Annotated in this window: 102 protein-coding genes and 1 riboswitch; of the genes, 50 read left to right on the top strand and 52 right to left on the bottom strand. The window is 67.8% G+C overall.

Features of this window, described 5'->3' with window-relative positions:
• Positions 1–10: 10 nt before the first annotated feature.
• From lptE to ABE472_RS08690, 3 genes are all read right to left on the bottom strand, one after another.
• Positions 11–646: an LPS assembly lipoprotein LptE gene (gene lptE, locus ABE472_RS08700; RefSeq protein ID WP_346463012.1), complete on the bottom strand. Its 636-nt coding sequence runs from the start codon at positions 644–646 to the stop codon at positions 11–13.
• Positions 647–809: 163 nt separating this feature from the next.
• Entirely contained in the window at positions 810–3458 is a 2649-nt protein-coding gene (gene leuS, locus ABE472_RS08695; protein ID WP_346466027.1) for a leucine--tRNA ligase, read from the bottom strand.
• 186 nt (positions 3459–3644) lie between these two features.
• A complete protein-coding gene (locus ABE472_RS08690; RefSeq protein ID WP_313212539.1) occupies positions 3645–4256 on the bottom strand; it encodes a DUF998 domain-containing protein in 612 nt (203 codons plus the stop codon).
• Between the two features lie 128 nt (positions 4257–4384).
• Here ABE472_RS08690 and trxA point away from each other — a divergent pair, with 128 nt between their 5' ends.
• From trxA to ABE472_RS08665, 5 genes are all read left to right on the top strand, one after another.
• The gene (gene trxA / locus ABE472_RS08685; protein WP_313219037.1) at positions 4385–5248 is read left to right on the top strand and encodes a thioredoxin; all 864 of its coding nucleotides are present in this window, start codon (positions 4385–4387) and stop codon (positions 5246–5248) included.
• 250 nt (positions 5249–5498) lie between these two features.
• Positions 5499–7121 (top strand): FecR domain-containing protein, encoded by a 1623-nt coding sequence (locus ABE472_RS08680; protein ID WP_313219230.1) that lies wholly within the window; start codon positions 5499–5501, stop codon positions 7119–7121.
• Positions 7118–8749: a CHASE2 domain-containing protein gene (locus ABE472_RS08675; RefSeq protein ID WP_346466026.1), complete on the top strand. Its 1632-nt coding sequence runs from the start codon at positions 7118–7120 to the stop codon at positions 8747–8749. The genes ABE472_RS08680 and ABE472_RS08675 overlap by 4 nt, the downstream gene beginning before the upstream one ends.
• Before the next feature lie 70 nt (positions 8750–8819).
• Entirely contained in the window at positions 8820–9284 is a 465-nt protein-coding gene (locus tag ABE472_RS08670; protein ID WP_313212536.1) for a DUF4442 domain-containing protein, read from the top strand.
• Positions 9285–9334: 50 nt separating this feature from the next.
• Positions 9335–10066, top strand: coding sequence for a hypothetical protein (locus ABE472_RS08665; RefSeq protein WP_313212535.1), 732 nt, complete (start codon positions 9335–9337; stop codon positions 10064–10066).
• A 22-nt stretch (positions 10067–10088) separates the two neighbouring features.
• Here the strand turns inward: ABE472_RS08665 and ABE472_RS08660 are convergent, their stop codons facing one another.
• On the bottom strand, positions 10089–11381 hold the full coding sequence (locus tag ABE472_RS08660; protein WP_346466025.1) for a hypothetical protein: 1293 nt from the start codon (positions 11379–11381) through the stop codon (positions 10089–10091).
• A gap of 78 nt (positions 11382–11459) precedes the next feature.
• Here ABE472_RS08660 and ABE472_RS08655 point away from each other — a divergent pair, with 78 nt between their 5' ends.
• The 8 genes from ABE472_RS08655 (at position 11460) to rnfB (ending at position 19578) form a co-directional block, all read left to right on the top strand.
• Positions 11460–12137 (top strand): DUF502 domain-containing protein, encoded by a 678-nt coding sequence (locus ABE472_RS08655; protein ID WP_070425632.1) that lies wholly within the window; start codon positions 11460–11462, stop codon positions 12135–12137.
• 131 nt (positions 12138–12268) lie between these two features.
• Positions 12269–14185: a DUF885 family protein gene (locus ABE472_RS08650; RefSeq protein WP_346466024.1), complete on the top strand. Its 1917-nt coding sequence runs from the start codon at positions 12269–12271 to the stop codon at positions 14183–14185.
• Positions 14186–14243: 58 nt separating this feature from the next.
• Positions 14244–15290, top strand: coding sequence for a serine hydrolase domain-containing protein (locus ABE472_RS08645; protein WP_346466035.1), 1047 nt, complete (start codon positions 14244–14246; stop codon positions 15288–15290).
• On the top strand, positions 15287–15706 hold the full coding sequence (locus ABE472_RS08640; protein ID WP_313212532.1) for a VOC family protein: 420 nt from the start codon (positions 15287–15289) through the stop codon (positions 15704–15706). Before ABE472_RS08645 ends, ABE472_RS08640 begins: the two co-directional genes overlap by 4 nt.
• 101 nt (positions 15707–15807) lie before the next feature.
• Positions 15808–16251, top strand: coding sequence for a DUF2147 domain-containing protein (locus ABE472_RS08635; protein WP_121038630.1), 444 nt, complete (start codon positions 15808–15810; stop codon positions 16249–16251).
• Between the two features lie 98 nt (positions 16252–16349).
• On the top strand, positions 16350–18428 hold the full coding sequence (metG, locus tag ABE472_RS08630) for a methionine--tRNA ligase (RefSeq protein ID WP_346466023.1): 2079 nt from the start codon (positions 16350–16352) through the stop codon (positions 18426–18428).
• Between the two features lie 60 nt (positions 18429–18488).
• On the top strand, positions 18489–19130 hold the full coding sequence (locus ABE472_RS08625) for an HAD family hydrolase (protein WP_346466022.1): 642 nt from the start codon (positions 18489–18491) through the stop codon (positions 19128–19130).
• A gap of 28 nt (positions 19131–19158) precedes the next feature.
• Positions 19159–19578: an Rnf electron transport complex subunit RnfB gene (gene rnfB, locus ABE472_RS08620; RefSeq protein WP_313219047.1), complete on the top strand. Its 420-nt coding sequence runs from the start codon at positions 19159–19161 to the stop codon at positions 19576–19578.
• Between the two features lie 97 nt (positions 19579–19675).
• Here rnfB and ABE472_RS08615 read toward each other — a convergent pair whose 3' ends face one another.
• Complete coding sequence (locus tag ABE472_RS08615; RefSeq protein WP_121038644.1) at positions 19676–20023, bottom strand: RidA family protein; 348 nt, start codon at positions 20021–20023, stop codon at positions 19676–19678.
• A gap of 193 nt (positions 20024–20216) precedes the next feature.
• Here ABE472_RS08615 and mprF point away from each other — a divergent pair, with 193 nt between their 5' ends.
• Positions 20217–22781, top strand: coding sequence for a bifunctional lysylphosphatidylglycerol flippase/synthetase MprF (gene mprF, locus ABE472_RS08610; protein WP_346466021.1), 2565 nt, complete (start codon positions 20217–20219; stop codon positions 22779–22781).
• 27 nt (positions 22782–22808) lie between these two features.
• Here mprF and ABE472_RS08605 read toward each other — a convergent pair whose 3' ends face one another.
• The 4 genes from ABE472_RS08605 to ABE472_RS08590 all read right to left on the bottom strand — a co-directional run bounded on the left by ABE472_RS08605 (position 22809) and on the right by ABE472_RS08590 (position 25728).
• Entirely contained in the window at positions 22809–24155 is a 1347-nt protein-coding gene (locus tag ABE472_RS08605; protein ID WP_346466020.1) for an AcvB/VirJ family lysyl-phosphatidylglycerol hydrolase, read from the bottom strand.
• A gap of 78 nt (positions 24156–24233) precedes the next feature.
• Positions 24234–24881, bottom strand: coding sequence for a DUF998 domain-containing protein (locus tag ABE472_RS08600; RefSeq protein WP_346466019.1), 648 nt, complete (start codon positions 24879–24881; stop codon positions 24234–24236).
• 14 nt (positions 24882–24895) lie between these two features.
• Positions 24896–25075 carry an oxidoreductase-like domain-containing protein gene (locus ABE472_RS08595; protein WP_313219053.1) on the bottom strand — a complete coding sequence of 60 codons (180 nt, stop codon included), beginning with the start codon at positions 25073–25075 and terminating at the stop codon, positions 24896–24898.
• Between the two features lie 47 nt (positions 25076–25122).
• Complete coding sequence (locus ABE472_RS08590) at positions 25123–25728, bottom strand: hypothetical protein (protein WP_313219055.1); 606 nt, start codon at positions 25726–25728, stop codon at positions 25123–25125.
• 230 nt (positions 25729–25958) lie between these two features.
• On the opposite strand from ABE472_RS08590, the gene ABE472_RS08585 reads away from it, so the two are divergent.
• On the top strand, positions 25959–27095 hold the full coding sequence (locus tag ABE472_RS08585; protein WP_313211383.1) for a tetratricopeptide repeat protein: 1137 nt from the start codon (positions 25959–25961) through the stop codon (positions 27093–27095).
• A 6-nt stretch (positions 27096–27101) separates the two neighbouring features.
• On the opposite strand, the gene ABE472_RS08580 is transcribed toward ABE472_RS08585, so the two are convergent.
• Positions 27102–27437, bottom strand: a complete 336-nt coding sequence (locus ABE472_RS08580) for a zinc ribbon domain-containing protein YjdM (RefSeq protein ID WP_019183411.1) — start codon at positions 27435–27437, stop codon at positions 27102–27104.
• Positions 27438–27556: 119 nt separating this feature from the next.
• Here ABE472_RS08580 and ABE472_RS08575 point away from each other — a divergent pair, with 119 nt between their 5' ends.
• The 3 genes from ABE472_RS08575 to ABE472_RS08565 all read left to right on the top strand — a co-directional run bounded on the left by ABE472_RS08575 (position 27557) and on the right by ABE472_RS08565 (position 29720).
• On the top strand, positions 27557–28912 hold the full coding sequence (locus tag ABE472_RS08575) for an Hsp70 family protein (protein WP_121038664.1): 1356 nt from the start codon (positions 27557–27559) through the stop codon (positions 28910–28912).
• A 317-nt stretch (positions 28913–29229) separates the two neighbouring features.
• Positions 29230–29529, top strand: a complete 300-nt coding sequence (locus tag ABE472_RS08570) for a YkgJ family cysteine cluster protein (RefSeq protein ID WP_080114834.1) — start codon at positions 29230–29232, stop codon at positions 29527–29529.
• Between the two features lie 11 nt (positions 29530–29540).
• Positions 29541–29720 carry a hypothetical protein gene (locus tag ABE472_RS08565; RefSeq protein ID WP_019183415.1) on the top strand — a complete coding sequence of 60 codons (180 nt, stop codon included), beginning with the start codon at positions 29541–29543 and terminating at the stop codon, positions 29718–29720.
• A gap of 45 nt (positions 29721–29765) precedes the next feature.
• Here ABE472_RS08565 and ABE472_RS08560 read toward each other — a convergent pair whose 3' ends face one another.
• Genes ABE472_RS08560 through ABE472_RS08550 form a run of 3 tightly spaced genes read right to left on the bottom strand, consistent with a single transcriptional unit; the run spans position 29766 to position 31752 of the window.
• The gene (locus tag ABE472_RS08560) at positions 29766–30647 is read right to left on the bottom strand and encodes a DUF4097 family beta strand repeat-containing protein (protein ID WP_313211380.1); all 882 of its coding nucleotides are present in this window, start codon (positions 30645–30647) and stop codon (positions 29766–29768) included.
• Positions 30648–30658: 11 nt separating this feature from the next.
• Complete coding sequence (locus tag ABE472_RS08555; protein ID WP_346463023.1) at positions 30659–31171, bottom strand: hypothetical protein; 513 nt, start codon at positions 31169–31171, stop codon at positions 30659–30661.
• On the bottom strand, positions 31168–31752 hold the full coding sequence (locus tag ABE472_RS08550) for a sigma-70 family RNA polymerase sigma factor (protein WP_313211378.1): 585 nt from the start codon (positions 31750–31752) through the stop codon (positions 31168–31170). Before ABE472_RS08550 ends, ABE472_RS08555 begins: the two co-directional genes overlap by 4 nt.
• A 310-nt stretch (positions 31753–32062) precedes the next feature.
• Here ABE472_RS08550 and ABE472_RS08545 point away from each other — a divergent pair, with 310 nt between their 5' ends.
• Positions 32063–32254 (top strand): hypothetical protein, encoded by a 192-nt coding sequence (locus ABE472_RS08545; RefSeq protein ID WP_313211377.1) that lies wholly within the window; start codon positions 32063–32065, stop codon positions 32252–32254.
• A gap of 80 nt (positions 32255–32334) precedes the next feature.
• Entirely contained in the window at positions 32335–32916 is a 582-nt protein-coding gene (locus ABE472_RS08540) for a mechanosensitive ion channel family protein (RefSeq protein WP_313211376.1), read from the top strand.
• Positions 32917–32961: 45 nt separating this feature from the next.
• On the opposite strand, the gene ABE472_RS08535 is transcribed toward ABE472_RS08540, so the two are convergent.
• Entirely contained in the window at positions 32962–33228 is a 267-nt protein-coding gene (locus tag ABE472_RS08535; RefSeq protein ID WP_121038682.1) for a DksA/TraR family C4-type zinc finger protein, read from the bottom strand.
• 109 nt (positions 33229–33337) lie between these two features.
• The gene (locus ABE472_RS08530) at positions 33338–33889 is read right to left on the bottom strand and encodes a DUF2058 domain-containing protein (RefSeq protein WP_313211375.1); all 552 of its coding nucleotides are present in this window, start codon (positions 33887–33889) and stop codon (positions 33338–33340) included.
• 72 nt (positions 33890–33961) lie between these two features.
• On the opposite strand from ABE472_RS08530, the gene ABE472_RS08525 reads away from it, so the two are divergent.
• The 3 genes from ABE472_RS08525 to ABE472_RS08515 all read left to right on the top strand — a co-directional run bounded on the left by ABE472_RS08525 (position 33962) and on the right by ABE472_RS08515 (position 36877).
• A complete protein-coding gene (locus ABE472_RS08525; protein ID WP_313211374.1) occupies positions 33962–34459 on the top strand; it encodes a M48 family metallopeptidase in 498 nt (165 codons plus the stop codon).
• An 81-nt stretch (positions 34460–34540) separates the two neighbouring features.
• Complete coding sequence (locus tag ABE472_RS08520) at positions 34541–35251, top strand: rRNA pseudouridine synthase (protein ID WP_121038691.1); 711 nt, start codon at positions 34541–34543, stop codon at positions 35249–35251.
• A gap of 48 nt (positions 35252–35299) precedes the next feature.
• Positions 35300–36877, top strand: a complete 1578-nt coding sequence (locus ABE472_RS08515; RefSeq protein ID WP_346463024.1) for a phospholipase D family protein — start codon at positions 35300–35302, stop codon at positions 36875–36877.
• Position 36878: 1 nt separating this feature from the next.
• Here ABE472_RS08515 and ABE472_RS08510 read toward each other — a convergent pair whose 3' ends face one another.
• Positions 36879–37994 carry an HDOD domain-containing protein gene (locus ABE472_RS08510; protein ID WP_346466018.1) on the bottom strand — a complete coding sequence of 372 codons (1116 nt, stop codon included), beginning with the start codon at positions 37992–37994 and terminating at the stop codon, positions 36879–36881.
• A gap of 287 nt (positions 37995–38281) precedes the next feature.
• Between ABE472_RS08510 and ABE472_RS08505 the strand changes: the two genes are divergently transcribed.
• Entirely contained in the window at positions 38282–39379 is a 1098-nt protein-coding gene (locus ABE472_RS08505; protein WP_346466017.1) for a Glu/Leu/Phe/Val dehydrogenase dimerization domain-containing protein, read from the top strand.
• Between the two features lie 78 nt (positions 39380–39457).
• Here ABE472_RS08505 and ABE472_RS08500 read toward each other — a convergent pair whose 3' ends face one another.
• The gene (locus ABE472_RS08500) at positions 39458–42325 is read right to left on the bottom strand and encodes a S8 family serine peptidase (protein ID WP_346466016.1); all 2868 of its coding nucleotides are present in this window, start codon (positions 42323–42325) and stop codon (positions 39458–39460) included.
• A 175-nt stretch (positions 42326–42500) separates the two neighbouring features.
• On the opposite strand from ABE472_RS08500, the gene ABE472_RS08495 reads away from it, so the two are divergent.
• From ABE472_RS08495 to ABE472_RS08485, 3 genes are all read left to right on the top strand, one after another.
• Positions 42501–43676 carry a thiolase family protein gene (locus ABE472_RS08495; RefSeq protein ID WP_121038700.1) on the top strand — a complete coding sequence of 392 codons (1176 nt, stop codon included), beginning with the start codon at positions 42501–42503 and terminating at the stop codon, positions 43674–43676.
• Between the two features lie 124 nt (positions 43677–43800).
• Positions 43801–44142: a hypothetical protein gene (locus ABE472_RS08490; RefSeq protein WP_088434503.1), complete on the top strand. Its 342-nt coding sequence runs from the start codon at positions 43801–43803 to the stop codon at positions 44140–44142.
• 151 nt (positions 44143–44293) lie between these two features.
• A complete protein-coding gene (locus tag ABE472_RS08485; protein ID WP_152154110.1) occupies positions 44294–44698 on the top strand; it encodes a hypothetical protein in 405 nt (134 codons plus the stop codon).
• A gap of 76 nt (positions 44699–44774) precedes the next feature.
• On the opposite strand, the gene ABE472_RS08480 is transcribed toward ABE472_RS08485, so the two are convergent.
• Positions 44775–46406: an isovaleryl-CoA dehydrogenase gene (locus ABE472_RS08480; protein WP_346466015.1), complete on the bottom strand. Its 1632-nt coding sequence runs from the start codon at positions 46404–46406 to the stop codon at positions 44775–44777.
• A 109-nt stretch (positions 46407–46515) separates the two neighbouring features.
• Here ABE472_RS08480 and ABE472_RS08475 point away from each other — a divergent pair, with 109 nt between their 5' ends.
• The 4 genes from ABE472_RS08475 to pdeM are packed head-to-tail and all read left to right on the top strand — an operon-like array spanning position 46516 to position 52220.
• Complete coding sequence (locus tag ABE472_RS08475) at positions 46516–47523, top strand: ligase-associated DNA damage response exonuclease (protein ID WP_313211369.1); 1008 nt, start codon at positions 46516–46518, stop codon at positions 47521–47523.
• Positions 47520–49124 (top strand): ATP-dependent DNA ligase, encoded by a 1605-nt coding sequence (locus ABE472_RS08470; protein ID WP_313211368.1) that lies wholly within the window; start codon positions 47520–47522, stop codon positions 49122–49124. The genes ABE472_RS08475 and ABE472_RS08470 overlap by 4 nt, the downstream gene beginning before the upstream one ends.
• 14 nt (positions 49125–49138) lie before the next feature.
• The gene (locus ABE472_RS08465) at positions 49139–51586 is read left to right on the top strand and encodes a ligase-associated DNA damage response DEXH box helicase (protein ID WP_346466014.1); all 2448 of its coding nucleotides are present in this window, start codon (positions 49139–49141) and stop codon (positions 51584–51586) included.
• On the top strand, positions 51576–52220 hold the full coding sequence (pdeM, locus tag ABE472_RS08460; protein WP_313211367.1) for a ligase-associated DNA damage response endonuclease PdeM: 645 nt from the start codon (positions 51576–51578) through the stop codon (positions 52218–52220). The genes ABE472_RS08465 and pdeM overlap by 11 nt, the downstream gene beginning before the upstream one ends.
• 45 nt (positions 52221–52265) lie before the next feature.
• Here pdeM and ABE472_RS08455 read toward each other — a convergent pair whose 3' ends face one another.
• The 8 genes from ABE472_RS08455 to ABE472_RS08420 all read right to left on the bottom strand — a co-directional run bounded on the left by ABE472_RS08455 (position 52266) and on the right by ABE472_RS08420 (position 58011).
• Positions 52266–52535 (bottom strand): hypothetical protein, encoded by a 270-nt coding sequence (locus ABE472_RS08455; protein ID WP_121038721.1) that lies wholly within the window; start codon positions 52533–52535, stop codon positions 52266–52268.
• A 252-nt stretch (positions 52536–52787) separates the two neighbouring features.
• Positions 52788–54035 (bottom strand): NAD(P)/FAD-dependent oxidoreductase, encoded by a 1248-nt coding sequence (locus ABE472_RS08450; RefSeq protein ID WP_346466013.1) that lies wholly within the window; start codon positions 54033–54035, stop codon positions 52788–52790.
• A gap of 64 nt (positions 54036–54099) precedes the next feature.
• Positions 54100–54306: a cold-shock protein gene (locus ABE472_RS08445; RefSeq protein WP_019183439.1), complete on the bottom strand. Its 207-nt coding sequence runs from the start codon at positions 54304–54306 to the stop codon at positions 54100–54102.
• 88 nt (positions 54307–54394) lie between these two features.
• Complete coding sequence (locus tag ABE472_RS08440) at positions 54395–55141, bottom strand: S-methyl-5'-thioinosine phosphorylase (protein WP_313211365.1); 747 nt, start codon at positions 55139–55141, stop codon at positions 54395–54397.
• Entirely contained in the window at positions 55141–55695 is a 555-nt protein-coding gene (locus ABE472_RS08435; RefSeq protein ID WP_019183441.1) for a hypoxanthine-guanine phosphoribosyltransferase, read from the bottom strand. Before ABE472_RS08435 ends, ABE472_RS08440 begins: the two co-directional genes overlap by 1 nt.
• Positions 55695–56702: a beta-N-acetylhexosaminidase gene (gene nagZ / locus ABE472_RS08430; protein WP_265309282.1), complete on the bottom strand. Its 1008-nt coding sequence runs from the start codon at positions 56700–56702 to the stop codon at positions 55695–55697. The genes ABE472_RS08435 and nagZ overlap by 1 nt, the downstream gene beginning before the upstream one ends.
• A gap of 67 nt (positions 56703–56769) precedes the next feature.
• On the bottom strand, positions 56770–57462 hold the full coding sequence (locus ABE472_RS08425; protein WP_346463030.1) for a DsbA family oxidoreductase: 693 nt from the start codon (positions 57460–57462) through the stop codon (positions 56770–56772).
• Positions 57463–57507: 45 nt separating this feature from the next.
• Positions 57508–58011 carry a CYTH domain-containing protein gene (locus ABE472_RS08420; RefSeq protein WP_313211362.1) on the bottom strand — a complete coding sequence of 168 codons (504 nt, stop codon included), beginning with the start codon at positions 58009–58011 and terminating at the stop codon, positions 57508–57510.
• Between the two features lie 78 nt (positions 58012–58089).
• On the opposite strand from ABE472_RS08420, the gene ABE472_RS08415 reads away from it, so the two are divergent.
• Positions 58090–58701, top strand: coding sequence for a hypothetical protein (locus ABE472_RS08415; protein WP_346463031.1), 612 nt, complete (start codon positions 58090–58092; stop codon positions 58699–58701).
• Between the two features lie 12 nt (positions 58702–58713).
• Here the strand turns inward: ABE472_RS08415 and rlmD are convergent, their stop codons facing one another.
• On the bottom strand, positions 58714–60048 hold the full coding sequence (gene rlmD, locus ABE472_RS08410) for a 23S rRNA (uracil(1939)-C(5))-methyltransferase RlmD (protein ID WP_346466012.1): 1335 nt from the start codon (positions 60046–60048) through the stop codon (positions 58714–58716).
• Between the two features lie 137 nt (positions 60049–60185).
• On the opposite strand from rlmD, the gene ABE472_RS08405 reads away from it, so the two are divergent.
• On the top strand, positions 60186–60920 hold the full coding sequence (locus ABE472_RS08405) for a response regulator (protein WP_313219076.1): 735 nt from the start codon (positions 60186–60188) through the stop codon (positions 60918–60920).
• 70 nt (positions 60921–60990) lie between these two features.
• Here ABE472_RS08405 and recO read toward each other — a convergent pair whose 3' ends face one another.
• The 9 genes from recO to rpoE form a co-directional block, all read right to left on the bottom strand.
• Positions 60991–61716, bottom strand: a complete 726-nt coding sequence (recO, locus tag ABE472_RS08400) for a DNA repair protein RecO (RefSeq protein ID WP_346463033.1) — start codon at positions 61714–61716, stop codon at positions 60991–60993.
• 31 nt (positions 61717–61747) lie between these two features.
• Positions 61748–62644: a GTPase Era gene (gene era, locus ABE472_RS08395; protein ID WP_121038751.1), complete on the bottom strand. Its 897-nt coding sequence runs from the start codon at positions 62642–62644 to the stop codon at positions 61748–61750.
• Positions 62641–63321: a ribonuclease III gene (rnc, locus tag ABE472_RS08390; RefSeq protein ID WP_313211357.1), complete on the bottom strand. Its 681-nt coding sequence runs from the start codon at positions 63319–63321 to the stop codon at positions 62641–62643. Before rnc ends, era begins: the two co-directional genes overlap by 4 nt.
• Positions 63311–63694: a DUF4845 domain-containing protein gene (locus ABE472_RS08385; RefSeq protein ID WP_088434521.1), complete on the bottom strand. Its 384-nt coding sequence runs from the start codon at positions 63692–63694 to the stop codon at positions 63311–63313. The genes rnc and ABE472_RS08385 overlap by 11 nt, the downstream gene beginning before the upstream one ends.
• A 32-nt stretch (positions 63695–63726) precedes the next feature.
• Positions 63727–64521, bottom strand: a complete 795-nt coding sequence (lepB, locus tag ABE472_RS08380; RefSeq protein ID WP_313211356.1) for a signal peptidase I — start codon at positions 64519–64521, stop codon at positions 63727–63729.
• Between the two features lie 100 nt (positions 64522–64621).
• Positions 64622–66412, bottom strand: coding sequence for a translation elongation factor 4 (gene lepA, locus ABE472_RS08375; RefSeq protein ID WP_313211392.1), 1791 nt, complete (start codon positions 66410–66412; stop codon positions 64622–64624).
• A 168-nt stretch (positions 66413–66580) separates the two neighbouring features.
• Positions 66581–68107 carry a DegQ family serine endoprotease gene (locus ABE472_RS08370; protein ID WP_346463034.1) on the bottom strand — a complete coding sequence of 509 codons (1527 nt, stop codon included), beginning with the start codon at positions 68105–68107 and terminating at the stop codon, positions 66581–66583.
• An 83-nt stretch (positions 68108–68190) separates the two neighbouring features.
• Positions 68191–69090: a sigma-E factor negative regulatory protein gene (locus tag ABE472_RS08365; protein ID WP_346463035.1), complete on the bottom strand. Its 900-nt coding sequence runs from the start codon at positions 69088–69090 to the stop codon at positions 68191–68193.
• Positions 69087–69707 carry an RNA polymerase sigma factor RpoE gene (gene rpoE, locus ABE472_RS08360; protein ID WP_313219082.1) on the bottom strand — a complete coding sequence of 207 codons (621 nt, stop codon included), beginning with the start codon at positions 69705–69707 and terminating at the stop codon, positions 69087–69089. Before rpoE ends, ABE472_RS08365 begins: the two co-directional genes overlap by 4 nt.
• A 238-nt stretch (positions 69708–69945) precedes the next feature.
• Here rpoE and ABE472_RS08355 point away from each other — a divergent pair, with 238 nt between their 5' ends.
• The 4 genes from ABE472_RS08355 to ABE472_RS08340 all read left to right on the top strand — a co-directional run bounded on the left by ABE472_RS08355 (position 69946) and on the right by ABE472_RS08340 (position 74548).
• On the top strand, positions 69946–72009 hold the full coding sequence (locus ABE472_RS08355) for a 3-hydroxyacyl-CoA dehydrogenase NAD-binding domain-containing protein (protein ID WP_346463036.1): 2064 nt from the start codon (positions 69946–69948) through the stop codon (positions 72007–72009).
• 144 nt (positions 72010–72153) lie between these two features.
• On the top strand, positions 72154–73017 hold the full coding sequence (locus ABE472_RS08350; protein ID WP_313211351.1) for a pirin family protein: 864 nt from the start codon (positions 72154–72156) through the stop codon (positions 73015–73017).
• 115 nt (positions 73018–73132) lie between these two features.
• Positions 73133–73855 carry an aquaporin Z gene (gene aqpZ, locus ABE472_RS08345; RefSeq protein WP_346463038.1) on the top strand — a complete coding sequence of 241 codons (723 nt, stop codon included), beginning with the start codon at positions 73133–73135 and terminating at the stop codon, positions 73853–73855.
• A 231-nt stretch (positions 73856–74086) separates the two neighbouring features.
• On the top strand, positions 74087–74548 hold the full coding sequence (locus ABE472_RS08340; RefSeq protein ID WP_313211349.1) for a hypothetical protein: 462 nt from the start codon (positions 74087–74089) through the stop codon (positions 74546–74548).
• A gap of 124 nt (positions 74549–74672) precedes the next feature.
• Here ABE472_RS08340 and ABE472_RS08335 read toward each other — a convergent pair whose 3' ends face one another.
• Positions 74673–75524, bottom strand: a complete 852-nt coding sequence (locus tag ABE472_RS08335; protein WP_313219085.1) for a pirin family protein — start codon at positions 75522–75524, stop codon at positions 74673–74675.
• Between the two features lie 227 nt (positions 75525–75751).
• Here ABE472_RS08335 and ABE472_RS08330 point away from each other — a divergent pair, with 227 nt between their 5' ends.
• Entirely contained in the window at positions 75752–77833 is a 2082-nt protein-coding gene (locus tag ABE472_RS08330) for a carbon starvation CstA family protein (protein WP_121038787.1), read from the top strand.
• Entirely contained in the window at positions 77833–78057 is a 225-nt protein-coding gene (locus ABE472_RS08325) for a CstA-like transporter-associated (seleno)protein (RefSeq protein WP_019183464.1), read from the top strand. The genes ABE472_RS08330 and ABE472_RS08325 overlap by 1 nt, the downstream gene beginning before the upstream one ends.
• 117 nt (positions 78058–78174) lie before the next feature.
• On the opposite strand, the gene ABE472_RS08320 is transcribed toward ABE472_RS08325, so the two are convergent.
• From ABE472_RS08320 to ABE472_RS08305, 4 genes are all read right to left on the bottom strand, one after another.
• On the bottom strand, positions 78175–79311 hold the full coding sequence (locus ABE472_RS08320; protein WP_346463039.1) for a DUF3103 family protein: 1137 nt from the start codon (positions 79309–79311) through the stop codon (positions 78175–78177).
• A gap of 264 nt (positions 79312–79575) precedes the next feature.
• Positions 79576–80826, bottom strand: coding sequence for a DUF819 family protein (locus ABE472_RS08315; protein ID WP_346463040.1), 1251 nt, complete (start codon positions 80824–80826; stop codon positions 79576–79578).
• A gap of 114 nt (positions 80827–80940) precedes the next feature.
• Complete coding sequence (locus ABE472_RS08310) at positions 80941–82272, bottom strand: HAMP domain-containing sensor histidine kinase (RefSeq protein WP_346463041.1); 1332 nt, start codon at positions 82270–82272, stop codon at positions 80941–80943.
• On the bottom strand, positions 82259–82960 hold the full coding sequence (locus ABE472_RS08305) for a response regulator transcription factor (protein WP_346463042.1): 702 nt from the start codon (positions 82958–82960) through the stop codon (positions 82259–82261). The genes ABE472_RS08310 and ABE472_RS08305 overlap by 14 nt, the downstream gene beginning before the upstream one ends.
• 130 nt (positions 82961–83090) lie before the next feature.
• Between ABE472_RS08305 and ABE472_RS08300 the strand changes: the two genes are divergently transcribed.
• The 4 genes from ABE472_RS08300 to ABE472_RS08285 all read left to right on the top strand — a co-directional run bounded on the left by ABE472_RS08300 (position 83091) and on the right by ABE472_RS08285 (position 89717).
• On the top strand, positions 83091–84800 hold the full coding sequence (locus ABE472_RS08300; protein ID WP_346466011.1) for a glycosyltransferase family 39 protein: 1710 nt from the start codon (positions 83091–83093) through the stop codon (positions 84798–84800).
• Between the two features lie 101 nt (positions 84801–84901).
• Entirely contained in the window at positions 84902–85672 is a 771-nt protein-coding gene (locus ABE472_RS08295; protein ID WP_346466010.1) for a phosphatase PAP2 family protein, read from the top strand.
• A complete protein-coding gene (locus tag ABE472_RS08290) occupies positions 85669–87321 on the top strand; it encodes a phosphoethanolamine--lipid A transferase (protein ID WP_346466009.1) in 1653 nt (550 codons plus the stop codon). Before ABE472_RS08295 ends, ABE472_RS08290 begins: the two co-directional genes overlap by 4 nt.
• A gap of 401 nt (positions 87322–87722) precedes the next feature.
• Positions 87723–89717 carry a M2 family metallopeptidase gene (locus ABE472_RS08285; protein WP_346466008.1) on the top strand — a complete coding sequence of 665 codons (1995 nt, stop codon included), beginning with the start codon at positions 87723–87725 and terminating at the stop codon, positions 89715–89717.
• A gap of 141 nt (positions 89718–89858) precedes the next feature.
• Here ABE472_RS08285 and ABE472_RS08280 read toward each other — a convergent pair whose 3' ends face one another.
• Positions 89859–90245, bottom strand: a complete 387-nt coding sequence (locus tag ABE472_RS08280) for a hypothetical protein (protein ID WP_346463047.1) — start codon at positions 90243–90245, stop codon at positions 89859–89861.
• Positions 90246–90317: 72 nt separating this feature from the next.
• Complete coding sequence (locus tag ABE472_RS08275; protein ID WP_346466007.1) at positions 90318–91541, bottom strand: multidrug effflux MFS transporter; 1224 nt, start codon at positions 91539–91541, stop codon at positions 90318–90320.
• Between the two features lie 280 nt (positions 91542–91821).
• A riboswitch (glycine riboswitch) is annotated at positions 91822–91923 on the top strand.
• An 88-nt stretch (positions 91924–92011) separates the two neighbouring features.
• Between ABE472_RS08275 and gcvP the strand changes: the two genes are divergently transcribed.
• On the top strand, positions 92012–94891 hold the full coding sequence (gene gcvP / locus ABE472_RS08270) for an aminomethyl-transferring glycine dehydrogenase (protein ID WP_346466006.1): 2880 nt from the start codon (positions 92012–92014) through the stop codon (positions 94889–94891).
• Positions 94892–95064: 173 nt separating this feature from the next.
• Here gcvP and ABE472_RS08265 read toward each other — a convergent pair whose 3' ends face one another.
• Together ABE472_RS08265 and ABE472_RS08260 are read right to left on the bottom strand one after the other, a co-directional pair.
• Positions 95065–96465 (bottom strand): amino acid permease, encoded by a 1401-nt coding sequence (locus ABE472_RS08265; protein ID WP_313212766.1) that lies wholly within the window; start codon positions 96463–96465, stop codon positions 95065–95067.
• A gap of 75 nt (positions 96466–96540) precedes the next feature.
• Positions 96541–97251: an AraC family transcriptional regulator gene (locus ABE472_RS08260; RefSeq protein ID WP_179460368.1), complete on the bottom strand. Its 711-nt coding sequence runs from the start codon at positions 97249–97251 to the stop codon at positions 96541–96543.
• A 181-nt stretch (positions 97252–97432) separates the two neighbouring features.
• On the opposite strand from ABE472_RS08260, the gene ABE472_RS08255 reads away from it, so the two are divergent.
• Together ABE472_RS08255 and ABE472_RS08250 are read left to right on the top strand one after the other, a co-directional pair.
• Complete coding sequence (locus ABE472_RS08255; RefSeq protein WP_346463050.1) at positions 97433–99523, top strand: catalase; 2091 nt, start codon at positions 97433–97435, stop codon at positions 99521–99523.
• Between the two features lie 36 nt (positions 99524–99559).
• Positions 99560–100045 (top strand): HupB, encoded by a 486-nt coding sequence (locus tag ABE472_RS08250; RefSeq protein ID WP_313210889.1) that lies wholly within the window; start codon positions 99560–99562, stop codon positions 100043–100045.
• Between the two features lie 65 nt (positions 100046–100110).
• Here the strand turns inward: ABE472_RS08250 and ABE472_RS08245 are convergent, their stop codons facing one another.
• The 4 genes from ABE472_RS08245 to ABE472_RS08230 are packed head-to-tail and all read right to left on the bottom strand — an operon-like array spanning position 100111 to position 104083.
• The gene (locus tag ABE472_RS08245; RefSeq protein WP_346466005.1) at positions 100111–100992 is read right to left on the bottom strand and encodes a hypothetical protein; all 882 of its coding nucleotides are present in this window, start codon (positions 100990–100992) and stop codon (positions 100111–100113) included.
• An 11-nt stretch (positions 100993–101003) separates the two neighbouring features.
• A complete protein-coding gene (locus ABE472_RS08240) occupies positions 101004–102269 on the bottom strand; it encodes a HAMP domain-containing sensor histidine kinase (RefSeq protein WP_346466004.1) in 1266 nt (421 codons plus the stop codon).
• Positions 102266–102952, bottom strand: coding sequence for a response regulator transcription factor (locus ABE472_RS08235; RefSeq protein ID WP_313219109.1), 687 nt, complete (start codon positions 102950–102952; stop codon positions 102266–102268). The genes ABE472_RS08240 and ABE472_RS08235 overlap by 4 nt, the downstream gene beginning before the upstream one ends.
• Before the next feature lie 3 nt (positions 102953–102955).
• Positions 102956–104083 carry a DJ-1/PfpI family protein gene (locus tag ABE472_RS08230; protein ID WP_346466003.1) on the bottom strand — a complete coding sequence of 376 codons (1128 nt, stop codon included), beginning with the start codon at positions 104081–104083 and terminating at the stop codon, positions 102956–102958.
• Between the two features lie 193 nt (positions 104084–104276).
• On the opposite strand from ABE472_RS08230, the gene ABE472_RS08225 reads away from it, so the two are divergent.
• Positions 104277–105137: a PA4780 family RIO1-like protein kinase gene (locus tag ABE472_RS08225; RefSeq protein ID WP_313210901.1), complete on the top strand. Its 861-nt coding sequence runs from the start codon at positions 104277–104279 to the stop codon at positions 105135–105137.
• Positions 105138–105230: 93 nt separating this feature from the next.
• Here ABE472_RS08225 and ABE472_RS08220 read toward each other — a convergent pair whose 3' ends face one another.
• Positions 105231–107363 (bottom strand): methyl-accepting chemotaxis protein, encoded by a 2133-nt coding sequence (locus ABE472_RS08220; protein WP_346466002.1) that lies wholly within the window; start codon positions 107361–107363, stop codon positions 105231–105233.
• 204 nt (positions 107364–107567) lie between these two features.
• On the opposite strand from ABE472_RS08220, the gene ABE472_RS08215 reads away from it, so the two are divergent.
• On the top strand, positions 107568–108545 hold the full coding sequence (locus tag ABE472_RS08215; RefSeq protein WP_346466001.1) for a L,D-transpeptidase: 978 nt from the start codon (positions 107568–107570) through the stop codon (positions 108543–108545).
• A gap of 3 nt (positions 108546–108548) precedes the next feature.
• Positions 108549–109238 carry a M23 family metallopeptidase gene (locus tag ABE472_RS08210; protein ID WP_346466000.1) on the top strand — a complete coding sequence of 230 codons (690 nt, stop codon included), beginning with the start codon at positions 108549–108551 and terminating at the stop codon, positions 109236–109238.
• Here ABE472_RS08210 and ABE472_RS08205 read toward each other — a convergent pair whose 3' ends face one another.
• Positions 109239–109592 (bottom strand): hypothetical protein, encoded by a 354-nt coding sequence (locus tag ABE472_RS08205; protein WP_346465999.1) that lies wholly within the window; start codon positions 109590–109592, stop codon positions 109239–109241.
• 204 nt (positions 109593–109796) lie between these two features.
• Here ABE472_RS08205 and ABE472_RS08200 point away from each other — a divergent pair, with 204 nt between their 5' ends.
• Positions 109797–110210: a hypothetical protein gene (locus ABE472_RS08200; protein ID WP_346463058.1), complete on the top strand. Its 414-nt coding sequence runs from the start codon at positions 109797–109799 to the stop codon at positions 110208–110210.
• 99 nt (positions 110211–110309) lie between these two features.
• On the opposite strand, the gene ABE472_RS08195 is transcribed toward ABE472_RS08200, so the two are convergent.
• The gene (locus ABE472_RS08195) at positions 110310–111602 is read right to left on the bottom strand and encodes an adenylosuccinate synthase (RefSeq protein ID WP_038686937.1); all 1293 of its coding nucleotides are present in this window, start codon (positions 111600–111602) and stop codon (positions 110310–110312) included.
• Between the last annotated feature and the right edge of the window lie 366 nt (positions 111603–111968).

Genomic DNA, 111968 nt, shown 5'->3' with positions numbered 1-111968 from the left:
CGGACCGGGCTCAGCGCCCCTGCGGGACGACGGCGGGGACCGCCGGCGTCGGGGTCGTCGAGGTCGGGCTTGCCGGGGTCGCCGCCGGGATCTCAACCGGCGTTTCCACCGGGGTCGTACCGGGCTTGGCCGGGGCGCGGCCATGCTCCAGTTCGGCGCGGACCACGCTGTCGATACGGCGCATGATCGACGCAGACATCTCACGGCGCAGTTCGTCGGCGAGGATTTCGCGTTCGGTCGTGGTACCGGTGGCGTCGGTCGGCGGCGACACGTAATCGCGCGAGAGTTCGATCACCTGCTGCGGCACCAGCTCGCTGCCGTCTTCGCGGCGGAAGATGAAGATCACCGCATAGCGCAGGCTGTACTCCTGGGCACGGCCCTGGGCATCGATCGCGATCGGCAGATCGCCCCAACGCTCGGACAACACCTGCAGCTGCGACGCCGGGCCCGTGCTGTCCGGATCGGCCAGCTGCGCCCCGGAGGCCTGCAGGCCACGGCGCAGCAACTTGACCAGTTCGCTGTAGGGCGCGGTGGAGACCACCTGCACCGCAGCCGTATCGGCCGGCAGCATCAACTTGTTGCGCAGATGGAAGCCGCACCCGGCAAGGGTTGCGGTCAGGACAAGGGCTAGCAGGAATCGGGTCATGGATACAGTCTGTAGGAGCCGGGCGGTCGCGGCAACAAGCAGTGATCGTGCCGGATGCCGCGTGAACAGGACTTGATACCGGACGGCCCACGGGGCGTGCCCGCCATCGGCCCATGGAGATCGGTGCCACCGGGCGCGCAAGGCCCCCGGTGGCACGACAGGATCAGCCCTGCGGGGCCGCCACGATGTTCACGATCTTGCCCGGCACGATGATGATCTTGCGCACGGTCAGCCCTTCCAGGAACTTGGCCGCGTTCGGCTCGGCCAGGCCCAGGGCTTCGATCTGATCACGCGGCGCATCGGCAGCGACGTCGATGGTGCCGCGCAGTTTGCCGTTGACCTGCACCGCCAGCGTCACCGCATCGCGCACCAGCGCCGCCGGATCGGCCTCCGGGAACGCCTGGTCTTCCAGCAGTTCCTCGGCGTGGCCCAGCACCTGCCACAGCGCATGACTGGCATGCGGCGTGATCGGGTTGAGCAGCAGCACGGTGGCGCGCAGCGCTTCCTGGCGCACCGCACGGCCCTGCTCGCTGACGTCATCGAACTTGGCCAGCGCGTTCATCAACTCCATCACCGCGGCGATCGCGGTGTTGAAGCTGTGGCGGCGACCGTAGTCGTCGCCGACCTTGCCGATGGTTTCATGGGTCTTGCGGCGCAGCGCCTTCTGCTCGGCGTTCAGCGCGACCACGTGCAGCGCCGGGGCGGCGCCATCAGCGGCATGCTTCTGCACCTGGGCCCACAAGCGGCGCAGGAAACGGGCCATGCCATCCACGCCGGCTTCGTTCCACTCCAGCGATTGTTCCGGCGGCGCGGCGAACATCGAGAACAGGCGCACGGTGTCGGCGCCGTACTTGCCCACCATCACCTGCGGGTCCACGCCGTTGTTCTTGGACTTGGACATCTTCTCGGTGCCGCCGATCACCACCGGCTGGCCGTCGGCGATCAGGGTCGCCCCGACGATGCGGCCGCGCTCGTCACGCTGCACATCCACATCGGCCGGGTTGATCCAGTCCTTGGAGCCGTCCGGGTTCGGGCGATAGTAGGTTTCGGCGATCACCATGCCCTGGCACAGCAGGTTCTGCGCCGGCTCGTTGCTGTCCACCATGCGCGCATCACGCAGCAGCTTGTGGAAGAAACGGAAGTACATCAGGTGCAGGATCGCGTGCTCGATACCGCCGATGTACTGGTCCACCGGCAGCCAGTAGTTGCCGCGCTTGTCGACCGCGTCACGGGCACCCGGCGAGGTGTAACGCGCGTAGTACCAGCTCGATTCCATGAAGGTATCGAAGGTGTCGGTCTCGCGCTCGGCCGCGCCGCCGCAGTCGGGGCAGGTGGTCTTGCGCCATTCCGGATCGGCCTTGATCGGCGAACCGGTGCCGACGAAGTTGACGTTCTCCGGCAGGACGACCGGCAGCTGCTCTTCCGGCACCGGCAAGGCGCCGCACTTGGGGCAGTAGATCACCGGGATCGGGCAGCCCCAGTAGCGCTGGCGGCTCACGCCCCAGTCGCGCAGACGGTAGTTCACACGGCGCTGGCCCTGGGCCTTGCGCTCGAAACGCTCGGCCAGTGCCTCGAAGGCGCCCTGGAAATCCAGCCCGTCGAACTCTTCGGAGTTGACCAGCTCGGTCTCGCGCGTCTTGTCGCCGTACCAGTCCTGCCAGCGCGTGGCGTCGTACGCGCTTTCTTCCTTGCGCAGCGACTTCAACGCGATGACCTGGCGGATCGGCAGGCCGTACTTGTTGGCGAATTCATTATCGCGCTGATCATGGCCGGGGACGGCCATCACCGCGCCGGTGCCGTAGCCCATCAGCACGAAGTTGGCGACCCACACCGGCACCTGGGCGCCGGTGACCGGATGGATGGCGCGCAGGCCGGTATCCATGCCGCGCTTTTCCTGGGTCTCCAGTTCGGCTTCAGAGACGCCGCCCTGTTTCATCTCGGCCAGCAGCGCGGCCAGTGCCGGGTTGGACTTGGCCGCGTGCTGGGCCAGCGGGTGTTCGCCGGCGATCGACACGAAGGTCACGCCCATCACGGTGTCCGGACGGGTGGTGAACACGCGCAGCGGGTCCAGCGTGCTGCCGTCGGCGTCACGCACGTCGAACTGGATCTCCAGCCCTTCCGAGCGGCCGATCCAGTTGCGCTGCATGGTCTTGACCGAATCGGGCCAGCCCGGCAGTTCATCCAGGCCGTCCAGCAGTTCCTGGGCGTAATCGGTGATGCGCAGGAACCACTGCGGGATCTCACGCTTTTCCACCAGCGCGCCGGACCGCCAGCCGCGGCCGTCGATGACCTGCTCGTTGGCCAGCACGGTCTGATCGATCGGGTCCCAGTTCACCACCGCGTTGCGGCGGTAGGCCAGGCCCTTGCGCATCAGGCGGGTGAACATGCGCTGCTCGTGCACGTAGTACTCGGGCGTGCAGGTGGCGAACTCGCGCGACCAGTCGATCGCATAGCCCATGGCCTTGAACTGGCCCCGCATGTGCTCGATGTTGGCGTAGGTCCACTTGGCCGGCGCGGTCTTGTTCTTGATCGCCGCGTTCTCGGCCGGCAGGCCGAAGGCATCCCACCCCATCGGCTGCAGCACGTTGTGGCCGGTCATCCGCTTGTAGCGGCTGATCACGTCACCGATGGTGTAGTTGCGCACGTGGCCCATGTGCAGCGCACCGGACGGATACGGCAGCATCGAGAGGCAGTAGAACTTCGGCTTCTCCGAAGTCTCGGTGACCTCGAAGGCACGGGTGGCATCCCAGTACTGCTGGGCGGCGGATTCAACCTGCTGCGGATCGTAAACGTTGGGTTCGACGCTGGTCATAAAAACGCTAGTGCGGCGGCAAAGCGGCACAGGGTACCGCAGTGCGGCAAAGGGCTCCAATCGACGCGGCCCACCGTCGCGACCAAACCTGTCATCTCATTGAATTGACTGGGGATTGGTGAAATACGTCAGCCCGCGCCGCGCGCCACGGCGCGGGCCGGGGCGCAGCAACGGCGGCGGCTGTGCTCAGGCGCGACGCGTGGAGGGGGCCAACGGCAGCACCGCCACCAGCCAGACCAGCCATACCCCGAAGGCCACGCGCTGGGCCATCGGGGCCGGCAGCAGGGCCTGCAGCGCGAACGCGGCAAGCAGCACGCCCACCCCGCAGGCCAGGTGCAGGCCGCCCACGGCACGCCATGCCGGCAGCCGCAGCGCGCCGATCCCGGACATCACCGCGCCCGGCACGAAGGCCAGCACCCACACCATCCAGGCACTGGCGTGGTACTGGCTGGCCGGGTTCTCCAGATCGCGGGTATCCAACGGCAGCACGCCCATCGCGGTGAAGCCGACCCCGGCCAGCATCAGCAACTGCGCACCGACCCGCATCGACCACGGCGCGGTGCGCGGCACCCGCAGCAGCAGGCGCAGCGCGACGAGGCTGGCGAGCAGGCCGGGCAGCGCGAAACCGAGAATGTTGAACGCCCGCGCATGCGGCACGTCCATCGCCCCGAGCAGCGCGACCGGATGGCCGACCGGATCGAACAGCGGCAGGGCCGCGCCGAAGCCCAGCACCGCGCCCACGAACAACACGGCGGCGGCAATGCCGAGCCCACCTTCCCAACGTTGGATTCCCTGCATGCTGCTCACCCGGCTGCGTCTGAAGGCCCGCATTGTCGCTGTTCCAACGCGAATCCGCCCGGTGGGGTTGCGTCCGGCCGCGGGCGGCACCATACACTTCCTCTCCAGTTTCCCGTTGATTTGAAACCATGAGCGATCTGCCCCACGTCTTTGACGCCACCACCGAGACCTTCGAGACCGAGGTGCTGCAGAAATCCCTGCAGACCCCCGTGCTGGTCGATTTCTGGGCCACCTGGTGCGGCCCCTGCAAGACCCTGGGCCCGATGCTGGAAAAGCTGGCCGGCGAATACCACGGCGCCTTCGAGCTGGCCAAGGTCGATGTCGACAAGGAGCAGCAGATCGCCGCGGCGTTCCAGATCCGCTCGGTGCCGACCGTGTTCCTGGTCAAGGGCGGACAGATCGTGGACGGTTTCCCCGGCGCCGTGCCGGAAGGCCAGCTGCGCGAGTTCCTGACCCAGCACGGCGTGGTCCCGCTTGAAGCGGCCCCGGACGAAGCGGAAACCGTCGAAGCGCCGCCGCTCGATCCGCAGGCCCAGGTGGATGTGCTGCGTGCGGCGATTGCCGCCGAACCGGACAAGGAAGAGCTCAAGCTCGACCTGGCCCTGGCCCTGCTGCAGACCGGGGCCACCGCCGAGGCCACTGCCCTGATCGACGCGCTGCCGGCCAACCTCTCCACCGATGACCGCGCCGTGCGCGCCCGCGCCCGCCTGGACTTCGCCAGCGCCCTGCAGGACGCCCCGGCTCCCGAGGTGCTGGAGGCGCGCATCGCGGCCAATGGCGACGATCTGCAGGCACGCCACCTGCGCGGCGTGCAGTTGCTGCTGTCCGGGCAGGATGCTGCCGCGCTGGAGCAGTTCCTGGACATGCTGCGCCGCGACCGCAGCTACGACGACGGCCGCCCGCGCAAGCTGCTGATCGATGCCTTCAAGGTGATCGAGGATGAAGACCTGGTCGGCCAGTACCGCCGCCGGATGGCCTCGCTGCTGTTCTGATCGGCCCCGGCCAGCGCCTTTCGGGGCGCTGGCCCAACGAAGCCGTCCATACAGACCGGCAACTTCGATGTGTGACGTGAGTCACGTTCAGAAACCCTGCACGACTCCCGGGCAATAATGCCGCCGCGGCCACTGGAGGCTGCGATCCATCGGGGAGGATGAGGTCTGGGCCATGGCGGCCTACTTGGCTGCGCCCCGCCTTGCAGGGCCGTGAATGACCGTGAGATTGACCCGATTCCTCCGCTTCCCGATGGCCGCCCGCCTGTTGGTGCTGGCCGCCATGATGCTGTCTGCCGCGCCGGTCCTGGCGCAGGACTGGACCTACCGGGTCCGCCCCGGCGACACGATCTGGGACCTCAGTGCCCGCTACCTGAAGCCGTCCATCGCCTGGGAGCAGTTGCAGTCGCACAACGGCATCGCCGATCCCTACCGTCTGCCGCCCGGCAGCCAGCTGCGTTTCCCCGTCGCCTGGCTGCAGGTGCAGCCCGCCCCGGCGCGGGTACTGGCCGTACGTGGCCCGGTGCAGAGCCAGGCCGACGGCCAGCCCCTTCGCGAGGTCATCGAAGGCGACCTGCTGCGGATCGGGCAGGAACTGGTCACCGGCGAGGATGCCAGCGTCACCGTGGTCTTTGCCGATGATTCGCGGCTGCAGCTGCGCGAGCGTTCGCGCCTGCGCTTCGACCAGCTCTCCCGCTACGGCCGCACCGGCATGGTCGATACCCGCCTGCGCCTGGAACAGGGGCGCGCCAGCAACCGGGTGACCCCGGCCAACGGCCCGGCCTCGCGTTACATCATCGATGCGCCGACGGCGACCAGCAGCGTACGCGGCACCGTGTTCCGGGTCAGCGCCGGCCAGGATGGCCGGGGCGCGGCCACCGAAGTACTGGAGGGCCGCGTGCAGGTCGGCAACCGCCGCGGCCAGCGCCTGGTCAGCCGCGGCCAGGCCACTCGCAGTCCCTCGCTCGATGCACGCCCCGCCGGCCTGGAGGCGCTGCTGCCCGCGCCTGTGTTGTCCAGCGAGCCGCAGCGGCTGGCCACCCTGCCCGCGGCGCTGGCCTGGCAGCCGGTGCCAGAGGCTGCCGGGTACCGGGTCGAGGTCGTGCGCGCCGACCAGCCGGAGGTCCTGCTGTTCGCGCGCGATACCGATACCACCGCACTCACCCTGCCCGATCTGCCGCCGGGCGAGCTGCGCCTGCTGGTCCGCGCGGTCAGCGCCGAACAGGTCGAAGGGCTGGATGCCGAGCAGGCGTTCCAGGTGCGTGACCAGCCGGTCGCGCCGCTGACCGTGCGGCCGCTGCATGGCCAGACCCTCAACAGCGCGCGGCCGCGCTTCGAATGGACCCGGGTGGCCGGGGCCGAGCGCACGGTGCTGCAGATCGCCCGCGATCCGCAGTTCCTCCCTCTCCTGCTCGAACAGGACACCCGCGCCACCCACCTGCGTCCCGTCCTGGACCTCCCCCCGGGCGAGTATGTGTGGCGCGTGGCATCGGTGGATCGCAACGGCGACCGCGGGCGTTTCGGGCAGCCGCTGCCGCTGACCATCACCGACGAACCGGTCGACCCGGCGCTGCAGCCGCCCGAGGCCGCCAACGGCCAGCTGACGCTGCGCTGGCAGGCCGGCGAACCCGGCCAGCGCTATCGCGTGCAGCTGGACCGTCGTGGCGACTTCCGTGCCCCGCTGCTCGATCAGGAACTGGCCCAGCCGGCGGTCTCGATCAAGCGCCCCTGGCGCGGCACGCTGCACGTGCGCGTGCAGTACATCGATGAGGACGGTTACGCCGGTCCCTTCTCGCCGGCCCAGCAGATCGACCTGCCGTGCCGGACCTGTTACGCCACCGGGGGCGGTGCGCTGTTGTTGTGGCTGCTGCTGTGACGCCCCTGCACCTGCCCTGGCCGCAACGCATCGCGCTGGCCGCACTGGTCGGCGCGCTGGCGGTCGTGGCCAGTCACTGGCAGTGGTTCTGGAAACAGGATGAGGTGGTCTACGACGCCTACGTCGGCGGCTGGGAATACACGCCCGATGCGCGCCTGCTGATCGTGGCCATCGACGACAACAGCCTGCAGCAGCTGGGCCAGTGGCCGTGGCCGCGCGGTACCCACGCGCGCCTGCTGGACCGGCTGACCGACGCCCGCGCCGCGCGCGTCGTGCTGGACCTGATGGTGTCCGAACCGGACCGCCAGGACAGTACCCAGGATGCCGAACTGGCCGCGGCGATCCGGCGCAACGGGCAAGTGGTGCTGCCGGTGCTGGCCGCGCCCGCCAGTGGCCCGCGCATGGCCGAAGAGCTGCTGCCGATTCCGCTGATCGCCGCCAACGCGGCGAGCCTGGGTCACAGCGACATCGAAGTGGACGGCGATGGCGTCGCCCGCGGCCTGTACCTCACTGCCGGCATCGGCTCACCGCACTGGCCGGCGCTTGGCTTGGCGCTGGCGGGCACGCACGGCCCGCTGCCCGGGCTGCACGATGATCAGCCGGACCTGGTGTCGCCGTACCAGTGGCGCCGCGACCACTACGTGCGCCTACGCTACGCCGGTCCGCCCGAACGCTTCCCGCAGGTCTCCTACGCCGATGTGCTCAACGGCGAGGTCGATCCGGCGCTGCTGCGCGGCCGCCTGGTGCTGGTCGGCATGACCGCCAGCGGCATCGCGACGCGCCTGCTGACCCCGACCACCCGCGAGCGCTGGATGAGTGGCAGCGAGTACCAGGCCAACGTCGCCTCGATGCTGCTCGCCGACAAGGTGATCCATCCCTTGCCGTCGGCATGGCAGAGCGCCCTCTCCGGGCTGCTGGTGGCCGTGTGCTGCCTGTTGTTGACCCTGCCGCGGGCGTGGCTGAGCGGCGTGCTCGCCCTGCCGTTGACGCTGCTGTCGAGCTTCGTGCTGCTGCGCGCCGGCAACCTGTGGTTCGCGCCGGCCGCCGCCTTGATCGGCATGCTGGCGGTGATCCTGTCCTGGACGCTGTGGCGGGTCAGCGCCTGGCGCCGCCAGGCCAACAGCGATGCACTCACCGGGCTGGGCAACCGGCTGCGCTTCGAGCAGACCCTGCAGGCCGAGCACGATGCCGGCCGCCGCAGCGGACGGCCGCTGAGCCTGGTGTTGATCGACGTGGATCACTTCAAGCGCCACAACGACGATTTTGGTCACCAGGCCGGTGACACCGTGCTGCGCCGGATCGCGCAGGAGATCCGGGCGCACGCGCGCCGGCCGCGCGACATGGCCGCGCGCTTTGGCGGCGACGAGTTCGCGCTGATCCTGCCCGACACCACGCCGGAAGGCGCAGTGCAGGTGGTGCAGGACCTGGTCGCACGGGCGCAGGCGCTGGAAATTCCCGCCGGCCGCGGCACGACCACGCACATCACGGTCACCGTCGGCGTGTTCACCCGGGTGCCGACGCCCGGCACCGAGCCGCGGCACTTCTTCGAAGGCGCCGATGCCGCGCTGTACCAGGCCAAGGCCGCCGGACGGAATGGGTATGCGGTCGATGATGGCGGGCTGGGCTGATACGCCCACGGCACCCATACGCAGGCGAATGGTAGACTCCCGTCACCCTCAGCACTGAGATGCACTCCGAATGAAGGCCTCCGTCTTCCGCCTTGGCCTCAACCTGTGGCCGCCGTTCCTGTTCACTGGCATCCACGTGACAACGGTCAGTCCGGATTATCGCCATGTGCGCGTCGAACTGCGCATGCGCCCGTGGAACCGCAACTACGTGGGTACCCACTTCGGTGGCAGCCTGTTCGCGATGACCGATCCGTTCTGGATGCTCACCGTGATGCAGAACCTGGGGCGCGATTACTACGTCTGGGACCGTGCGGGGGAGATCGAATTCCTCAAGCCGGGCCGCGGGACGGTGGTTGCCGAGTTCCGGCTGGACGAGGCGCTGCTGGATCAACTGCGTGCCGCCACGGCCAGCGGGGAAAAGTACCTGCACTGGTTCAGCAATGACATTGTCGATGCGAACGGCGAGGTCATCGCCCGCGTGCGCAAGCAGGTGTACCTGCGTCTCAAGCCCGAGGCGCGCCAGCGCGCAGGGTGAGACTTGGCGCGCTGCTATGCTCGCGCGCCGGATTCACGCCACGGAAGACCATGCGCCTGCGCCTGCTGCTGACCCCATTGCTGTTCGTCGTCCTGCCCGCCGCCGCACAGGAGCTGCGGATCCCGCCGGTCGACTATCCGGTCCTGCCGGCTCACGCGGCCAAAGCCGAGGGCTTCGTGCCGTCCGGCTGGCGCATCGATCAGCAGCTGCGTGGCGATCTCAACGGCGACAGGCGCGATGATCTCGTTCTGGTGCTGCGCCAGCAGGACGCGCGCAACATCGTCGAACACGATGGCTTCGGCATCAGCCCGCTGGACAGCAATCCACGCATGCTCGCCATCGCCTGGGCCACGCCGGCCGGCTACACGCTCGCTGCGCAGAACCACACGCTGATCACCCGTCACGAGGCGCCGAACCTGTCGGATGTGTTTGAAGACGGCGACGGCGTCTCGATCGTGGGCGGCACACTGCGCACCACGCTGTTCTTCTTCTCCAACGCTGGCAGCTGGTCCACCGGTTCTGCCAGCTACACCTTCCGCTGGCAGAACGGTGCCTTCGCATTGATCGGCTATGACCGCGACTCGATGATGCGCAACTCCGGTCAGACCGAAAGCCTGAGCATCAATTACTCGACCCGCCGCGTGCGCCATGCCGAAGGCAGCATCGAATCGGACCAGGACACCGTGCGCTGGGAGACCCTCACCTCGCCACGCCGCTGGACGCTGGAGACGGTGGGTGATGGCAGCGACTTCGACCCCTTCGCCCCGGCGCAGGATCGGTAAGCACCGCGTCGCCGCACGCCCCTTATCGTGCGGGCGCGCGCATCGGCACCTGCAGCGTCGGCCCGGCCTCGTCCATCACCACGCGCCGCTCCACCTGCAGCCACTGGCCATCGTCGCTGAGCACCGGCGTGCGGGTGGGCGAACGCAGCGCCTCGGGCAAGCGCTTCAGCGTCTCCGACGACGTCGTGGGCTGCTGCCGCAGCCAGCGCTGCGCGGCGACCAGGCGCAGCATCGCCGCGGCGTCCTGCGGCCGGCCGGCATACTGCCGCATGTCCGGCCCGCCGATGTTGGCCACGGCACAGCCCAGTGGATTGGCGATGCAGGCAAAGCGATCCTGCGCGGGCCCGGGAATGGGCGTGGGCGCGTCGCGCGCTGCCACCAGTTCTGCACTGGCGGCGCACGCCCACGCATAGCGGGGCGCCATGCGCGCCAGAGTGCGCGGCACATCCAGCAACAGGCGATGGCCGTCCGGGTTCCCAGTGGACGGCCGCACGCCCGCCCCAGCCAACGCGAACTCACCGCGCATCGCCGTGCACAGGCTCTGCTGGCCGGCCGTCATCGGCGCCAGTGCCGCCGCGCAGACTGCAGGCAGTGCAGCGTCGGCGGGCAGTTCAACCAGCATGTCCGCCAGCAGCCGCGCGTTGCTCTCCACCATCGCCGCGCCGATCATGCTGGTGATCAGCGTATCGCCCTGCCCCGTCATCGCCCGACCACTGAGGATGTCCGCGCAGGCACCGGCAAGTGCGGTGCCACTGTCGCCCCGCACATGCGCAAGTGCGTGGGCTGAGAGCGGATCGAGCACCGGCTGAAAGACGGGCAGCGGCACTATCGGGTCGGTCCCGAACGGCTCGAACGGGGAGACGAAATGACCGTAGCCGGCCAGCGCGGCCACGCGCTGGTGAAGCGCATCGTGGCCGGCATGCGTGGCGGCGAACCCCTCGGGGTCCGCACGCACCGCTGCAAGACAACCGACACCCCGGCCGCCACAACGCGCCAGCGCCGGCAGCGGGACCGCAGGGAACCGCCCTTCCGCGCTGGACGCTACCGGCCGCTGGCCAGGCGTGCCGTTTCGCCAGCGCTCGACATCCTGTGCCATCAGGGCCTCGCGCCCGCGGGCATCCAGGCCGTCGTAGCGCAGGGTCCACAACGCACTGAAGCCGTTCTCACCGGGCCGGGGCAGCGGCGCCTGCAGCAGCCGCATCGCCTCACGCTGCTCGGCCGGCAGCGGCCAGAAGCGCGAGGCCGCCCAGAGCCCCGCCACGGCCAGCACCAGGCTCAGGATCGAGATGCCCACCCATTTCAGTCCATTCCTCACCACTGCATTCTCCCCAGACCCCGCGTCCTGCGGGGATGGGCAGCGTAAACCGGGCATCGCCACCGCTACAATGCGCAGATGTCGCCCGAAGCTCCCCAACTCGTTCCGCGTCCCTCCCTGCAGCGCCTGTTCCTCACCGGCCTGCTGACCCTGCTGCCGATCTGGCTGACCTGGGTGGTGGTCAAATTCGTGTTCGTGCTGCTCTCGGGCATTTCCAGCCCGCTGGTGGTGCCGCTTTCCGAGCAGATCGCCGCCTCGTTCCCGCATTACCTGGGCTGGATCAAGGTCGAGTGGATGCAGGACATCATCGCCCTGGCCGCCACGCTGCTGGTGATTCTCTCGGTGGGCGTACTCAGCCGCCGCGTGATCGGCCAGCGCCTGCTGCGCTGGTTCGGTGCGGTGATCAAACGCATTCCATTGGCCAGCATCATCTACGACAGCGCCAAGAAACTGCTGGACATGCTGCAGACCGAACCGGGCAGCACGCAGCGTGTGGTGCTGATCGACTTCCCGCATCGCGACATGAAGTCGGTTGGCCTGGTGACGCGGGTGATGAAGGAAGAAGGCAGCGGCCGCGAGCTGGCCGCGGTATACGTACCCACCACCCCCAATCCGACCTCGGGCTATCTGGAAATCGTGCCGGTGGAGCTGCTCACGCCCACCGACTGGACCGTGGACCAGGCGATGAGCTTCATCATCTCCGGCGGCGCGGTCGCCCCGGAAACCATGCCGTTCACCCGCGCCGGCGATCGTTGAGCATCGCGGCAGCAGCATGCTGCCGCAGCTGACTGGGCGCCGTACATGACAAACCTGACCGGGGGCCGATGCTGGCCGTACGCAGGCGAATCGGGCAAGCTCCCGTGTCTGTGCGTTTACGGAAACAGCCGATGCCCCACCCCGCCCGCGCCCTGGCGCTTGCCATCGCCGTACTGATGGCCTTCAGCGCTGCCGCTCCGGCCGAAGCTGCCAAGAAAAAGGCCACCCGGCCCGCCGCGACGCAGTCCCGGCCCGCCGCCAAGCCCAAGGCCAAGCCGCGTGCGCGCCCGGCCGCCGCCCCGACCCGCCAGCCGCTGGTGCGCCAGCAGACCAAGGCCGCGCAGCTGGACCGGATCTACGATGAGTACTGGGATGCCTCGATGCGGCTCAATCCGCTGCAGGCCACCTTCCAGGGCGACAGCCGGCACAACGATCAGCTGCCCAACATCCTCTCTGCCGCCTACCGCCAGCAGTCGCATGACTTCACCGTGGAGTGGCTGGGCAAGGTCGAGAAGATCGGGCCGGACGGCCTGACCGGCCAGGATCTGCTCAGCTACGAAATCTTCGTTCGCGACGCGCGCATGTCGCTGGCCGCCGAGCAGTTCCCTGGCTGGATGCTGCCGGTGAGCCAGTACTACAACCTCGGCAGCATCATGGCCATTCTCGGCTCCGGCTCCGGTGCGCAGCCGTTCAACACGGTGCAGGACTATGATGGCTGGTCGCGCCGCTCGCTGGGCATTCCGGCCCTGTTCGAGCAGGCCATCGCCAACATGCGCCAAGGCATGGCCGCCGGTGTGGTGCAGCCGCGTGACCTGATGGAAAAAGTACTCCCGCAGCTGGATGCGGTGATCAAGCCGACCGCGGAAGAGAGCATCTTCTGGGCGCCGGTGCGCAACCTGCCCGAAGATTTCCCGGCGGCCGACAAGGCGCGCATCACGGCCGAATACAAGCGCATGATCGAGTTCCGCATCATGCCGTCCTATCGCGCCCTGCGCGGCTTCATCGCAACCGAGTACCTGCCGGCCGCGCGCAGCACCGATGGTCTGGCCGGCCTGCCCGGCGGCAAGGCCTGGTATGCACAGACCATCGTGCAGAGCACCGCATCCACGCTGACGCCCGAACAGATCCATGCCCTGGCCGAACAACGCGTGGCCACGCTGCAGGCGCAGATCGCCACGATCATGAAAGACAACAAGATCCGTGGCTCGCAGCAGAAACTGCTGCGCACCATGCGCACCGACCGCGACTTCCAGTACGCCAACGCCGATGCGCTGCTCAACCGCTACAAGCAGCTGCAGCGCCAGGTCAACGCCCGCCTGCCGACGCTGCTCGGCACGCTGCCCAAGGCCCCGATGGAGATCCGCGCGGTCGAGCCCGAACGCGCGGCCACCGCCGGCGCGGTGAGCTACCAGCAACCATTGCCGGACGGGATGCGCCCGGGCGTGCTGTACATCAACACCGGCGATCTGCCGAGCCGCCGCCGCTGGTCCGCACCGATGCAGTTCCTGCACGAGGGCATCCCCGGCCATCACGTGCAGCTGGGCCTGCAGCAGGAGCTGGACAAGCTGCCACGCTTCCGCCGTCTGGGCGGCGATATCGCCTTCGTGGAGGGTTGGGGCCTGTATGCCGAGTCGCTGGGCGAGCAACTGGGCGTCTACCAGGATCCCTACGAGCGGATCGGCTATCTGCAGGCCGCGCTGACCCGTGCCGCGCGCATGTCCGCCGACACCGGCGTGCACGCGCAGGGCTGGAGCAAGCGCCAGGCCGTGGACTATCTGGTCAAGACCGCGGACATGAGCGCCAGCGATGCCACCGCCGAAGTGGAGCGCTTCATGGCCCTGCCCGGGCAGACCCTGGCCAATGGCCTGGGCGAACTGAAGATGATGGAGCTGCGCGACAAGGCCAAGGCGGCACTGGGGCCGCGTTTCGACGCACGTCGCTTCCATGAGGAAGTGCTGCGCGATGGTTCGATGCCGCTGGACATCCTCGATGCCAAGATCGCCCGCTGGATCGCCAACCAGAGTGGCGCGGCCACGCCCGCGCCCTGAGCCCTGAAGGAAACCGAGCATGCACATCGTCCGGCATCTGCGTGTGTGGATCAGCGCGATGTGCATCGCCGGGAGCGGTAGCGGCGCCGTCATCGCAGCGCCGGTGCTGACGCCCCCGGATCCGGGCATCGATGCGCTGATGCAGCGCTACGACGGCCAGGTTCCCGGCGCCGCGGTGCTGGTCCTGCACGATGGCCAGCCGGTGTTCCGGCGCGGCTACGGCCTGGCGGTGCTGGAAGACCGGACCGCGGTGACCGCGCAGACCAATTTCCGCCTGGCCTCGGTCAGCAAGCAGTTCACCGCCGCGGCGATCCTGTTGCTGGCCGAAGACGGCGCGCTGAGCCTGGATGATCCACTCAAGCGCTGGCTGCCCTCGTTGCCCGCAACCGCCGATGCCATCACCCTGCGCCAGCTGCTCAGCCACACCAGCGGCCTGCTCGACTACGAAGACCTGATGGCCGCCGACGCGACCGCGCAGGTGCATGACCCGGATGTGCTGCATCTGCTGGAGGGTCAGGACCGGACGTACTTCACGCCCGGCACGGCCTACCGCTACAGCAACAGCGGCTACGCGCTGCTGGCGCTGGTGGTCGGCAAGGCCTCCGGCAGCGATTTCGCGACCTTCCTGCACCAGCGGATTTTCCTGCCGCTGGGCATGCGCGACAGCGTGGCCCATCAGGACGGCGTGGACGATATCGCGCGCCGCGCCTATGGGTACAGCGAGCGCGACGGGCGCTGGCAGCGTACCGACCAAAGCCCGACCAGCGCGGTGCTCGGCGATGGTGGGGTGTATTCCTCACTGGATGACCTGGCGCGCTGGGATGCGGCGCTGTATGACCAGCGCCTGCTGAAGGCGACATCGTTGAAGCAGATGTTCTCCCCTGCCACTCCCACCGCCGAGCCGGACGTGCCGTTCTACGGTTTCGGCTGGCGGCTCAATGGTGGCGCGCAGTGGCACAGCGGCGAGAGCATCGGCTTCCGCAACGTGATCCTGCGCTATCCGGCGCAGCGCCTCACCGTGATCGTACTCAGCAACCGCAACGCCCCCGAACCCTATCCGCTGGCGCTGCAGATCGCCCGGCGCTGGCTGGACACCGTGCAATGAACGCTTCTGACGCCTCCCCACTGATCGGCATCCACCACGTGGCCCTGATCTGCGCCGATTACGTCCGCTCCAGAGATTTCTACACTCGCGTGCTCGGCCTGCAGGTGATCGCCGAGAACCATCGCGCGGCGCGCGACTCCTGGAAGCTCGATCTGGCCCTGCCCGATGGCAGCCAGCTGGAGCTGTTCTCGTTCCCGGGCGCGCCCACACGGCCCAGCCGCCCCGAGGCGCAGGGCCTGCGCCACTTGGCCTTCCGCGTGCACACGCTGGAGCCCATGATCGCCCGCCTGACCGCGGCCGGGGTGGCCTGCGAACCGATCCGGGTGGACGAATACACCGGCCGCCGCTTCACCTTCTTCGCCGACCCGGACGACCTGCCGCTGGAGCTGTACGAGATCCCGGCCGACGCCGGCTGAACCGTGCGCCGGGCACGTTCCGTACCGGAGCGAATGGGTATACAGTCGGCCTTGTACCGGCCGCCTGCGCCGGCGTTCACGGACATCCCTGGGAGGGGAACATGCGCAAGACCTTCAAGACCCTGTTGCTGGCGCTGCCGCTGATGATGGCCGCGATGTCGGCCAGCGCCGCCGACGGCGCCGTCGGCCGCTGGAAGACCATCGACGACAAGACCGGCAAGGTGAAGTCGATCGTGGAGATCACCCAGGCCACCAACGGCACGCTGACCGGCAAGGTCGTGGACATCCTGCACTCGGACAAGGGCCCGAATCCGGTCTGCGACGGCTGCGAGGGCGCCAACAAGAACAAGCCGGTCAAGGGCATGACCATCCTGTGGAACCTCAAGGCCGACGGCACCAACGCCTGGTCCGGCGGCACCATCCTGGATCCGGGCAACGGCAAGACCTACAAGTCCAAGATGAAGCTGCAGACCGGCGGCGCCAAGCTCGACGTGTCCGGCTGCGTGGCCTTCATCTGCCGCGCCCAGACCTGGGTGCGCGAGTAAGCCTGGCGCTGCTTTTGCCCCCCCGTAACCCGGCTTCGGCCGGGTTACTGCGTTTTGGCGTGCGATAATCCCCGGTTCCCCTGGCAACAGCGCTCATCATGACCCGCACCGCTCTCGTCACCACCGCCCTGCCCTACGCCAACGGCCCGCTGCACCTGGGCCACCTGGTCGGCTACATCCAGGCTGACATCTGGGTGCGCGCGCGTCGAATGAGCGGCGGCAAGACCTGGTTCGTCTGCGCCGATGACACCCATGGCACCCCGATCATGCTTGCGGCCGAGAAGGCCGGCGTGACCCCGGAGGCCTTCATCGCCAACATCCAGGCCAGCCACGAGCGTGATTTCGCCGCGTTCGGCGTGGCGTTCGATCATTACGACTCGACCAACTCGGCGGCCAACAAGGCGCTGACCGAAGCCTTCTACCTCAAGCTCGAGGCCGAAGGGCACATCGCGCGCCGCTCCGTGGCCCAGTTCTACGACCCGGCCAAGGGCATGTTCCTGCCGGACCGCTACATCAAGGGCATCTGCCCGAACTGTGGCACGCCGGATCAGTACGGTGACAACTGCGAGGTCTGCGGCGCCACCTACAGCCCAACCGACCTGAAGGATCCCAAATCGGTGATCTCCGGCGCCACGCCGGAAATCCGCGATTCGGAGCATTTCTTCTTCGAGGTCGGCCGCTTCGAAGGCTTCCTGCGCGAGTGGCTGGCCGGCGACGTCGCCCTGCCGGGCGTGAAGGCTAAGCTGGGTGAGTGGCTCAATGCCGAGGGTGGCCTGCGCGCGTGGGACATCTCGCGCGATGCGCCGTACTTCGGCTTCCAGATCCCGGGTCACCCGGGCAAGTACTTCTACGTGTGGCTGGATGCGCCGATCGGCTATCTGTCCAGCTTCCAGGCGCTGTGCGCGAAGACCGGCGAAGATTTCGACGCGCACCTGCGCGCCGGCACCAGCACCGAGCTGCACCACTTCATCGGCAAGGACATCGTGAACTTCCACGGCCTGTTCTGGCCGGCGGTGCTGCACGGCACCGGCCACCGCGCCCCGACCCGCCTGCACGTCAACGGCTACCTGACCGTCGATGGCGCCAAGATGTCCAAGTCGCGCGGCACCTTCGTGATGGCCCGCACCTTCCTGGATGCCGGGCTGGAGCCGGAAGCGCTGCGCTATTACTTCGCGGCCAAGTCCTCCGGCGGCGTGGACGACCTCGACCTGAACCTGGGCGATTTCATCGCGCGCGTCAACGCGGATCTGGTCGGCAAGTTCGTCAACCTGGCCAGCCGCTGCGCCGGCTTCATCAGCAAGCGCTTCGAGGGCCGCCTGGCCGCCACGCTGCCCGATGCCGCCCAGTACGACCGTTTCGTCGCCGCGCTGGCGCCGATCCGCGAGGCGTACGAGCGCAACGATCCGGCCAGTGCACTGCGCCAGACCATGGCGCTGGCCGACGAAGCCAACCGCTATATCGACGATGAAAAGCCGTGGGTGATCGCCAAGCAGGACGGCGCCGACGCGCAGCTGCAATCGGTCTGCACCCAGGGTCTGAACCTGTTCCGCGTGCTGGTCACCGCACTCAAGCCGGTGCTGCCGGCCACCGCCGCGCAGGCCGAGGCCTTCCTGGCCGCGCCCGTGCACGCCTGGACCGACATCGCCGCCCCGCTGGCCGCACACACCATCGCGGTGTACGCGCCCCTGTTCACCCGTATCGACCCGAAAAAAATCGACGCCATGACCGACGCATCCAAGGACACCCTGCAGGCCGCCACCCCGGCCCCCGCCGCCCCGGCCAAACCGGCCAAGCCCGCTGCCGCACCGGCGCCGGTCGCGGCGGCCGATGGCGAGGCTGCACCGGCCTACATCGGCATCGACGACTTCGCCAAGCTGGATCTGCGCATCGGCAAGGTGCTGGTCTGCGAATTCGTGGAAGGCTCGGACAAGCTGCTGCGCTTCGAACTCGACGCCGGTGACCTGGGCAAGCGCCAGATCTTCTCCGGCATCCGCGCCAGCTACGGCGAGCCGGCGCAGCTGGTCGGCCGCAGCGTGGTCTTCATCGCCAACCTGGCCCCGCGCAAGATGCGCTTCGGCCTGAGCGAAGGCATGATCCTGTCGGCCGGTTTCGACGGCGGCGCACTGGCCCTGCTGGACGCCGACAGCGCCGCGTTGCCGGGCATGCCGGTCCGCTGATCGCTGCGGCAGGGCGGCCATCGGGTCGCCCTGCCACGCTCGTCTGCCTGGAGGTGTGGGTTGGAACTGGCGCTGTTCGATTTCGACCACACGGTCACCACCTGCGATACCTACGGGCGTTTCCTGCGCCGCGTGGCCACACCGGAGCAGCTCGCGCAGGCGTGGTGGAAGGTCGGTCCGTGGCTGCTGGCCTATCGCCTCAAGCTGATCTCCGCGCAACGCATCCGCGCCCGCGTCACCCGCCTGACCTTCACCGACCGCCATCTGGAGGACATCACCGCACAGGCCGCCGGCTACGCGCGCGATGTGCTGCCCGGGGTGATGCGGACGGAGATGCTCGAGCAGATCCACTGGCATCTCAAACAACAGCACACCGTGGTGATCGTGTCCGGCTCGCTGGACCTGTACCTGCGCCCGTGGTGCGAGGCGATGGGGCTGGACCTGATCTGCAACCGGTTGGAGAGCCGCGACGGACGCCTCACCGGGCGCTACGCCGAGGGCGACTGCGCGCCGCACAAGGTGGAGCACATCCGCCGGCGTTACGACCTCGCGCGCTACCTGCGCATCCACGCCTACGGCGACAGCGGCGAAGACCGCCCGATGCTCGCGCTCGCCCACGAGCGCTGGTATCGCGGCAAGCCCATGACGCCGCGTCGGAATCCACCGGCGCCCCTCCCACCGGCCCGGAACAGCCGGGCCTGATGCCCCACCGCGCAGCCACCGCCACGCCATGAGCCTCCCCATCGATACCCTCACCGAACGCCTCGACCGCCTCCTGCCACAGACCCAATGTGGGCAGTGCGGCTACGACGGCTGCCGCCCGTATGCCGAGGCGATGGCACGCGGCGAGGCGGGCATCGATCACTGCCCGCCGGGCGGTGATGCCGGCGCGCGCGCCCTGGCCAACGTCCTGGGTGTGCCGGCGCTGCCATTCGACCGCACGCGCGGTGCACACAAGGCGCCGCAGGTTGCGGTGGTGATCGAAGCCGACTGCATCGGCTGCACCAAGTGCATCCAGGCCTGCCCGGTCGATGCGATCGTCGGCGGCGCCAAGTTTATGCACACCGTCATCGCCGATCTGTGCACGGGCTGCGAGCTGTGCATCCCGCCGTGCCCGGTGGACTGCATCGAGCTGGTCCGCGCGCCCTGACTCTCGCGCCGGGCGCCATGCGCCTCGCGGTAGCGGCAGGGTCTGGGCGCACGGCGATGCGTCGATCACCATGGCGCCCAGCGGTTCCGCGGTGCGCTTACGGCAATGCCGCCGTCACCACGATCTCCACTTTCCAGCTCGCATCCGCCAGCTTGGCTTCCACCGTGGCGCGGGCGGGGGTCATGCCGGCCACCACCCACTCATCCCACGCGGCATTCATGCCGGCGAAATCGTTGATGTCGGCGAGGAAGATTTCCGCGCGCAGGATGTGCTGCTTGTCACTGGCCACCAGCGCCAGCAGCTTGTCGATCTCTTCCAGCACCTGACGGGTCTGGCCGGTGATGTCCTGGCTGGTGTCTTCGGGGATCTGCCCGGACAGATAGGCGACCTTGTTGTGCACGGTCATTTCGGACATGCGCGGACCAACGTCGAAACGTTCCAACATGGCGATTACTCCTCTGGATGAAACCGCATTGTCACCGATGCGGCGTGCGCCTGCCCGGCCCGGTGCGCAAAGCAGCCACAGCACGCACAGCGCACCCGCTTGGCAAGCGCCGGCATCAGGCGCACGATTTGCCGGTCAGGCGGCCACGCCTGTGTTGACTCTTTCATCGCCCACCCCGGAGCACGCCGTACCGATGACCGACACCGCCCCTGCTCCCACGCCGGCCCGCGCCCCCTGGCGTCGCGCCGCGACCGTCGTCATCCCGCTGGTGATCCTGGCCTTGGCCCTGCGTGGGCTGGCCAACGAATTCGATGAGCATGGCTACCGCGCGATCCGCGAGGCGTTCCGGCATCTGGGCGCCGGCCAGATCGCGTTGACCGTGCTGCTTGGCCTGGCCAGCTATGCCTGCCTGATCGGCTTCGATGCGATCGGTCTGCGCCGCAGCGGCAAGCGCCTGCATCCGGCGCGGGTCGGCATCACCGCGTTCCTGGCGCATACGCTGGGGCAGACCCTGGGCTTTGCCGCCCTCACCGGCGGTGCTGTGCGCCTGCGTGGCTATGGCCGTGCCGGGCTGAGCCTGGGCGAGATCGGCCAGGTCGTGTTGATGAGCACACTGGGCTTCGTGTTCGGGGCGTGGCTGCTGCTGGCGTTGGCCTTCCTGCTTGAACCCGGCGCTGCCGCGCTGGCGCTGCCGATCCCGGTGCAGGCGGTGCGGGTCATCGGCGTTCTCGGCCTGCTGGCCTATGTCGGCACGGTGCTGCTGGTGGGGCGTGAAGGCCGCAGCTTCCAGATCCGCGGGCACGCCCTGTGGCTGCCCGACCGCGGCACCATGCTCGGTGTCACTGCGCTGAGCGTGGTCGAACTGGTGCTGGCCAGTGCGGCGTTCTATGTGCTGCTGCCGATGGATACGCCAACCGGCCTGCCCGGTTTTGTCGGGCTGTATCTGGTCGCGGTGCTGGCCGGCCTGATCTCCAGCGTGCCGGCCGGCCTGGGCGTGTTCGAGTGGAGCCTGCTCAAGCTGTTGCCGCAGGTCGCACCCGCTGCGGTGCTGGCGGCGGCGCTGATCTACCGCGTGACCTATTACGTGCTGCCGCTGCTGCTGGCGACGGTGCTGGCGGTCGCGCCGGCGCTGCGCCGCCCGCTGCGTGCCGGTGCCGGTGCCACCCGGGTCGGCTGGACCGCGCTGCGCCCGTGGCTGCCGCAGATCATCGCGCTGGCGGTGTTCAGCGTCGGCGCGGCACTGGTGATCGATGGCACCCTGCCGACGCCGCGCCGGCACCTGATCACCGCCTCGCTGCCGATCCTGGAAACCTCGCACCTGCTTGGCAGTCTGGCCGGTGTCGCGCTGCTGCTGATCGGCCAGGGCCTGCAGCGGCGCAGCCACGCCGCGTGGATGCTCGCGCTTGGCATCTGTGTGCTCTCGCCCTTGCCGATCTGGCTGCGCGGTGGGCAGGTGCTGATCGCGCTGTCAGCGCTGCTGGTGGCCGCCGCGCTGTGGGCCTCGCGCCGTGAGTTCTATCGCCAGGGCGCGTTGCTGGACGAGGCCTGGTCATGGCCGTGGATCCGCAACCTCGGGCTGGTGCTGGTCGCGGTGATCTGGCTGCTGTTCTTCGTCTACAGCCACGTGGAATACCAGAACGAGCTGTGGTGGCAGTTCGCGCTGCAGGGCAACGCGCCGCGTGCATTGCGTGCGTTGTTGCTGGTGGCGATCGCGCTGACCATCTTCGGCCTGGCGCGGTTGCTGCACAGCACGCGCAGCCCGTTGCCGGCCGCTGATGCGTCCACGCTGGACGCGCTCGCGCCGATCCTGGCAGCGGCCGAAGACACCCAGGCCTGCCTCGTGCTCACCGCGGACAAGGCGGTGCTGCGTGACGAGGCGCAGCAAGGCTTCGTGATGATGCAGCGCTACGGCGGCTCGTTGATCGCGATGGGCGATCCGGTCGGCCCGCCCGACGTGGTACGTGCGCTGATCTGGCGCTTCCGTGAGGAAGCCGATCGGCTCGGCCTGCGCCCGGTGTTCTACCAGGTTGGTGAGGCGCACTGGCAGACCTATCTCGACCTGGGCCTGACCCTGGTCAAGCTTGGCGAAGAGGCGATGGTGCCGCTGCAGGCGTTCACGTTGGAGGGCCGCGATCGCGCGGACCTGCGCCAGGCCTGGAACCGCGGCAAGCGCGGTGGCTTGAGCTTCCGGGTTGCGCCGCCCGAGGAAGTCCCCGCGCTGCTGCCGGCACTATCGGTGGTCTCCCAGCAGTGGCTGGATGACAAGGCCGGCGATGAGAAGGGCTTTTCGCTGGGCAGTTTCGATCCGGCCTACCTGTCACGCTTTCCGGTCGCCCTGGTGGAAGCCGAAGGGCGCATCGTGGCCTTCGCCAATCTGTGGCAGGCGCCGGCGGGCAATGAGCTGTCGGTCGACCTGATGCGGCACGTCGATGATGCGCCCAAAGGCACGATGGATTTCCTGTTCATCGAGCTGTTCCTGTGGGGCCGCGAGCAGGGTTTCCACCGGTTCTCGCTGGGCATGGCACCGTTGTCCGGGCTGGCCCAACATCGCCTCGCCGGGCGCTGGAACCGCTTCGCCAACGTGGTCGCGCGGCATGGCGAACGCTTCTACGGCTTCAGCGGCCTGCGTCGTTTCAAGTCGAAGTTCGCCCCGGTCTGGCGCGCACGTTATCTGGCCGCGCCGGGCGGTGTGCACCTGCCCGCCGCCCTGCTCGATGCGACCCGGCTGATCTCACTGGACCCGCGCCGGCACGATTGAGCCTGTGCCGGCCGGGGCCGGCTACGCTCAGCGCGCCGGCAGATGCTGGACGATGGTGTCGGCGAGGCGGTCGTAATCGCCCTTGAAGTGATGGTCGCCGGGGAGCTTGATGACCTGCGCATTGCCGCCGACGGGAAGCGACGGGCACAGCGCGTCGCCATCGTCTTCGCCGTAGACGCACAACGTCTTGCCGGCGGGCAGCTTGGCCACCTCCGGCGCGATCGGCAGGCCATCGCCACCACCGCCGAGCCAGTTGCTGACATGGAACTCGTAGTCGGCGGTCTTGCCGACCGAGAGCAGCGCGATCATCGAGACCGATTCACGGGTAGCCGGTGACAGCTGGTTGATGGCCGCCGGCAGCACATCGGCGCCCTGCGAGAAACCGACCAGCACCACGTTGCGGCGCTGCCACTGGCGGCTGTAGTGCGTGGCGATGCGCTCCAGATCGCGGGCGAAGCCGTCGGGCGTGCGTGCGGTCCAGAAGTAGCGCAACGAATCCACCCCGACCACCGGCACCCCGGCCTCGCTCAGCGACGCGGCCACTTCCTTGTCCAACCCGGCCCAGCCGCCATCACCGGAGACGAAGATGGCGAAGGTGTCGCCCGGCTTGCTCGACGGCACATCGACCACCGGCAGGCCCTTGAGGTCATCCGGCGGCGGCGCCAGGCTGACGCCCTTCTGCGCGCCGATCACCTTGGCCGCGGCCAGCAGGCCGGGCAACGCGTCGCCCCGCGCGGTGCGCTCGAACTGGCGGCCCATGCCGACCTGGCGCACGAACGCAGCCGACTCGCCGGCCGGGCAATGCACATCGCCGGCGGCGTTCAACCAGGGGAAGTTCAGGTCGGCCGGCTGCAGGCGGCCGTGGCTGCTGCCGGCGCCGCAGACCTTGCGCTCGCGCACGCCCGACGGGCAGAAGCCGGTGGTGAGCAGCCCGGCGAACACCTGGGTATCGGCCTGGGCGGCCACCGCGTAGGCCAGCGCCGCGCCCTCGCCATCCCCGCCGATCAGCGGCAGGTGATAGCCCGGCACGTGCAGATAGGCCTGGAACCAGCGGGAGAAATTCTCCACATCGCCGGCACCGAAGGCGCAATCACCGCTCTTCTCGCGGGCCAGCATCTGGCGCAGGTGCGCGACATCGACCTGGGCGACCAGGGCGCCCTCCGCACGCAAGGCATCGATGCGCTGCTGGCTGTCGGCATGGCTGGCGCTACCGTCAAACCACACCACCACCCGTTGCGGGCGACCGTCGGGCAGGTACACCGGCACGTTCTCGAAACGCCCGTGACTGAGCTGCTGCGGCGGCGCGGCCAGCGCCTGTCCGGACATCCCCGCCAGCACCACCCCCAGCATCATCCCCCAACCGGCTCGCCGCATCGTCGCGCATCCCATGACTAGTGCGCCAACGATACGCCCCTGCCCTGCCAAGGGCATGTACACAGCGTGGCCGGACGCTCAGCGCGCGTCGCGACGCGCCTGCCGCCACAGCTGCCAGGCCACCGAGACCAGCCACACCAGCACCACGGCAATCACCAGCTTCTGCCCAGCGCCGCGCGGTGGGCCGCGCCACAGCACGTGCAGCCACAGCAGCACGAAGCACAGCCAGGCCCACCACCAGGCCGGCCCGGCCCACGTGCGCCAGCGCGGATCGGCGCGCAGGTACCAGCTCTGCAGCAGCATCGCCACGCTCACGCACAGGAACGCGGTATTGGCCGACAGCCCGTGCACCAGCGGTGCCAGCAGCGGCGCGCGCTCGGGCAGCCAACTGTCGCCGATCGCCACCCCCATCAATCCCAGCGCGGCCACCCAGAACAGCAGCGGCGCGGCCGCACTGCGCCGGGGTGATCGGCTGTTGGCATGCAGCGCGACGGCCAGCAGCATGATCGCCAGCGCCAGCACACAGTAAGCCGTGCGCAGCGCCAGCCCCCAGGGGCCATGCAGGTACAGGCTCAGCGTGGCCTGCACCCAGTCCAGGTCATCGCGGGCCCATTGCGTCCACAACGCGATGGCCACGAACAGCGCCAGCGCCACCAGCGTGAGCAGGACAACGCGTGCGTGCTGCTGCGCGGGCCAGCGGAAAGGGCGTGGCAGGGAAAGCGACATCGCAGTTCCTGGGGTCAGTCGGCGGCCTCGGGGTGGCGCTGCTTCCACGCGGCCAAGGCGGCGCGGTAGCGCTGCAGCTCATCGCTGTACAGATCCAGCACGCACAGCGGGCAGCCGCTGCCGCAGCACTCGTTGGGGCCGGGTTCTTCCGGCGGCTGCGGACGCGGATCGGGATCTGGAACGGATACGGACATGGCGACACACGTAGGGAAAACAGCGCGCACAGTGTAGCGGGCGTGGTTCAGCGCTCAACCCGCCGGCGCAGGTTGTCGCGCGCGGCCGCATCCAGCCGCTGGTGGAAGAAGTCGCTCAGGAAGATCCGCGGTTGCCCCAGCACCTGCTTGAGGAAGCGCCGACGGTTGAGCCGGAACAGGAAGCCCGGCACGTGCCCGGCATACTCCTCGGCGATCCCGCGGTCGTACGCATCGAACACCGCCGCCGGCGCCCCCAGAATGGCCATGTCGCAATCCAGGAACAGCGCCGCTTCCGGATCGACATCGCCGGGCGCGAGTTTGCTGTGGCGCGCGGTCAGTTCGATCAGCTCGACCACCCGCGTCGCATCGATCCCGGCCTCCGGCAGCCAGCGTGCGATGGCCTGGCGTGCCATCTCGGCCGAGCGCGCTTCGTTGTCGCCGCGGCCCGCATCGTAGATGGCGTCGTGATAGAGCGCGGCCAACTGCACCTCACGCGGCCGGAGCCAGCCCGGGCCAGCCTCGGCGACCGTGCGGCAGTGCTGCAGGACGGCCTGCACGTGCGACCAGTTGTGATACGCCCGCGGCGGCACGGCGTAGGCGGTTTCCAGCTCGGCAAGCTGCCCGGCGGGCAGCGGAATCGGTTCGACGTGCATGCACGCATGATTGGCCGTCGCAGCGACGCTGGCAAGCCGGGCGGTGGTTTTTTGACCACCCTCACAGAACCGTTGCCGCGCAGTGGGTGCGCCCGGTTATCCACATGTTTGTCGACCGCTGATCCACATCCCCTGTGGATGGCGCTATCCGCCGATGAACGGCATGCCAGCGCCCGACGACCCGCCTAGACTGGACCGGACGGACCCCAACGCCTCGCGAGGTGACGGCGATGACCGCATGCAGACTTTTCCTGATCGCGTGGATGGCCGTGGCCGCCGCGCCGGCCTGGGCGGCCGACACGGCGCCGCCGGCCGCAGCTGCGCCAAGCGCCACCGCACTGCCCACGCCGGCGCAGATCCTGGAGGTGCCCGCCCCGCTGCTCGCCCTGCTGCACGAACGGGTCATCGACCCGGGCTACTCGCGCGAGCGCCGCCTGCAGCGGCTGGTCGAGATGATCTTCGACGAACACGGGCTGCACCTGGCCTACGACCCCGACGCGACCCACACCATCACGGAAACGTGGCAGACGCGGCGCGCCAACTGCCTGTCCTTCACCCTGCTGTTCGTCACGCTGGCCAACCTCGCCGGCATCGATGCGCATGTCCAGGAAGTGGCGCAGGTGGTGAGCTGGTACCAGGCCTCCGGGGTGATCTACAGCGTGGGCCACGTCAATGCGGGCATCGTGCTGGACGGGCGCAGCGGCACGGTCGATCTGGACCACAGCGTGCTGTACGACCCCCTCGGCCCGCAGCGCATCACCCGGCAACGCACGCTGGCGCACTTCTACAACAACCGCGGCGCCGACCACATGGCCACCGGCGATACCGGGGGCGCCCGCGCCTACTTCCGGGCCGCGCTGGGCATGGCGCCGGACTTCGTGGCCGCCTGGAACAACCTGGGCGTTCTGGACGCGCGCATCGGCGCGCTGGACCAGGCCCGCAAGGACTATGAAACCGCCCTGCGCCTGCAACCCCGGCATGGCGCCAGCCTGAGCAATGCCAGCGCGCTGTACCGGCGCATGGGCGACACCCACCAGGCCGGCCTGCTGGCCAGCCGGCTGGCGCGCGTACAACGCAACGATCCCTTCGCCCAGTACATGTTCGGCGCCCAGGCCGAGCAGCGCCGGGACTACGCCGCGGCGGTGCGTTTCTACCGCCGGGCCGTGCGTCTCTACGAGACCGCCCATCCCTTCCACTTCGCGCTGGCCCGGAGCTACTTCCTGGCCGGCGATGCGCGCCGGGCCTCGATCGAAATGCAGCGCGCGCGGGATCTGGCCGGCGAAAACGGCGACGCCCTCAGATCCCGCTACCAGGCCAAGCTGGACAGCCTGCAGCGCTGGCGCCAGCGCGGCACCAACGCCAACTGAGCCGGCTCAGGCCTTCTTGAGGAAGCAGGTCTTCAGGACCAGGCCCTTGATCTTTTCCGAGTTGCCTTCGATGTGCTCGGCATCGTCCTCGACCAGGCGGATATTGCGGATCACGGTGCCCTGCTTGAGGGGAATCGAGGAGCCCTTCACTTTCAGGTCCTTGATCACCGTCACGGTGTCGCCGGCGGCCAGCACGTTGCCGTTGCTGTCGCGTACCACCAGGGCCTCGCCGCCACCGTCACCGGCCGCCCACTCGTGGCCGCAATCCGCGCAGATGAACAGCGCGCCATCGGCATAGGTGTTTTCCAGGGTGCACTGCGGGCAGGCGGGAATGGCGGACATCGACAGCTCTTCGGTTACGAAACGGCCGCTAGTGTAACCGCCCGTTACCGGCTGCCCTTGCGTCGGCGGTCCCGTTGCCGCAAAGTGCGCGCCCCCTGACCACCGGCCCGGCCCCCCGCATGAAACTCGGCATCGACTTTGGCACCAGCAACTCCGCCGCCGCCGTGGTGATCGACGGCAAGGTCGTGCCGATCCAGTTCGGCCAGGCCGAACAGTTCCGCACCACGGTGTATTTCCCCGAGGTGATGCGCGACCCGAACGACTTCGAACTGACCCCGGCGCTGGAGCACGACCTGGCCCGGCTGGTCGACGCGGCCGCGCGCGATGCCCGCGCCGCCGGCCAGGAACGCACCCCCGATGCGCTGCGCCGCGAGGCCCTGCGCGTGGTGCGCCGGCAGTGGATGGAAGAGCAGATGCGCGCCCCGCTCAGCTCCACCACCCTGCTGCAGAACGCGGTCTATGGCGATGACGCGCTGGAGGCCTACTTCGAAGAGAACGAAGGCAACCTGGTGCAGAGCCCCAAGTCGATGCTCGGCTACAACCTGCACCCGCGTGCGCGCCAGACGATTGCCGGCATCGCCACGCACATCCTCGAGCACATCCGCCTGACCGCCTCGCGCCAGCTGGACACGCCGATCCGCACCGCCACGCTGGGCCGCCCGGTCCAGTTCCGCAGCTCGATCGGCGAGGCCGGCAACGCGCAGGCGCTGGAGATCCTGCACGGCGCGGCGATCGCAGCCGGCTTCGACAGCATCGATTTCCTCGAAGAGCCGGCGGCCGCCGCGATGCATTACCACGCCGAGAGCCCGCAGGAGCACGACGCGGTGGTGGTGGATATCGGCGGTGGTACCACCGACGTTGCCCATGCGCGCGTAGGCGGCGGCCAGGCCCCGACCATCCACCGTGCCTGGGGTATCGCCCGGGGCGGTACCGATATCGATCTGGCCTTGAGCCTGGGCGGCTACATGCCGCTGTTCGGCCGCGGCATCACCCGCGTGCCGGCGCACCACTACGTGGAAGCGGCGATGGTGCAGGACATGACCCGCCAGCGTGATTTCCGCCAGCACACCTACCGCGATGTGGACGCGCCGTTCGGGCCGCGCCTGACCGCGCTGCAGGACACCGGCAATACCGCGCGCCTGTACCGTGAAGTCGAGCGCTGCAAGATCGCCCTGAGCAGCGTGGCCAGCCACGACAGCGCGCTGGATTTCATCGAACGCGGCCTGCAGATGCAGATCGATGCCTCGCGGCTGGAAACCGCCGCCGGCGGGTATCTGGGCGAGCTGACCGCCCTGCTGGAGCAGGTGCGCAGCGACATCGGCCACGACCCGGCAGCGGTGTTCCTGACCGGTGGCATGTCGCGCGCCGGCTACCTGCAGCAGGCCGTGGCCAACGCCTTCCCGGGCTCGACCCTGGTCCGCGGAAATCCGTCGTTCGGTGTGGTCCACGGGCTGGCACTGGCCGCCGCCAACTGATCCACCGGCAACGCCAGGCCTTGTCCCACAAGGCCTGAAGAGGTGTGAACGCCCTTATTAACAAAACGTTACGCCGAAAGCGCTATCATCTTTCGGCTTCAAAGCGCAATGCGCTTGACGCAACCAGCACGATCTTCCTGGCCTCCCAGGCCACCGTCCTCTTCGATGCTGCCACCGTCCGGACCTGTCCGCGGTGCCGGTATCGCTCATCGCTGTGATCCGGCTCGTTCACAGCCTGCTGCACCCCGAGCCGCCAAGAGACACTCAGATTGGGCGAACGCCTGGCTGCACTTCTTACATCGTCCGAGCCCGACCCCATCGATTGCCGTCGTTGCGACGCGGTGTGCTGTCGGCTCACCGTCACCGTCATGCCTGACGACAACGTGCCCGGCTACCTGCTGGATACCGATGCGCGTGGCGGCACGGTGATGGCACGCAACGAAGAAGGCTGGTGCGCTGCGATCGACCCGTATCACCTGCGCTGCACGATCTACTCGCAGCGACCCGCGATCTGCCGCCAGTTCGACATGGGCGGCGATGATTGCCGCCTCGTGCGGCAGGACTACCGTCGACAACAGCAGGATCTGTCGACGTTTTCTTCCACGCTTCATCCATAGCAGGAGCATCCATGGCTCGTACGCCAAAGACCTCCCCCAAGGCAAGCAACACCGTTCGCGTCGACCGCAAGCAAGGGTCCAACTCCGCCGTCAGCAGCCAGAGCATCGCTGCGGATCTGGCTGCTTTCCGTAAAGGTGGCGGCAAGATCGAAGTGCTGGGCAATACCCTGGCGCTGAAGAAAGCCGGCTGACGTTGCTGCCGACCGCACCGGCATTGGCCGGTGCGGTGGCCGCACTCAGCGGCCCAGGCTGACCCGCACGCTCCCGGAATGGGCGTTGATCGAAATATCCCCATCGCCCGACCCCAGACGCGCATCCAGGCTGCGGCCCGGGCCGTAGCGCGGCTTCTCCACCTGCCCGGCGTCGGACTGGATCCCACCACTGAACGTTTTGACGTTCAACTGCGCCGAGACATTGGCCGGCAGCTTCAGCGCGACCGAACCGCTGACCGTCTGCATCGTCACCTTGCCGCCCGGCGCCATGCCGGTCGCGCTCACATCCAGGCTGCCCGAGACGGTTTCCACCGCCAGCCGCTGGATCCGCCCGGCATTGACGTTGACCCGGCCGGAGACCGATTCGGCCGCTACTTCCCCTGACGCTCCCCCGCCGGCCAGCAACTGGCCACTGACCGTGCGCGCATCCAGGCGTGCGGTCTGCAGCTGCGAGCGGATGCCACCACTGACCGTGTTCAACGTGGTCTCGCCACTGCGCCCGGCCGCGGTGATGCTGCCGCTGACACTGTTGGCCTGCAGGCGGCGCACGTCGATATCGGCCACGTCGATGTCGGCGCTGACGGTGCCCAGCTGCACTTCCACCGAACGCGGCACGCGCAGTTCCAGGGTCGCCCCGCCATTGCTGCGGCCGCGCGGGTACTCCACTTCCCAGCGCACACGGTTGCTGCTCTTGTCCTGCTTGAGGGTGAGCCCATCGGCCATCGAACCGGTCAATGCCACGTCGTTGCGGTCCCAGCCGCGCACGGTGACCTTGCCGGCGATGTTGCTGATTTCCACGCGGCCGCCGGCACCCAGTGGGTGGCGCTCATTGACGTTGGTGGCGGCGTGGGCGACGAGCGGCAGGCACAGGGCCAGGGCGGCGATCAGGGACAGAGGAATGCGCATGGGGTTCTCCTTCAAGTGGGCAGGCCGGCGGACAGCACCGCCTGCTGGGTGAGTTCCAGCCGCAGCGCATAGGTACGCTGCAGTTGCCCGAGCAGATAGCGCGAGCGGGGATTTTCAGCGATGGCCGCGCGGATGTTGTCCGCGCTGGCATCGAGTTCATGCAGGGCCGGGCGCCACGCATCGGTGACATCGGCACTGGGCAAGGCCGCAATCGCCTGCTGGTATTCGCCGGCCATCGCATCGGCCTGGCGCTGCAGCAGCGACGGTGCCGGCGTATGCGGAACCGGCGTGGGCACCACCATCAGCAGCGCCAGTGCGGCGGCCAGGCCGAGCCCGATGCGCAGCGGCCAGCGCTCCCGCCGGCGGCGTGTCGGCAGCGTTGCCACGGCAACCGCCGGGGCGTGGGCCTGGGCCGGCAAATGTGCGGCGATGCCCTGCCAGACCCGTGCCGGCGGAACGCGCTCGGCAGGCAAGGCACGCAGGCGTGCAGTCAGTTCGTCGTGTTCGGAATCATGGGGGTTCATGCGGTTTCTCCTAAGCGTGCACGCAGCAGGCCGCGCGCTCGGTGCAGCTGTGCTTTGGAACTGCCAACGGCCATCTGCAGCTGGTCGGCGATTTCCTGGTGTTTCCACCCTTCGATGTCATGCAGGACCAGGACCGCGCGGGCCCGTGGCGGCAGTGTTTCCAGCGCGCGCTCCAGGTCCATCGAGGTGCCCGCGCAGCGGTCCTGGGCGGGCAGCATCGCCAGCGACTCCCAGCCTTCCTCACCGGCATCGCGTGCATCGCCGGTGGCGTTGGCGCGCAGTTCCATCAGCGCTGCATTCACGCCCAGGCGGTGCAGCCAGGTGCCCAGGCTGCTTTCGAAACGGAAGCCCGGCAGGGCGCGCCATGCCTGCAGGAAGGCCTCCTGCAGGGCATCCTCGGCGCGGGCCGCGTGGCCGCCGCACAGCCGCCACAGCACGGCGTACACACGCGGCGCATGCCGTCGGTAGATGCGTTCGTACGCGGTCACGTCACCGGCGGCTGCGGCACGCACCAGGGCGTGGTCGTCGGCGGCATCGGCCTGGTTCGTGGCGCTGGAGGCGGGCATGGTCGTGTCGAGCATATCCGTTGGATGCGGGGGGCATGGAAAAGGTTTAAGCCCGTTCTGACTTTCTTTTCAGGTGCCTCCGCTTGGGGCTGCCGCGAGCGTGAGGGCCCCGTAGCAACCGGCGGGCCCTCGGCAAATGTCCCCCGGCCGCCGCCTGAAGGCGACGACCTCCTCCTTGATTTTGCCCAGGGGCCTACCGGCCGCTACGGGACTCGCGTGTGGCACGCGTGCGGCAAGGCGGATTATTTCTGCGGTCTTTAAACCTTCCTGGCCGACGCGGCATCCAATCCTCTGTCACTACCGGCGCCCGCCAAGGAGTATCCCCATGTCATCCAGTTGCCTGGCCGTGCTGCTCTCACTGGCCACCGGCTGCACGCTGCCGTGGAGTCCGCTGCAGATCCGGCTCACGCTGGCGCCCGAAGCGCCGGATGTCTGCCTGCAGTACGCGCAGAACGCGCCGCTGTGCGCCTCGGCGATGATCGCTGCGTTCGATGTGTACGGCAGCCCGCGGCCGTAAGCGCACACCACGATGCGGCGAGGCGCATCGGCATTACCATGGCGGGATCGGCACTATCGCTGCAAAGGAATTCCGCCCCCATGAAAGACCATCTGCCCGCCTGGACCCACGAATGGCTGCACTACGGGGTCCCTGCCCTGCAGATTCTGGTGACCCTGCTGGTGGCCTGGCTGCTGCGGCTGGTTGCCCGGCGGCTGATCCGCCGCGTCGGTGAGCACTACACACTCCCGCCGGAAATGATCATGGGCGCACGTCGGGTGTTCACCTTCCTGGTGTATTTCACCGTGCTGCTGATCGTGCTCAACATCGTGGGCGTCTCGGCAACGGTGCTGTGGACCGCCTTCACCGGGTTCGCCGCGGTCGGCGCGGTGGCGTTCTTCGCCGCGTGGAGCGTGCTGTCCAACATCTTCTGCACGCTGCTGATCTTCACCACGCGGCCGTTCCGCCTGCACGATTACATCGAGCTGCTGGAAAACGGTGAGAAGCCTGGACTCAAGGGCCGCGTGATCGACATCAATCTGATCTACACCACGTTGCAGGAAACCGGCAGTGGGCATGAAGGCACGGTCCTGCAGATGCCCAACAACATGTTTTTCCAACGCACCGTGCGCCGTTGGCGCGATCCTTCGCAGGCGCCGGGCGGGATTCAAGGGGACGGCTGAGTCCCGCCGCCGTCGGCCAGGCAATGCCCGCTGCGGGATCGATACCTAGCGCAGCTGGCTGTCCTTGCTGCCGCGGCGGTTGTAGCCGCTGCCCTCCTGCTGGGCGGCGTCCTCTTCTTCCTGGCAGCGCACGCATAGTCGTACGCCGGGCACGGCCTTCCGCCGCGCCTCGGGAATGGGCGCGTCGCAGTGCTCGCAGTGGGTCAATCCGGGGCCGTCGCGCAACTGTGCGCGGGCCCGCTGGATGGCCTCATCGACGGTGGCGTCGATCTGATCCTGGACGGCGCCGTCGCCTGCCCAACCTGTCGCCATGATGTGTCTCCCATGCCGGTGTCAGGCCACCAGCATAGACCCGGCCCACGACGCCGAGCCGACGTGGGGCTGAACGCCCGCGGCGCCGGGTGAACGCTTCAGACGGGGCTTACCAGACCAGGTCGTCCGGCACCTGGAACTGGGCGTAGTACGCATCGTCCTCGGCGTTGCCGGTGCTGGGCTCGCTGCCGGGCTGGCTGTTGTCGAGCACGATCACGCTGGCATCGCGCTCGCGGACCTTCTCGGCCGCCGCCCGCGGCAGCAGTTCGAAGCCGTCGCCATGGCGCACGATCACCAGGCTGCCCGAGGCCAGCTGGCGGCGCAGCACGTTGTTGACCAGCAGGGTGCGGATCAGCGTGCCATCGTTGAAGCGGTACTCGCTCTCGCCTTCACGCTTGACCTTGTGTGCCTCGACGATCTGGCGGACCTGGGCCTGCAGTTCCTGGGCGTGGGCCTTGGCTTTGCGCTCGGCTTCCAGCGCGCGATCGCGCTCGGCCTTTTCCGCGCGCAGGCGCTCGGCCTCGCGCTGGCTTTCGCTGGGCGCGGCCGGGGCCTTGCCGTGACGGGCTTTCACCTGTTCACGGGCGGCCTGGGAGACCTGGGATTTCTTGACCAGCCCAGCCTTGAGCAGCTGCTCCTGCAGGGGATTTGCCTTCGCCATACGCCTAGCATCTGTTGTTGCGGGATTCCGGAGGCCATCATACTGGTCTGCCCGTCCCGCCCCAACCGCCCGATGACCGCCCTGAAGTACCTCGCCGGCTATCCCGACGCCCTGCAGCAGCAGGTGCGCGAGCTGATCGCGGGCGACCGGCTGGGGCCGTGGCTGGAGCAGCGCTATGCCGAACTGCATACGGTCCGCAACGACCGCCAGCTCTACGATTACACCCAGGGCCTGAAAGAGCGCTACCTGCGCCAGTCCGCGCCGCTGTCCAAGGTGATCTACGACAGCAGGCTGCAGGTGCTCAAGCACGCGCTGGGCACCCACACCACGGTCTCGCGGGTGCAGGGCAGCCGGCTCAAGGCCAGCCGCGAGATCCGCATCGCCACGGTGTTCCGCGAGGCACCGGCGCCGTTCCTGAAGATGATCGTGGTGCACGAACTGGCCCATCTGAAGGAATCGGACCACAACAAGGCCTTCTACCAGCTGTGTACCCACATGGAAGCGGACTATCACCAGCTGGAGTTCGATCTGCGCCTGTACCTGACCCACCTGGAACGCACGCCGGCCTGAGCCGCAGCGGCCCTCATCGCGCAGCGCCGGGCCCCAGCCAGTACACTCCCCGCCCGTTTCCCGTTTTATGTTGCCTGCCCCATGACCGACCCGATCCGACTCGACAAACGCCTGACCAGCCTGATCGGCTGCTCCCGTGGCGACGCCCAGCGCTACATCGAGGGCGGCTGGGTGACCGTCAACGGCCAGGTGGTCGAACAGCCGCAGACGATGGTCACCGACGAGGACATCGTGCTGCGCGAGAACGCCGAGGCGACCCGCACCGAGACCGTGAGCATGCTGCTGCACAAGCCGGCCGGCATGCGCTCGGACGAACTGTGCGCCCTGGTGACCCCGGAAAGCCGCAGTGAACTCGACGCCACCGGGGTGACCCTGCTGCAGCGGCATTTCCACGCCCTGCAGCTGGTGATGCCGCTGTCCGACGACGAAAGCGGCCTGGTGGTGGTCAGCCAGGACGGGCGCGTGATCTCGCACCTGAAGGATCGCGGCGCAACGCTGGAGCAGGAATACCTGGTGGAAGTCAGTGGCGAGCTGGCGCCCTACGGCATGAAGCGCCTCGCGCACGGCCTGAGCTTCCGCAGCTGGCCGTTGCCACCGTGCAAGGTGAGCTGGCAGAACGAAACCCGCCTGCGCTTTGCGATCAAGCCGGTGCATCCGGGCCAGCTGCGCGACATGTGCGCCCAGGTCGGGCTGGAGGTCATCAGCATCCGCCGCCTGCGCATCGGCCGCGTGGCGATGGGCAAGCTGGTCCCGGGCCAGTGGCGTTACCTGGCACCGGACGAGCGTTTCTAAACCGCGCCAGCACTCGCCCTGCACGCCCCGGCCGCTTACGATCGGGGCATGACCGAGAAAAAACCGTTCTGGCGCCGGCTGCTGCGCTGGCTGGGGATCGTTGTCGCCCTGCTGATCCTGCTGGTCCTCAGCGGCCTGCTGCTGGCCGACCACCTCACCCCGCAGGCCGTGGGCGAGCGTTCGACGGTGCTGCCCACCCAGGCCGACCAGACCCCGATCGATCGCGAGCTGGTCCGCCTGCAGGCCGAGCACCCCGGCCAGACCGGTGTGGCCTTCCTGTCCGACGGGCTGGACGCGTACGCCGCACGCGCGGTGATCACCCAGCACGCCGGGCGCAGCCTGGACCTGCAGTACTACATCTGGCACGACGACCTCATCGGCCATCTCATGGCCAACGAGCTGTACCGCGCGGCCGAGCGCGGCGTGCGGGTACGCATCCTGCTCGATGACATGAACGCGCAGGACAAGGACGCGCTGATGATGGCGCTCGATGCGCACCCCAACATCGAGATCCGCCTGTACAACCCGTTCCGCAACCGCAACGGACTCTGGCGGCTGGTCGAGATGGTGCAGCGCGTTTTCAGCGTCAACCACCGGATGCACAACAAGTCATGGATCGCCGACGGGCGCGTGGCGATCGTCGGTGGCCGCAACATCGGCGAGGAGTATTTCAGCGCACGCCCGGATGTGAACTTCCGCGACCTGGACCTGCTGGTCGCCGGCGAAGCGGTGCAGCAGGCCAACACGATCTTCGACGATTACTGGAACAGCGATACCGCTGTGCCGATCCGTGCGCTGGCGTTCTACACCGAACCGCAGCTGCGCCTGCTGATCCGCGAAAGCGAGCACGAAGCGCGCCTGGACAGTGCCAAGCCCTATCTCGAACGCGTGGCGCGCTCGCAGGCGGCGAAATCGTATTACCGCGATGCGCTGGATCTGCACTGGTCACACCACGTGGAGATCGCCTCGGACCCGCCGATGAAGCACCGCCGCGACGATCAGGCCGACTGGCTGGTGACGCGCCTGGTGCAGGAGCTGGAGAGCGCACAGCACAAAGCCTTGCTGATCTCGCCCTACTTCGTTCCTGGCGAGGACGGCACCGAGGGCTTGGGCGCGATGGTCGCGCGCGGGGCCCAGGTCGCGGTCATCACCAACTCCCTGGCTGCCAATGATGTGGCCGCCGTGCACAGCGGTTACATGCACTACCGGGCACCGTTGCTGCGCAGTGGCGTGCAGCTGTACGAGCTCAAATCGCGCGGCAACGTCGATGGCGGCGGTCTGTTCGGCAGCAGTGGCGCCAGCCTGCACACCAAGGCGTTCATGATCGACGACCAGCGCGGCTTCGTCGGCTCATTCAATCTGGACCCGCGCTCGGCGTATCTGAACACCGAGATGGGCGTGCTGTTCAACGATCCGGTGCTCGCCGCGCAGCTGCGCGAGGAGTACCTGCGCCTGGCCAGCCCACGCCAGAGCTACTGGGTGGCCCTGGGACCGGACGGCGACGTGCGGTGGCTGGAGCGCGATGCGCAGCCGCCGCACTGGCTGTATACCGAACCGGACACCGGGTTCTGGCTGCGGGCCAGCGCACGCGCGATCAGCTGGCTGCCGCTGGAGTCGCAGCTCTAGCTCAGCCGGCCTGGGCCACGTCGCGCTCGGCCTCTTCGCCCTCCAGCGTTTCCACGGCGCGCCCGTGCACGCGCCGCCAGATCCACTGCAGTGCGTGCGGCGGTGTGTCGTCCAGTTGCTCCAGCAACGCCAGGGCCTGGACCTGACCGATCTGGCCATGGCGGCACAGCAGGCTGGCCGCCGCCGCCGCACGGGCAAAGCGCAGGCTGGCCGCCAGCCCACTGCCACTCTGGCGGATCAAGGCATCGTGCACGGCCTTGGGCAGCTCCCATGCCGCGGCGATGCGGCTGGCCACCGGCAGGGTCCAACTGTCGAGAAGATCCGCCGCCAGCGCGCGCGGCGGGGCGGCGAGCGCCTGTTGCGTGCAGGCATCGAGCAGATGGCGCATCACCAGCGCCGCGCCCAGGCCCTGGGTCAGGCCCAGCCACTGCGCGGCGAAGCCATCTTCATGGGTCACCGTGCGTGCGTGGTCGGCGGCAGCACGCGAGGCCAGCAGCGCATGCTCCCAGATCACCGCACTGAACTGGGGAAAGGCATCGCACTGCAGCTGCATCACCGGCTGCACCAGCACCGCGCTGATGATCTGGCGGATGCCATCGGTACCGACCAGGGTGACCGCACGCTGCAGGGTCTCCACCGGGCGCGCCTGCACCCGGTAGACCGGGCTGTTGGCGATGCGCAGCAGATTGCCGGTCAACACCGGGTCCTGGCCGATGATCCCGGCCATGGCGCGCGCCGAGGCGTCGCTGTCGTTGACGGTCTGGATCAGCTGCGGCAGCAGCTGCGGGCGGCGGGGCAGGTGTTTGGCCGACCAGTCCCGCGCCAGCAGCGAGGCGGTGACGGCATCACGCAGTTCAACGGTGCGCGGGGCCGCGGCGTCGGCGGCATCGCCACTGCGCGGCACCAGTGCCAGGGTATGCAGCCCGGCCTGCAGCACTCCCACCGGATCGGTACCCGGCGCTACCGGGGCAACCGGCAACGCCGCGGCTCGCCCGTGCGTGGCGGTGCCACGGGCCATAGACGGCGCCACCACGGCACGCCGGTGACGGAGCACAGCGGCCATGCCAAGCAGCGCCAGCACGGCGGCGCCGACAACCACAGCGCCGATCATGCCCATGGCCCTGGACGCGCCGGGTCCCGCACTTGCCTTGTTGCGACTGCGCCCACGTGATCCTTCCTGCGATGACCGGCCATCCACACCGTTGCCACGGCATCGGCCTGCGCTTCAGCAACTTTAATGGCCGTGGGGCGCAAGACCCCTGACAACACCGTCCGTCGGAATGCACTAGAATGGCGCCGCGCGACCCGTCCGAGACCCGACGACGTCGCTTTTTTTGTTTTACAACCCACCTTTTGCTGGCGCGTTCGCCGCTGTTCGCCACCGTTCGCACCATCGGAGCCACCATGTTATTTGAAACCCTCGAAACCACCGGTCACGAACAAGTGGTGTTCTGCCACAGCCGCGACGCCGGTCTGAGGGCGATCATCGCCATCCACAACACCACCCTCGGCCCGGCCTTGGGCGGTGTGCGCATGCGTCCCTACGCCAGTACCGACGAGGCCCTGGCCGATGCGCTGCGCCTGAGCCGCACCATGACCTACAAGAACGCCCTGGCCGGCCTCAACGTGGGTGGTGGCAAGGCGGTGATCATCGGCGACCCGAAGCGCGACAAGACCGAAGTGCTGTTCCGCGCCTTCGGCCGCTATGTCGATTCGCTGGGTGGCCGCTACATCACCGCCGAGGACGTCGGCACCGATGTCAACGATATGGAGAACATCTACCTGGAGAGCGAGTACGTCACCGGCGTCCACCAGGTGCATGGCGGCTCCGGTGACCCGGCACCGTTCACCGCATACGGCGCGCTGCAGGCGCTGATGGCGTCGATGCAGCACAAGCTGGGCAATGAGGAAGTGGGCAAGGCCAGCATCGCGGTGCAGGGCCTGGGCCATATCGGCATGGAGCTGGTGAAGCTGCTGCGCGATCGTGGCGCCAAGCTGTACGTCAGCGACCTGGACAGCACGCGCGTGGATCGCGCTGTCACCGAATACGGTGCAGAGGCGGTCAAGCCGGAAGACATCTACGACGTCAACGCCGACATCTTCGCGCCCTGCGCGCTGGAAGGCGCGATCAATCCAGACACGCTGCCGCGCCTGAAGTGCAAGATCGTCTGTGGTACCGCCAACAACCAGCTCTCCAGCCTGGAGGTCGGCGATGAACTGCACGCGCGCGGCATCCTCTACGCACCGGATTACGCGGTCAACGCCGGTGGCGTCATGAACGTCTCGCTGGAGATCGACGGCTACAACCGTGAGCGCGCGATGCGCCTGATCCGCAGCATCTACCACAACCTCGGCCGCATCTTCGCGCTGTCGCAGAGCGAGGGCATCGCCCCGCAGCGCGCCGCCGACCAGATCGCCGAATCGCGCATCCTGTCGATCGGCAAACTGAAGATGCCGCTGGGCCGCAGCACGCCGCGCCGGGGCAGCCTGCGCGGCAACTGAGCCGTTGCGCTGACAAACGAAGAGGGCGCGATCATCGATCGCGCCCTCTTTTTTCGTGCGTCGCGGCCAGGCCCGCGTCTAGAACCCAGCCGAATACCGCAGCTGCGCCTGGCGCAGATCGCCGCGTGGCCCAAAGCGCTGGTCGTACCCGAATGCCAGGCGGCTGTTGCGGCTCAACCATGACTCCAGCGAAAGCCCGAACAACCCGCCCGAGCGGGCCGGCTGCACCCCGGCCACCGGCGCCCAGGCCTCGACACCGACGAAGCTGGCATCCAGCGAAAGGCCGTCGCTGGACAGATGCTGCTGCCATTCGGCATAGCCGCGCAGCGACCAGCCGCCCCAGCGCCGCTCGGCGCGCAGGCCGGCCAACGCCTGGCTGCGCGTACTCACGGCATCGCGCGCGCGCAGACCGAAACCCATGCCGCCTGTTTCACTGAAACCATCGCTGTCCACCCGGGCGTACTCGGCGCCCAGGTAAGGCGTCAGCGAGGCGGTGGCACTGCCGAAACGGTAGCCCGACTCCACGCTGGCCGCGCTGAAGCTGCCGCCATAGCGCGCATTGACGCCGTACTGCCCCGCACCGAGCAGCAACTGGCGATCGATCTCACGGGTGAACTGGCCCGCGCCGATCTGGCCCATCGCATAGGCGCGGCCGGTGCCCCAGCCGGCATACACCTGCGCCTGCGACTGACGGTCGCGGCCGCGGTCACTGCCCCACTCGCGGCTGCCGTAGCTGCGCGTTTCACCGAACGCGACACCGAGCATGCCGTGGCTGCCCAACGCCATGTCCTGGCCCATCATCCAGCCGCGGGTCGCCACGCCGTTGCCGGCGAAACTGCCTTGGCCCGCCTCGCCCAGCGTGCTCTGCCAGGCACCGCGCAGGCGTGGCACGGCCTGCACCTCACCGAGCCGTGCCGACAGCGCACGTCGGTTCATGTCGATGCTGTCGAAGGTCGCTGCCGTGGCCAGGGCATGCGCCTTGCCGGAGAGGCTGTCCAGGCTGGCCTGCAAGGCGCTGGCGCCATCCACCTGCTGCAGCTTCCCGGCCCCGTCGGCAAACCCGTCCAGTGCCGCACCGTTGCGATCCAGCACTTCAAACGCGGATTCGACCCGCGCTGCCGAGGCCAGCGCCGTGCCGCCCAGGCCAGCCTGGAGGCTGGCGCTTGTGACGCTGATGCGGTCGATGACCATGGTGACGTCGTTGTTGGCGTGCAGCAGGCTGGCCTGGAGCAGGCTGCCGGGTGCCAGTCCGTTGGTGACGCTGGCGAACGTGCCGGCCACCCCACCATCGGCGTGCAGCAGTGGCTGCGTGCGTCCGTCACGGGGCACGTAACCGGCGATGATGCTGTCCACACGGACCGTGCCGGCCAGCGTGGCGGTGCCGTTCACCATGAGCGGGTTGGCCCCCAGTGCGACGACCAGTTGCGCGCCGGCACGCTGGATGTAGTTGCCTTCGATGACCGCATCGATGTTGTCGCTGCGCAGCATCACGCTGGCGCCGTTGTCCACGTTGCCACTCACCCGCGTGGTGCCGTTCATGAACTGCAGCGCCGCGCCGTTGGGGTCACCGGCCTGCGGCACGATGAGCACGTTGGAACGCAGCGACGCACCGCCGCGCAGCGCGAGGGTGCCGCGCTCGATGAACGTGTCACCGGTGTAGGTATTGGCGCCGGCCAGGGTCAACGCACCCGTACCCTGCTTGGTCAGTCCGCCGCTGCCGCTGATGTCGTTGCTCCATACCGAATTCAGCCCCGGCGTGCTGACATTGACCGTCGTATCGCCCCAGTCCAGCCTGGCCGGACCGTTGATCGCCTTGGCGATGTTGAGCAGGCCATAGCCGAACGTTCTGTCCACGCCGGCCGCACCGAGATCGGTGGCCGTGCCGAGCAGCGTCTGGCGCACCAGATCATTGGTGAAATACGGGTACTTCTGCCACACCAGGGCGGCCGCGCCGGAGACCAGCGGCGCCGCGTAGGACGTGCCCGAACCGTAAAAGTACGTTGGCGTGCCCCCTTTGCTGGCGGGATCGACGTAGGCCACCGTGCCCGGGGCGGCCAGGCAATAGCGTGCCGCCACGCCACAGGCGTTGGCATACGAAGCCAGCTTGCTCGGGTCGGCGGTGTCCACTGCGGTCACGCTCAGCCAGCCGCGTTCCAGATCCGCAGCGGGCAGGCTGCCGCCCGGGCCGACCTGGCTGGGCAGCGCCGCCATGCTGGACGGATTGGGCTTGCTCTCGTTGCCGGTGGCGAACACCACCAGGCCGCCGTTGCTGAGGATGAAGGGGCGGTATTCCTGGGCGATCGGCGCGGTGGCGGAGGGGTTGGTCCAGTACAGGCCGCCCCACGAGTTGTTCATGATCTTGACGCCGGCGGCGATCAGATCCTGATGCACACCGTCCAGACCGACTGCACCGGTGATCTCGTTGCCACTGCCCGAACCGTCATCGACGGGGCGCTTGTCAGCAATGATGCGCGCCGAGACGATCTGCGCTTCGCTGGCCACACCACCCGGCCAGCTGCCGACCCTGGCGCCGGCCGCCAGCTGGGCCACCACGGTGCCGTGACCGACCACGTCATCCACATTGACATTGTTCACGCGGGGATCGACATAGGTGTAATTGGCCAGCACCCGCCCGTTCAGTGCCGGGTGCTCGCGGTTCACGCCCGAATCGACCACGCCGATGCGCACGCCGGACCCGGTCCAGCCGGCAGACTGCGCCGGGCCCGCCTGGACGATGCTCAGGTGCGCATCGATGGACGGCTGCGGCGGCGGGGCCGTGGTCGGCGGCGGCGAAGGCGGTGTGGTGGGCGGCGGCGACGGGGGCGTGGTCGGGGGAGGCGACGGCTCCAGGTCCCCGCGGACATTGCTGCCCCCGCCTCCGCACGCACTCAGTGCCAGCGCCAATGCCGCGGCCAAGGCCGACCTGCCGATCACAACCTGCTTCATCCCTGCTCCCCTTGTGAATGGACCTTCCCCACCTGCCTGCCCCCGGGCAGACACCGGCAGTCAATGCCGACCCTCTATACTGGACCGACCCCCACGCAGTCTGCCGGGAAATGCGTCGGCTTCCAACGCCCGCGTTCCCATTCCGCTCTTCGCTCACGCACCAAAGAGATTGCACATGTCCAACATCGTCATCGCCGCCGCCAAGCGCACCGCCATCGGCTCCTTCCTGGGCCAGTTCAACGGCGTGCCGTCCCCGACCCTGGGGTCCACCGTGATCGCCGCGGCCCTGGAGCAGTCCGGAGTACCGGCTGCGGACGTTTCCGAAGTGATCATGGGCTGCGTGCTGCCGGCCAACCTCGGTCAGGCGCCGGCCCGCCAGGCCGCGATCGCCGCCGGGATTCCGGTCTCCACCGGCGCCACCACCCTCAACAAGGTGTGCGGCTCGGGCATGAAGGCCATCATGCTGGGGCATGACCTGATCAAGGCCGGCTCGGCCAGCATCGTGGTCGCCGGCGGCATGGAGTCGATGTCCAACGCCCCGCACATGATCCCCAACTCGCGCACCGGCAACCGCTTCGGCAACTTCCAGGTGATCGACCACATGGCCCACGACGGTCTGGTCAATGCGTATGACGGCAAAGCCATGGGCGAGTTCGCCGAGTGCACCGTGGAGAAGTACCAGGTCAGCCGCGAGGACCAGGATGCCTTCGCCATCGAATCGGTGCGCCGTGCGCAGGCCGCCCAGGCCAATGGCGCTTTCGATGGTGAAATCGTTCCGGTGAAGGTCAGCACGCGCAAGGGTGAGGTCGAATACGCACAGGACGAGCAGCCGAGCCGCTCGGACATCGCCAAGATCCCGACCCTGCGCCCGGCGTTCAAGAAGGACGGCACGGTCACCGCCGCCAGCTCGTCGAGCATCTCCGACGGCGCTGCCGCCGTGGTGCTGCTGTCCGAAGAAGATGCCGCCGCCCGCGGGCTGCAGCCGCTGGCCCGCATCGTCGGCCATGCGACGCACTCGCAGGCGCCGGAATGGTTCACCACCGCCCCCATCGGTGCGATCCAGAAGCTGCTGGAGAAGACCGGCTGGACGCTGGACCAGGTGGATCTGTTCGAGATCAACGAAGCCTTCGCCGTGGTCGCGATGGCGCCGATCCGCGAGCTGGGCATTCCGCACGACAAGGTCAATGTCAATGGCGGCGCCTGCGCATTGGGTCATCCCATCGGTGCCTCCGGTGCACGGCTGGTGGTCACGCTGGTGAACGCATTGCGCAAGCGTGACGCCAAGCGCGGAATTGCTACCCTGTGCATCGGCGGCGGCGAAGCAACCGCCATCGCTATCGAATTGATTTGATTTGATTTAACGCGCATTTCTCAAAACTGAATGCGCGATCGCTTGACAGCCAATCGTGGCTTGTCATCATGTTGCCGGGCGCGCAATAGCGCGTTGCCTAATCTAACGACGAGGATTCACAACAATGAGCATCAACAAGCTGCTGATCGCAATGGCCCTGGGCCTGGCTCTGACCGCCTGCTCGAAGCAGGAGCAGGCTGCTGACGCCGCCGCTTCGGCCAACGAAGCTGCCGCTGACGCCCAGGCCGCTGCTGACCAGGCCGCTGCTGCTGGCGCCCCGGCTGCTGACGCTGCCCAGGCTGCTGCCGACACCGCCACCACCGCTGCTGACGCTTCGGCCGATGCCGCTGCCCAGGCTGCTGGCGCTGCCACCGACGCTGCTGCCGACCAGGCTGCTGACGCTGCCAAGGCTGCCGAAGGCACCGCCGAGAAGGCCAAGGACGCTGCTGAAGAAGCCAAGAAGTAATAACTTCTTTCTTCAAGCAAGTCTGAAGAAGCCGCTGGTTCGCCAGCGGCTTTTTCTTTGGGCGCGTGTTGTGCATGTCCTGCCGCGCACCGGTTCTTCACAGGCGCATGAATAGGCTGGCCTCCCATCCATCGCCGTTCTGGAGCGCCACATGAAGATCCGTCCGCTGACCACCTCCCTGCTGGCTGCTTCCCTGCTGCTCGGCCTGGCCGCGTGCAAGGGCCCGGAGGCCGAACAGGCCCGCCGTGATGCCGCCCAGGCCGCCGACAGCACCAATGCCGCCGCGCGCGAAGCGGTCGACAAGGCCGCGGCCGCCACCCGCACTGCCGCCGACGATGCCGCTGCCGCCTCCGAGCGCGCCGCCGCCGACACCCAGCAGGCGCTCGACCGCGCTGCCGCAGCGACCTCCGAGGCCGCTGGCGAGGCCAAGGTCGCCGCCAAGGATGCGGCTGCCCACGCCAGCGATTCCACTGCCGATGCCGCGCAGAAGGTCGCCGACAAGGCGCGCGACGTTGCCGACGATGCCAAGAAGAACGCCAACGAAGCCAAGCGCTGAGTCCGGCGTCCCTCACGCCGCCTTCGGGTGTGACCAACGCCCCCTCTCCTGAGGGGGCGTTTTCATTGGGGCGCGTTCACGGCAGCGCGCGGCTCAGCACGGCCGCGAAGTCCACGTCGGCCGGCAACGTCCCGAACGCCATCCCATGCTCGGCACCCAGCCGCGAGCGGATGAAGGCCGATGCGTTCGGGCTCTGCGCGCGCAGCAGTACCGCGGCCTGCAACACCAGCGCCAGGCGTTCGGTGATACGGCGGGCCTGTGCTTGTTCCGGCGTTGCCGCGAGCTGCATGCGCAACGCCCGCAGGGCGGCGTCATAGATCGCATCCACACCGGCCACCGCATCCAGCTCGGCGTCCAGCGCCTGCAGCACCTGTGGTTCGCGCGACAGCGCACGCAGCACATCCAGGCACTGGATGTTGCCGCTGCCTTCCCAGATGGAATTCAACGGCGCTTGACGATACAGCCGTGGCAGCATCGACTCTTCCACATAGCCGGCACCGCCGAGGCACTCCTGCGCTTCATTGACGAACACGGCCGCGCGCTTGCACACCCAGTACTTGCCCACTGCCGTCGTGATGCGCGCGAATGCCGCCTGCTGCGGATCCGTCCCGGCCTGATCCACCGCCCGTGCCACGCGCATGGCGAACACCGTGGCCGCTTCGGATTCGATCGCCAGGTCTGCCAGTACGTTGGCCATCAGCGGATGCTCGCTCAGCCGCGTGCCGAAACTGCTGCGATGCCGGGTGTGATGCAGCGCCTGCGCCAGCGCCATGCGCATCTCGGCGGCGGCACCGAGCATGCAGTCCAGCCGCGTCATCATGACCATGCCGATGATGGTCGCCACCCCGCGCCCCTCCTCGCCCACCCGCTGCGCCCAGGCCCCGCACAACTCCACCTCGCTGGAAGCGTTGGACCAGTCGCCAAGCTTGTCTTTCAAGCGCATCAGACGGAACGCGTTGCGGTGGCCATCGGCCAGGCGCCGCGGCATGAGGAAACAGCTCAGGCCGCCCGGCGCCTGCGCCAGCACCAGGAAGCCATCGGACATCGGCGCGGAGAAGAACCACTTATGGCCCACCAACGCAAAGCTGCCATCGGCCTGGGGCTCGGCCCGCGTGGTGTTGCTGCGTACGTCCGAACCGCCCTGCTTCTCGGTCATGCCCATGCCCAGGGTGATCCCGGCCTTGTCGGCAATCGGTACGTCACGCGGGTCGTAGTGAGGCGCTGCCGCCTTGTCCGCCCAGGCGGCGAGCGACGGATCCTGGCGCAACACGGCGACCGCAGCGTGGGTCATCGTCAACGGGCAACTGGTGCCCGCCTCGGCCTGGTGATGCAGGTAGCTCAACGCCGCACGTGCCACGTGCGCGCCGGGGCGACCATCGTGCCAGGACAGCCCGGCCACGCCATGCGTTTTCGCCGCCGTCATCAGCTGGTGGTATGCCGGATGGAACTCGACGGTATCGATGCGATGGCCCTGTGCATCGTGGGTGCGCAGACGCGGGCGATCGCGATTGGCATCGAAGCCGATCCGATAGAGCTCATCGCCGGCGAGACCGCCATAGCGCGCCAACTGGCCCGCGAACGCGGCGCCGCCTTCGCGCTGTACTGCCTCGGCCAGCGCGACGTCGTCGGCCCACAGATTGCGCCCCCCGAAAGGTGGCGGCTGGTTGCTCACCTGGTGCGTTTCGAACGCGGGCAATGCAGACGTCATCACGGCGACCTCCTTGCAGACAGATGCTCCGATTCTGCCGCATCCCCCTGCAGGCCGCCGTTCATGCGGATTCTCACCTCCTGCACGAGCGCGGCGGCACAGTGCAGGCATGAACACCGATGCCGACAACGACGATCTGGTGGTGCTCCGGCCCGAGGGGCTGTACTGCCCGGCCGGTGATTTCCACATCGACCCGTGGCGGCCGGTGCCGCGTGCGGTGATCACACACGGCCATGGCGATCACGCGCGCAACGGCATGGGCCATTACCACTGCACCACGCAGACCCTGCCGATCCTGCGCTGGCGCCTGGGCGATGTGGACTGCACCGCGCACGCGTACGGCGAGCGCTTCGCCCTGGGCGACACCGAGGTCTCGCTGCATTCGGCCGGGCATGTGCTCGGCTCGGCCCAGGTGCGTATCGCCCATGCAGGCCGGGTATGGGTGGCCTCGGGCGACTACAAGCGCCAGCCCGATCCGAGCTGCGACCCGTTCGAGGTGGTGCCCTGCGACACCTTCATCACCGAAGCGACCTTCGGCCTGCCGGTCTACCGCTGGCCGGACACCTCGCAGGTCGCCGCCGACATCGTGGCCTGGCGGCGCGAGTGCGAAGCGCGCGGCGAGGCGGCCGTGCTGCTGTGCTACGCGCTCGGCAAGGCGCAGCGGATCCTCGCCGAGCTGCTGCCACTGGATGACCAGCCTGCACTGCTGCATGGCGCCATCGCCACCGGCGTGGCGGTGTACCGCGAAGCCGGGATTCCGATGCTGGCGACCGAGCCGGTCAGCGAACAGGCGCGCGGTGCCGAGTTCGCCGGCAAGTTGATTCTTGCCCCGCCCTCGGCCGCGGGCAGCGCGTGGATGCGCCGCTTCAAGCGTGCGCAGCTGGGCTTTGCCTCCGGCTGGATGCGGGTGCGCGGCAACCGCCGCCGCCGTAACTACGACCGTGGCTTCGTCGTCTCCGATCATGCTGACTGGCCCGACCTGCTGCGCACCATCGCCGAGACCGGTGCCCGCCGCGTCATCGCCACCCACGGCAATACCGATGCGCTGATCCGGTTCCTGCGCGAGCGCGGTGTCGCCGCCGAAGCGTTCGCCACCGGCTACGGGGACGAAGAATGAAACGCTTCGCCGCGCTCTACAGCGAACTCGACCGCAGCACCGCTACCGGCGACAAGCGCGCTGCGCTGGTGCGCTACTTCCAGCAGGCGCCACCGCACGACGCGGCATGGGCACTGTTCCTGCTGGCCGGCGGCAAGGTCACCAGTGCGCGGCAGAAGATCGCCGGCAACGCCGAACTGCGCACGTGGGTGGCCGAGATGTCCGACACACCGGCGTGGCTGGTGGACGACAGCTATGACCAGGTCGGCGATCTGGCCGAGACCCTCACCCTGCTGATGGACGACCCGGTGCAGGCCGGAGCGGATATCGCGCTCGCCGACTGGATCGAGCAGAAGCTGCTGCCGGTCGCCAATCAACCCGAACCGGTGCGCCACGCCGCGATCACGCAGGCGTGGCAACAGCTTGCCTTCGACGAGCGGCTGGTGTTCAACAAGCTGCTGACCGGCGCGCTGCGCGTGGGCGTATCGCAGCGGCTGGTGCAACAGGCACTGGCCGAATGGTCGGGCCTGGATATCGCGCGCATCGCCCAGCGCATGCTCGGCAGCTGGGTACCCACGCCCGGGCTGCTGGCGGCGCTGCTGTCCCCGGAAGAGCGGCCGGAAGATCGCCAGCAGCCCTATCCGTTCTTCCTGGCCTCACCACTGGAGGCGGAGGTCGACACGCTCGGGCCGATCGACGACTGGCTGCTGGAATGGAAATGGGATGGCATCCGCCTGCAGGTACTGCGCCGCCAGGGCGAGGTCGCGCTGTGGTCGCGCGGCGAAGAACGGCTGGATGGGCGCTTCCCGGAGATCGAAGCGGCGGCGATGGCGCTGCCCGATGGCTGCGTGATCGATGGCGAACTGCTGGCCTGGGCCGACGGCGATGATCTGCCGCTGCCCTTCACCGCGCTGCAGACGCGCATCCAGCGCCTCAAGCCTGGCCCCAAGACGCTGCGCGATACGCCGGTGCGCGTGCTCGCCTACGATCTGCTCGAACTGGACGGTGACGACCTGCGCGCCTTGCCGCTGTCGCAACGGCGTGCGCGCCTGGCCGAGGTGCTCGCCACGCTGGCCGACCCGCGCCTGATGCTGTCGCCGGCCGTCCGCGTGGCCGATTGGAGCGCGGCGGCCGCGCAGCGCGATCTGGCCCGCGAGCGCGGTGTGGAAGGGCTGATGCTCAAACGCGGCGACTCCGTCTACCAGGCCGGGCGCCGACGCGGCGACTGGTGGAAATGGAAGATCGCCCCGCTGACCATCGATGCGGTGATGATCTACGCGCAGTCCGGCCACGGCCGGCGCAGCACGCTCTACACCGATTACACCTTCGGGGTGTGGGACGGCGAGACGCTGGTGCCGGTGGCCAAGGCCTACTCGGGTCTGGACGACAAGGAAATCCTCGCGCTGGACCGCTGGATCCGCGCGAACACGATCGAGCGCTTCGGGCCGGTGCGCAGCGTGCGTGGCGAGCAGGTGTTCGAGCTCGGCTTCGAAGCGGTGAACCGCAGCAAGCGTCACAAGTCCGGCATCGCCGTACGCTTCCCGCGCATCCTGCGCTGGCGGCATGACAAGCCGGCCAGCGAGGCCGACACGCTGGCCCAGCTGCAGGCGCTGGCGCGGTGACGCGACGCGAGGCCATGGCCCGCCTGACGGCGTGGTTCGCCAGCCGGGGCTGGGCACCGTTGCCCTTCCAGAGAGCGATGTGGCGGCATTACCTGGCCGGCGGGTCCGGCCTGCTGCACACACCGACCGGCAGCGGCAAGACGCTGGCGATGTTCGGTGGGCCGCTGCTGCAGGCACTCAACGATCCACCGCCCCGAACCACCCGCGGCCGCGCGAAGACGCCCGTACCGGTCCTGCAGGTGTTGTGGATCACCCCGCTGCGCGCACTGGCCGCCGACACGGCGCGCGCACTGCGTGAGCCGCTGGATGCCCTCGGGTTGGACTGGCAGGTGGGCCTGCGTACCGGCGATGCCAGCGCGCGCGACAAGCGCCTGGCGCGTGAAGGGCGGCTGGATGTGCTGGTGACCACGCCCGAATCACTGGCGCTGCTGCTGAGCTATCCCGATACGATGGCGCGCCTGCAGCACCTGCGCTGCGTGGTGGTGGATGAGTGGCACGAACTGCTCGGCAACAAGCGCGGTGTGCTGCTGCAGTTGAATCTGCGCCGCCTGCGCGATGCCCTGCCCGCGCTGCAGGTGTGGGGGCTGTCAGCGACGCTGGGCAATCTGGACGAAGCGCGCGAAGTGCTGTTGCCCGATGTGCCCGATGCCCCGCTGGTGGCTGGTGCGCGGCCGCGCCCGGTCAGTGTGGAAACGCTGCTGCCCGCGCAGGGCGAGCGCTTCCCGTGGGCGGGCCATCTGGGTCTGTCGCAGTTGCAGCGCGTGCTGGAAAAACTGCTGACAGTGCGTACCAGCCTGCTGTTCACCAACACCCGTGCCCACGCCGAGCTCTGGCACCAGGCGCTGTCCGCGGTGTGGCCGGAAGACCCGGCCACGCTCGCGCTGCACCACGGCTCGCTCGACCCGGCGTTGCGCCGCGCGGCCGAGGAAGGCCTGCGCGAGGGCCGGCTGCGCTGCGTGGTCGCCACCTCCAGCCTGGATCTCGGCGTCGATTTCCCCAATGTCGACCAGGTCCTGCAGATCGGCAGCCCCAAGGGCATCGCACGGTTGCTTCAGCGTGCGGGGCGCGCCAGGCACCGCCCCGGCGAATCGGGCCACATCGTCTGCGTGCCCTCCCATGCGCTGGAGCTCATTGAGTACGCAGCGGCAAGGCGCGCGCTCGCCCACGGCCACATCGAAGCACGCCGGCCGCTGCGGCTGTCCCTGGACGTGCTGGCGCAACATGCCGTGAGCTGCGCCCTCGGTGGCGGCTTCGATCCCGATGCGCTGTTCGAGCAGGTACGGCGCACGCATGCCTTTGCCGGGCTGGACCGCGCGCACTGGGAGGGCGTGCTGGAGTTCATCGTGCAGGGCGGGCGCGCGCTGTCGCAGTACCCGGACTTCCACAAGGTCGTGCGCGATGACGATGGCCTCTATCGCGTGCATGACCGCCGCGTCGCGCTGCGGCATCGATTGTCGATCGGCACCATCACCAGCGATGGCAGCGTCATGGTGCAGTTCCTGCGCGGCGGCCGGCTCGGCGCGGTGGAGGAACAGTTCCTCAGCCGGCTGCGCCCGGGCGATCGCTTCCAGTTCGCCGGCCGCCTGCTGGAACTGGTGCGGCTGGAGAACCTGACCGCCTACGTGCGCGTAGCGCGCGGCGGCGATGGGGTGGTACCGCGTTGGCAGGGCGGTCGGTTGCCGCTGTCGGACGCGCTCGGGCATGAAATGGAAACCGTGCTGGCCCACCCGCCCGAGAGCCCGGAGATGCGGTGGTTGGCGCCACTGTTGGCGCTGCAGATGCGCCTGTCGGCCCTGCCCGGGCCCGAGCTGCTGCTGGTGGAGCATGTCCGCCGGCGCGAAGGCCAGTTCGTGTTCGTGTATCCCTTCGCCGGCCGTCAGGTCAATGAAGGGCTGGCCGCGTTGATGGCGATGCGCTGGACGCGCCTGCAGAGCAATACGTTCGGTTACGCGGCCAACGATTACGGTTTCGTGCTCGCCCCGGCACGTGCGATTGAGATCGATGCGGCGCGCGTGCGCGCGTTGCTGGAACCGCAGGGACTGCTTGCGGATCTGCGCGAGAGCCTCAATCTGGGCGAGCTTGCCCGACGCCAGTTCCGCGACATCGCGCGCGTGTCCGGCATGCTGGTACCCGCGCTGCCAGGGCGGACACCGCGCAGCCTGCGTCAGCTGCAGGCCTCCAGCGGATTGCTGTACGACGTCCTGCGCCAACATGATCCGGATCACATCCTGCTGACGCTGGCCGAACACGAAGTGCTGCACGATCAACTCGATCTCGACAGCCTGGCCCGCGCCCTCACCACCTGCCAGGCGCGCACGCTGAGCCTGCAGCATCCCGCCAGCTTGGGCCCACTGTCCTTCCCACTCTGGGCCGAGCGGCTGCGCGGCCAGCTCAGCAACGAAGACTGGAAGACCCGCGTCCTGCGCGCCGCACAGCAACTGGAGAAGCGCCATGGCGCCTGAACTGCCGATCACCCTCGCCGGCGAGACCGTCCATCTGCTTGGCGCGCGTGCGCTGCATTGGCCGGCACGGCACGCACTGTTGATCGCCGATCTGCATCTGGGCAAAGCCGACCTGTTCCGGCGATCGGGCATCGGCCTGCCCAGTGGCGGCACCTCCGATGATCTGCAACGGCTGGGCGCGATGGTGCAGCACCACGACGTGCGCCATCTGTGGATTCTCGGGGATGTCCTGCATGGCGCGGCGCATCGCGCGGCGTGGTACCGGCAATGGCAGGGATGGCGCGAGCAGCATTCCCACCTGTGGATCGGCGCGCTCGAAGGCAATCACGACCGGGTGTTGCCCAAGGCCGACCTGGGCATCGAACTGCTCGGCGAGCGTGTGCAGGAGGGGCCCTTCCTGCTGCGCCATGCACCGCAGCGTCAGCCGGGCCTGCATGTGCTGTGCGGCCATCTGCACCCGCTGGCACGCCTGCCCGGCATGCAGCGGCGGTGGCCGTCGTTCTGGATGCGCGAGGGAATGACGATCCTGCCGGCGTTTTCCGGATTCACCGCCGGCATCGCACCGGTGCTCGGTGCCGGCGAGCAGCTGGTGGCCTGTGTCGAAGACCAGGCCATCGCGTTGCCGGCGCGCTGATTCTTACAGCGCGCGCCGTACGTGACCCCAGCTACGTTGCCTGGATCAGGCAGCCGAGGCCAACAGGTCGGGCATCAACCGGATATCCGGTGCATTCGGATTGGGCCGCACGGGTTGCCGCTGGATCGCGGTCAGCATGTCATGGGCGGCGGCACGGATGCGCGGATGGTGCTCCGGCGCGGCGTGCGTGATGAGGCTGGTCACATGGAACTCGAACACGTCTTCCATCACGTCCGGCTGATCCTCATGCAGCATCTGCAGTAGTCCGCGCAGTTTGCGGATTTCACTTTCCAGAGTTTCGGCCGAGAACAGCATTTCAATCTCCTTGGGTTGCGATCGGTCCACCGGACCGTAGGTCGCAAACGCAGCATCACCGTACCACCCCGCCGTCGCGGACCTCCACGCGATCAGGAATTGGACGCGCATCAGCGGTGTCAGCAGGGCGCGCATGGATAAGTGCGCGAGCGCTGCGTTTGCCAGAGTGTTGTCCCATGCCAGCGGTGAGTCCACCGTCAATGAATGTTATTCACGCCTTCACATCGGCGCGTGCACCGATACACAGGGTTATCAGCTGATGCCATCCGTCGCTCGCGGGGCATGCATCGCCTGCACGAACGCGGGCGACAACGGCAGTCTGCCCAGCCAGCCACGTTGGGTTCCGCTGAGCACGCGGAGCATATGCCCGCGCCCACCCGGCACGCGGCCCATGGGTTGGAACAGCACATCGCGTGCGCGCGCCAGTCCATCACGTTCGGACTGGAACAAGGGCGTCAGCCATCGACTCCAGTACTGGTAGATCGCCACGTGGGCGCGCCGCTGCACCTGGTAGGCCCGCAGCGCGACATCGGCATCGGCGTGCGCACGCAGTGCGTCGCGCAACGCCAGCGCATCCATCAGCGCCATGTTCACGCCCTGCCCCAGCTGTGGACTCATCGCGTGCGCCGCATCGCCGACCAGCACCAGCCGCCCGCGATGCCAGCGCGAGAGCACGGCGTCGCGGTACCCGGCGCGGGCCAGTTGACCCGGTTCCGTCACGCCGGCGAGGCGCTCATGCGCCTGCGGCCACAGCGTGGCGATCTCATCGAGCCAGCGGGCCATGCCGTCACGCTCCCACTGTGCGAAGCGGTCACGTGGCAGGCTCCAGAAGAAACTCAGCTGTGGCGCATCGTTGCCCGGCCGGGTCCCTACCGGCAGCAGCCCGATCATCTTGCGCGCGGCCACATAGCGTTGCCGCAGTTCATCCACGTGCGGCCAGTCGCCGCGCGGCAGCAGGCACCACAGCGCGCCCCACGGGTATTCGCGGTCCAGCGAGGTGCCCTGCACCTGCGCGCGCAGCGAGGAGGCGGCACCATCGGCCGCAATCACCAGATCGTACGGCCCGTGCCAGCGCCCGTCTGTGTCACGCACGCGTCCCTGCGCGGTGTCGACCTCGACGATGGCAGTACCGGCCTGCAGGTTGCCCGGCTGTTCCCACGCAGCTGCCAGCAGCGAGAACAACGCGCCGCGCTGCATGCCCACGCCGTACAGTGCGGCATCCAGATGGACATACCGCATGTCCATCACCGCGCGTCCGCACGGCGTCTCGCCGTACAGGCGACGCACGGCAGCGCCGTGGCGGAGCACCGCGGGCAGCAGATCCATCTGCCAGAGCACGTCCAGACCGCTGGGCTGGAGCAGGAACCCCGCACCGACGGGACCCGGGGTGGGGGCACGCTCGAATACGTGCACCTCGTGATGGTCACGTGAAAGCAGGATCGACGCTGCTTGGCCAGCGGTGCCGTAACCGACGATGGCGATGGTGCGACGAGGGGACATGCGCGGACTCACTGATGAAAAAAAACCCCGCCGAAGCGGGGTTTTCAATGCGCAGCTGAAAAAATCACTCAGCCGGCACGATGTTCGAGGCTTGGGCGCCCTTCGGGCCCTGGGTCACGTCATAGGTGACCTTCTGGCCTTCCTGCAGACTGCGGAAGCCCTTGGAGTTGATCGCGGAGAAGTGCGCGAAGACGTCGGCGCTGCCGTCCTCCGGCGAGATAAAGCCAAATCCCTTGGCGTCGTTGAACCACTTGACGGTACCGTTCGGCATGGTGATGCGAGACCTTCTTCTATGAATGGGTGGTGTACGCTCAACCAGCGCACTGGCGGAGTATGCAAACCTTGTACCGGAATGACAATCACCCCCGTGCCAATTCACCGATCAATTCGGGCAGGCCGGAGGAGGCAGCGTCCACATTGGCCAGTACTTCGGCCATCGTGATTTCATCGCCATCGCCACAGCCGGCGGCCCAGTTGGCCACAATCGCCAGGCACGCATAGTCCAGGCCAAGCTCACGGGCCAGGCTCGCTTCGGGCATCCCGGTCATGCCGACCAGATCGCAGCCATCGCGGCGCATGCGCGCGATTTCCGCATTGGTTTCCAGGCGCGGGCCCTGGGTGGCACCGTAGCAACCACCGTCCTGCAGGCGCACGCCGGTCACTTTCGCCGCGGCCAGCACCTTGCTGCGCAGCATCGGTGTATACGGGTGCCCGAAGTCCACGTGCAGCACCTCGGTACCCGGCTCTTCGCACAGGGTGGAGATGCGGCCCCAGGTGTAATCGATCAGCTGGTCCGGGCAGGCCAGCACGCGCGGGCCGAACGGTTCGGTGATCCCGCCAACCGTATTGAGCGCAAGCACGCGCTGCGCGCCGATCTGCTGGAGCGCGGCGAGGTTGGCGCGGTAGTTGATCTTGTGCGGCGGCAGCGAGTGGCCTTCACCGTGGCGCGCCAGGAAGGCCACGCGCTGGCCCAGCAGCGTGCCGACGCGGATCGGACCGGACGGCGTGCCGTACCGTGTCTCGACCTGGTGGCTGCTCACGTCATCGAGCTGGGCCAGCTTGTAGACGCCGGTGCCGCCGATGACGGCGAGAGAAATGTGCTCCATCATTCCTTCATCGCGTAGATGGCCGGCACGCAGCGCAGCGTCTCGTTGACGTCCATGCCGAACCCGAACACGTAGCGGTCCGGCAGGTCGATGCCAGCGTAGTCGGCCTTGACGTCCGGCAGCGCGCGGTCGTGCAGCTTGACCGTCAGCGCGGCGATGCGCACGTCGGTGGCACCCTGCTCCAGGCACCAGGTGCGCACGCCCTGCAGCGTGTAACCCTCATCCAGGATGTCATCGACCAGCAGCACGCGGCGGCCGAACAGCGCGGTGGCCGGCTTGTGCTTCCAGACCAGATCGCCGCCGGTGGTTTCACCGCGGTAGCGGGTGGCGTGCAGGTAATCGAACTGCACGTCCTGGCCGCGTGCGCCCAGCTCCAGCGCAAGCTGGCCGGCGAACGGCAGCGCGCCGTGCATGATCGACAGGAACAGCGGGACCTCGCCCTTGTAATCGCGCGCGATGGCGTCGGCGATGCCAGCGATGGCCTTGTCGATGGTGGGACGGTCGACCAGCAGGTCGGCCTGGGCCAGGGCCTGGGAAATGGTGAGGTTGGGCATCAGACGGTTCTTCCAAGGGTGTCAAGCAAACGGGATTGGGTGGTGCCGTGGCGGGAATCGGCCAGCAGGCCGTCCCAGCCCAGCGCGCCGCGACCGATCAGGCCGAGCAGCGCAGCGGTGTTGAGGGTGCGGCCTTCGACCGCGCGCAGTGATTCTTCCACCAGTTCGGGGTGGCAGACCAGCACCACGTCGCAGCCGGCATCCAGGTGCGCATCCACGCGCGCCTTGACGCCGCCGGCCGAGAACGAGGCGGCCATGCCGATGTCATCGGAGAAGACCACACCACGGAAGCCCATCTCCTCGCGCAGGATCTGCTGGATCCAGCGTGGCGAGTAGCCGGCCGGCTCCGGCGCGACCTGTGGGTAGACCACGTGGGCCATCATCACCGCATCGGCGCCGGCAGTGATGCCGGCCGCGAACGGGATCAGGTCCAGCGCGCGTAGTTCATCGAGCGAACGCGGGTCGCTGGCATCGTGGAAATGGGTGTCCTCCAGCACGGTGCCGTGCCCGGGGAAATGCTTGAGCGTGGCAGCCATGCCGACGCTGTGCATGCCGCGCACATAGGCAGCGGTGAACGCAGCCACCACCTGCGGGTCCGCGCTGAACGCGCGATCGCCGATGGCTAGGTTGCCACGGCCCAGATCGACCACCGGGGCGAAGCTGAGGTCCACGCCGCTGGCGCGCACTTCACTGGCCATCAGCCAGGCATGCTGTTCGGCCAATGCCAGCGCAGCCTCGGGATCGGTGGCGTACAGGGCATCGAAGCCCTGCAGCGGCGGCAGCGCGCTGTAACCGTCGCGGAAGCGCTGCACGCGCCCGCCTTCCTGGTCCACGCAGATCAGCTGCGGGCGCGGCGCGGCGGCGCGGATGGCCGCCGACAGCTCGGCCACCTGCTCGCGCGAGGCGAAATTGCGCTTGAACAGGATCACGCCGGCCACGGCGTCATGCTGCAGCCACTCGCGTTCCTGGGCGGTGAGTTCGGTCCCGGCAACGCCGATCACGAGCATGGGGTGTCTCCAATACGGGGCGCCACCATGGCGCACTGCCGCATTGTCGCAGAACCCGCGCGCAGCGTCAGACCTCGCAGCCGTCCGGGGCGCAGCCAGCGCCCTGCCCGGCAGCCCCTGCCGGCGGGGTTTCCGCCGCGATCTGGCGCAGCGCCTGGGCGAAGGCCTCCGGCGGCTGGGCCCCCTGGATGGCGTACGTATCGTCGATCACGAAGGTGGGCACCGACTGAATGCCAAACCGCTGCGCCTGCGCCAGTTGTGCCTGGATCTCCGCCAGCCCTTCCTCACCGGCCAGCAGTGTGGTGATCCGATCGGCGCTGAGGCCACCGGCGGCGCCGGCATCGATCAGGGTCTGCGGCTCGGCCAGGTTGCGGCCCTCTGCAAAATGCGCGCGGAACAGGGCCTCGCCGACCGCGGCCTGGACGCCTTCACGCCCGGCCAGCCACATCAGGCGGTGCGCTGGCAGCGTGGTGACCCGGACCTGGCCCTGGTCGAAATCCATCGGCAGGCCTTCAGCGCGCGCAGCGGTCTGGGTCTGGGTCAGGATTTGCTCGGTGCGCTCGGCACTGCCGAACTTGGCCGCATAGGCCTCGCGCAGCGGTACCGGGGTGGTGCCCGCGTCGGGATCCAGCAGGAAGGGGTGCCAGTGCACCTCCACCTCGGTGGCGTCATCCCCCAACAGCGCCAGGCCCTGCTGGAACCGGTGCTTGCCGATCCAACACCAGGGACACACCACATCCGACCAGATATCGATTTTCATCTCGCCAGATTGTGGGTGCTGCGCGGCGTTTACAAGGTCTGGCGGTCAGCCGCGTTCAGCACTGGACCAGCGTGAAAACGGATGGGCAGCCAGCGCCAGATTGTAATAACGGACCTCGTCGGTGACCTCAGCGCCGGCCCAGTCGGGCAGCGTGATGGCCTGATCGGCGTGCTCGAGCTCGACTTCGGCCACCACCAGCCCGGCGTTTTCGCCCAGGAACTCGTCCACTTCCCACAGCAGCCCCTCGTGCTCGACCAGATGCCGACGCTTGTCGATCAACCCGCCGACACACAGCGCCAGCAGCGCGCGCGCATCGTCCACCGGGATCGGGTAATCGAACTCCTGCCGGGTATGCCCGATCTCGCGCGATTTCATGTTGAGGAAGGCCTGCTCGCCCTGGATGCGCACGCGCACCGAGGCTTTCTGTGCGCCGCTGTCCAATGAGGCGGTGTCGTTGAGATAGCCCTGCGCCATCGGGATCACCGCGTGCGCGGCAGTGCGCCAGCCCTCACTGGTGACGAGGTATTTGCGTTCGATTTCAATGCCCATGCGCACAGTATGCGGCGATCACGATCATGCGGCCACGGCCTGCTCCTATACTGGCCGGCTGCCCTGCAAGGACGCCCGATGAAGCCGCTCTTCCCCACGCTGTTGTTGACCCTGCTGCCACTGCCCGGGTTCGCCGCGACGCCGCCCACGCCTGCGCAGATCGAGGCGGCGATCATGGCCATGATCGAGGCGGAGAAGACGCCGGCAGCCTCCGCGCAGGATCTGCTGCTGCAATCGATGTTCACCCCGCGCGGGTTCGAGCATGGCCCGTGCTTTGCCAGCACGACGGTCACCGGTGCCTACGAGTGCCTGGTCGGCATGGAGATCGGGCTCAAGAACCGCTACCGGATGCTGCGCTTCGTTCCGCAGGGCATGGGCTGGGCGATGCAGCGGGCCGATGTCGATGCGCCGGTTCCCCCGCGCGAGCGTGTCCGCGAACTGCTCATCGAACAGCTCGGTCATCGTGCCGCATCCATCACCGATACCGCCGCCCGCGACGAACTGCGCGCCTACCAGCAGCGCGTGCAGATTCTTGCGGTCGACGACTGCGAACTGCACAGCACGCAGTCGCCGGACATCCGCTGCGATATCACCGCGGGCGATGACACCGAGCGCGGGACCTACCCGCAGACCTATGTGTTCGACGCACAGGGCCAGTGGCAGAACGCCGCACCGGGGAACGGCCGGTAAGCGCGAACGCCGTCAGCGCTTTTCGAACACCGCGATGCTTTCCACGTGCGCGGTGTGCGGGAACATGTCCATCGCGCCGGCCGAGACCAGGGTGAAACCCTGCTCATTGACCAGGTAGCCGGCGTCGCGCGCCAGCGAGCCGGGATGGCAGCTCACGTAGACGATCCGCTTGAACTGCTTCAGCGGCAGCTGCTGCAGCACTTCAATGGCGCCCGAGCGCGGCGGATCCAGCAGCAGCTTGTCGAAGCCCTGGCGCATCCACGGCGTCTGGCGCTGGTCCTGGGTCAGGTCCGCTGCGTAGAATTCGGCATTCCCCAGCCCGTTGCGCACGGCGTTCTCTTTCGCACGTGCCACCAGGCCGGCATCGCCTTCCACACCGACCACGTTGCGCACGGTGCGCGCCAGCGGCAGGGTGAAGTTGCCCAGCCCACAGAACAGATCCAGCACGCGCTCGTCCGCGCCCGCATCGAGCAGCGCCAGCGCGTGGGCGATCATCTGCACGTTGAGCTTGGCGTTGACCTGGATGAAGTCCAGCGGGCGGAAGGCCAGCTCGACATCCCACGGTGCCAGCTTGAACGACAGCGGCACCTCGGCCGGCCACAGCGGGTGCACCGACTCCACGCCGCCGGGCTGCAGCGAGATCGCAAAACCATGTTCCTGCCCGAAGGCGGTCCATGCGGCGCGGTCAGCGTCGCTGAGCGGTTGCATGTGGCGGATGGTCAGGACGATCGCGTCATCGCCGGCGATGAATTCGATCTGGGGGATATCGCGCTTGCCATCGAGCGTCTCGATGAACTCGGACAGCACGCCGACCTTCATGCCGATTTCCGGGATGACGGTCAGGCACTGGCTCAGGTCCGCGACGAAGCGCGGATCCAGCTCGCGGAAGCCGACCAGGGTCTTGTCCTTCTTCTCCACGCGGCGCACCGAGAAGCGGCCCTTGCGGCGGTAGCCCCAGCTGTCGCCGACCAGCGGCGGCAGCACGGTGCCCGGCGTGACGTGGCCGATCCGGGTCAGGTTGTCGATCAGCACGCGCTGCTTGGCCACGATCTGCTGCGACTCCTCCAGATGCTGCAGCACGCAGCCGGCGCAGACGCCGAAATGCGGGCAGTGCGGGGTCACCCGCTGCGGCGAGGCCTGTACGACCTCGAGGGTCCGGGCTTCATCGAAATGACGATTGCGCGCGGTCGGCTCGGCGGTCACCACCTCACCCGGCAGCGCGCCGGTGATGAAGGTGACCTTGCCACCCTCGCCGTCGCGGCGGGCAACGCCACGGCCGTCATGGCTGAGGTCGAGGATGTCGGTCTGGAAGGGGGTTCGGTCGAGGCGGGAGCGGGTTCGGGCCACGTGGCAACAGGCTGCGGGCAAAAAGGGTGCGTATTGTCGCAGATACCAACTGCAAGCTGAGCCGCTATGCCGCCGGGAGGCTTGCGGCGGGCCACTTCACGTTTAAGATGGGCGCAGCTGACATGGAGGCAGCCCAAATGCAGATGACCCCGAGGGATCCCATGCCCCGATTCCTGCTCGTCGAGGACGACACCATCAGCCGCGGCTTCTTCAAGGCCGCGCTGGAAACCCTGCCGGCCCAGGTCGATACCGCCGATTCACTGGCCACGGCCATGGACCGCGCCCGCGGCAGCCAACACGATCTGTGGCTGATCGATGTGAACCTGCCCGACGGCAATGGCACCCAACTGCTGCAGGAACTGCGCCGCTCGCGTCCGGATACCCCGGCGCTGGCGCATACCGCCGACGGCGACACCTCGATCCACTCGCGCCTGCGCGATGCCGGTTTCAGCGAGACCCTGGTCAAGCCGCTGAGCCGCGAGCACCTGCTCAAAGCCGTCCGCCGCGCCCTGGTGCATACCGCGGGCAGCCTGTCGGCGCCGCTCGGCCCGGAGGCGGACGACGCTGACGGCCTGCGTCAGGATTGGGACGAAACCACCGCCCTGGCCGCGCTGAATGGGCAGCGCCACCACCTCATCGCGCTGCGCGAACTGTTCCTGGCCGAGTTGCCCGGCGTGCGCGATGCAGTGGCCCAGGCCCTGCGCGAGGACGATGTACGGGCCCTGCGTGGGCAGCTGCACCGGTTGCAGGCCAGCTGCGGGTTCGTCGGCGCCGCCCGCCTGGCGCGGGCAGTCCGGCAGCTGCACCAGGCGCCGGAGTCGACCGGTGCGCAGAACCGCTTCCGCGTGGCAGTGGACGCCCTGCTGCAGTGAGCGCGGGGCGGCAGCCGGGGCACCGGCGCCGCATGAGTTACCCCGCAAGGATCCCGCGGCCCAGCAGCGCTTACGTGCGCCGCCGGGTCAGGTCCTCCAGCATTTCCCAGGATTTGAGCCCCCGCCCGCCCAGATGGTGCATCAGCACTGCGCGCATCGGCCGGCGCAGGCTGCCCAGATCTTCGGGCCCCGGCATGTCATCGGCGGCCAGCGCCAGCAGCGCGCTGCCGGTGGCCGTACCCCGGCGTTGATCCACGCCACGGTCGCTGAGCAGGCGGCGCGGCCCCTCCTGCGGATCCAGCTCATAGCGCGCCGCCGGGTCGACCGGCTCCTCATCACTGCCATGCAGCAGATCGAAACCGAAGCCCAGGGCCTCCAGCAGGTCGCGCTCGAAACGACGCAGCGTCCAGGCCAGGGGCTCCCCGTCACGCAGCCGCGCACGCACCTGCGCGTAATGATCGTACAGCTCGGGCAGCGGATCCTGGCGGGGCGCCAGCCGCATCATCAGTTCGTTGATATAGAAGCCGGCCAGCATCGCCTCACCGGTGAGCCGGGGCGCGGCGTCCAAGGCCTCGGCACCGCGGAGCTGGGCCAGTTCGCCCCGCTGCACGGCCGTCAGGCGGATCCACTGCAGCGGCTGCAGGGCCGCGCGCAACGCCTGGCTGCGCGGGCTGGACACGCCCCGCGCCAGCACCCCGATGCGGCCGTACTGCTCGGTCAGCACCTCGACCAGCAGACTGGTTTCCCGCCAGGCCCGGGCGTGCAGTACGAAGGCCGGTTCATCGTCGATGCGCATGACTCAACCGCCCGGGGCCGGAGTGGCCGGCTTATTCGTAGCCGAACGCCTTGAGCGCGGCTTCGTCGTCGGACCAGCCCTCGCGCACGCGCACCCAGGTCTCCAGGAAGACCTTGGCGCCGAACAGGCGCTCCATCTGCAGGCGCGACTTGGCGCCGATTTCCTTCAGGCGGGTGCCGGCCTTGCCGATCACGATCGCCTTCTGGCCTTCGCGTTCGACCCAGATCACCGCGCCGATGCGCAGCAGGTTGCCGTCTTCGACAAAGCGCTCGATCTCGACCGTGGTCGCGTACGGCAGTTCCTCGCCCAGCTGGCGCATCAGCTGCTCGCGGACCAGTTCACCGGCGAGGAAGCGCTGGCTGCGGTCGGTGATCTCGTCTTCGCCGAACATCGGCGGGGCTTCCGGCAACAGCTTCATCAGGTCGCGGACCAGCGACTCCAGGCCGTTGCGCTTCTGCGCCGAGATCGGGTGCACCGCCGCAAAGGTGCGGCCTTCGGTGACCTGCTGCAGGAACGGCAGCAGCGCGCCCTTGTCCTTCAGGCGATCGATCTTGTTGACCACCAGCACCACCGGGATGCCCGAGTCGCTGAGCACATTGAAGGCCAGGGTGTCTTCGTCATCCCAGCGGCCGGCCTCGATCACCAGCATGCCCGCGTCCACGCCCTCGAGCGAGCCGCGCGCGGCGCGGTTCATCACCCGGTTCATGGCGCGCTTCTGCGCACGGTGCAGGCCGGGGGTATCGACCAGCACGATCTGGCCTTCCGGGTAGCTGGCAATGCCGAGCAACCGGTGCCGCGTGGTCTGCGGGCGGTTGGAGACGATGCTGACCTTGGCGCCCACCAGGGCGTTGGTCAGGGTGGATTTGCCGACGTTGGGGCGACCGATGACGGCCACGCTGCCGGAACGATGGGGGGTTGCTTCGTTCACTTGGAATCCAATTGCTCAAGGGCGGCGGCAGCCGCTTGTTGTTCGGCCAGCCGTCGCGAGGCACCTTCGCCTTCGGTGCTGACAGCGGGGTCGGTTACGCCGCAGCGTACCCGGAAGGTCTTGGCGTGATCGTCACCCGATTCTGACACCAGCTCGTACAGCGGCAGCGCCTTCTGTCGGGCCTGCAGCCATTCCTGCAGCCGTGTCTTGGGGTCTTTCTCGGGCTTGCCGGTGGCCGGCAGGGCCTGCATCGAGGCGCTGAACCAGGGCAGCACCACCGCCTGGCAGGCGGCGAAGCCGGCATCGAGGTAGATCGCCGCGACCACCGCTTCCAGCGCATCGGCCAGGATGGAGTCACGGCGGTGGCCGCCGGTCTTCATCTCGCCGGGCCCCAGGATCAGGCGCTCACCGAGCTGCAGCTCGCGCGCGATCACCGCCAGTGCGCCTTCGCGCACCAGCTCGGCGCGGGCACGGGTCAGCGCGCCCTCGTCGGCCTTGGGCCAGCGTTCGTAGAGCGCCTGGGCCACCATCATGTTGACGATGCTGTCGCCGAGGAATTCCAGCCGCTCATTGTTGGGCGTGCCGGCGCTGCGATGCGTCAGCGCCTGCTGGAGCAGGCCCGGATCGTTGAAGGCGTGACCGATCAGGTCACCGCGTTGGAAGGTCTTAGTCGGCACCGCTACGGGTCAATTCCTGGTTTGAATCAAATTTGCCCACCACGTCCAGATTACCGATCATTTCACGGCGCACTTCGTAGTAGACCTTCATGTTCCAGCCGCCATCGATGCGATCGAACTTCACGTCGGCGGGTTTCACGTTTTCGGAGTAATTGATGTACAGGCGCTTGAAGAACATCTCCTGGATGCGGCGCGGCTCCATGTTGCCCACGCCCGGCTCCTTGGCCAGGCTCTTCATCGCCGACCGCACGGCGTAGTACTCCTGGTACATCGGGAACAGCTTCATCCCGATGTACAGGAAGAAGGCGACCACGATCAGCACCACCAGGAACGAGGTCAAGGTGATGCCGCGCTGCGATGTCATGTTCTTCATTGCGTTCTCCCCAGATACGCGTGTGCCATGAATCAATGGATGGCCGTGCCGATCCGCGACGGTTCGAAGCCGTCCTTGCAGAACCAGCCCGAGCAGTTCAGCCAGATCAGGAACGCCTTGCCCCGGAGATTCTCCTCCGGCAGCAGGCCCCAGAAACGGCCGTCGTCACTGTTGTCGCGATTGTCGCCCATGACCAGGTACTTGCCGGCCGGGACGGTCCACTGCCCTTCGCCTCGCGCGTAATCGGTCTCCAGCACGGTATGCGTGCGGCCCGGCAGGTGCTCGACCAGCAACGAGCTGCCCTCGCCCTGACCGTTGTGGCCTGCGTACAGACCCTTGTTGTCGTATTTGACCGGCTCGCCGTTGAGGATCAGGCCGTTGCCCTGGAACTCGATCTGGTCGCCCGGCACGCCGATCACGCGCTTGATGAAGTTCTCACCCTTGGCCGGATCGTTGTCCGAGTGGCCCGGGAAATGGAACACCACCACGTCGCCACGCTTGGGCTCGCCGAACGGGATCACCTTGGCGTTGTTCAGCGGCAGGCGCAGGCCGTAGGAGAACTTGTTGACCAGGATGAAATCGCCGATCAGCAGGTTGGGCATCATCGAACTGGACGGGATCTTGTACGGCTCGGCGATGAAGCTGCGCACCACCAGCACGATCGCCAGCACCGGGAAGAACGCCCGCGCGTAGTCGACCATCACCGGCTCGGTGTCCAGCAGGCCGGCGCGCTGGGCGCGGCGCTTGGCGAAGTACAGCTTTTCGGCCAGCAGGATCAGGCCCGAGGCCAACGTCAGTACGACCAGGAGGAGCTCAAACAATTTCATGCAGTGTCCTTGGGAACGATTGCAGCGGTGTGGTGTGCCCCTGCGCGTCCGGCGACACCGATCCGGTGCCGCCTGCCGCTGCCGGGAAAGCCATCCGGCCTTACTTGTCCATCTGCAGCACGGCCAGGAAGGCTTCCTGCGGGATTTCCACGCGGCCGACCTGCTTCATGCGCTTCTTGCCTTCCTTCTGTTTCTCGAGCAGCTTCTTCTTGCGCGAAACGTCGCCACCATAGCACTTGGCCAGCACGTTCTTGCGCATCGCCTTGACCGTGGTGCGCGAGATGATCTGCGAGCCGACGGCGGCCTGGATGGCCACGTCGAACTGCTGGCGCGGGATCAGTTCCTTCATCTTCTCGCACAGCTCGCGGCCCCGGCGGTCGGCATGGCTGCGGTGCACAATCAGCGACAGCGCATCGACCTTGTCGCCATTGATCAGCACGTCCACGCGGACGAACGGACCGGCATCGAAGCGCACGAAGTGATAGTCCAGCGAGGCATAGCCACGGCTGACCGACTTGAGCTTGTCGAAGAAATCCAGCACTACCTCGGCCATCGGCAGCTCGTAGCTGATCTGCACCTGGCTGCCCAGGTAGTTGATGCCGATCTGGCTGCCGCGCTTTTCTTCGCACAGCTTGATGATGTTGCCGATGTACTCCTCGGGGGTGAGTACGTTGGCGCGGATGATCGGCTCGCGGATCTCATCGACCATGTTCACCGGCGGCAGCTTGGCCGGGTTGTCCATGTTGATGATGCTGCCGTCGGTCTTGAGCACTTCATAGACCACGGTCGGCGCGGTGCTGATCAGGTCCAGGTTGTACTCGCGCTCCAGGCGCTCCTGCACGATTTCCATGTGCAGCATGCCCAGGAACCCGCAGCGGAAGCCGAAGCCCATCGCCTCGGAGCTTTCCGGCTCGAAGCGCAGCGCGGCATCGTTCAGGCGCAGCTTGTCCAGCGCTTCGCGCAGGTCCGGGTAATCCTCGGCATCGACCGGGAACAGGCCGGCGAACACGCGCGGCTGCATTTCCTGGAAGCCCGGCAGCGGCGTGGCGGCCGGGTCGGCGGCCAGGGTCAGGGTGTCGCCGACCGGCGCGCCGTGCACGTCCTTGATGCTGGCCGTCACCCAGCCCACCTCACCGGCGTTCAGTGCCGGCAGCACCTTGCGCTTGGGGGTGAACACGCCGACGTTGTCGACCTGGTGGTTGCGGCCGGTGGACATCACCTGCAGCTTGTCGCCGGCCTTTATCTGGCCCTGCATCACGCGCACCAGCGAGACCACGCCGAGGTAATTATCGAACCACGAGTCGATGATCAGCGCCTGCAGCTTGTCGGTATCGCGCGGCACCGGCGGCGGGATGCGATGCACGATCGCTTCCAGCACGTCGCCCACGTTCAGGCCGGTCTTGGCACTGACGGCCACCGCGTCGGTGGCGTCGATGCCGATCACGGCCTCGATCTCGGCCTTGGCACGGTCGATGTCGGCGGTGGGCAGGTCGATCTTGTTGATCACCGGCACCACTTCCAGGCCCTGCTCGACCGCCGTGTAGCAGTTGGCAACGGACTGTGCTTCCACGCCCTGGGCCGCATCGACCACCAGCAGCGCGCCTTCGCAGGCGGCCAGCGAGCGGCTGACTTCATAGGAGAAGTCGACATGCCCGGGGGTGTCGATGAAGTTCAGGTGGTAGGTGTGGCCGTCTTTGGCGACATACGGCAGCGAGACCGACTGGGCCTTGATGGTGATGCCACGCTCGCGCTCGATCGGGTTCGAGTCGAGCACCTGCGCCTCCATCTCACGGGCCTGGAGGCCGCCGCAAAGCTGGATGATGCGATCGGCCAGCGTGGACTTGCCGTGGTCGACGTGGGCGATGATGGAGAAGTTGCGGATGAACCGCATCGAATCAGAAGACATAGGTGGCGGCGGCGCGTCGCGTCGTCAGGATGACTGCGGATTATCGCATGGCCGGCCCGGTCCCGCGTGCGGCCGCCCGCGATTGGCGTGATCGGCCCGCCAGAAACGACCGGGCCCGCCGAAGCGGGCCCGGAAACGTAGGCGGGGCGGGGCTTACTGCCCGGCCTTGACCGCCACGAAGGCGCTGTTGCCGTTGGCGCGGATCAGCAGCATGACCACATCGCCCTTGGCGTAGCCGCCCAACGCCTTGTTCAGCGCGGCCACGCTGCCGACCGGGGTCCGGCCGACCTGCAGCACCACCAGGCCCGGCGACAGGCCGGCGTCACGCGCGGACTGGCCGTTGACCCGGGTGATGCGCACGCCCTCGCCCGCCGACAGGCCCAGCTGCTGGCGCTGCGGGGCGGTCAAGTCGGCCACCTCCAGCCCCAGCAGGGCATTGGCGCCGGCCTCGGGCTTGGCCGCGTCCGCGGCAGGACGGGCGGCGCCACGCTCGGCGTCTTCGGCCAGCTCGGTCAGGGTGGCGGTGATCTCCCGCTCCTTGCCATCGCGCAGCACGCTCAGGCGCACCTTGCTGCCCGGCGGCAGCGCGCCGATGGCCGGCGGCAGATCGCTGAAGGTGTTGATCGGGCTGCCATTGACCGAGCGGATCACGTCTCCCGGCTCGATACCGGCCTTGAGCGCTGCGCTGCCCGCGACCACCTCGTTGACCAGCGCGCCGCGGCTGTCCGGCAGGCCCAGCCCCTGGGCCTTGAGGCCATCGATCGGGCCGACCGCCGCGCCGAGCTGGCCGCGGCTGACCCGGCCGGTCTTCTTGATCTGCTCCACCGCACCCATCGCCAGGTCGATCGGGATCGCGAAGCTGATCCCCATGTAGCCGCCAGAAGCGGAGAAGATCTGCGAGTTGATGCCGACCACTTCACCACGGGTATTGAGCAGCGGGCCACCGGAGTTGCCCTGGTTGATCGCCACGTCGGTCTGGATGAAGGGCACATAGCGCTGGTCCGGGCCGCCGGTGCTGCGGCCGACCGCGCTGACTACGCCAGCGGTGACGGAGTGGTCCAGCCCGAACGGCGAACCGATCGCGACCACCCATTGCCCAGGCTTGAGGGTGTTGGAGTCGCCCACGCGCACGGTCGGCAGATTCTTTCCGTCGATCTTGAGCAGTGCCACGTCGTACTGCTGGTCACTGCCGACCACCTTGGCGGTGAACTCACGGCGATCGCCAAGCTTGACCTTCACTTCGCTGGCATCAGCGACCACATGGTGATTGGTCAGCACGTAGCCGTCGGCGGAGATGATGAAGCCCGACCCCATGCCGCGGCCGCGGATGCTCGGGGTGCCGTCATCGGGACCGTCCGCGCCCTGCCCCGGCATCTGGAAGTCCGGGCCGAAGAAGCGACGGAAGAATTCCGGCATGTCCTGATCGGACGGCCCGGCCATGCGTGCCTGGCGGTTACTGCGCACGATGGTGGTCTCGACATTGACCACGCCCGGCCCGACCTGTTCGACCAGATGGGTGAAGTCCGGCAGGCCACTGACCAGCTGCGGCGCCGGCGCGCGGGGTGCAGCAGCGGACGCCGGCGCGGCAGCGGTGGCCGGCGACGGCGACTGCGCGCAGGCCACCAGTGGGAGCGTCATGGCGATCAGCGCCAGGGCATGGGTACGGATACGGGCGGTCATCAGACACGAACCTCCGGGTCAGGGAACAAAGGGGGGGAACGCTCCGGCGCACAGGCCGGAGCGGAGCGTCAGCGCGACGATGCTCAGTCGCGGTGCCGGCGCGCGGGTTCGGCCGATTCGGCCGACTCCTGCAGGCGCGGCTCGAACGGATAGAACGCGGCCTGCGGCGCCTGTGTGGAGAAGCTCGCATTGAGCGCGCCACCTGCGGCCGGGGCCAGACTGGAGCGCGGCCAAGGCTTGGCCTGCAGAGTGCCGACCTCGCCGAACGGGAACTGCCGCGCGGCGGCCGCCGGCATGGCCGGGGCCAACGGCGCCTGGCTGGCGACCGCCCGCTGCGGCTCGGCACTGCGCTCGGCGGCGCTGCGCGCAGCCTGCTGGGTACGCGTGGCGCTGGCGCTGGCGCGGCGTGCCGTCGCCACCTCCTGGCGGCGGCTGGCGGCAGCCACCGCGGCAGCGGGCACCGCCGCCACGGCGAGCGCCTGTTCGGCGGCAGAGGCTTCGGTCACCGGCGCGGCAGGAAGCTCGGCCTGGCTGGCGATGATGGTGGTCGGCGCGTCCAGCGGGGCCGGGGCCGGCAGCTGCTCGCGGGTCATGAACATCGCCACGGCCGCGACGGAGGCGGCCAACGCCGCCCCCCCGCCCCAGCGTCGCCAACCGACACGCCGTTCCTGACGGTCCTGGCTGCGCTCGACACGCGCCTGCATCGCCGGTTCCGGCTCGGCCGCCACGGAAACGCGCACACGCTCGGCGAAATCGACCGGCGCCGGCGCGCAGGCCTGCCCGCGCAGCACATCGCCCAGCATCTGCCAGCGTTCATTGCAGCTCGACAACGCCTCATCGTGTTCCAGCCGGCGCAGCATGAAACGGGCTTCATCGGCGGACAGCTCGCCATCGATCAACGACGACAGCTGCTGCCGGTAATGGGCGTCGAATTTATCGGGGGACGCGCCCCGGGAAGCATCATTGGACATATCGTGGCTCATGCGCGGCTCTTCTCGCGGGTGGCGCTGCCCACATCGAGCAGCGGCCGAAGTTCAGTGTCGATCGCCTCACGGGCACGGAAGATCCGCGACCGCACGGTGCCGATCGGGCACCCCATCTTCTGCGCGATTTCGTCGTAGCTCAGGCCGTCCACCTCGCGCATGGTGATGGCCGATCGCAGTTCTTCAGGCAGCGCGGAGACCGCCTTCATCACCGTCTGTTCCAGTTCCTGGCGCATCAACTCGCGTTCAGGCGTGTCGGTGTCGCGCAGGCGGGTGCCGCTGTCGTACTGCTCGGCGTCCCCGATCTCGATGTCATCGGTGGGCGGGCGGCGGTTGTGGGCGGCGAGATGGTTCTTGGCAGTGTTCACGGCGATCCTGTGCAACCAGGTATAGAACTGGGCGTCGCCGCGGAAACTGCCGATCGCGCGATACGCGCGGACGAAAGTGTCCTGGGCCACGTCCTGACATTCACTCCAGTCCGCGATGTAGCGCCCGATCAACGCGATGACCCGATGCTGATACTTGCGTACCAGGACATCGAACGCCGCGCTCTCGCCACGCTGCACACGTCGGACCAGCTCCAGGTCCAGCTCCTGTGGTGTTTCAACCTCGGCCATGGGGGGCCGCACTCCTGTCAGCCCAACCGACGTCGGGCAATGAGACTGCCAATCCCGGGAAAAGTTCAGCGCTCGATCACACAGCGCCGCACCAGCTTTTAACCACCGTTCCGTTAAGGTTTCCGATCCAGGCAATGAATCGACGGTATCTCTCCCCCAGCTATAGGGATTTGACGGGGAGGAAACAACCTCTGGATCATAGCCCCCTTCTCCATACACAACCGGATGGAACGTTCCCATGCTCTCAGGCTTCGATGGGCTCCGCTTCTCGCATTGGCACCCGCAGATCCGTGACGATGGCGTCGTCGTGCTCAGCCTCGACCGCCACGACAGCAGCGTCAATGCCATGTCGCAGGACGTGCTGCTCGAACTGGGCGACCTGATCGAGCGGATCGCGATGGACCCGCCCAAGGCGGTGGTGATCCAGTCGATCAAGGCGGCCGGCTTCATCGCCGGAGCGGACCTGAAGGAATTCCAGGAATTCGACCGCCGCGGCACCGTCAATGACGCAATCCGCCGTGGCCAGAGCACCTACCAGAAGCTGGCCGAACTGCCCTGCCCGACCGTCGCGGCGATCCATGGTCATTGCCTGGGCGGCGGCACCGAGCTGGCCCTGGCCTGCCGTTACCGCGTCGCCTCCAACGATGCCTCCACCCGCATCGGCCTGCCGGAAACCCAGTTGGGCATCTTCCCGGGCTGGGGCGGCAGCTCGCGCCTGCCGCAGCTGGTGGGCGCCCCGGCGGCGATGGACATGATGCTGACCGGCCGCAACCTGTCGGCCTCGGCCGCGCGCAACATCGGCCTGGTCGACAAGGTGGTCGCACCGGCCGTGCTGCTCGATACCGCGGTGTCGCTCGCGCTGAAGGGCACTACCCGCCCATTCAAGCAGCGCGCGACCGCGTGGATCACCAACACCTGGCTGGCACGCAAGCTGCTCGCCCCGCAGATGGCCAAGCAGGTCGCCCGCAAGGCGCGCAAGGAGCACTACCCGGCCCCCTACGCGCTGATCAACACATGGGCACGCACCGGCGGCAGCCCGATCCAGACCCGTCTGGATGCCGAACGCCGCGCGGTGGTGAAGCTGGCCGGCACCCCGACCGCACGCAACCTGATCCGCATCTTCTTCCTGACCGAACGCCTGAAGGCGCTGGGCGGCAAGGACCACGGCATCCAGCACGTCCACGTGGTCGGCGCCGGCGTGATGGGCGGCGACATCGCGGCATGGTCGGCTTACAAAGGCTTCAACGTGACCCTGCAGGATCGCGAGCAGCGCTTCATCGACCCGGCCATGGAACGCGCGCAGGCGCTGTTTGCCAAGCGGGTGAAAGACGACAGCAAGCGCCCGGCCGTGGCCGCGCGCCTGAAAGCCGATCTCGCGGGCGAGGGCGTGGCCCAGGCCGATCTGGTGATCGAAGCCATCATCGAAAACCCGGACGCCAAGCGCGCGCTGTACCAGTCGCTGGAGCCGAAGATGAAGGCCGATGCGCTGCTGACCACCAACACTTCCTCGATCCCGCTGGACGAACTGCGCGACCACATCCAGCGTCCGGCGCAGTTTGCCGGCCTGCATTACTTCAATCCGGTCGCGCAGATGCCGCTGGTGGAAATCATCCATCACGACGGCATGGCGCCGGAGACCGAGCGTCGCCTGGCCTCGTTCTGCAAGGCGCTGGGCAAGTTCCCGGTGCCGGTCGCCGGCACGCCCGGCTTCCTGGTCAACCGCGTGCTGTTCCCGTACATGCTTGAAGCTGCCACCGCGTATGCCGAAGGCGTGCCTGGCCCGGTGCTGGACAAGGCCGCGGTGAAGTTCGGCATGCCGATGGGCCCGATCGAACTGCTCGACACCGTTGGCCTGGATGTGGCCGCCGGCGTAGGCAAGGAACTGGCGCCCTTCCTCGGCCTGCAGGTGCCGGCGGCCCTGGCGACCGTGGAACAGGGCAAGCGTGGCAAGAAGGACGGCCAGGGCCTGTACAAGTGGGAGAACGGACGCGCGCAGAAGCCGGACGTCCCCGCCAATTACGAGGTCCCGGCCGATCTGGAAGACCGCCTGATCCTGCCACTGCTCAACGAGGCGGTGGCCTGCCTGCATGACGGCGTCGTCGCCGACGCCGACCTGCTCGACGCCGGCGTGATCTTCGGCACCGGCTTCGCCCCGTTCCGCGGCGGCCCGATCCAGTACATCCGCGCCACCGGCGCCGATGCCCTGGTCGAACGTCTCAAGGTCCTGCAGCAGCGCTACGGCGACCGTTTCGCCCCGCGCCCGGGCTGGGATTCGCCGGCGCTGCGCGAACCGGTCATCTGAGCATCGCAACAACGCCAGCGCACGCTGGCGTTGTTGTTTCCGCCGCCGGCGTACAACCAGAACACCCTGTTACCGATACAGGCCTCCCACCCCCACACCCCGCATGCGATGCTCCCGCTCTGTCCCCGCCAGCGAGACCGCCGCATGACGACCATCATCGCCCCCCGCATCCATGATATCGGTGGCCTGCAGGTCCGCCGCGCCGTGCCGACCCTGCAGGCGCGCAGCGTCGGGCCGTTCGTGTTCGTCGACCAGATGGGCCCGGCCGTGCTCTCCCCCGGCACCGGGATCGACGTGCGCCCGCATCCGCATATCGGCCTGGCCACCGTCACCTTCCTGTGGTCCGGCGCCATCGGCCACCGCGATACCCTTGGCTCGGACCAGGTCATCCGCCCCGGCGACGTCAACTGGATGACCGCCGGCCGCGGCATCGCCCACTCCGAACGCACGCCTGCCGTCGAACGCGAGCACGACCACCCGCTGCACGGCATGCAGACCTGGCTGGCGCTGCCGAAGAGTGCCGAAGAGACCGATCCCGCGTTCTATCACCATGCTGCCGCGACCCTGCCCCAGCAGCGCCGCAACGGCGCCTGGCTGCGCGTCATCGCCGGCCGCGCGTACGGCGAAGAATCCCCGGTCAAGGTCTTCGCCGATACCCTCAACGTCGCCATCGATCTGGACGCCGATGCGGAAATCGACCTGGATACCGGCCACGCCGAGCGCTCGCTCTACATCCTGGAAGGCCAGGCCCAGCTTGACGGTGTGGACGTCCCTGCCCAGCACCTGATCATTCCCGAACCCGGTGCCCGCGGCCGCCTGCGCGCCAAGACCCCGATCAAGGCGATGCTGATGGGCGGCGAACCGCTCGACGGGCCGCGTCACCTCTGGTGGAACTTCGTCTCCAGCTCCACCGAACGGATCGAGCAGGCCAAGCACGACTGGGAATCCGGCCGCTTCGGCACGATTCCGGGCGACGATAAAGAGTTCATTCCGCTGCCTTCGTACTGAGCCGACACGCCGGCGGCCAACCGTTCGTCGGCTGTTGACGCCGCCGTCACCCCGATGAACCCCGATTCAGCTACGTTGCGCCTGCCCACCCCGGGCATAACGTTGGAGCACGTCGATGAGCATGGGCAAACGTCTGGCCGCCGAGTTCCTGGGCACGTTCTGGCTGGTGTTGGGCGGGTGTGGCAGCGCGGTACTGGCCGCCAACTTCGGTGGCGATGGCAATCCGCTGGGGATCGGCTTTCTGGGCGTGGCGCTGGCCTTCGGCCTGACCGTGCTGACCGGCGCCTATGCATTCGGACACGTCTCCGGCGCGCACTTCAATCCAGCGGTCAGTGTTGGCCTGTGGGCTGGCGGCCGCTTCCCCGCGCGCGACCTGTTTCCCTACATCCTGGCGCAGGTGCTGGGCGGTGCACTGGCCGGCTTCATCCTGCTGCAGATCGCCTCCGGCGCGCCCGGTTTCCAGATTGATGGCAGCCAGGCCGGTGCATTCGCCAGCAACGGCTATGGCGCGCTGTCGCCGGGCGGCTACAGCGTCGCCGCCGCCTTCCTCTGCGAGGTGGTCCTCACCGCGTTCTTCCTGATCGTGATCATGGGCGCGACCCACGGCAACGCGCCGGCCGGCTTCGCCCCGATCGCGATCGGCCTGGCGCTGACATTGATCCACCTGATCAGCATTCCGGTCACCAATACCTCGGTCAATCCGGCGCGCTCCACCGCCGTGGCGCTGTTCGCCGGCAGCGGCGCGCTCAGCCAGCTGTGGCTGTTCTGGCTGGCACCGCTGCTGGGCGGCCTGATCGGCGGCATCGTCTACAAGTGGATGGGCGCCGCGCCCCGTTGACCGGCGTGGCCGGGCGGTCCCGGACCGCCCGGCGTCGGTGCAGAAAGGTTCACCTGAAACCGTTATTTGTACACTGAGTCACATTCCGTTAAGGTCCCGATCACTCGTCCGACACTGACGGCAGCGAGTGATCCGGTACGCGCGCGGGGAATGCGCCACCACGGCCTGGGTTGTCGACGGCCACCGGACTGCCTGTCAGCGACGGACGCGATCATCGACCTTGGGGGAACCATGAACGTCCTGCGCGCTGTCGTATGTGTGTGTCTGCTGGTCACTGCCGGCGCCGTTGCGGCGCAAACGACCAGCGAATGTCCGTCCCTGCCCGCCAGCAGCGGCCTGCAATGGCAGTCGCTCGTCCAGCGCGACTTCATCCTGTGCAAGGCCACCGCCGCCGATGGCCGCGAAGTGCTCAGCCTGACCTTGAGCGCGCGCAATCCCGAGCTGCCGTTGAACCGCGCGCTGCGCCAGGAAAAAGGCAGCTTCGCGGGTGAAACCCTGTACTGGTACCAGCCCGACCTGGGGGGACAGAAACCGCCGGGCTATGACACCCGCCGGATCACTGTGGTGAAATTCGACAAGAACCGTTTTGCGCAGATTGCGCTTTACGCCGGCGACAAGAGCGAACTGGGTTCGCTGCAAACGCTGGCGCAGGGGATGAACCTGACGCCCTCGGCTGTCGCCGCCGGGCGCTGAGGACGAGGTCGGGACAGTGCACCGCACTCATCCCGTCATCCACGGTAGCGCCAGCCGCCGGCCGGCGCCTCCCACACCGTCAGGTGTCATGCGCCGGCCGGCCAGCGACCGGCGCCCACGTGCCTCAGAAGCGGCCTTCCTGGAAATCCACGAAGGCCTGCATCAGCTCCTGCTTGGTGTTCATCACGAACGGCCCATGCCGCATGACCGGCTCGCGCAGCGGGCGGCCGGCCACCAGGATCAGGCGCGCACCGGTTTCACCGGCACGCAGGCTCAGCTGCTCACCGCCGCCCAACACCGCCATTTCCTGCTTGGCCACCGGGCGCGCGTCGTCACCCTCGCCGACCTCCAGGCCCCCTTCGAACACGTACGCGAAGGCGTTGTGGCCATCCGGCAGCGTGTAGCTCCAGCCCGCGCGCGCATCCAGGGTGATGTCCAGGTACACCGGATCGGTGGCCGGCTGCACGATCGGCCCCACGGTGTCACCCACCTGGCCGGCGATGACCTTGACCTGCACACCGTCGGCCGGCGCGGTCACCGGGATGTGGTCCGGCGCGAACTCCTGGTACTTCGGATCGGTCATCTTGTCGCGCGCCGGCAGGTTCACCCACAGCTGGAACCCACGCATCTGTCCGGATTCCTGTTCGGGCATTTCCGAGTGGATCAAGCCGCGGCCTGCCGTCATCCACTGCACGCTGCCCGGCGTGAGCAGGCCCTCGTTGCCGTGGTTGTCCTTGTGCCGCATGCGGCCATCGAGCATGTAGGTGACGGTTTCGAACCCACGGTGCGGATGGCTGGGGAAGCCGGCGATGTAGTCCTCGGCGCGGTCCGTGCCGAATTCATCCAGCAGCAGGAACGGGTCCAGGTCGGGCAGCGACGGCCCCCCGATCACCCGCGTCAGGCGCACGCCGGCGCCATCGGAGGTGGCCATGCCACGGATGGTGCGCAGCACGCGCACCGGGGTTGGGCTGCTCATGGTGACTCCAGGGTCGGTGATCGATCAACAAGATGGCCTCGCCGGCCCCGCCGGCCAACCGTCATGCCCGCAACCGATTGTTCCAAGCGTGATGTTCCGGCGACGTGCACAGACACGCGCCACACCCACCCTACGACCAAAGTACTAGCAGCAAGCCCCCGCCATTGCATTGACCCCGTCAGTGCCAAGGCGGACTCTTACGACGATCTCCAGGGAGACGCAATCTCATGAAAGGTTTTTCAAAACTGGGTTGGGCAGTCATCGCACTGCTTGGCGCATTCTGTCTAGGCACCGTCGCGCTGCGCCGCGGTGAGCCCATCAATGCGCTGTGGATCGTCGTCGCTGCGGTCTCCATCTATCTCATCGCGTATCGCTTCTACAGCCTGTTCATCGCCGACAAGGTGATGCAGCTCGATCCGACCCGGGCCACGCCCGCGGTGATCAACAACGATGGCCTGGATTACGTCCCGACCAACAAACACGTGCTGTTCGGCCATCATTTCGCCGCCATCGCCGGTGCAGGGCCGCTGGTCGGCCCGGTGCTGGCCGCGCAGATGGGCTACCTGCCCGGCCTGCTCTGGCTGGTGGTGGGTGTGGTCGTGGCCGGCGCGGTGCAGGATTTCATGATCCTGTTCCTCTCCAGCCGCCGCAACGGCCGCTCGCTGGGTGACCTGGTGCGTGAGGAAATGGGGCCGGTACCCGGCACCATCGCCTTGTTCGGCGCCTTCCTGATCATGATCATCATCCTGGCGGTGCTGGCGATGGTGGTGGTCAAGGCGCTGGCCGAAAGCCCCTGGGGCATGTTCACGGTCATCGCGACCATGCCGATCGCCATCCTGATGGGCGTGTACATGCGCTACATCCGCCCGGGCAAGATCGGCGAGATCTCCGTGGTCGGCCTGATCCTGCTGCTGGCCGCGATCTGGTTCGGTGGCAAGGTCGCCGCCGATCCGGTCTGGGGACCGGCCTTCACCTTCACCGGGATCCAGATCACCTGGATGCTGATCGGCTACGGCTTCGTCGCCTCGGTGCTGCCGGTGTGGCTGCTGCTGGCCCCGCGCGATTACCTGTCCACCTTCCTCAAGATCGGCACCATCGTGGCGCTGGCGATCGGCATCCTGATCGTCATGCCGGAACTGAAGATGCCGGCCCTGACCCAGTTCGCCGCCAGCGGCGACGGCCCGGTCTGGAAAGGCGGGATGTTCCCGTTCCTGTTCATCACCATCGCCTGCGGCGCGGTCTCCGGCTTCCATGCCCTGATCGCCTCGGGCACCACGCCCAAGCTGCTCGCCAATGAGCGCCACATGCGCTACATCGGCTACGGCGGCATGCTGATGGAATCGTTCGTCGCGGTGATGGCGCTGGTGGCCGCCTCGATCATCGACCCGGGCATCTACTTCGCCATGAACGCACCGGCGGCCGTGATCGGTCCGGATGCGGTCTCCGCTGCGGCCTACATCAGCAATACGTGGGGCTTCATCATCACCCCCGAGCAGCTGGAGGCCACGGCCGCGGCGATCGGCGAGCCGACCATCCTGCACCGCGCCGGTGGCGCACCGACGCTGGCGGTGGGTATCGCGCAGATCCTGCACGAGGCGATCCCGAGCGGCAGCAACGCGATGATGGCGTTCTGGTACCACTTCGCGATCCTGTTCGAAGCGCTGTTCATCCTCACCGCGGTCGATGCCGGTACCCGTGCCGGTCGCTTCATGCTGCAGGACCTGCTGGGCAACTTCATCCCCGCCCTGAAGAAGACCGAATCGTGGACCGCCAACATCATCGCCACTGCCGGTTGCGTGGCGCTGTGGGGCTACCTGCTCTACACGGGTGTGGTGGATCCCTTCGGTGGCATCCAGACCCTGTGGCCGCTGTTCGGCATCTCCAACCAGATGCTGGCCGGTATCGCGCTGATGCTCGGCACCGTGGTGCTGTTCAAGATGAAGCGTGACCGCTTCGCCTGGGTGACCGGCGTGCCGGCCGTGTGGCTGCTGATCTGCACCACGTATGCCGGCCTGATCAAGATCTTCGACAGCAACCCGGCACAGGGCTTCCTGGCCCAGGCGCACAAGTACCAGGATGCGATCGCCAGCGGCACGCTGACCGCCCCGGCCAAGACCGTCGGCCAGATGCATCAGATCGTGGTCAACGCCTACGTCAACACCGGCCTGACCGTGCTGTTCCTGTTCGTGGTGTTCTCGATCCTGTTCTACGCGATCAAGACCATCTTCATGGCCCGCCGCACTCCGCAACGGACCGACAAGGAAACCCCGTACGTGGCGCTTGAGCCGCACCAGATGGCGGACCTGTGATGAGCACTGAACTCGTCCCCGCCGGTCAATACCAGGCCCACCGCCGCATCTGGCGGCGCCTGGTGCAGACCGCACGGCTGTGCTGCGGCATTCCTGATTACGACAACTACGTCCGGCATGTGCTGGAGAAGCATCCGGACCGCGTGCCGATGGACTACAAGACATTCTTCCGCGAGCGCCAGGAGGCGCGTTACAGCGGCAAGAACGGGGGACGTTGCTGCTGACCTCCGGCAGCGGATGCACACGAAAACGGCGGCGCGAAAGCGCCGCCGTTTTTTGTCGGGTCGCGTTTGCCACTGCCTGCGACAGGCCCCATCGGGATCCGGCCAGCGCGGCCGGCGCTACTGGAGCGTGAGCGGGCTCAACGTTACCTGTGCATTGTTCGCCGCGCCCATCCGCCCGGTATAGGTCTGACCGCGCTGGAGCAGATAGAAGCTGTCCAGGTAGTCGGTATCGTTGGTGAACCAGCCGCTCGGCATGGCCTTGAGGATCGCGCCGCCGATCTCGGCAATCACCGCATACTCCGGGGCGAAGGCAACCAGCCCCAGCTTCACACCTTCGGTGAGAGCGATCAGCAGGTCTTTGTAATTGGTGTCGCCATCGTCTTCGAACAGTTGCACGTTGGCGGTGTCGAACCGGTAGTTGCCCCAGATCACCAACGGTTGGCCCGGGGTGTAATCGGTCTTGTCATGGTCCAGGTACGGCAGTGACACCGTGGCCATCTCCGGCTCTGCCTTGCCTGTCTGCAGGCCGGACACCACGGCGAACACTTCCGCGCCGCCCAGCGCCCACGGTTCGCCGTCATTGGCCAGGCGGATACGGTCAAGCCGGGTGACATCCAGGGAGGTCGCTCCATCGGCGGCCACCGTGAGGCGATCGGCCGACTGCAATCCCCTCGCCTGCAATCCGGCATTGATCAGGGCCATGCCTTCCTGGACCGCCTGCCCGGTATCGATATCCACGATCAGCACCGGGAAGGTCGGGGCCACCTGCGCATCCAGCAGATGCTGACGCCCGTGCCGGTCGTAGGCCACCAGGGAGGTCCATGTGCGGTCGTCTCCCTTGGGCAGCACCGCTACCCAGAGATCGGCAGGCGCCACCGACGCCAGGGTCTGCCCTGCCGGGACGAAGCTGCGGACCTGCAGCAACCCACGATCTGCGGCCGGCAGGCCCTTGTACTGGCGGACCAGATCATCGCGTTCGGACAGCATCCGCGACGCCAGGCGGTTCCCACCCGGATCGCTCTCGGCCAGGACCGCGGTCAACGGCAGCCCGCGTTCGGGATGTGCCGCCAGCGCATCGACCAGGGCGCCGCCCAGTGCCGGCTGCCCGAGCCACGCCGCCACATCGCGTGCACTCGCATCCATCACCGCGTGCACGTTGCCAGCGTCGCCCGGTGCGGCCTGTACGGGCAGCACAGAAGCAATCATCAGCACGCCGGTGGTGACCACCGACATCCAGGTTCCCTTCGTCTTCATCGTATTTCCTGGTAGGCGCCGACTGCCATCGACAGATGGGTTCCATGCCCTGCGCGCTCGGCGCACAGCACAGTGCATGGCGCCGGACCTTACGCGGCGGTGCCAGGGCGATCCCCTACGCCTTTCACAGTTCGTGTCGCATGCAGCCATTTCTGACACCGGCGCGTGACCGGGGTCCCAGACCCATGCCGTTCAGCGGGTGATCGCCGCCAAAAAAGAGGCGGCCATCAAGGCCGCCCCGGGAGTCGACAACGTGGCGCGCGCTTACGCGCCCGCCATCCATTTCAGGATCAGGCCGGTCACATACGCCAGGCCGGTCCCGGTGGCATAGCCCACGGTGCCCAGCAGCACGCCGACCGGCGCCAGCGACGGATGGAACGCGGCGGCGACCACGGGTGCCGATGCCGCCGCACCGATGTTGCCCTGCGAGCCGATCGCGAAGAAGAACAGCGGCGCGCGCAGCAGTTTGGCGGCGATCCACAGCACCAGGATGTGGGTCAGCATCCAGATCGCGCCGAGCGCGAACAGCCATGGCCGGTCGAGCAGCGAGAGCAGGTCCATCTGCATGCCGATGCAGGCGATCAGGAAGTACAGGAACAGGGTGCCCAGGCGCGAAGCACCGGCCGACTCCAGGCGCCGCGCACGGGTGAAGCTCAGGCCCAGGCCGAGCGCCGTGGACAACAGCACCACCCAGACGAACGCGCTGTCCAGGCTGAACTGGCTGGCCCAGCTCACATTGGCTTTGAACCAGCCGCTCAGCGGCGCGGCGATGGCATGCGCCAGGCCGACGCCGCCCAGCCCCACACCGACGATCACCATCAGGTCGGTCAGGCTCGGAATGCGGGCATTCTGTGCTTCGTATGCCGAGATGCGCTCCTTCATCTCATCAATGGCGCGGGTATCGGCCCCGCTGCGGGCATCGATCTGCTTGGCGCGGTTGGCCAGGAACAGCAGGACCGCCATCCACAGGCTCGCGCAGGCCACATCGACCACGGCGAACTGGCCGAAGGTCGTCGCATCGGTGCCGAACACTTCACGCATCGCCACCATGTTGGCGCCGCCGCCGATCCAGCTGCCGGCCAGGGCCGCCATGCCCTTCCAGGTATCACCGGCCACGGTGGCCGGGTGGATCCAGGACATCGCCTGGAACGACACGATGGCGCCGAGGATGATGCCCAGCGTGCCGGCGCAGAACATCACCAGCAGCTTCGGCCCCAGCTTCATGATGCCCTTGAGATCGATCGAGAGCGTCAGCAGCACCAGCGCGGCAGGCAGCAGCACGTCGCGGGCGATCGGGTTGTAGAGCGAGGTGTTGTGGCCGTCGATGAGGCCGGCGGTGTTGTAGATGGCCGGGATGAAGTAGCACAGCAGCAGGGCCGGTACCCACGCGAAAATCTTCTTGAGGATCGGGGTCGGGCCACTGGCGGCCCAGAAGATCACCGCCAGGGTGGCGGCGATCAGGCCGAGGCCGACGATGTCATTGGTGATCAGGGCAGTACTGGGTTCGGTCGGCATCAAGCCATCCTCTGTCGATCGAAGGGTTAAAAAAAAGCGCCGCATAGAGCGGCGCCTCCGGAGCTTAACATTGTCTTCACGACGCCACACTTTGCGGCGCAGCGAGCAGGACGATTACGACGCTGGCAGCGATGGATGTTCACTGCGCCCGGGCAGCGAGGCCCCCAGATCGAGGATCACACAGGTGCCCCGGGGGACGCAGGGCTCGATCTGCAGGGCCCAGCCCAGATGTTCACAGAGCCGGGCGATCAGCTCCAGGCCGATCCCGCTCTGTTCGTTGCGGTCGCCCCGCGCCATGCGCGCATGCACCGCCGCGATCTCTTCCGGACTCATGCCGAGCCCCGGATCCTGCAGCGTCACCACCGCCTGGTCGGAGACCTGGATGTGGATGGTGCCGCGGCCGCTGTTCTCGATCGCGTTGCGCAGCAGATTGCCGATCGCCGCCTGGACCACGCCCAGTGGCGCGACGATATCCACCCGCGCCAGCCCATCGATCTCGATGCGCAGGTCCTTGTCGCCCATCAGGTGACGATGGTCTTCAATGATGTCCGGTACCAGCAGATCGAGCGGAATGCGCTCGCCCAGGGCAGCCAGCCGCGCCGGGTCGCGCGCCAGCACCAGCAGCAGCTGGATCAACTGCTCCACGCCCTGCGCGGTGCGGTGCACCCGCTGCATCTGCTGGCGGGCGCGGTCGGGAATCTCCGGCTGGCCGAGTGCCAGTTCCGAGGCGCCGGTGATCACCGCGATCGGCGTGCGCAGCTCATGGCTGGCCGTGCTGATGAAGATCCGCTCGCGTTCAACGAACTGTTCGTTGCGCGCCAGGTAGTCGTTGAGCGCGTTGGCGATCACGTACAGCTCGGAGCTGGCCCGTGGGTCCACCTCCACCCGTTGCCCGGGAACACCCGGCCGCAGGTCGTCGATACGCCGGGCCAGCGAGCTCAGTGGCCGTACCAGGCGACCGACGCCGAAGGACGCCATCACCACGGTGACGATGATCATCAGCACGCCGGCCAGCAGCACCCAGCGCGTGGCGAACTGTTCCAGCTCATGGAAGTCATTGATGTCCAGCACCAGCGCCAGCCGCCCCAGCTGCGCGGTTTCGCGGACCATCACCGCGCTGGCGCGCCCGCTGACCTCCACACCGTCGTGCAGCCCCGGATGCAGCGTGCGCAGGCTTTCCGGCACCGTCGGGCTGCCGTTGATGTAGAACAGCCGCAGGGTGTCCGAATCCTGCCAGTGGTAGTGCGGCTCGTGTTCGATGTGGTTGACGATGCTGTCCAGTTCGGAGTTGAGCAGCGCGCGCCATGCCGAGTGCTCGGCGTGTTCGTGCACGTAGTTGCCCACGCTGAATACCGCCAGCGAGATCAGCGCGAGGTAGCCCAGCAGCCACCACACCATGCGCCGGTGCATCGGCGCTGGCTTGGGTGGGCGCTTATGCCACTTCATTGGAACTGTCCGCAGCCGACACGCCGAGGCGGTAGCCGACCCGCGGCAAGGTGTGGATCAACTTCTGCTGGAACGGGCCATCGACGCTGCGGCGCAGTTCGTAGACATGCGAGCGCAGCAGATCGCCATCGGGCAGCTCATCCCCCCAGAGCGCAAATTCAAGCTGCTGGCGCGTGACTGCGCCGGGGCTGGCCCGCATCAGCACTTCCAACAGCTTCCGGCAGGCCGGATACAGGTGCAGCGGCTTGCCGTCGCGCTGCGCTTCCAGCGTCGCCAGATCCAGCTTGAGGTCGGACACCTCCAGCACTTTGCGCGGGTTGCGCCCTTTGGCACGCACCATCAGTGCTTCCAGGCGCACTTCCAGCTCGGGCAGCGCGAATGGCTTGGTCAGGTAATCATCGGCACCCGCACGAAACCCAGCGATCTTGTCCGGCAGCTCATCGCGCGCGGTGAGCATGATCACCGGCACTTCCGAGCCGTGGTCAGCACGCAGCCGGCGCAGCACCTCCGGGCCTTCCATGCGCGGCAGCATCCAATCCAGGATCAGCGCGTCATAGGGCTGCGACACGGCCAGGTGCAGGCCGGTCACGCCGTCGGGCGCGACATCGAGCACATGCCCCCGCGACTCGAAATAATCGAATAGATTGGCAACCAGCTGACGGTTGTCTTCAATGACCAGCAGCCGCATGGGAGACTCTCTTGACCGGTTGAACGCATGGTAGCGGGAACCGTGTCGGAATCCGGTCGCAATGGGGTGGTTACGACGCTTTTCCTACGCTGTCGGGGAGACAGTGGCTGTTTTGCCGGTGAGCCTGGGCGTGACCGAATCCTTCTTCCTGCGGCGCTGGCCGCGTGTGCTGGTCTGCCTTGCCCTGCTGCTGGCGCTGGCCGCCGGCATCGGCCTGCGCCAGCCCTCACCACCGGATGAGCCGCGTTTCGTGCTCGCGGCGCGTGCCATGGTCGAGTCCGGCCAGTGGCTGCTGCCACACCGCGGCAGCGAACTGTATGCGGAAAAACCGCCGGTCTTCATGTGGATGCAGGCGGCCAGCCACCAGCTGTTCGGCGGCTGGGCCCTCGCCTTTCTGGTGCCTTCGCTGCTGGCTGCGCTGCTCACGCTGTGGCTGACCTGGGATCTGGGCCGGCGGCTGTGGACCCGGCGCGTCGGCTGGTGGGCCATGCTCGCGTTGTTCAGCTGCCTGCAGTTCGGCCTGATGGCCAAACGGGCCCAGATCGACATGGTGCTGGTGGCGATGACCACCCTGTCGCTGTGGGGGCTGCTGCGCCACCTGCTGGAGGGCCGCAACCGGCCGGCGTTGTGGTTGGCCGGCTTCGCTGCCGGGCTGGGCACGGTGACCAAGGGCGTCGGCTTCCTGCCGCTGCTGGTGCTGGTGCCGTTTGCCCTGTGGCGCTGGCGCGCCCGTGGCACGGCGTTGCCGCCGGGCACCGCGCGCGATCTGTGGTGGTTGCTGCCGGCCTTCCTGCTGGGCACGGCGGTCTGGTTGGCGCCGCTGGGCATCGCCCTGCTCAACGCGACCGATCCGGCACTGCATGCATATGCGCGCGAACTGCTGTTCAAACAGACCGGCACCCGCTACGCCAACGCCTGGCACCACGTGAAGCCCGTCTGGTACTACCTGCAGGTGATGGCCACCTTGTGGCTGCCGGGCAGCCTGTTGCTGCCGGCGCTGATCCCCGCGTGGTGGCGCCGCCTCACCCGCCTGGACGGGCGCTGGTGGCTGCTGCTGGGTTGGGCGCTGCTGGTACTCGTTTTCTTCAGCGCCAGCCCGGGCAAGCGCGAGGTGTACATCTTCCCGATGCTGCCCGCGCTGTGCCTGGCCGCCGCACCGCTGCTGCCCGGGCTGCTGCGCCGGGCCGGGCTGCGCTGGCTGCTGTGGGCGTATGTCGCCGTGCTGGGCGCGGCGGCGCTGTACATCGGCACACAGCTCTGGATCGGCAGCGCGTGGGCGCACTTCCAGCTGGCCCGACGTGCCATGCCCGATGCCCTGCTGCCCGTGCTGGGCGGCTGGCTGATCGCCTTTGGCGTGGTGCTGCTCGCCTTGGCCCTGTGGTGGCGCCAGCGCCGCGCAGGCGCACTGGTGGTGGCAACCGCTTTCCTGCTGTGGAATCTGTACGGCTGGGTGTTGATGCCAACGCTGGATCCGTACAGCTCCGCCTCGGCTGTGATGCAGCGGGTGGGCGCGCGGATCGGGCCGGAGGCCGAGCTGGGCGTGGTCGCCTGGCGCGAGCAGAACCTGCTGCAGGCCGACCGCCCGGTGACCGATTTCGGCTTCAAGACGCCATGGGAGCAGCAATGGCAGGCCGCCGGCCCGTGGTTGGCGCAGGCCCCAAGGCGCCGCTGGCTGCTGGTGCTTGATGAGGCGATCAGCCCCTGCGTGTCCCCCTCGGCGGTGATCGAGATCGGCAGCGCCAACCGCAACCGCTGGCTACTGTTCCCGGGCACCGCCTGGCAGGCGGACTGCCATGCCGCCGTCACGGCTACCGACACCGCGCAGGACGAGGAAGACTGAACGGAAGGTCGCGCTTAACCGGCGGCCAACATCGCTCCGACCCCTCTCCGACAACCCGCTAACGACCATGGCACCGGAATCCACCCCCGGCCCCTTTGTCCATGTTCCCAGCGTCCACCGTTGCGCTCTCCTCCACGCCGGCTGCGTCGGCCACGCCGCGCTTCCTTCGCGACCACCTATGGGCCCCGCTGGCGCTGACCCTGCTCGCCAGCGCTGCGCTGATGGGCGCCGGGGGCGACCAGTGGCTGGCCGACCAGTGGTATCGCCTGGAAGGGCAGCAGTGGGCGCTGCAGAACGCTTGGGTCACCACTCACCTGATCCATCAGGCTGGCAAATGGGCCAGCAGTGTGGCGGCGCTCGTGGCGATCGTGCTGTGCTCCCACGCCTGGCGCAGTGAGCGCGCCGTCGCGTGGCGCTGGCCGCTGCTGTACCTGGTGCTGGCGGTCGCGCTGGGCACCGGTCTGGTCTCGCTGCTCAAGTCATTGACCAACATGGACTGCCCGTGGGATCTCACCCGCTACGGCGGCACCCGCGAGTTCATCGGCCTGTTCGCCACACGCCCACCGGGCATGCCGCGCGGGGTCTGCTTCCCCGGCGGGCACTCCAGCGCGGGTTTTGCGTGGGTCAGCCTGTACTTCTTCGCCTTGATGGTGCGCCCCGCCTGGCGCTGGCGCGGCCTGGCGGTCGGCCTGCTGGCCGGCGGCGTGTTCGGGGTCTCGCAGCAACTGCGCGGCGCGCATTTCCTGTCGCATGACCTGTGGACGTTGGCCATCTGCTGGGCGGTATCGCTGGGCCTGTACCTGCTGATCGAACGGCTGCGGCTGCGCGAACGCAGCACTGCACCGGTCAGCGCGCAGGGAGAAGCGGCATGAGCACCACCCTTCCGCGCGCCACGCGTTTCCCGGCACTGGCCACCCTGCGTGGCTGGCGCCCGCAGTGCACCACCGAAACCCTGATCCTGCTCACCAGCGTGTTCTTCGCGGTGGCCTGCAATGGCCTGTTCTGGCACAGCGCGATGGCGACCCACCCGGGCAGCATTGGCTTCGCGCTCTCGCTGTTCCTGTTTCTGGTCGGCGCGCACAGTCTTTTGATGGGGATGCTGGTCTGGCGCTGGAATGCCAAGGTTGTGATCAGCGTGCTGCTGATCGGCACCGCACTGGCGGCGCACTACATGAGCAGTTACCACATCTATCTGGATGCGGACATGCTGCGCAATGTGCTGGCCACCGACCACAAGGAAAGCCGGGAACTGATCACGCCCACCCTGATCCTGCCGCTGCTGCTGTTGGCCTTCGCCCCCATGCTGCTGCTGTGGCGCGTGCAGCTGCGCCGGCGCACGCTGGGCGCGGCGCTGCTGTGGCGCATCGGGTTTCTGCTGCTGTCGGCCCTGATCGCCTTCGGCGGGGCGATGCTGTCCTTCCAGGAAATGTCATCGCTGATGCGCAACCAACGCGAAGTGCGCTACCTGGCCACGCCCGGCAACTTCCTGCTCGGCCTGCCCAAGGCACTGCGCGGTGACAATCCCATCCAGCGCGCTCCCAAGCTGCCGATCGGCATGGATGCCAAAGCAACCCCACGTGCGGCAGGCGGCCGCCCCCGCCTGCTGGTGATCGTGATGGGCGAAACCGCACGCGCACAGAACTGGGGCCTCAACGGCTATGCCAGGCAGACCACGCCGGAACTGGCCCAGGCCGGGGTGATCAACTTCCCCGACATGCACTCATGCGGCACCAGCACCGAGGTGTCCCTGCCCTGCCTGTTCTCGCCGTATGGGCGCCATGACTACGACGAAACGAAGATCCGCGCGCACCAGTCGCTGCTGCATGTGCTGGACCACGCAGGCATCAGCACGGTGTGGCGCGACAACCAGTCCGGCTGCAAGGGCGTGTGCGAAGGCCTGGAGATGCAGGCGCTGGATGACGCCAAACACCCGACCCTGTGCGCCAACGGCCGCTGCATGGATGAGATCCTGATCGACGATCTGGCCACCCAGGTTCGCGCGCGGCCGGGTGACCGCGTGGTGGTGCTGCATCAGCTGGGCAACCATGGCCCGAGTTACTTCGAACGGTATCCGGCGCGCTTCCGTCGTTTCACCCCGACCTGCGATACGCCGGACCTGGGCAAGTGCAGCCGCGAGCAGATCACCAACAGTTACGACAACGCACTGCTGTACACCGATCACCTGCTCTCGCGCACGATCGGCACGCTGAAGGGCATGGACGACTACGACACGGCGATGATCTACCTCTCCGATCACGGCGAATCGCTGGGCGAGAAGGGCCTGTATCTGCACGGCGTGCCGTATGCGATCGCCCCGCAGGAACAGACCCGCGTGCCAATGACGATGTGGTTCTCGCCGTCCTTCGCGGCCAACCGCGGGCTCAACCTGGCCTGCGTGCGGGAGCGCGCGGGCAAGTACACCGACCACGACAATCTGTTCCCGTCGGTGCTGGGGCTGATGCAGGTCAAGACCTCGGTGTATGAACGTGACCGGGATCTGTTTGCGTCGTGCGAGGTTTGAAGCGGAACGACCACTGCTGTCAGCTATTCGCTCTTCCGTTTTGGTCGAGGCAGGCAAAGGCAGAGCATTCGCTGAGACAGCCAACGTTCGCTCTGAACGCCGTTGTTGTTCCCATGCGCACCGACCCACTGTCGACGGGGCGGTGCGGGTGGGTTGGCGGGACCGTTATGCGCCATGGATGGCGCATATCGAGCCCCATGGACGGGTTCACGGCGGGTCCCGACAACCCGCCCACACCGACCCTCCCCACGTAACACGGCCGCTAAACCTTCGCCGTTGAAGTTGCCGCTGAAGTTGTCGTTGACACTGACGATCGACCCGCCCCTTGCTGCCCTGCCCCTTGCGGTGCGCCCGGCGCTTCACTAGCCTTCGCCGGTCTGTCACCACCCAAGGATGTGCCCGTGAACCACCGCCCGCTCCTGCTGGCCCTGGCAGTCAGTGCTGCCGCACTGACGCTGGCGGCCTGCCAGAAGGAACCGTCCCCCGCCGATGCACCGGCCACGGGCACCACCCAGTCCAAGGAAACCGCGGACCAGTTCATCGCCCGCGTCAACGCCGAGTACAAAGCCATGTACCCGGAAATGACCTCGGCCCAGTGGCTGTCCTCGACCTACATCAATGACGATTCCGAGCGCGTCGCGGCCAAGGCCAACGAGCGCTGGCTCACCGTCCTCAATGGCTGGATCACCCAGGCCGGCCAGTACGACGGCCAGCCGATGAGCGAAGACACCAAGCGCCAGATCCACCTGCTCAAGTTGATGACCTCCATGCCCGCCCCGCGCGACCCGGCCAAGCTCTCCGAGCTGACCCGCATCGCCAGCCGCATGGAAGGCGCCTACGGCTCCGGCAAATACTGCACCGATGAAGCCAACCCCCAGAGCTGCCGCCAGCTCGGCGATCTGGAACAGGTGCTCGCCCGCAGCCGCGACTATGACAAGCAGCTCGACGCCTGGCAGGGCTGGCACGGCACCACCAAGCCGATGCGCGCCGATTACGAACGCTTCGTCAGCCTGGTCAATGAAGGCGCCAAGGAAATGGGCTTCGCCGATGCCGGCCAGATGTGGCGCAGCGGCTATGACATGCCCGCCGACCAGATCGGCCCGGAAACCGACCGCCTGTGGGACCAGGTCAAGCCGATGTACGAGCAGCTTCACTGCTATGCCCGCACCAAGCTGGACGGCACGTACGGCAAGGACAAGGCCGAGGTCAACGGCGGCCTGATCGCCGCGCACCTGACCGGCAACATGTGGCAGCAGGACTGGTCCAACCTGTGGGACCAGCTGGAACCGTATCCCGGCGCCGGCAACCTGGACATCACCGCCGCACTGGAAAAGCAGTACCAGACCAACCTCAGTGGCGCACTGGCCAAGGCCGGCAGCGGCGCGAACGTGGAAGCGCTGTACAAGGCCCAGCGTGAAGCCGAACTGCGCACCGCCAAGCAGATGACCGAGCGCGCGCAGGACTTCTATGTCTCGCTCGGCATGCCGGCACTGCCGAAGTCGTACTGGGACAAGACCCAGTTCATCAAGCCGCTGGACCGTGACGTGGTCTGCCACGCCAGCGCGTGGGACATGAACATGGAAGGCGACGTGCGCACCAAGATGTGCATCAAGCCCAACGAAGAGAATTTCACCACGATCTACCACGAGCTGGGCCACATCTATTACGACCTGGCCTACAACCCGCTGCCGCCGTTGTTCCAGGGCGGTGCCAACGATGGCTTCCATGAAGCGATCGGCGACACCATCGTGCTGGCGATGACGCCGCAGTACCTCAACTCGATCGGCCTGGTGGACACCCCGCAGGAAAGCCGCGAGGCGACCATCAACGCGCAGATGCGCATGGCCCTGAGCGGCGTGTCGTTCCTGCCGTTCGGCCTGATGATCGACCGCTGGCGCTGGGGGGTGTTCGATGGCTCGATCACCCCGGACCATTACAACCAGGCGTGGTGGGACCTGAAGGCCAAGTACCAGGGCGTGGCGCCGGCCAGCGCACGCGGTGAGGAGTTCTTCGACGCCGGTGCCAAGTACCACGTGCCGGGCAACACCCCGTATACCCGTTACTTCCTGGCGCGCATCCTGCAGTTCCAGTTCTACAAGGGCCTGTGCGATGCCTCCGGCTACAAGGGCCAGCTGCACCAGTGCAGCTTCTACGGCAACAAGGAAGCCGGCCAGAAGTTCTGGGCGATGCTGAGCAAGGGCGCTAGCCAGCCGTGGCAGGCTACGCTGAAGGAAATCACCGGCGGCGACAAGCTCGATGCCGGCCCGATGATCGAGTACTTCACCCCGGTCAACGAGTGGCTCAAGCAGCAGAACCAGGGCCAGATGTGTGGGTGGCAGGTGCCGGCGGCCACCGCTGCGGCCCCGGCCGCACCGACGGCGCCCGGGGCACCGTAACCCATGGGTTGGGCCGGGCCCTGCCCGGCCGCAGCCCGCAACGAAAAAACCGGCCGAAAGGCCGGTTTTTTTGTCCCTGACGCTGTGGCCTGCGTCCGGCCTCGATGGGCCGGGACACCTGCAACCACACGTGGCGTGGCGCTACGACTTGGGTTTCAGGGCGGCCGCCAGCTCGGTCTTGAACTGCTCGAAGTCCATGCCATCGGCCTTGGCCTCGGCGTGCGCGGCATCCTTCAACACGTCCGAGTACACCAGCCGGACTGGCGTGCCCTGCCGCTCGTGCAGTTCGGCGGCCTGCATGATCAAGGCCAGCACGCGTGCCGCGCTGGTGGTCTGGCCGGCGATACGCCCATCCATGCCCAGCACCCACTCGCCATCACGGCGTACCACGCCGGCCAGCAGCGTACGTTGCTGGTCGCGCAGTTCGGCATGCGGCTCGACCGGCGGGGTGGCGGCCTGCTCGCGGTTGGCGGCCAGGGTTTCACGGCGCCGGCGGATGTCGCGGCGCAGTTTGGAGGTGGTCGACATCAGGGACTTCCGGACTGCATGAAAGGGCAAAGGATACCGCACGGGCCCTGGGGGACCCGCCAGCTGCGTGGCCTACTCGATGGGCGTCAGTACTTCGCGGCGGCGCTCGCAATACCGTTCCCAGTACCAGAACGAGCCGCCCAGCGCGAAGAAGCCCATGTAGCCCAACGCCAGATGCACCGGACTGCTGCTGAGCATCGGCGAGACCACGCCGGCCACCACGGTGTTGATCATCAGCTGGATGAACATCTGCATGGACGAGGCCAGGCCGCGCTGATGCGGATACATGTCCAGCACGGCCAGCGCCAGGATCGGGAAGATCAGCGCCATGCCGACACCGCCAAGGAAGATCGGCATCACTGCCCACGGCAGCGCGATCTGCGGCACCGACACCACGTAACCGACGTTCAACAGCGCCGAGACCGCACACAGCCCGAACCCGATCGCGATCTGCCGCTGCGCGGTGAGCCGGCCCGCCATCCGACCGGACAGGAACGAGCCCATGGTCATGCCGCCGATGGTGGGGATGAACAACCACGCAAAGCCGCCCTCGCCCAGTTGCAGATGCTGCATCACGAACACCGGCGCGGACGCGATGTACAGGAAGATGCCGGAGAAGTTGAAGGCGCCGGCCGCGGCCAGACGGAGCAGGCGCGGGTTGGAGCCCATGCGGGCATAGCTGCGCAGCAGCGCGCGCATCGACAGCGGTGTGCGGGCCTCGACCGGATGGGTTTCGGGCAGCCACTTGCCGGTGGCCAGCAGCAACACCACGCCGAACAGCACCAGGAACCAGAAAATCAGCGGCCAGTCGCCGCCGCCGAGCAGGATCCAGCCACCGATGATCGGCGCGATCGCCGGGGCAACGCCGAAGATCATCGAGACCTGGCTCATCAACCGCTGCGCGTCGGCACCGTGGTACAGATCGCGGATCACCGCGCGGCCGACGATCACACCCACACCGGCGGTCACGCCCTGCAGCGCGCGGAACACCAGCAAGGTGGTCATGTCCCGCGACAGCGCACAGCCGATCGAGGCGCCGATGAACAGCACCAGCCCGCCGATGATCACCCGCTTGCGGCCGAACGCATCCGACAGCGGGCCGTGCGCCAGGCTCATCAGGCCGTAGAACAGCAGGTACACGCTGATGGTCTGCTGCACCGCGACCTGGTCCACCTGCATGCGCTCGCCCAGCAACAGGAACGCCGGGAAAATGGTGTCGATCGAGAACGGACCGAACATCGCCAGGCCTGCGAGCAGCAGGGCCAGGCGGCGGGTCGAGGGTGAGGCGGGCGTCATGCGGGCTTCCGTCAGCGGCCATGCGCATTGCACGGCGGGCGCCTGGCCCGGAACGGGCGGCGCCAGATGAATACGAGGATCCAGTGATCATAGGCCTTTGCAGCCCTTGGCACCATGCCCGGGCACGGTTTCCGGCGCACGTGCGCGCCCGTATTCAGGTGCCGGAAAGGCCCAGTGGGCCGAAGCGCTGGGCTATAATCGCCCCGCTACATGGTGGGAGAAGCGGACACCCGCTGCCGAAGGCGCAACGCCCGTAATCGCTCAGGCCCGATACCACCCGTACCAAAACTCTGGAGAGACCGGCGAGTGCCGGCGCCGAAGGGGCACGAAGCACGCCGATGCGCGCTTCCAAACTCTCAGGCAAAAGGACAGAGGGGCACCCAGGAAGACCGCAAGGTCCGGTGGATCGCTGTCGCCCGCGACGCGCCCTGGCCCAGCCGCCTTCCGAACGTGCGTGCCCACTCTCCGAGATGCCAGCCATGTCCCAGAACACCCCCTCCCTGCGCGAGCTTGAACACAGCCACGCGTTCGTCGAACGCCATATCGGCCCCAACGACGCCGAAATCGCGCAGATGCTCGACGTGGTCGGCCACGCCTCGCTGGACGCGCTGACCGATGCGATCGTCCCGGCCGGGATCAAATCGCCGGCACCGCTGGACCTGCCCGAGTCGCTGACCGAAGTGCAGGCACTGGCCAAGATCCGCGCCATCGCCGACAAGAACCAGGTGTTCCGCACCTTCATCGGCCAGGGCTACTACGGCACGCTCACCCCGAACGTGATCCTGCGCAACGTGCTGGAAAACCCGGCGTGGTACACCGCCTACACCCCGTACCAGGCCGAGATCTCGCAGGGCCGCATGGAAGCGCTGATCAACTTCCAGACGCTGTGCGCCGACCTGACCGGCATGGAAATCGCCAACGCCTCGTTGCTGGATGAAGCCACCGCCGCGGCTGAAGCGATGACGCTGGCCAAGCGCTCGGCCAAGTCGAAGTCCGATACGTTCTTCGTGCACGACGCCGTGCACCCGCAGACGCTGGAACTGCTGCGCACCCGCGCCGAGCCGATGGGCATCGTGCTGCGCGTGGGCACCCCGGCCGAGGCGATGGAAGCCGAAGCCTACGGCGTGCTGCTGCAGTACCCGGATACCTTCGGCCATATCGGCGATTACAAGGCGCTGGCCGATGCCGTGCACGCGCGCGGCGGCCTGGTCGCCGTGGCCACCGATCTGCTGGCGCTGACCCTGATCGCCGCCCCCGGCGAATGGGGTGCGGACATCGTGGTCGGCAACTCGCAGCGGTTCGGCGTGCCGTTCGGCTTCGGCGGCCCGCATGCCGCCTTCATGGCCTGCCGCGATGCCTATAAGCGCTCGATGCCGGGCCGCCTGATCGGCGTCTCGGTCGATGCGCAGGGCAACGCTGCCTACCGCTTGACGCTGCAGACCCGCGAGCAGCACATCCGCCGCGAGAAGGCGACCTCCAACATCTGCACCGCACAGGTGCTGCTGGCGGTGATGGCCTCGATGTATGCCGTGTACCACGGCCCGGACGGCCTGACCCGTATCGCCCGCCGCACCCACCGCCTGGCCGCGATCCTGGCCGCGGCACTGCGCGGCGCCGGCGTCAACGTCGGCGAGCACTTCTTCGACACCCTGCACGTCAAGGATGTGGACGCCAAGGCGATCCACGCCAAGGCCGCTGCGGCACGCATCAACCTGCGTGCGATCGACAGCGACGCGGTCGGCATCAGCCTGGATGAAACCGCCACCCGCGCCGACATCGTCGCGCTTGGCCAGCTGTTCGGTGCCACGGTCGATGTCGATGCGCTCGATGCGGCCACCGCCGATGCGTTGCCAGCCGATCTGGTGCGCACCAGCGCCTTCCTGACCCACCCGGTGTTCAACACCCACCACAGCGAACACGAACTGCTGCGTTACCTGCGTTCGCTGGCGGACAAGGATCTGGCGATGGATCGCACCATGATCCCGCTGGGCAGCTGCACCATGAAGCTCAACGCCACCGCCGAGATGATCCCGGTGACCTGGCCGGAGTTCGCCAACATCCACCCGCTGGCCCCGGCCGACCAGGCCACCGGCTACAAGGAACTGATCGACGGTCTGGAAGCGATGCTGGTGGAGTGCACCGGCTATGACGCGGTCAGCCTGCAGCCGAACTCCGGCGCGCAGGGCGAATACGCCGGCCTGCTGGCGATCCGCGCCTACCACCGCTCGCGCGGCGAGGGCCATCGCGACGTCTGCCTGATCCCGGATTCGGCGCACGGCACCAACCCGGCCTCGGCACAGATGTGCGGCATGAAGGTCGTGGTGACCAAGACCGATGCCAACGGCAACGTCGACCTGGACGACATCCGCATCAACGCGGAGAAGTACAGCGATCGTCTGGCCGCGCTGATGATCACCTACCCGTCCACGCATGGCGTGTTCGAGGAAGAGGTGGTGGAGATCTGCGAGATCGTGCACAAGCACGGCGGCCAGGTGTACACCGACGGTGCCAACATGAACGCCCTGGTGGGCGTGGCCAAGCCCGGCAAGTGGGGCTCGGACGTCTCGCACCTGAACCTGCACAAGACCTTCTGCATCCCGCACGGCGGCGGCGGCCCGGGCGTCGGCCCGTGTGCGGTCAAGTCGCACCTCGCCCCGTTCCTGCCGAAGGTGCTCGGTGGCGAAGGCGATGTCGGCATGGTCAGCGCGGCCAGCTTCGGCAGCGCCTCGATCCTGCCGATCAGCTGGATGTACATCACCCTGATGGGCACCGCCGGCCTGCGCAAGGCGACCCAGGTGGCCCTGCTCAACGCCAACTACATCGCCACCCGCCTGGCCCCGCACTTCAAGACCCTGTACACCGGCCGCAACGGGCTGGTGGCGCACGAGTGCATCCTGGACGTGCGTCCGCTGGAGAAGACCTCCGGCATCGGCGCCGAGGACGTGGCCAAGCGCCTGATCGACTTCGGCTTCCACGCCCCGACGTTGAGCTTCCCGGTCGCCGGCACGCTGATGGTGGAGCCGACCGAGAGCGAATCGCTGCACGAACTGGACCGTTTCATCAACGCGATGATCCAGATCCGCGAGGAAATCGCCGCGATCGAAGACGGCCGCCTGGACCGCGAGGACAATCCGCTCAAGCACGCTCCGCACACCGCCACCGCGGTCTCGGCCAGCGAGTGGGCGCACGCCTACCCGCGTGAGCTGGCGGCCTTCCCGCTGGCCAGCCTGCGCCAGCAGAAGTACTGGCCGCCGGTGGCGCGTGTGGACAACGTCTACGGCGACAAGAACGTGATGTGCGCCTGCATCCCGGTCGATGCGTACAAGGAAGACGAGGGCGTGGAGGTATAGGTGTCGACCGTTGGTCGGCACGATGCCTGACAGGCGTACCGACCAACGGTCGGTACCTGCCTTGATCGGCATGTATCTGGAATGAAAACGGCCCGCATCGCGCGGGCCGTTTTTTGTTGCGTGCCCTTGCAGGGTGTGCCGACCAACGGTCGGCACCTACCACCCGCCCGGGGTCAATCGGCCTGGCGGCTGGCGCGCACGCGGCGGGTGACTTCGCTGCTGATGGCGATCACCGCGGTCAGCGCCGCCATCGACAGGAACTGCAACCGCGTATGCGCCTCGGACAACAACAGACCGAAAATCAGCGCCAGCACCCCCAACCCGATCACCGTCAGATACGGATACCCCGCCATCCGGAACGGCAACCGCGTCCCATCCCGGTTCGCACGATGGCGCAGAATCAACTGCGACAACAACGAAATCGTCCAGACCAGCAGACACGTCGAGCCCACGATGTTGAGCAGCACCGGCAATACCTTGTCCGGGAACAGCAGCTCCATCACCGTCGCCGCAAAACCGAACAGCACACTGGCCAGCACCGCGATGATCGGCACCTGGCGCGGATCGGTCCACCCCAGCACCGCCGGGGCCTCGCGGCGCTGCGCCAGCGAGTACATCATCCGCGAGGCGCCATACAGATTCGCATTGAGCGCCGACAGCAGCGCGATCACCGCGATCAGCGTGATCGCCGTCGCCGCGCCCGGAATCTTGGCGGCTTCCAGCACGGCAGCAAACGGCGACTTCAGTGCCTCGCTGGTCCACGGCACCACCGCGATGATCACGCTCAACGAGCCGATGTAGAACACCAGGATGCGCCAGGCCACGGTGCGGATCGCGCGGGCGATGCTGCGCTCGGGATCTTCGGTTTCGGCCGCGGCCACGGCCACGATCTCGGTGCCGCCGAAGGCGAACACCACCACCAGCAACGCCGCGCCGATTCCGGCCAGGCCCTTGGGCATGAAGCCGCCGTGCTCGGTGAAGTTGCGCAGGCCCGGCGAAGCCACGTCCGGCAGCCAGCCCATCAGCAGGGCCACGCCGATCAGGATGAAGCCGACGATCGCGGCGACTTTGAGGATGGCGAACCAGAATTCGAACTCGCCGAAGTTCTTCACCCCGAGCAGATTGATCGCCGTAAAGAACAGCATGAAGGCCAGCGCGGCCATCGGCACCGGGATCGCCGGCCAGACCGTGGCGAGCAGCCCGGCCGCCCCTACCGCCTCGGCGGCGATGACGATCACCAGCTGCACCCACCACAGCCACCCCACCGTCGCGCCGGCGGTGGCGCCCATGGCGTCGGCGGCGTAGACCGAGAACGCGCCGCTGGTCGGCTTGGCCGCGGCCATTTCGCCCAACGCGTTCATCACGATGATCACCAGCGCGCCGGCGACCAGATACGACAGCAGGACTGCCGGACCAGCGGCCTGGACGCCCACCCCGGAGCCGAGGAACAGGCCGGCGCCGATCGCGCTGCCCAGGCCCATCATGATCAGCTGGCGGGGCTTGAGCGCGTGCCCGAGGCGGGTATCGGCGGGCGGAGTGGCAGGAGCCGGAGTCTGGGATGCGGGCATCGGAATCGATTGGCAGGCAACAAGTGCGACACCATACCCTGTCGGCCGCGCGACGGCATAGGCCGGAAGCCCCACCCCGCCTCAGGCAGCGGCGCGCTCGCCGATCTGGGCACGGTAGGCCCGTGGCGACAGCCCGACCTCGGCCTTGAACTTGCGGGTGAACGCGCTCTGGTCGGTGAAACCGCAGGCCTGGCCGATGCTGGCGATGCTGTCCGGGCCATGCAGCAGGTGTACCGCCATCTGGATGCGCAGCCGGGTCAGCACCTGCTGCGGGGTCATCTGGAACACCTTGCGGAAGGTGCGCTCCAGTTTGGATAGCGAGAACCCGGTGATGTCCAGCAGGGTCTGCATGCGCACGTTCTCGGCGTAATGCGCATTCAGATGTGCCAGCGCGAGGCGCAGCTGTTCGTACTGGGTGCCCAGGCTGTCCTTCTGGCCGAGGTCGCGCGAGATCCCGATCAGCCCGCGGATCTGCCCATCCACCAGCAGCGGCCGCTTGCAGGTCAGGCACCAGCCCGGCTCGCGGTTGGCGAACAGATGCAGTTCCATCAGGTTCTCGATGACCTTGCCCGCCAGCACCTGCTCATCCTGGGTGGCGTAATCGGCCCCCAGACCGGTTGGGTAAATCTCCGCTGCGGTGCGCCCGATCACGTCCTTGCGGGATTTCAGCCCCAGCCGACGCAGCATGGTCTGGTTGATGTGCGTATAGCGCCCGTCGCAGTCCTTCATGAAGAACAGGACGTCGGGGATCGCATCAAACAGGGCTTCGATGTCGGCGGGTTCAACGCGCATGCGGTCGGGAAGAACAGGGGAAGACGCGCCCAAGGATACCTGCCCGCACGCGCGTCACCCAGCGCCCGGGCGCCGCATGTGAAGCGCGGGTGCAAGCAGCGCCCGGTTTTCGCACCCTCGATTAACGCCCCGGCCGCCAGTGTGAGGCGATCCCCTTCCCGCCAGCTCCCGGAGTCGCCTCATGGCCGCCAGCAAGAAAAGCACGAAGAACGCCCCCGCACCCGCCACCGACGCCCGCGGCGAAGGGGATGAACTGCACCAGCGCGCGGGCAATGGCCATCCCGTCCTGACGACCAACCAGGGCATCCCGGTCGGTGACAACCAGAATTCGCTGCGGGCCACCCCGCGCGGGCCGACCCTGCTGGAAGACTTCATCCTGCGCGAGAAGATCACCCACTTCGACCATGAGCGCATCCCCGAGCGCATCGTGCATGCGCGCGGCAGCGCCGCACACGGCTACTTCGAACTTACCCGCTCGCTGGGTGAGTACACCCGCGCCCGGATCCTCAGCGAAGTCGGCGTGCGCACCCCCCTGTTCACCCGCTTCTCCACCGTGGCTGGCGGCGCCGGCTCGGTGGATACGCCGCGCGATGTGCGTGGCTTCGCGGTCAAGTTCTACACCAAGGAAGGCAACTGGGATCTGGTCGGCAACAACATCCCGGTGTTCTTCATCCAGGACGCGATCAAGTTCCCCGACCTGATCCATGCAGTGAAGATGGAGCCGGACCGTGCCTTCCCGCAGGCGGCCAGCGCGCACGACACCTTCTGGGATTTCGTCTCGCTGATGCCCGAATCGATGCACATGATCATGTGGGCGATGAGCGACCGCACGATCCCGCGCTCGCTGCGCACCATCGAAGGCTTCGGCATCCACAGCTTCCGGCTGATCAACGATGCCGGCGAGTCGACCTTCGTCAAATTCCACTGGCGGCCGAAGCTGGGCATCCAGTCCACGGTGTGGGACGAGGCCGTCAAGCTGCAGAGCGCGGACAACGATTTCCACCGGCGCGACCTGTTCGAGGCGATCACCGCCGGCGACTTCCCCGAGTGGGAGCTGGCGGTGCAGCTGTTCACCGAGGAACAGGCCGAGGCCTTCCCGTTCGACCACCTGGATTCGACCAAGATCATTCCCGAGTCGCTGGTGCCGCTGACCGTGATCGGACGGATGGTGCTGGACCGCTGGCCGGACAACTTCTTCGCCGAGACCGAGCAGGTCGCCTATTGCCCGGCCAACGTGCCGCCGGGCATCGACTTCAGCAACGATCCGCTGCTGCAGGGCCGCCTGTTCTCCTATCTGGATACCCAGCTCAGCCGCCTGGGCGGCCCGAATTTCCACCAGATCCCGGTCAACGCGCCCAAGTGCCCGTTCGCCAACCACCAGCGCGACGGCCACATGCAGATGAACATCCCGAAGGGCCGGGTCGCCTACGATCCGAGTTCGCTGCAGGGCGACAGCCCGCGTGAGAGCGTCGACGGCTTCCCCAGCCACGCCACCGCGCCCGATGACGGCCGCAAGGGCCGCGTGCGCGCGGAGAGCTTCGCCGATCACTACAGCCAGGCCCGCATGTTCTTCCGTAGCCTGGAGGCGCCGGAGCAGGCGCATCTGGCCTCGGCGCTGGTGTTCGAGCTGTCCAAGGTGGAGACGGTCAAGGTGCGCGAGCGCACCGTGAGCCACCTGCGCAACATCGACGATGCACTGGCCAAGCGCGTGGCCGACGGTCTGGCGATGCCAGCGCTGCCCGAGCCGGCCGCCACGCAGACCCCGGCGCAGGATTTCCCGAAGGCGCCGGAAGTGCGCATCATCGGCCGCACCAAGGACCTGCTCAAAGGCCGCTGCATCGGCATCCTGTTCGACGAAGGCTCCGACGCGGCCTTGATCGCCAACCTGCGCAAGGCGGCCGACAAGGCCGGGGCGAGCGTGAAGCTGGTCGCGCCGAAGATCGGTGGCGCCAAACTCAGCGACGGCAAGACGCTGGCCGCCGATGGTCAGCTGGCGGGCACGCCCTCGGTGGTGTTCGATGCGGTGGCCGTGGTGCTGAGCAACGACGCCGCCAAGAAGCTGAGCAGGGAATCGGCCGCGATCGATTTCGTCAGCGACGCCTGGGCCCATCTGAAGGCGATCGCCGCCGATGACGGCGCACAGGCGCTGCTGAAGGTTGCCCGGGTCGGCAACGATGCCGGGGTGGTCGAGGCCGAGGATGCCAAGGCCTTCCTCGCCGCCGCCGCTACCCGCCAGTGGGCCCGCGAACCGAAGGTGCGCACGCTCGCCTGAGCGGCGCTTTCGTCATCACCACACAGGAGCACGTCCATGCCACGGGGTGATAAATCCAGCTATACCGACACGCAGAAGCGCAAAGCCGGGCACATCGAGGAAAGCGAGAAAGACCAGGGGCGCAGCGGTGCCGCCGCCGAGCGCATCGCCTGGGCCACGGTCAACAAGCAGGATGGTGGCGGCAGGAAGGGCGGCAGCGCGAAGAAGACTGCAACCCGGACAACGAAAGCGTCGGCGACGAAGAAGGCAGCGGTAAAAAAGACCGCTGCACAGAAGGCTGCGACGAAAGCAGTGCCCAAGAAGGCCACCAGCAAGACCGTAAAGAAGGTGGCGAAGAAAGCGACGAAGAAGGCCGCGAAGAAGGCGACGCCAACACCCGCCGTCAAGAAGACCGTGAAAAAAGCGGCAAAGAAGACCGCTGCAAAGCAGGCCCCCCGAAAGGCAGCGTCGAAAACCGCCGCCGGGACGTCTGCGAAAAAGGTACCAACGGGCGCCCGTAAAGGAGCCGCCAGCAACGCCTGATCTACACGCCGGGCCCTGCCGCGTGCTGCCTGAGGCAGCATGCGGCAGGGCGCAGGCAGTGCTGCTTACCGTTTCGCGGCGGCAGTGGGCTGCGCCGACGGCGTGACCGGCTTGGGCGCTACCGGCTTCGCCGGCAAGGGCATCGACTGCAGCCGGCGGATCGAGCCGATCGGCACGGCTTCTGCCCGCCGCTGCGCCGGCCACCACAGGAACACGAACGCGCTGCTGGATCCCAGCAGCTTCGCGGTGCCGGGAAGCGCGGCCGCGTCACCCGCGAGCACGACCTGCACGGGCGTACCGCCCTTCCCATCGAGGATCTTTTCGGCCGTGCTCAGGGCATACAGCGCCGCGCCGAATGCCATGAAGCAGACCACCGCAATGCACATGCCGGTCAGTGGGCGCAGCCCGGAGAATTCCCAGTTCATCCACGGCGATTCCGAGAACAGCATCCGCCATCCCCAGTGCCGCGCGCGCAGGCGTGCCACCTTGGCAGGGTTGCGCCGCCGCAGCGTCTCCGGCCAGCCCAGCACCACGGCAAGCAGGGCCCCCAGCAACAGGATCAACAGGTAGGCGGGATCGCGCAGCCCGGCGACCAGGAAATCACTGACCTGCAGGTAGTCCAGGATCGACAGCCGGAATTTGAAATAGAAAAAGAAGCTCGACCACAGCCCCAGCACGGAGAGGAACACATATCCCGCGCTCACCATCAAGGCCGGCTCCTGCCGCAGCAGGCGCCAGATCACGGCCACCATCGAATCTTCGTTGCCATGCGTGATCGGCAGCAACGACCAATCGGTCGGCGTCTGCTCGGCCGGGACATCCCCGTCAATGCTGCCCTCGTCCCTGCTGCCCATGCGCCCCTCCCCCGTTCGGCAGAGCATCGCGCACTTTGGCGATGGACGGAAGCGGGCCCGCCCCGGGTGTGGCCCGGTCGCCGCGGCCGCCATGCCGCCTCGCCTCACTGAACGCTGAAACTGGCCACCGTGGCGTGCTCGGTCCCTTCGATACGCAGGTCGATGGCGAAGCGGTCGCACAGCCGCTGCACGATCGCCAGGCCGAGCCCGAACCCGGCACTGCCCTCGCCCTTGGTGAACGGCCGCATGATCGCCTCGGGATCGCCCGCCAGGGCGGTGTTGCGGATCCGAAGCCGCCCGCTCGCCACCTCGATGCGCACCTCGCCCGAACGGGTATGCGCGAACGCGTTGCCAACCAGATTGGCCAGCAGCATGTGCAGCACCGGGCCCGGCACCGGCAGGCGCACGTCGGCCGGTACGTCGACCCGCACCTCCACCGGCTTGCCATCCAGCAGCGCGGCCTGCTCGACCACCACCTGTTCCAGCACCGGCAGCACCGCCAGTGGCGTCGCATCCTGTTCCACGTTCTCTTCGCGGGCCAGTGTCAGCAGGGTGATCACGGTCTGTTCGAGTTGACGCGCCGAATGCTGCACATGCGCGAGCTGCCGCCGCCCAGCCTCCGACAGGCCGGGTTCGCTGGCCAGCTGTTCGGTGGCACTGCGGATCACCGCCAGGGGCGTGCGCAGCTCATGGCTGGCATCACGGGTGAAGGCATGCTCGCGCGCAATGAAGGCACGCACGCGCCCGCTCAGATTGTCCAGGCCGCGGGCGAGCACGCCGACCTCGTCATCGGGGAAGTCCCCGGCGAACCCCACCGGCAACCTGTCCGGCGCCATGCCATCGACCAGCGACGCCAGCTTCGACAAGGGACGCGTGGTACGTCGAGCCAGCCATGCGCCAGCCAGGAGGGCGATCATCACCACGGCCAGGCCGGACCAGGCCAGCAGCGCCAGAATCTGGCTGCGCATCGGCCGCACCACCAGCTGCTGGCTGACCTCGGCGACCAGCCACCCCGGCGTACCTGCCCCGTCCGGCGTCACCGCCCGCAGGTGATAGTGCCGCCCCTGCGCACCGGCCATCTCGCGGCGCCACGGCTCGGCATCGAAGGCGGCCTTGAGATCGGACGGAAACGTGGCAGGGCTGTCGTGGATCGTCATGAAGGCGTTGCGCGGCGGCGACCACGTCCCACGGGTGGCCCGCTGATCCAACTGCAGCTGCGCTTCCTGCTCAAGCATCGCATCGAAGAAGCGATCCTCCACGCTGTACACGAATACCGCCACGTACAGGCCGAACAGGCCGGCCACCGCCAGCGCGAACACCGCGAAGGCCAGCATCAACCGGTTGCGCAGGCGATGCACCCGTGCCGTCATGCATCGGCCTCCAGCTTGAAGCCGACATCGTGCACGGTCCTGAGCATCGCCCGCTTGAACGGTTTGTCCAACGCCTGGCGCAGCAGGTAAAGATGCGAGCGCAGCGGATCCGACGGCGGCGCCTCATCGCCCCAGAGACGCCGGATCAACTCGCTGCGGGTCACCGTGCGCGGCCAGGCTTCGGCGAGCAGCACCAGCAGCCGATAGGCGGTCTGCGGCAACTCGATCGCCTGCTCACCGCGGCACACGGCGCCGCTACGGCGGTCGATGCCGAGGGATCCGATACGCAGCACATGCCCGTCGCGTCGGCCGTGTCGATGGGCCAATGCCAGGCATCGCGCCAGCAGTTCCTCGCCTGCGAACGGTTTGACCAGGTAATCATCGGCACCGGCCTGGAAGCCGATCAGCTTGTCGGCCAGCGTGTCGCGCGCGGTCAGCATCAGGATCGGGATGTGACGGTCGGCCTGCTCACGCAGATGGCTGCACACGCGCAGGCCATCCATGCCCGGGAGGGTGAGGTCCAGCACCAGCACATCCGGCGGCGCTTCCAGCGCCATCTGCAGGCCGCTGCGGCCATCGGCGGCGAAGGCCACGCGATGGCCGCGGGCCTCCAGCAGCGTGGCCATGCCGGCGCGCAGCGCCGGGTTGTCCTCGATCACCAGGATGTGCAGGCCATCGTCCATGGGTCAGCCTTCGATCGTGTCCTTGAGCTGCTTAGCTTCGGCCATGTCCGGGTGGGTTTCCAGCAGTTTGCCGAGTACCGTGCGCGCCTGGGCCACCTCGCCCAGCCGCCAATGCGCCTGTGCGATGCCGAGCGGCAGCTGCGGTTCGCTCATGTACGGGGCCGCCAGCTGCATGATCGACAGCGCGTCACGTACCGCCGCATCGTCCTGCGCGGCCTGCAGCTGGTAGTAGCCGAGCACGCCGATCAGCTGATCGTGATAGCCCGTACGATTGCTGGCCAGCTCGCGCTTGACCGCCTCCCCTTCACCGGCCAGCAGGCGCTGCACCAACGCCATGCTGGCCTCATCGCGCCACGGCGTGCGCGCGATCGGCGTGCGGCCGGTGGCCCGCACGATCGCCTCGGCGACCGCCGGTGTCGAATACGGGTTCTGCCCGGTGATCAGGCGTCCGTCCACCACCAGTCTGGGCATCATCAGCGGCGCCTGTTCCCAGCGCGCGCCGCGCTCGCGCAGGGCCGTCTCCAGCAGGAACGGGAACTCCTTCGCCCAGCGCTTGCCGAACACGCCCTCCTCTGCGTTGGTGAAGCCGGTCATGCGTCGCCCGGCGACCAGCAGCGTTCCGTCTGCCAGCCGCACGTCCACCAGCGCAGCCGGGCCGTGACAGACCGCCGCGACCACCGCGCCGCGATCGTACATCGTGCCCAGCAGACCGCGTAGTGCGGCATCGGCGGGCAGATCGAACATCGCCCCCTTGCCCCCGACCACGTAGACGGCCGCATAGTCGGCCGCCCGGAGGGTGGCGGTGGCGCGGGTGTCGGCCAGCAACGCGGCCGCAGCCGGATCGGCAAGGACCCGTGCATTGAAGGGCTCCTTGGCATCGAACTTGTCGGCCTCCACCGGCCCGCCGCGTGGGCTGGCCACCTGCACGGCCAGGCCGTTGTCGCGGAAGATCAGGTAGGCCTGGGCGAATTCGTCCATCTCGAACCCGGGGCGGGTCTTGCCTTCGTCGCGGCCCTCGCCGCTGACCACGATGAGCACCGTCTCGGCCGCCGCCGGGCCGGCGTGGAGCGAGGGAACGGCCAGCAACAAGGCCAGCACAACACCGGTACGGCGCAACAGGGACAGCATCATGGGCGGGGCACTCCTTGGGAAAGTGATCCCAGCCTGCGCGCCGGATGTGAATCAGATTTCAAGCCCGCCCGGGCGTGCACACAGCTGAACAATCCGGCGGCCGAGTGCCGTGTCGATGGCTCCATCGGCCCGAAGATGCGAAAATCCCTCCCCCTCCAGGGCAGGCCCCGCGCCAGCCGATTCCCGAGATACCGTGAAGACCCCCCAAGGCTTGCAGGCGCTGATCGACGACGGCGTGATCGATGAAGTGCTCCGCCCGCTCAAAAGCGGCAAGGAAGCAGCGGTATACGTGGTCCGCAGCGGCGACGATGTGCGCTGCGCGAAGGTCTACAAAGACATGGCGCAGCGCAGCTTCCAGCAGCGCGTGCAGTACCAGGAAGGCCGCAAGGTCCGTGGCAGCCGCGAAGCGCGCGCCGTGGGCAAGGCCAGCAACTACGGCCGCAAGCAGCAGGAAGCGGCCTGGAAGAACACCGAAGTCGATGCGCTGTACCAGCTGCGCGATGCCGGCGTGCGCGTACCCGAGCCGTATGGCTACTTCCACGGCGTGCTGGTGATGGAGCTGGTCACCGATGCCGAGGGTTATTCCGCCGCGCGCCTGGGTGAGGTTGAACTGAGCCCGGAGCAGGCACGCCAGTTCCACCAGATCCTGGTCCGCCAGGTGGTGCGCATGCTGTGCTGCGGCCTGATCCACGGCGATCTGTCGCCGTACAACGTGCTGGTTGGCCCGGAAGGCCCGGTGGTGATCGATTTCCCGCAGGTGGTCAGTGCGGCGGGCAACAATGCCGCACGCACGATGCTGCTGCGCGACGTCAACAACCTCACCGCGTACCTGGGCCGCTGGGCGCCGGAGCTCCTGGAGACCTGGTACGGCGAGGAGATGTGGGCGCTGTTCGAGGCTGGCGATCTGCTACCGGACAGCGTGCTGACCGGTGAATTCGAGCAGGATGAAAGCAGCATCGATCTGGATGGCGTACGCCATGCCATCAACGATGCGCGCGAAGAAGCGCTGATCCGCCAGCAGGGTCGCGAAGCCGCCGAAGAAAACGACGACTGAGCGGGGCGCGCCGCTGCGTCGGGCGGCCGGATCGGCATGAGAAAAGCCCCGCCGATGCGGGGCTTTTCTGTATTACTCAGCGCGCAGGGGCCGTCATGCTGCCTGCAGTGTCGCCGGGCGACGCAGGCTTGCCGCGCTGTTGTCCAGCTTGAACACCGCCACCGATTCGGTCAGTGCATACGCCTGTTCTTCCAGCGCGCGGCTGGCGGCGGTGGCTTCTTCCACCAGCGCAGCGTTCTGCTGGGTCACCTGGTCCATCTGCACGACCACCTGGTTGACCTGCTCGATGCCGGCGGCCTGTTCCTTGGTCGCGGCGGCAATGTCGCTCATCAGCTGATTGGTGCGCGAGCTGGCCTGGGTCAGGCGGGCGATCGCCGCTTCGGACTGCACGGTGACGCTCAGCCCGGTCTTGACCTTGCTGCTGGACTCATCGATCAGGTCTTTGATCTCCTTGGCCGCCGTGCCGGCGCGCTGCGCCAGCGTGCGTACCTCGGTCGCCACGACCGCGAAGCCGCGTCCGTTCTCACCGGCACGGGCCGCTTCAACGGCCGCGTTCAGGGCAAGGATGTTGGTCTGGAAGGCGATGCCGTCGATCACCGAGGAAATCTCGGCGATACGCGCCGAGGACTGGTCGATCTCGCTCATCACCGCGGCCATCTGCGCGATCGCCTGCTCGGTCGCCTTGACCGCCGCACCCGCCGCATGGGCTTCATGGTCAGCCTGGCTGGCCAGCTCGGCGTTCTGCCGGACCGTGGAGGTCAGCTCCTCCATCGAGGCCGCCGCTTCCTCCAGGTTGGCTGCCTGCTGCTCGGTCCGGCGCGACAGGTCATGGTGGCCGGCCGCCAGTTCCTGCGCGGCATCGTTGATGCTGCCGGCCGCGCCCTGGATCTGCTGCACGATACCGGTCAGCTGCACCGCGGTGACATTGGCATCGTCGCGCATCTGCGCGAACACACCTTCGTAGTGGCCATCCATCCGCGAGGTCAGATCGCCGGTGGAGATCGCGCGCAGCACCTGCGACAGGTCGGCGATGCTGGCCTGCGAGCTGGCCATCATCCCGTTGAGCTGGGCGACCATCGCGCGGAACTGGAACTGGAACGCCGGCGCATCGCCGCGCACGGAGAAGTCGCCGGCACGGGCAGCCGAGGCCAGTGTCTCGATCTGCTGGTTGATCGCCATCAGGCTGGCCTTGACGGTGGCCATGGTGGTGGTCAGCACGGCCTTCTCGCCCGGGTAGCTGTCCAGATCACGGCTCAGGTCGCCGATGGCGTAGCGCTGCATCACCTCGACCATGTGGAACTCGACGGCCACGTGCGAACCGACCAGCTCGTTGGTGGCGCGGATCATCCGACCGAAGTCGCCCGGGAAGGCCGTTTCGTCCATGCGATGGCTGATGGCACCGGCCTCATGCTGGCGGGCCATGTCCAGCTGCGCGGTGATCGCGCCCTGGACGCTCTGGCGAACGGTGGCCATTGCGTTGCCGAGCTGGGTGATCTCATCGCGGCCGCCCAGATGGACGTCATGGGCCAGATCACCCTTGGCCATCCGGGTGGCCAGGCCGACGGCGCGCGCCAGCGGACCGGTCAGGCTGCGCCCGATCAGCACGGAGGCGGCGATGCCGACCACCAGCGCGATCGCGCCCAGCACCAGCAGCTGCAGCAGGGTCCGCTCGCCCAACCGGATCGCTTCGGCAGCGGCCTGGCGGCTTTCCTTTTCCTCATAGACCACGCCATCGCTGAGCGCCTGGTTCCAGCCATTGGCAGCGGCCTGCACGGCGCCCAGGGTGAGGGCCGTGGCAGCGGCAACATCGCCCTGCTGCAGCTGTTCGCTCATCTGCTTGTTGAGCGGACGCGCCACCGCGCGGGCGGCCGCGATGGCGTCACCGACGGCCTTGTCTTCCGGCTGCGCGGGCAAGGCCTGGTAGGCGGCCCAGCTGGCTTCATAGCGCGCGACCAGCGCGGCGATGCGCGCCTCATCCTCGGCCAGACCGTCGCCCTGGCGGAGCAGCATCTCCCGGCGCACGACCATCATCTGGTTGTTGGCATCGAGCATGTCCGAGAGCAGCCGCACCTTGGCCACGTTGACCTCGACCACCTGCTGCATCGCGCGCTTCTGTACCGCGCTACCGGTGGCGCCGGTGGCGACGACGGCCGCGACCAGCAGCAACAACAGGCCAAAGCCCATACCTAGACGCCAGACAACGCTGACCTTCCGCAAAAATTCCATGAGACATCCGAAAAACGTGGGGGGGGTGGGCTGGTATCGGCGTCAGACCCAGCGCCTTGACCGACGGCCGTGAGCCCGCTGTGAATGGATTCACATAACCTCGGCGTTGCTCCCGCGTCGCCGCTCAGCCGCCCGTCAGGGTTTTCACGGCAAGTGCGCACGCCCGGCAGGCATGGTGGAAACACGTTCCCGCTGGAGTTGCCGATGTCCCTTCGCCTGCACCGTATCGCCCGCCTCACCGCGCTCGCCCTCGCCCTGGGGGTCTGCTCCGGTTGGGCGGTCGCACAGACGGCACCCGCGCCCGCCGCGATCCCGGACGCCGACGCGACGCCGCTGGCGACCGGGCCACGCTCGGATCTGCATGCGCAGGTGCTGCTGGACCGCGCGCACTTCTCCCCCGGCCAGATCGATGGGGAGCGCGGCTCCAACCAGAAGCGCGCCGTGTCCGGCTTCCAGGCCGCCCGCGGGCTGAAGGTCAGTGGGGAGCTGGACGATGCCACCTGGCAGGCGCTGCAGCCCGATGCCGCCCCGCCGCTGGTGCGCTACACGCTCACCGCGGAAGACGTGGCCGGTCCGTTCCAGCCGGTGCCCAAGAGTCCGGCCGCGCAGGCCAAGCTGAAAACCCTGGGCTTCGGTTCGATCGAAGAAGCGCTGGGCGAACGCTTCCACGCCTCTCCCGAGCTGTTGAAGACGCTCAATCCCGGCGTCGACCTGGGCAAGGCCGGCAGCGTGATCCAGGTGCCCCACATCGCGGCCGCCCCGCTGCCGAAGGCCAGCAAGCTGGTGATCGACAAATCCGACTCCACGCTGCGGCTGTTCGATACGGACGGCAAGGTCTACGCGCAGTTCCCGGTGTCCTCGGGCAGCAAGCATGACCCGCTGCCGATCGGGAAATGGAAGATCCTCGGCATCTCCCGCGATCCCACCTTCCACTACAACCCCAAGCTGTTCTGGGATGCCAAGGCGGGCGACAGCAAGGCGGTCCTGCCGCCGGGCCCGAACAATCCGGTCGGCGTGGTGTGGATCGACATCTCCAAGCCCCACTACGGCCTGCACGGCACGCCCGAACCCGGCCATGTCGGCAAGACCGAATCGCACGGCTGTGTGCGCATGACCAACTGGGATGCGCTGCAGGTCGCCGCCGCGGTCGATGCCTCGGTACCGGTCGTGATGCAGGAGTAAGCCATGAAGACCTTTCGACTGCTGGCCGTGGGACTGGTGATCGGCGTGGTCGGTTACTGGCTGCTGGGGCCGGGCCCCTCATTCCGGCTCGGCGCCGGCGAACCGGCCAAGGTGGGCTCGGCCACGAGTTCGGCCCGTGCTGCGCTTGATGCCCCGCCGCCTACGCCGGCCACGACGCCGGTGCCCACCGGCACCTCAGCCACACCGCCCGCGCCGGACGCGGGAAGTGCCGCACCCGCACCGGCGAGCGCGGCCGGAGCGCTGCTGCTGCCCGTGCAGGGCATCGGTGCGGATCAGCTGCAGGACACCTTCACCGATGCGCGCAGCGAAGGCCGCGTGCATGATGCGATCGACATCCTGGCGCCAAACGGGACGCCGGTGCTGGCCGTCGCAGACGGGACGGTGGAGAAACTGTTCGACAGCGTGCGGGGCGGACTGACGGTGTACCAGTTCGAACCAAGCGGCCGTTACTGTTACTACTACGCGCATCTGGACCGCTATGCCGATGGGCTGGCCGAGAAGAAGACGATCAAGCGCGGTGAGGTGATCGGCTATGTCGGCAGCACCGGCAATGCGAGTCCCGAGGCGCCCCACCTGCATTTCGAAATCCATGTACTGGGTCCGGAAAAGCAGTGGTGGAAAGGTGAATCAATCAATCCGTATCCCGTGTTGAAGGGGCAGCAGGCCCTTTGATCAACGCGCACCGGGGGGAGCGTCCCGGATCGCCCGCGCCAGTTGCCAGGCGCGCCCGCGCAGTGCATCCAGGCGCTCATTGAGTTCCCCCGCGTCTGCGCGCCACTGGAAGTGGCCGTTGCTGTAATCCATGCCCAACGCAACATCATTGAACGACCCCATGCCGCCATAGGCGCGCAGCACGCTCTCCGGCGCGCCTGGATCGCCCTGCTCAAGCTGGGTGATGACCCGCTGCATCCAGTCGGCCCAGTGGGTTTCCCCGTCGCCGCGCAACAGCGCTTCAAGCTCGGACACCACCGCATGCAACGCGCGATCCGCGCTGCTCATGCCGGTGGCCACGTGATCTTCAGACACCCGGTCTGCCCTGCTGATTGGTGAGGTGCACAGCATGCCATGGCCCCGCGCTGGCGGGCGTGGTCACTGCGGTCCGATGGCTGCGGGCAACCAGTAAAACTACTGGCGCGAATGCGGGAAATTGCCGTTGCCCCGCGCATCGACGCGGCGGACACTGCGTGCTGAAGGCATGCCCCCCTCCCCTGCGGTCTGGAGACACCTGTGATGATGCTCGCGCACCGCGTTGCCCTGCTCCTTCTTTGCGGCGCTGTCGCCGCAAGTGTTGCCGCGGCGCAGGATCTGCCCGCCACCGCGCCGGACCGTTTCGCGATGCTGGACCGCAATGGCGACGGCAAGGTCAGTCGCGATGAGTACGACGGAGATGCCTTCTTCCGCCTGGTCGATGCGGATCACAATTACCGGGTGAGCGTGGAGGAAGTGCAGGCGGTGCTCGGCCCGCAACGTGATGGCGAGTTCTCGGCCGCCGAATGGGTCCGCATCGCCGACCTCAACGGCGACGGCGAATTGAGTGCCGAGGAGATGCGTCGCTCATCGCAGATGCGTTTCCAGACCCTGGATGCCAACCACGATGAGAATCTGGAACTGTCGGAACTGCAGATGGGCATCGGCCGGCGCTGACCCGGGCTTGGCAACGAAAAAGCCCCGCTTGCGCGGGGCTTTTCTTTACGCCTTACACCGTTACGCCATACCGGGCATGGCCCGGCACTACGCGCCTGATCAGGCGAACGGATCCTGCAGGACCATGGTGTGGTCGCGGTCCGGGCCGGTGGAGACGATGCTGACCGGGCAACCGGCCAGCTCTTCCAGCGCGCGCAGGTAAGCGCGGGCGGCCGGCGGCAGGTCGTCCCAGTTGGTGATGCCGTGGGTGTTCTCGGTCCAGCCCGGGAACTCCAGGTACACCGGCGTGCATTCTTCCCAGCCCTGCGCGTCCAGCGGGGCGTATTCGGTACGCTTGCCGCGGTATTCGTAGGCGATGCAGACCTTCAGCTTTTCCATGCCGTCGAGCACGTCCAGCTTGGTGATGCACAGGCCGCTGATGCCGTTGATGGCGACGGCGCGCTTGAGCGCGACGATGTCCATCCAGCCGCAACGACGCGGGCGGCCGGTCGAGGCGCCGTACTCGGCACCGCGGTCGCGGATGCCCTGGCCGACTTCATCGTCCAGCTCGGTCGGGAACGGACCACCGCCGACGCGGGTCGCGTAGGCCTTGGCGATACCCAGCACGTAATCGATCGCGTCCGCGCCGACGCCGGCACCGGCCAGCGCGCCGCCAACGGTGGTGTTGGAGCTGGTGACGTACGGGTAGGTGCCGTGGTCGATGTCCAGCAGGGCGCCCTGGGCGCCTTCGAACAGCACGCGCTTACCCTGCTTGCGCAGGTCGTGCAGGATGCCGGCAACGTCGGACTTCATCGGCTCGACGTATTCGCCGAAGGCCAGCGCTTCGTCGTAGGTCTTCTGGAAGTCGACCGCGTCGGTCTTGAGGTAATTGGTCAGCACGAAGTTGTGGTAATCCAGCGCGGTACGCAGGAGTTCTTCCAGCTGGGCCGGGTAATGCAGGTCGGCGATGCGGATGCCGCGACGCGCCACCTTGTCTTCATACGCCGGGCCGATGCCACGGCCGGTGGTGCCGATCGCCTTGCCGCCGGCAGCGCGTTCGCGCGCCTGGTCCAGGGCGATGTGGTACGGCATGATCAGCGGCGCGGCCGGAGAGATCTTCAGGCGCGAACGCACTTCCACGCCGGAGGTTTCCAGCTCGGCGATTTCCTTCTGCAGCGCAGCCGGGGAGATCACCACGCCGTTACCGATCAGGCACAGCGCGTCGGCACGCAGGATGCCCGACGGGATCAGGTGCAGCACGGTCTTCTTGCCATTGATGACAAGCGTGTGGCCGGCATTGTGGCCGCCCTGGAAACGTACTACGGCACCGATTTCCTCGGTGAGCAGATCGACGATCTTGCCCTTGCCTTCATCGCCCCACTGGGCACCCAACACGACAACTGACTGACCCATGACGGGTAACTCCTGGTTTTTGTGCGGCCATCGGGGCCGCGGGTTTGGGACCATGCCGGGGTGGCCGATCAGCGCGGGGTGGCGGGCTCCAGCGGGGAGCGCGCCGACGCTGGGGTACCCAGACACGGAAAAAGCCGGACGAGTGACTCTGAAACAGAGTGCCCGTCCGGCTTTTGTGCATTATCCGGGTTTCCGGTGGCTGCTGCCACCCCGGCGGCCGGTGGACTTCACCGGCCGGTCAGGACCGCCGCGGGATGGAGCCGGCCAACGGCCGGTTCCAAGGCGGTAGTGCCGGCCGCTGGCCGGCTCCAGAGCTTTCGGTAGTGCCGGCCGCTGGCCGGCTCGCAGGATGGCCTGGAGCCGGCC

Origin of the sequence: Stenotrophomonas sp. TWI809, assembly GCF_039673205.1 — a bacterium.
GTDB lineage: Bacteria > Pseudomonadota > Gammaproteobacteria > Xanthomonadales > Xanthomonadaceae > Stenotrophomonas.
This window is presented reverse-complemented; position numbering and strand designations above follow the sequence as displayed.

What these genes read in the sequence shown, in the direction of transcription:
- lptE (WP_346463012.1), bottom strand. Translation starts at nt 646, where the DNA reads ATGACCCGATTCCTGCTAGCCCTTGTCCTGACCGCAACCCTTGCCGGG.
- leuS (WP_346466027.1), bottom strand. Translation starts at nt 3,458, where the DNA reads ATGACCAGCGTCGAACCCAACGTTTACGATCCGCAGCAGGTTGAATCC.
- ABE472_RS08690 (WP_313212539.1), bottom strand. Translation starts at nt 4,256, where the DNA reads ATGCAGGGAATCCAACGTTGGGAAGGTGGGCTCGGCATTGCCGCCGCC.
- trxA (WP_313219037.1), top strand. Translation starts at nt 4,385, where the DNA reads ATGAGCGATCTGCCCCACGTCTTTGACGCCACCACCGAGACCTTCGAG.
- ABE472_RS08680 (WP_313219230.1), top strand. Translation starts at nt 5,499, where the DNA reads ATGGCCGCCCGCCTGTTGGTGCTGGCCGCCATGATGCTGTCTGCCGCG.
- ABE472_RS08670 (WP_313212536.1), top strand. Translation starts at nt 8,820, where the DNA reads ATGAAGGCCTCCGTCTTCCGCCTTGGCCTCAACCTGTGGCCGCCGTTC.
- ABE472_RS08665 (WP_313212535.1), top strand. Translation starts at nt 9,335, where the DNA reads ATGCGCCTGCGCCTGCTGCTGACCCCATTGCTGTTCGTCGTCCTGCCC.
- ABE472_RS08655 (WP_070425632.1), top strand. Translation starts at nt 11,460, where the DNA reads ATGTCGCCCGAAGCTCCCCAACTCGTTCCGCGTCCCTCCCTGCAGCGC.
- ABE472_RS08650 (WP_346466024.1), top strand. Translation starts at nt 12,269, where the DNA reads ATGCCCCACCCCGCCCGCGCCCTGGCGCTTGCCATCGCCGTACTGATG.
- ABE472_RS08645 (WP_346466035.1), top strand. Translation starts at nt 14,244, where the DNA reads ATGTGCATCGCCGGGAGCGGTAGCGGCGCCGTCATCGCAGCGCCGGTG.
- ABE472_RS08640 (WP_313212532.1), top strand. Translation starts at nt 15,287, where the DNA reads ATGAACGCTTCTGACGCCTCCCCACTGATCGGCATCCACCACGTGGCC.
- ABE472_RS08635 (WP_121038630.1), top strand. Translation starts at nt 15,808, where the DNA reads ATGCGCAAGACCTTCAAGACCCTGTTGCTGGCGCTGCCGCTGATGATG.
- metG (WP_346466023.1), top strand. Translation starts at nt 16,350, where the DNA reads ATGACCCGCACCGCTCTCGTCACCACCGCCCTGCCCTACGCCAACGGC.
- rnfB (WP_313219047.1), top strand. Translation starts at nt 19,159, where the DNA reads ATGAGCCTCCCCATCGATACCCTCACCGAACGCCTCGACCGCCTCCTG.
- ABE472_RS08615 (WP_121038644.1), bottom strand. Translation starts at nt 20,023, where the DNA reads ATGTTGGAACGTTTCGACGTTGGTCCGCGCATGTCCGAAATGACCGTG.
- mprF (WP_346466021.1), top strand. Translation starts at nt 20,217, where the DNA reads ATGACCGACACCGCCCCTGCTCCCACGCCGGCCCGCGCCCCCTGGCGT.
- ABE472_RS08605 (WP_346466020.1), bottom strand. Translation starts at nt 24,155, where the DNA reads ATGCGGCGAGCCGGTTGGGGGATGATGCTGGGGGTGGTGCTGGCGGGG.
- ABE472_RS08600 (WP_346466019.1), bottom strand. Translation starts at nt 24,881, where the DNA reads ATGTCGCTTTCCCTGCCACGCCCTTTCCGCTGGCCCGCGCAGCAGCAC.
- ABE472_RS08595 (WP_313219053.1), bottom strand. Translation starts at nt 25,075, where the DNA reads ATGTCCGTATCCGTTCCAGATCCCGATCCGCGTCCGCAGCCGCCGGAA.
- ABE472_RS08590 (WP_313219055.1), bottom strand. Translation starts at nt 25,728, where the DNA reads ATGCACGTCGAACCGATTCCGCTGCCCGCCGGGCAGCTTGCCGAGCTG.
- ABE472_RS08585 (WP_313211383.1), top strand. Translation starts at nt 25,959, where the DNA reads ATGACCGCATGCAGACTTTTCCTGATCGCGTGGATGGCCGTGGCCGCC.
- ABE472_RS08580 (WP_019183411.1), bottom strand. Translation starts at nt 27,437, where the DNA reads ATGTCCGCCATTCCCGCCTGCCCGCAGTGCACCCTGGAAAACACCTAT.
- ABE472_RS08575 (WP_121038664.1), top strand. Translation starts at nt 27,557, where the DNA reads ATGAAACTCGGCATCGACTTTGGCACCAGCAACTCCGCCGCCGCCGTG.
- ABE472_RS08565 (WP_019183415.1), top strand. Translation starts at nt 29,541, where the DNA reads ATGGCTCGTACGCCAAAGACCTCCCCCAAGGCAAGCAACACCGTTCGC.
- ABE472_RS08560 (WP_313211380.1), bottom strand. Translation starts at nt 30,647, where the DNA reads ATGCGCATTCCTCTGTCCCTGATCGCCGCCCTGGCCCTGTGCCTGCCG.
- ABE472_RS08555 (WP_346463023.1), bottom strand. Translation starts at nt 31,171, where the DNA reads ATGAACCCCCATGATTCCGAACACGACGAACTGACTGCACGCCTGCGT.
- ABE472_RS08550 (WP_313211378.1), bottom strand. Translation starts at nt 31,752, where the DNA reads ATGCTCGACACGACCATGCCCGCCTCCAGCGCCACGAACCAGGCCGAT.
- ABE472_RS08545 (WP_313211377.1), top strand. Translation starts at nt 32,063, where the DNA reads ATGTCATCCAGTTGCCTGGCCGTGCTGCTCTCACTGGCCACCGGCTGC.
- ABE472_RS08540 (WP_313211376.1), top strand. Translation starts at nt 32,335, where the DNA reads ATGAAAGACCATCTGCCCGCCTGGACCCACGAATGGCTGCACTACGGG.
- ABE472_RS08535 (WP_121038682.1), bottom strand. Translation starts at nt 33,228, where the DNA reads ATGGCGACAGGTTGGGCAGGCGACGGCGCCGTCCAGGATCAGATCGAC.
- ABE472_RS08530 (WP_313211375.1), bottom strand. Translation starts at nt 33,889, where the DNA reads ATGGCGAAGGCAAATCCCCTGCAGGAGCAGCTGCTCAAGGCTGGGCTG.
- ABE472_RS08525 (WP_313211374.1), top strand. Translation starts at nt 33,962, where the DNA reads ATGACCGCCCTGAAGTACCTCGCCGGCTATCCCGACGCCCTGCAGCAG.
- ABE472_RS08520 (WP_121038691.1), top strand. Translation starts at nt 34,541, where the DNA reads ATGACCGACCCGATCCGACTCGACAAACGCCTGACCAGCCTGATCGGC.
- ABE472_RS08515 (WP_346463024.1), top strand. Translation starts at nt 35,300, where the DNA reads ATGACCGAGAAAAAACCGTTCTGGCGCCGGCTGCTGCGCTGGCTGGGG.
- ABE472_RS08510 (WP_346466018.1), bottom strand. Translation starts at nt 37,994, where the DNA reads ATGGGCATGATCGGCGCTGTGGTTGTCGGCGCCGCCGTGCTGGCGCTG.
- ABE472_RS08505 (WP_346466017.1), top strand. Translation starts at nt 38,282, where the DNA reads ATGTTATTTGAAACCCTCGAAACCACCGGTCACGAACAAGTGGTGTTC.
- ABE472_RS08500 (WP_346466016.1), bottom strand. Translation starts at nt 42,325, where the DNA reads ATGAAGCAGGTTGTGATCGGCAGGTCGGCCTTGGCCGCGGCATTGGCG.
- ABE472_RS08495 (WP_121038700.1), top strand. Translation starts at nt 42,501, where the DNA reads ATGTCCAACATCGTCATCGCCGCCGCCAAGCGCACCGCCATCGGCTCC.
- ABE472_RS08490 (WP_088434503.1), top strand. Translation starts at nt 43,801, where the DNA reads ATGAGCATCAACAAGCTGCTGATCGCAATGGCCCTGGGCCTGGCTCTG.
- ABE472_RS08485 (WP_152154110.1), top strand. Translation starts at nt 44,294, where the DNA reads ATGAAGATCCGTCCGCTGACCACCTCCCTGCTGGCTGCTTCCCTGCTG.
- ABE472_RS08480 (WP_346466015.1), bottom strand. Translation starts at nt 46,406, where the DNA reads ATGACGTCTGCATTGCCCGCGTTCGAAACGCACCAGGTGAGCAACCAG.
- ABE472_RS08475 (WP_313211369.1), top strand. Translation starts at nt 46,516, where the DNA reads ATGAACACCGATGCCGACAACGACGATCTGGTGGTGCTCCGGCCCGAG.
- ABE472_RS08470 (WP_313211368.1), top strand. Translation starts at nt 47,520, where the DNA reads ATGAAACGCTTCGCCGCGCTCTACAGCGAACTCGACCGCAGCACCGCT.
- ABE472_RS08465 (WP_346466014.1), top strand. Translation starts at nt 49,139, where the DNA reads ATGGCCCGCCTGACGGCGTGGTTCGCCAGCCGGGGCTGGGCACCGTTG.
- pdeM (WP_313211367.1), top strand. Translation starts at nt 51,576, where the DNA reads ATGGCGCCTGAACTGCCGATCACCCTCGCCGGCGAGACCGTCCATCTG.
- ABE472_RS08455 (WP_121038721.1), bottom strand. Translation starts at nt 52,535, where the DNA reads ATGCTGTTCTCGGCCGAAACTCTGGAAAGTGAAATCCGCAAACTGCGC.
- ABE472_RS08450 (WP_346466013.1), bottom strand. Translation starts at nt 54,035, where the DNA reads ATGTCCCCTCGTCGCACCATCGCCATCGTCGGTTACGGCACCGCTGGC.
- ABE472_RS08445 (WP_019183439.1), bottom strand. Translation starts at nt 54,306, where the DNA reads ATGCCGAACGGTACCGTCAAGTGGTTCAACGACGCCAAGGGATTTGGC.
- ABE472_RS08440 (WP_313211365.1), bottom strand. Translation starts at nt 55,141, where the DNA reads ATGGAGCACATTTCTCTCGCCGTCATCGGCGGCACCGGCGTCTACAAG.
- ABE472_RS08435 (WP_019183441.1), bottom strand. Translation starts at nt 55,695, where the DNA reads ATGCCCAACCTCACCATTTCCCAGGCCCTGGCCCAGGCCGACCTGCTG.
- nagZ (WP_265309282.1), bottom strand. Translation starts at nt 56,702, where the DNA reads ATGCTCGTGATCGGCGTTGCCGGGACCGAACTCACCGCCCAGGAACGC.
- ABE472_RS08425 (WP_346463030.1), bottom strand. Translation starts at nt 57,462, where the DNA reads ATGAAAATCGATATCTGGTCGGATGTGGTGTGTCCCTGGTGTTGGATC.
- ABE472_RS08420 (WP_313211362.1), bottom strand. Translation starts at nt 58,011, where the DNA reads ATGGGCATTGAAATCGAACGCAAATACCTCGTCACCAGTGAGGGCTGG.
- ABE472_RS08415 (WP_346463031.1), top strand. Translation starts at nt 58,090, where the DNA reads ATGAAGCCGCTCTTCCCCACGCTGTTGTTGACCCTGCTGCCACTGCCC.
- ABE472_RS08405 (WP_313219076.1), top strand. Translation starts at nt 60,186, where the DNA reads ATGCAGATGACCCCGAGGGATCCCATGCCCCGATTCCTGCTCGTCGAG.
- recO (WP_346463033.1), bottom strand. Translation starts at nt 61,716, where the DNA reads ATGCGCATCGACGATGAACCGGCCTTCGTACTGCACGCCCGGGCCTGG.
- ABE472_RS08385 (WP_088434521.1), bottom strand. Translation starts at nt 63,694, where the DNA reads ATGAAGAACATGACATCGCAGCGCGGCATCACCTTGACCTCGTTCCTG.
- lepB (WP_313211356.1), bottom strand. Translation starts at nt 64,521, where the DNA reads ATGAAATTGTTTGAGCTCCTCCTGGTCGTACTGACGTTGGCCTCGGGC.
- lepA (WP_313211392.1), bottom strand. Translation starts at nt 66,412, where the DNA reads ATGCGGTTCATCCGCAACTTCTCCATCATCGCCCACGTCGACCACGGC.
- ABE472_RS08370 (WP_346463034.1), bottom strand. Translation starts at nt 68,107, where the DNA reads ATGACCGCCCGTATCCGTACCCATGCCCTGGCGCTGATCGCCATGACG.
- ABE472_RS08365 (WP_346463035.1), bottom strand. Translation starts at nt 69,090, where the DNA reads ATGAGCCACGATATGTCCAATGATGCTTCCCGGGGCGCGTCCCCCGAT.
- rpoE (WP_313219082.1), bottom strand. Translation starts at nt 69,707, where the DNA reads ATGGCCGAGGTTGAAACACCACAGGAGCTGGACCTGGAGCTGGTCCGA.
- ABE472_RS08355 (WP_346463036.1), top strand. Translation starts at nt 69,946, where the DNA reads ATGCTCTCAGGCTTCGATGGGCTCCGCTTCTCGCATTGGCACCCGCAG.
- ABE472_RS08350 (WP_313211351.1), top strand. Translation starts at nt 72,154, where the DNA reads ATGACGACCATCATCGCCCCCCGCATCCATGATATCGGTGGCCTGCAG.
- aqpZ (WP_346463038.1), top strand. Translation starts at nt 73,133, where the DNA reads ATGAGCATGGGCAAACGTCTGGCCGCCGAGTTCCTGGGCACGTTCTGG.
- ABE472_RS08340 (WP_313211349.1), top strand. Translation starts at nt 74,087, where the DNA reads ATGAACGTCCTGCGCGCTGTCGTATGTGTGTGTCTGCTGGTCACTGCC.
- ABE472_RS08335 (WP_313219085.1), bottom strand. Translation starts at nt 75,524, where the DNA reads ATGAGCAGCCCAACCCCGGTGCGCGTGCTGCGCACCATCCGTGGCATG.
- ABE472_RS08330 (WP_121038787.1), top strand. Translation starts at nt 75,752, where the DNA reads ATGAAAGGTTTTTCAAAACTGGGTTGGGCAGTCATCGCACTGCTTGGC.
- ABE472_RS08325 (WP_019183464.1), top strand. Translation starts at nt 77,833, where the DNA reads ATGAGCACTGAACTCGTCCCCGCCGGTCAATACCAGGCCCACCGCCGC.
- ABE472_RS08320 (WP_346463039.1), bottom strand. Translation starts at nt 79,311, where the DNA reads ATGAAGACGAAGGGAACCTGGATGTCGGTGGTCACCACCGGCGTGCTG.
- ABE472_RS08315 (WP_346463040.1), bottom strand. Translation starts at nt 80,826, where the DNA reads ATGCCGACCGAACCCAGTACTGCCCTGATCACCAATGACATCGTCGGC.
- ABE472_RS08310 (WP_346463041.1), bottom strand. Translation starts at nt 82,272, where the DNA reads ATGAAGTGGCATAAGCGCCCACCCAAGCCAGCGCCGATGCACCGGCGC.
- ABE472_RS08305 (WP_346463042.1), bottom strand. Translation starts at nt 82,960, where the DNA reads ATGCGGCTGCTGGTCATTGAAGACAACCGTCAGCTGGTTGCCAATCTA.
- ABE472_RS08295 (WP_346466010.1), top strand. Translation starts at nt 84,902, where the DNA reads ATGTTCCCAGCGTCCACCGTTGCGCTCTCCTCCACGCCGGCTGCGTCG.
- ABE472_RS08290 (WP_346466009.1), top strand. Translation starts at nt 85,669, where the DNA reads ATGAGCACCACCCTTCCGCGCGCCACGCGTTTCCCGGCACTGGCCACC.
- ABE472_RS08280 (WP_346463047.1), bottom strand. Translation starts at nt 90,245, where the DNA reads ATGTCGACCACCTCCAAACTGCGCCGCGACATCCGCCGGCGCCGTGAA.
- ABE472_RS08275 (WP_346466007.1), bottom strand. Translation starts at nt 91,541, where the DNA reads ATGACGCCCGCCTCACCCTCGACCCGCCGCCTGGCCCTGCTGCTCGCA.
- gcvP (WP_346466006.1), top strand. Translation starts at nt 92,012, where the DNA reads ATGCCAGCCATGTCCCAGAACACCCCCTCCCTGCGCGAGCTTGAACAC.
- ABE472_RS08260 (WP_179460368.1), bottom strand. Translation starts at nt 97,251, where the DNA reads ATGCGCGTTGAACCCGCCGACATCGAAGCCCTGTTTGATGCGATCCCC.
- ABE472_RS08255 (WP_346463050.1), top strand. Translation starts at nt 97,433, where the DNA reads ATGGCCGCCAGCAAGAAAAGCACGAAGAACGCCCCCGCACCCGCCACC.
- ABE472_RS08250 (WP_313210889.1), top strand. Translation starts at nt 99,560, where the DNA reads ATGCCACGGGGTGATAAATCCAGCTATACCGACACGCAGAAGCGCAAA.
- ABE472_RS08245 (WP_346466005.1), bottom strand. Translation starts at nt 100,992, where the DNA reads ATGGCGGCCGCGGCGACCGGGCCACACCCGGGGCGGGCCCGCTTCCGT.
- ABE472_RS08240 (WP_346466004.1), bottom strand. Translation starts at nt 102,269, where the DNA reads ATGACGGCACGGGTGCATCGCCTGCGCAACCGGTTGATGCTGGCCTTC.
- ABE472_RS08235 (WP_313219109.1), bottom strand. Translation starts at nt 102,952, where the DNA reads ATGGACGATGGCCTGCACATCCTGGTGATCGAGGACAACCCGGCGCTG.
- ABE472_RS08230 (WP_346466003.1), bottom strand. Translation starts at nt 104,083, where the DNA reads ATGATGCTGTCCCTGTTGCGCCGTACCGGTGTTGTGCTGGCCTTGTTG.
- ABE472_RS08220 (WP_346466002.1), bottom strand. Translation starts at nt 107,363, where the DNA reads ATGGAATTTTTGCGGAAGGTCAGCGTTGTCTGGCGTCTAGGTATGGGC.
- ABE472_RS08215 (WP_346466001.1), top strand. Translation starts at nt 107,568, where the DNA reads ATGTCCCTTCGCCTGCACCGTATCGCCCGCCTCACCGCGCTCGCCCTC.
- ABE472_RS08210 (WP_346466000.1), top strand. Translation starts at nt 108,549, where the DNA reads ATGAAGACCTTTCGACTGCTGGCCGTGGGACTGGTGATCGGCGTGGTC.
- ABE472_RS08200 (WP_346463058.1), top strand. Translation starts at nt 109,797, where the DNA reads ATGATGCTCGCGCACCGCGTTGCCCTGCTCCTTCTTTGCGGCGCTGTC.
- ABE472_RS08195 (WP_038686937.1), bottom strand. Translation starts at nt 111,602, where the DNA reads ATGGGTCAGTCAGTTGTCGTGTTGGGTGCCCAGTGGGGCGATGAAGGC.